This is a genomic window from Streptomyces sp. NPDC002886 (assembly GCF_042888445.1).
In the GTDB taxonomy this organism is placed as follows: Bacteria; Actinomycetota; Actinomycetes; order Streptomycetales; family Streptomycetaceae; genus Streptomyces.
Genome location: NZ_JBIAPV010000014.1, coordinates 1 through 112759, shown reverse-complemented (window position 1 = coordinate 112759; position 112759 = coordinate 1). Strand labels below are relative to the sequence as shown.

At 72.7% G+C, this 112759-nt stretch carries 101 protein-coding genes (1 of these 101 cut by a window edge); 53 read left to right on the top strand and 48 right to left on the bottom strand.

The window, feature by feature from the left end; translation table 11 throughout:
- Positions 1 to 161, top strand: the final stretch of a protein-coding gene (locus ACFYYB_RS38325) for an HAD family hydrolase (RefSeq protein WP_389442605.1). 469 nt of this gene lie to the left of the window's left edge; 161 of the gene's 630 nt are visible here — the last part of the coding sequence; the start codon falls outside the window, past its left edge; it ends in the stop codon at positions 159 to 161.
- Positions 162 to 196: 35 nt separating this feature from the next.
- Here ACFYYB_RS38325 and ACFYYB_RS38320 read toward each other — a convergent pair whose 3' ends face one another.
- Complete coding sequence (locus tag ACFYYB_RS38320; protein ID WP_389442602.1) at positions 197 to 463, bottom strand: hypothetical protein; 267 nt, start codon at positions 461 to 463, stop codon at positions 197 to 199.
- A 300-nt stretch (positions 464 to 763) separates the two neighbouring features.
- On the opposite strand from ACFYYB_RS38320, the gene ACFYYB_RS38315 reads away from it, so the two are divergent.
- On the top strand, positions 764 to 1147 hold the full coding sequence (locus ACFYYB_RS38315) for a cold-shock protein (RefSeq protein ID WP_323187858.1): 384 nt from the start codon (positions 764 to 766) through the stop codon (positions 1145 to 1147).
- Between the two features lie 64 nt (positions 1148 to 1211).
- Here ACFYYB_RS38315 and ACFYYB_RS38310 read toward each other — a convergent pair whose 3' ends face one another.
- The 4 genes from ACFYYB_RS38310 to ACFYYB_RS38295 all read right to left on the bottom strand — a co-directional run bounded on the left by ACFYYB_RS38310 (position 1212) and on the right by ACFYYB_RS38295 (position 4801).
- A complete protein-coding gene (locus ACFYYB_RS38310; protein ID WP_389442599.1) occupies positions 1212 to 2081 on the bottom strand; it encodes a 1,4-dihydroxy-6-naphthoate synthase in 870 nt (289 codons plus the stop codon).
- Complete coding sequence (locus ACFYYB_RS38305) at positions 2078 to 2842, bottom strand: futalosine hydrolase (RefSeq protein ID WP_389442597.1); 765 nt, start codon at positions 2840 to 2842, stop codon at positions 2078 to 2080. The genes ACFYYB_RS38310 and ACFYYB_RS38305 overlap by 4 nt, the downstream gene beginning before the upstream one ends.
- Before the next feature lie 13 nt (positions 2843 to 2855).
- Positions 2856 to 3341 (bottom strand): DUF2771 domain-containing protein, encoded by a 486-nt coding sequence (locus ACFYYB_RS38300; RefSeq protein ID WP_389442595.1) that lies wholly within the window; start codon positions 3339 to 3341, stop codon positions 2856 to 2858.
- An 80-nt stretch (positions 3342 to 3421) separates the two neighbouring features.
- Positions 3422 to 4801: an MFS transporter gene (locus tag ACFYYB_RS38295; protein WP_389442592.1), complete on the bottom strand. Its 1380-nt coding sequence runs from the start codon at positions 4799 to 4801 to the stop codon at positions 3422 to 3424.
- A gap of 338 nt (positions 4802 to 5139) precedes the next feature.
- Between ACFYYB_RS38295 and ACFYYB_RS38290 the strand changes: the two genes are divergently transcribed.
- The gene (locus ACFYYB_RS38290) at positions 5140 to 6048 is read left to right on the top strand and encodes a DUF3027 domain-containing protein (RefSeq protein ID WP_389442590.1); all 909 of its coding nucleotides are present in this window, start codon (positions 5140 to 5142) and stop codon (positions 6046 to 6048) included.
- A gap of 89 nt (positions 6049 to 6137) precedes the next feature.
- Here the strand turns inward: ACFYYB_RS38290 and ACFYYB_RS38285 are convergent, their stop codons facing one another.
- From ACFYYB_RS38285 to rfbA, 4 genes are all read right to left on the bottom strand, one after another.
- Positions 6138 to 7430 carry an acyltransferase family protein gene (locus tag ACFYYB_RS38285; RefSeq protein WP_389442588.1) on the bottom strand — a complete coding sequence of 431 codons (1293 nt, stop codon included), beginning with the start codon at positions 7428 to 7430 and terminating at the stop codon, positions 6138 to 6140.
- Between the two features lie 96 nt (positions 7431 to 7526).
- On the bottom strand, positions 7527 to 8480 hold the full coding sequence (locus ACFYYB_RS38280) for an NAD-dependent epimerase/dehydratase family protein (protein ID WP_389442585.1): 954 nt from the start codon (positions 8478 to 8480) through the stop codon (positions 7527 to 7529).
- A gap of 66 nt (positions 8481 to 8546) precedes the next feature.
- Positions 8547 to 9443, bottom strand: coding sequence for a glycosyltransferase family 2 protein (locus ACFYYB_RS38275; RefSeq protein WP_389442583.1), 897 nt, complete (start codon positions 9441 to 9443; stop codon positions 8547 to 8549).
- A gap of 100 nt (positions 9444 to 9543) precedes the next feature.
- Complete coding sequence (rfbA, locus tag ACFYYB_RS38270; RefSeq protein ID WP_389442581.1) at positions 9544 to 10419, bottom strand: glucose-1-phosphate thymidylyltransferase RfbA; 876 nt, start codon at positions 10417 to 10419, stop codon at positions 9544 to 9546.
- A gap of 129 nt (positions 10420 to 10548) precedes the next feature.
- Here rfbA and rfbB point away from each other — a divergent pair, with 129 nt between their 5' ends.
- From rfbB to ACFYYB_RS38240, 6 genes are all read left to right on the top strand, one after another.
- Positions 10549 to 11526, top strand: a complete 978-nt coding sequence (rfbB, locus tag ACFYYB_RS38265; RefSeq protein ID WP_389442579.1) for a dTDP-glucose 4,6-dehydratase — start codon at positions 10549 to 10551, stop codon at positions 11524 to 11526.
- Positions 11523 to 12932 carry a lipopolysaccharide biosynthesis protein gene (locus ACFYYB_RS38260; protein WP_389442575.1) on the top strand — a complete coding sequence of 470 codons (1410 nt, stop codon included), beginning with the start codon at positions 11523 to 11525 and terminating at the stop codon, positions 12930 to 12932. The genes rfbB and ACFYYB_RS38260 overlap by 4 nt, the downstream gene beginning before the upstream one ends.
- A gap of 156 nt (positions 12933 to 13088) precedes the next feature.
- Positions 13089 to 14831, top strand: coding sequence for an ABC transporter permease (locus ACFYYB_RS38255; RefSeq protein ID WP_389442572.1), 1743 nt, complete (start codon positions 13089 to 13091; stop codon positions 14829 to 14831).
- Between the two features lie 71 nt (positions 14832 to 14902).
- The gene (locus tag ACFYYB_RS38250) at positions 14903 to 16234 is read left to right on the top strand and encodes a nitrate/sulfonate/bicarbonate ABC transporter ATP-binding protein (protein WP_389442570.1); all 1332 of its coding nucleotides are present in this window, start codon (positions 14903 to 14905) and stop codon (positions 16232 to 16234) included.
- A gap of 17 nt (positions 16235 to 16251) precedes the next feature.
- The gene (locus ACFYYB_RS38245; RefSeq protein WP_266878693.1) at positions 16252 to 16470 is read left to right on the top strand and encodes a hypothetical protein; all 219 of its coding nucleotides are present in this window, start codon (positions 16252 to 16254) and stop codon (positions 16468 to 16470) included.
- A gap of 131 nt (positions 16471 to 16601) precedes the next feature.
- The gene (locus tag ACFYYB_RS38240; protein WP_389442566.1) at positions 16602 to 18113 is read left to right on the top strand and encodes an SPFH domain-containing protein; all 1512 of its coding nucleotides are present in this window, start codon (positions 16602 to 16604) and stop codon (positions 18111 to 18113) included.
- 13 nt (positions 18114 to 18126) lie between these two features.
- Here the strand turns inward: ACFYYB_RS38240 and ACFYYB_RS38235 are convergent, their stop codons facing one another.
- Entirely contained in the window at positions 18127 to 19140 is a 1014-nt protein-coding gene (locus tag ACFYYB_RS38235; protein WP_389442563.1) for a WD40 repeat domain-containing protein, read from the bottom strand.
- A 77-nt stretch (positions 19141 to 19217) separates the two neighbouring features.
- Here ACFYYB_RS38235 and ACFYYB_RS38230 point away from each other — a divergent pair, with 77 nt between their 5' ends.
- Both ACFYYB_RS38230 and ACFYYB_RS38225 read left to right on the top strand, forming a co-directional pair.
- The gene (locus ACFYYB_RS38230) at positions 19218 to 19910 is read left to right on the top strand and encodes a GDSL-type esterase/lipase family protein (protein WP_389442560.1); all 693 of its coding nucleotides are present in this window, start codon (positions 19218 to 19220) and stop codon (positions 19908 to 19910) included.
- 59 nt (positions 19911 to 19969) lie between these two features.
- Positions 19970 to 20959 carry an aldo/keto reductase gene (locus ACFYYB_RS38225; protein WP_266907522.1) on the top strand — a complete coding sequence of 330 codons (990 nt, stop codon included), beginning with the start codon at positions 19970 to 19972 and terminating at the stop codon, positions 20957 to 20959.
- 114 nt (positions 20960 to 21073) lie between these two features.
- Here the strand turns inward: ACFYYB_RS38225 and thpR are convergent, their stop codons facing one another.
- The 3 genes from thpR to ACFYYB_RS38210 all read right to left on the bottom strand — a co-directional run bounded on the left by thpR (position 21074) and on the right by ACFYYB_RS38210 (position 23557).
- Entirely contained in the window at positions 21074 to 21664 is a 591-nt protein-coding gene (gene thpR / locus ACFYYB_RS38220; RefSeq protein ID WP_389442556.1) for an RNA 2',3'-cyclic phosphodiesterase, read from the bottom strand.
- Positions 21665 to 21741: 77 nt separating this feature from the next.
- Complete coding sequence (locus ACFYYB_RS38215) at positions 21742 to 23094, bottom strand: MFS transporter (RefSeq protein WP_389442554.1); 1353 nt, start codon at positions 23092 to 23094, stop codon at positions 21742 to 21744.
- Positions 23095 to 23119: 25 nt separating this feature from the next.
- A complete protein-coding gene (locus tag ACFYYB_RS38210; RefSeq protein WP_327306090.1) occupies positions 23120 to 23557 on the bottom strand; it encodes a MarR family transcriptional regulator in 438 nt (145 codons plus the stop codon).
- 119 nt (positions 23558 to 23676) lie between these two features.
- Here ACFYYB_RS38210 and ACFYYB_RS38205 point away from each other — a divergent pair, with 119 nt between their 5' ends.
- Positions 23677 to 23859, top strand: a complete 183-nt coding sequence (locus tag ACFYYB_RS38205) for a BrnA antitoxin family protein (RefSeq protein ID WP_250747478.1) — start codon at positions 23677 to 23679, stop codon at positions 23857 to 23859.
- Positions 23860 to 23889: 30 nt separating this feature from the next.
- Here ACFYYB_RS38205 and ACFYYB_RS38200 read toward each other — a convergent pair whose 3' ends face one another.
- A complete protein-coding gene (locus tag ACFYYB_RS38200; RefSeq protein WP_389442550.1) occupies positions 23890 to 25296 on the bottom strand; it encodes an NCS2 family permease in 1407 nt (468 codons plus the stop codon).
- A 136-nt stretch (positions 25297 to 25432) separates the two neighbouring features.
- Between ACFYYB_RS38200 and ACFYYB_RS38195 the strand changes: the two genes are divergently transcribed.
- The 4 genes from ACFYYB_RS38195 to ACFYYB_RS38180 all read left to right on the top strand — a co-directional run bounded on the left by ACFYYB_RS38195 (position 25433) and on the right by ACFYYB_RS38180 (position 29212).
- Positions 25433 to 25732, top strand: coding sequence for a DUF2530 domain-containing protein (locus tag ACFYYB_RS38195; RefSeq protein ID WP_389442547.1), 300 nt, complete (start codon positions 25433 to 25435; stop codon positions 25730 to 25732).
- A 201-nt stretch (positions 25733 to 25933) separates the two neighbouring features.
- A complete protein-coding gene (locus tag ACFYYB_RS38190) occupies positions 25934 to 28411 on the top strand; it encodes an HAD-IC family P-type ATPase (protein ID WP_389442545.1) in 2478 nt (825 codons plus the stop codon).
- A gap of 67 nt (positions 28412 to 28478) precedes the next feature.
- Positions 28479 to 28772 carry a hypothetical protein gene (locus ACFYYB_RS38185; RefSeq protein WP_389442542.1) on the top strand — a complete coding sequence of 98 codons (294 nt, stop codon included), beginning with the start codon at positions 28479 to 28481 and terminating at the stop codon, positions 28770 to 28772.
- On the top strand, positions 28769 to 29212 hold the full coding sequence (locus ACFYYB_RS38180) for a hypothetical protein (RefSeq protein ID WP_389442539.1): 444 nt from the start codon (positions 28769 to 28771) through the stop codon (positions 29210 to 29212). The genes ACFYYB_RS38185 and ACFYYB_RS38180 overlap by 4 nt, the downstream gene beginning before the upstream one ends.
- 3 nt (positions 29213 to 29215) lie before the next feature.
- Here ACFYYB_RS38180 and ACFYYB_RS38175 read toward each other — a convergent pair whose 3' ends face one another.
- Positions 29216 to 30406: an MFS transporter gene (locus tag ACFYYB_RS38175; protein WP_389442536.1), complete on the bottom strand. Its 1191-nt coding sequence runs from the start codon at positions 30404 to 30406 to the stop codon at positions 29216 to 29218.
- An 87-nt stretch (positions 30407 to 30493) separates the two neighbouring features.
- On the opposite strand from ACFYYB_RS38175, the gene ACFYYB_RS38170 reads away from it, so the two are divergent.
- Positions 30494 to 31477 carry a DUF5937 family protein gene (locus ACFYYB_RS38170; RefSeq protein ID WP_389442533.1) on the top strand — a complete coding sequence of 328 codons (984 nt, stop codon included), beginning with the start codon at positions 30494 to 30496 and terminating at the stop codon, positions 31475 to 31477.
- A gap of 6 nt (positions 31478 to 31483) precedes the next feature.
- Here the strand turns inward: ACFYYB_RS38170 and ACFYYB_RS38165 are convergent, their stop codons facing one another.
- Both ACFYYB_RS38165 and ACFYYB_RS38160 read right to left on the bottom strand, forming a co-directional pair.
- The gene (locus ACFYYB_RS38165) at positions 31484 to 33112 is read right to left on the bottom strand and encodes a hypothetical protein (RefSeq protein ID WP_389442530.1); all 1629 of its coding nucleotides are present in this window, start codon (positions 33110 to 33112) and stop codon (positions 31484 to 31486) included.
- A 93-nt stretch (positions 33113 to 33205) separates the two neighbouring features.
- Positions 33206 to 36376: a sacsin N-terminal ATP-binding-like domain-containing protein gene (locus tag ACFYYB_RS38160; protein ID WP_389442528.1), complete on the bottom strand. Its 3171-nt coding sequence runs from the start codon at positions 36374 to 36376 to the stop codon at positions 33206 to 33208.
- A gap of 177 nt (positions 36377 to 36553) precedes the next feature.
- Between ACFYYB_RS38160 and ACFYYB_RS38155 the strand changes: the two genes are divergently transcribed.
- The gene (locus tag ACFYYB_RS38155; RefSeq protein WP_389442525.1) at positions 36554 to 37138 is read left to right on the top strand and encodes a TerD family protein; all 585 of its coding nucleotides are present in this window, start codon (positions 36554 to 36556) and stop codon (positions 37136 to 37138) included.
- Between the two features lie 16 nt (positions 37139 to 37154).
- Here the strand turns inward: ACFYYB_RS38155 and ACFYYB_RS38150 are convergent, their stop codons facing one another.
- From ACFYYB_RS38150 to serC, 3 genes are all read right to left on the bottom strand, one after another.
- On the bottom strand, positions 37155 to 37799 hold the full coding sequence (locus ACFYYB_RS38150) for a class F sortase (protein WP_389442522.1): 645 nt from the start codon (positions 37797 to 37799) through the stop codon (positions 37155 to 37157).
- On the bottom strand, positions 37792 to 38601 hold the full coding sequence (locus tag ACFYYB_RS38145; RefSeq protein ID WP_389442520.1) for a hypothetical protein: 810 nt from the start codon (positions 38599 to 38601) through the stop codon (positions 37792 to 37794). Before ACFYYB_RS38145 ends, ACFYYB_RS38150 begins: the two co-directional genes overlap by 8 nt.
- 344 nt (positions 38602 to 38945) lie before the next feature.
- Positions 38946 to 40064, bottom strand: coding sequence for a phosphoserine transaminase (gene serC / locus ACFYYB_RS38140; protein ID WP_389442518.1), 1119 nt, complete (start codon positions 40062 to 40064; stop codon positions 38946 to 38948).
- Between the two features lie 117 nt (positions 40065 to 40181).
- Here serC and ACFYYB_RS38135 point away from each other — a divergent pair, with 117 nt between their 5' ends.
- Together ACFYYB_RS38135 and ACFYYB_RS38130 are read left to right on the top strand one after the other, a co-directional pair.
- Positions 40182 to 42956: an FAD-binding and (Fe-S)-binding domain-containing protein gene (locus tag ACFYYB_RS38135; protein ID WP_389442516.1), complete on the top strand. Its 2775-nt coding sequence runs from the start codon at positions 40182 to 40184 to the stop codon at positions 42954 to 42956.
- Between the two features lie 47 nt (positions 42957 to 43003).
- A complete protein-coding gene (locus ACFYYB_RS38130; protein WP_389442513.1) occupies positions 43004 to 44014 on the top strand; it encodes a DMT family transporter in 1011 nt (336 codons plus the stop codon).
- Here the strand turns inward: ACFYYB_RS38130 and ACFYYB_RS38125 are convergent.
- The 4 genes from ACFYYB_RS38125 to ACFYYB_RS38110 form a co-directional block, all read right to left on the bottom strand.
- A complete protein-coding gene (locus tag ACFYYB_RS38125; RefSeq protein WP_389442511.1) occupies positions 44002 to 44781 on the bottom strand; it encodes a hypothetical protein in 780 nt (259 codons plus the stop codon). The genes ACFYYB_RS38130 and ACFYYB_RS38125 overlap by 13 nt on opposite strands.
- 100 nt (positions 44782 to 44881) lie before the next feature.
- A complete protein-coding gene (locus tag ACFYYB_RS38120) occupies positions 44882 to 45790 on the bottom strand; it encodes a hypothetical protein (RefSeq protein WP_389442508.1) in 909 nt (302 codons plus the stop codon).
- Between the two features lie 171 nt (positions 45791 to 45961).
- Positions 45962 to 46168: a hypothetical protein gene (locus tag ACFYYB_RS38115; protein WP_389442505.1), complete on the bottom strand. Its 207-nt coding sequence runs from the start codon at positions 46166 to 46168 to the stop codon at positions 45962 to 45964.
- 61 nt (positions 46169 to 46229) lie between these two features.
- Complete coding sequence (locus tag ACFYYB_RS38110; RefSeq protein WP_389442502.1) at positions 46230 to 47297, bottom strand: helix-turn-helix transcriptional regulator; 1068 nt, start codon at positions 47295 to 47297, stop codon at positions 46230 to 46232.
- An 83-nt stretch (positions 47298 to 47380) separates the two neighbouring features.
- Between ACFYYB_RS38110 and ACFYYB_RS38105 the strand changes: the two genes are divergently transcribed.
- Positions 47381 to 47863, top strand: coding sequence for a hypothetical protein (locus tag ACFYYB_RS38105; protein WP_389442499.1), 483 nt, complete (start codon positions 47381 to 47383; stop codon positions 47861 to 47863).
- A 12-nt stretch (positions 47864 to 47875) separates the two neighbouring features.
- Here ACFYYB_RS38105 and ACFYYB_RS38100 read toward each other — a convergent pair whose 3' ends face one another.
- Both ACFYYB_RS38100 and ACFYYB_RS38095 read right to left on the bottom strand, forming a co-directional pair.
- Positions 47876 to 48625 (bottom strand): HAD family hydrolase, encoded by a 750-nt coding sequence (locus tag ACFYYB_RS38100; RefSeq protein WP_389442903.1) that lies wholly within the window; start codon positions 48623 to 48625, stop codon positions 47876 to 47878.
- Positions 48626 to 48795: 170 nt separating this feature from the next.
- Positions 48796 to 49947 carry an alpha/beta hydrolase gene (locus ACFYYB_RS38095; protein ID WP_389442496.1) on the bottom strand — a complete coding sequence of 384 codons (1152 nt, stop codon included), beginning with the start codon at positions 49945 to 49947 and terminating at the stop codon, positions 48796 to 48798.
- Positions 49948 to 50178: 231 nt separating this feature from the next.
- Between ACFYYB_RS38095 and ACFYYB_RS38090 the strand changes: the two genes are divergently transcribed.
- From ACFYYB_RS38090 to ACFYYB_RS38060, 7 genes are all read left to right on the top strand, one after another.
- Positions 50179 to 51012: a TIGR03084 family metal-binding protein gene (locus tag ACFYYB_RS38090; RefSeq protein WP_389442493.1), complete on the top strand. Its 834-nt coding sequence runs from the start codon at positions 50179 to 50181 to the stop codon at positions 51010 to 51012.
- On the top strand, positions 51009 to 53090 hold the full coding sequence (locus ACFYYB_RS38085; protein WP_389442490.1) for an acyclic terpene utilization AtuA family protein: 2082 nt from the start codon (positions 51009 to 51011) through the stop codon (positions 53088 to 53090). Before ACFYYB_RS38090 ends, ACFYYB_RS38085 begins: the two co-directional genes overlap by 4 nt.
- Positions 53087 to 54685, top strand: coding sequence for an acyl-CoA carboxylase subunit beta (locus tag ACFYYB_RS38080; RefSeq protein WP_389442488.1), 1599 nt, complete (start codon positions 53087 to 53089; stop codon positions 54683 to 54685). Before ACFYYB_RS38085 ends, ACFYYB_RS38080 begins: the two co-directional genes overlap by 4 nt.
- An 8-nt stretch (positions 54686 to 54693) precedes the next feature.
- Positions 54694 to 56646, top strand: a complete 1953-nt coding sequence (locus ACFYYB_RS38075) for a biotin carboxylase N-terminal domain-containing protein (RefSeq protein WP_389442486.1) — start codon at positions 54694 to 54696, stop codon at positions 56644 to 56646.
- A complete protein-coding gene (locus tag ACFYYB_RS38070) occupies positions 56643 to 57818 on the top strand; it encodes an acyl-CoA dehydrogenase family protein (protein WP_389442484.1) in 1176 nt (391 codons plus the stop codon). Before ACFYYB_RS38075 ends, ACFYYB_RS38070 begins: the two co-directional genes overlap by 4 nt.
- Before the next feature lie 546 nt (positions 57819 to 58364).
- Positions 58365 to 59120: an enoyl-CoA hydratase family protein gene (locus tag ACFYYB_RS38065; RefSeq protein ID WP_389442482.1), complete on the top strand. Its 756-nt coding sequence runs from the start codon at positions 58365 to 58367 to the stop codon at positions 59118 to 59120.
- On the top strand, positions 59117 to 59710 hold the full coding sequence (locus tag ACFYYB_RS38060; RefSeq protein ID WP_389442479.1) for a TetR/AcrR family transcriptional regulator: 594 nt from the start codon (positions 59117 to 59119) through the stop codon (positions 59708 to 59710). Before ACFYYB_RS38065 ends, ACFYYB_RS38060 begins: the two co-directional genes overlap by 4 nt.
- A gap of 90 nt (positions 59711 to 59800) precedes the next feature.
- On the opposite strand, the gene ACFYYB_RS38055 is transcribed toward ACFYYB_RS38060, so the two are convergent.
- Positions 59801 to 60907 (bottom strand): citrate synthase 2, encoded by a 1107-nt coding sequence (locus ACFYYB_RS38055; RefSeq protein ID WP_389442476.1) that lies wholly within the window; start codon positions 60905 to 60907, stop codon positions 59801 to 59803.
- 237 nt (positions 60908 to 61144) lie between these two features.
- Here ACFYYB_RS38055 and pdxH point away from each other — a divergent pair, with 237 nt between their 5' ends.
- Together pdxH and ACFYYB_RS38045 are read left to right on the top strand one after the other, a co-directional pair.
- Positions 61145 to 61768 (top strand): pyridoxamine 5'-phosphate oxidase, encoded by a 624-nt coding sequence (gene pdxH / locus ACFYYB_RS38050; RefSeq protein WP_389442901.1) that lies wholly within the window; start codon positions 61145 to 61147, stop codon positions 61766 to 61768.
- A gap of 598 nt (positions 61769 to 62366) precedes the next feature.
- Positions 62367 to 63689, top strand: coding sequence for a PAS domain-containing protein (locus tag ACFYYB_RS38045; protein ID WP_389442899.1), 1323 nt, complete (start codon positions 62367 to 62369; stop codon positions 63687 to 63689).
- 176 nt (positions 63690 to 63865) lie between these two features.
- On the opposite strand, the gene ACFYYB_RS38040 is transcribed toward ACFYYB_RS38045, so the two are convergent.
- Positions 63866 to 64621, bottom strand: coding sequence for an SIS domain-containing protein (locus ACFYYB_RS38040; RefSeq protein ID WP_389442474.1), 756 nt, complete (start codon positions 64619 to 64621; stop codon positions 63866 to 63868).
- A gap of 269 nt (positions 64622 to 64890) precedes the next feature.
- On the opposite strand from ACFYYB_RS38040, the gene ACFYYB_RS38035 reads away from it, so the two are divergent.
- Both ACFYYB_RS38035 and ACFYYB_RS38030 read left to right on the top strand, forming a co-directional pair.
- Positions 64891 to 65583: a metal-dependent transcriptional regulator gene (locus tag ACFYYB_RS38035; RefSeq protein WP_389442471.1), complete on the top strand. Its 693-nt coding sequence runs from the start codon at positions 64891 to 64893 to the stop codon at positions 65581 to 65583.
- Positions 65584 to 66014: 431 nt separating this feature from the next.
- On the top strand, positions 66015 to 66944 hold the full coding sequence (locus ACFYYB_RS38030; protein WP_389442469.1) for an alpha/beta fold hydrolase: 930 nt from the start codon (positions 66015 to 66017) through the stop codon (positions 66942 to 66944).
- A gap of 31 nt (positions 66945 to 66975) precedes the next feature.
- Here the strand turns inward: ACFYYB_RS38030 and ACFYYB_RS38025 are convergent, their stop codons facing one another.
- The 3 genes from ACFYYB_RS38025 to ACFYYB_RS38015 all read right to left on the bottom strand — a co-directional run bounded on the left by ACFYYB_RS38025 (position 66976) and on the right by ACFYYB_RS38015 (position 71134).
- Entirely contained in the window at positions 66976 to 67341 is a 366-nt protein-coding gene (locus ACFYYB_RS38025) for a DUF1330 domain-containing protein (RefSeq protein ID WP_389442467.1), read from the bottom strand.
- 161 nt (positions 67342 to 67502) lie between these two features.
- Positions 67503 to 67808, bottom strand: a complete 306-nt coding sequence (locus ACFYYB_RS38020) for a hypothetical protein (protein WP_389442465.1) — start codon at positions 67806 to 67808, stop codon at positions 67503 to 67505.
- Positions 67809 to 67849: 41 nt separating this feature from the next.
- Positions 67850 to 71134: a BTAD domain-containing putative transcriptional regulator gene (locus ACFYYB_RS38015; RefSeq protein WP_389442463.1), complete on the bottom strand. Its 3285-nt coding sequence runs from the start codon at positions 71132 to 71134 to the stop codon at positions 67850 to 67852.
- A 152-nt stretch (positions 71135 to 71286) separates the two neighbouring features.
- Between ACFYYB_RS38015 and ACFYYB_RS38010 the strand changes: the two genes are divergently transcribed.
- Complete coding sequence (locus ACFYYB_RS38010) at positions 71287 to 72339, top strand: NADP-dependent oxidoreductase (RefSeq protein WP_389442460.1); 1053 nt, start codon at positions 71287 to 71289, stop codon at positions 72337 to 72339.
- A gap of 90 nt (positions 72340 to 72429) precedes the next feature.
- On the opposite strand, the gene ACFYYB_RS38005 is transcribed toward ACFYYB_RS38010, so the two are convergent.
- Positions 72430 to 73428: a LuxR C-terminal-related transcriptional regulator gene (locus ACFYYB_RS38005; protein WP_389442456.1), complete on the bottom strand. Its 999-nt coding sequence runs from the start codon at positions 73426 to 73428 to the stop codon at positions 72430 to 72432.
- A 162-nt stretch (positions 73429 to 73590) separates the two neighbouring features.
- Between ACFYYB_RS38005 and ACFYYB_RS38000 the strand changes: the two genes are divergently transcribed.
- The 4 genes from ACFYYB_RS38000 (at position 73591) to ACFYYB_RS37985 (ending at position 77711) form a co-directional block, all read left to right on the top strand.
- The gene (locus tag ACFYYB_RS38000; RefSeq protein ID WP_389442454.1) at positions 73591 to 74004 is read left to right on the top strand and encodes a hypothetical protein; all 414 of its coding nucleotides are present in this window, start codon (positions 73591 to 73593) and stop codon (positions 74002 to 74004) included.
- Between the two features lie 158 nt (positions 74005 to 74162).
- Positions 74163 to 74375 (top strand): hypothetical protein, encoded by a 213-nt coding sequence (locus ACFYYB_RS37995; protein ID WP_389442452.1) that lies wholly within the window; start codon positions 74163 to 74165, stop codon positions 74373 to 74375.
- A gap of 300 nt (positions 74376 to 74675) precedes the next feature.
- Complete coding sequence (locus ACFYYB_RS37990) at positions 74676 to 76304, top strand: CHAP domain-containing protein (protein WP_389442450.1); 1629 nt, start codon at positions 74676 to 74678, stop codon at positions 76302 to 76304.
- 138 nt (positions 76305 to 76442) lie between these two features.
- Entirely contained in the window at positions 76443 to 77711 is a 1269-nt protein-coding gene (locus ACFYYB_RS37985; RefSeq protein ID WP_389442447.1) for a transglycosylase family protein, read from the top strand.
- 117 nt (positions 77712 to 77828) lie between these two features.
- On the opposite strand, the gene ACFYYB_RS37980 is transcribed toward ACFYYB_RS37985, so the two are convergent.
- The 3 genes from ACFYYB_RS37980 to ACFYYB_RS37970 form a co-directional block, all read right to left on the bottom strand.
- Positions 77829 to 79487, bottom strand: coding sequence for a transporter (locus ACFYYB_RS37980; protein WP_389442445.1), 1659 nt, complete (start codon positions 79485 to 79487; stop codon positions 77829 to 77831).
- Positions 79484 to 80356: an ABC transporter ATP-binding protein gene (locus ACFYYB_RS37975; protein ID WP_389442442.1), complete on the bottom strand. Its 873-nt coding sequence runs from the start codon at positions 80354 to 80356 to the stop codon at positions 79484 to 79486. Before ACFYYB_RS37975 ends, ACFYYB_RS37980 begins: the two co-directional genes overlap by 4 nt.
- Before the next feature lie 111 nt (positions 80357 to 80467).
- Positions 80468 to 81157 carry a bifunctional DNA primase/polymerase gene (locus ACFYYB_RS37970; RefSeq protein ID WP_327309385.1) on the bottom strand — a complete coding sequence of 230 codons (690 nt, stop codon included), beginning with the start codon at positions 81155 to 81157 and terminating at the stop codon, positions 80468 to 80470.
- Positions 81158 to 81367: 210 nt separating this feature from the next.
- On the opposite strand from ACFYYB_RS37970, the gene ACFYYB_RS37965 reads away from it, so the two are divergent.
- On the top strand, positions 81368 to 82747 hold the full coding sequence (locus ACFYYB_RS37965; RefSeq protein ID WP_389442439.1) for a transcriptional regulator: 1380 nt from the start codon (positions 81368 to 81370) through the stop codon (positions 82745 to 82747).
- A gap of 64 nt (positions 82748 to 82811) precedes the next feature.
- Here ACFYYB_RS37965 and ACFYYB_RS37960 read toward each other — a convergent pair whose 3' ends face one another.
- Positions 82812 to 84500, bottom strand: a complete 1689-nt coding sequence (locus ACFYYB_RS37960; RefSeq protein ID WP_389442436.1) for a hypothetical protein — start codon at positions 84498 to 84500, stop codon at positions 82812 to 82814.
- Positions 84501 to 84714: 214 nt separating this feature from the next.
- On the opposite strand from ACFYYB_RS37960, the gene ACFYYB_RS37955 reads away from it, so the two are divergent.
- Complete coding sequence (locus tag ACFYYB_RS37955; protein ID WP_389442433.1) at positions 84715 to 86103, top strand: hypothetical protein; 1389 nt, start codon at positions 84715 to 84717, stop codon at positions 86101 to 86103.
- 28 nt (positions 86104 to 86131) lie between these two features.
- Here the strand turns inward: ACFYYB_RS37955 and ACFYYB_RS37950 are convergent, their stop codons facing one another.
- Positions 86132 to 87472, bottom strand: a complete 1341-nt coding sequence (locus ACFYYB_RS37950) for an ABC transporter substrate-binding protein (RefSeq protein WP_389442430.1) — start codon at positions 87470 to 87472, stop codon at positions 86132 to 86134.
- Positions 87473 to 87704: 232 nt separating this feature from the next.
- Here ACFYYB_RS37950 and ACFYYB_RS37945 point away from each other — a divergent pair, with 232 nt between their 5' ends.
- Positions 87705 to 88151, top strand: coding sequence for a hypothetical protein (locus ACFYYB_RS37945; protein ID WP_389442897.1), 447 nt, complete (start codon positions 87705 to 87707; stop codon positions 88149 to 88151).
- A gap of 19 nt (positions 88152 to 88170) precedes the next feature.
- Positions 88171 to 89046 carry a formyltetrahydrofolate deformylase gene (purU, locus tag ACFYYB_RS37940; RefSeq protein ID WP_327306134.1) on the top strand — a complete coding sequence of 292 codons (876 nt, stop codon included), beginning with the start codon at positions 88171 to 88173 and terminating at the stop codon, positions 89044 to 89046.
- Between the two features lie 93 nt (positions 89047 to 89139).
- Here purU and ACFYYB_RS37935 read toward each other — a convergent pair whose 3' ends face one another.
- Both ACFYYB_RS37935 and ACFYYB_RS37930 read right to left on the bottom strand, forming a co-directional pair.
- The gene (locus ACFYYB_RS37935; protein ID WP_389442426.1) at positions 89140 to 90567 is read right to left on the bottom strand and encodes a maleylpyruvate isomerase N-terminal domain-containing protein; all 1428 of its coding nucleotides are present in this window, start codon (positions 90565 to 90567) and stop codon (positions 89140 to 89142) included.
- Entirely contained in the window at positions 90564 to 91142 is a 579-nt protein-coding gene (locus ACFYYB_RS37930) for a sigma-70 family RNA polymerase sigma factor (protein ID WP_327306136.1), read from the bottom strand. Before ACFYYB_RS37930 ends, ACFYYB_RS37935 begins: the two co-directional genes overlap by 4 nt.
- A 319-nt stretch (positions 91143 to 91461) precedes the next feature.
- Here ACFYYB_RS37930 and ACFYYB_RS37925 point away from each other — a divergent pair, with 319 nt between their 5' ends.
- Positions 91462 to 91980 carry an EF-hand domain-containing protein gene (locus tag ACFYYB_RS37925; RefSeq protein ID WP_389442424.1) on the top strand — a complete coding sequence of 173 codons (519 nt, stop codon included), beginning with the start codon at positions 91462 to 91464 and terminating at the stop codon, positions 91978 to 91980.
- A 61-nt stretch (positions 91981 to 92041) separates the two neighbouring features.
- On the opposite strand, the gene ACFYYB_RS37920 is transcribed toward ACFYYB_RS37925, so the two are convergent.
- On the bottom strand, positions 92042 to 93595 hold the full coding sequence (locus tag ACFYYB_RS37920; RefSeq protein WP_389442422.1) for a class I adenylate-forming enzyme family protein: 1554 nt from the start codon (positions 93593 to 93595) through the stop codon (positions 92042 to 92044).
- A 204-nt stretch (positions 93596 to 93799) separates the two neighbouring features.
- On the opposite strand from ACFYYB_RS37920, the gene ACFYYB_RS37915 reads away from it, so the two are divergent.
- From ACFYYB_RS37915 to ACFYYB_RS37885, 7 genes are all read left to right on the top strand, one after another.
- Positions 93800 to 95011 (top strand): amidohydrolase family protein, encoded by a 1212-nt coding sequence (locus ACFYYB_RS37915; RefSeq protein WP_389442895.1) that lies wholly within the window; start codon positions 93800 to 93802, stop codon positions 95009 to 95011.
- Positions 95012 to 95016: 5 nt separating this feature from the next.
- Positions 95017 to 96180: an acyl-CoA dehydrogenase family protein gene (locus ACFYYB_RS37910; RefSeq protein ID WP_389442419.1), complete on the top strand. Its 1164-nt coding sequence runs from the start codon at positions 95017 to 95019 to the stop codon at positions 96178 to 96180.
- A 7-nt stretch (positions 96181 to 96187) separates the two neighbouring features.
- Positions 96188 to 97117, top strand: a complete 930-nt coding sequence (locus ACFYYB_RS37905) for an acyl-CoA dehydrogenase family protein (RefSeq protein ID WP_389442416.1) — start codon at positions 96188 to 96190, stop codon at positions 97115 to 97117.
- Positions 97118 to 97476: 359 nt separating this feature from the next.
- Positions 97477 to 97971, top strand: a complete 495-nt coding sequence (locus tag ACFYYB_RS37900; RefSeq protein ID WP_389442414.1) for an ATP-binding protein — start codon at positions 97477 to 97479, stop codon at positions 97969 to 97971.
- Between the two features lie 236 nt (positions 97972 to 98207).
- Positions 98208 to 98777 (top strand): SigE family RNA polymerase sigma factor, encoded by a 570-nt coding sequence (locus tag ACFYYB_RS37895; RefSeq protein WP_389442411.1) that lies wholly within the window; start codon positions 98208 to 98210, stop codon positions 98775 to 98777.
- On the top strand, positions 98774 to 99319 hold the full coding sequence (locus ACFYYB_RS37890) for a hypothetical protein (protein WP_389442408.1): 546 nt from the start codon (positions 98774 to 98776) through the stop codon (positions 99317 to 99319). The genes ACFYYB_RS37895 and ACFYYB_RS37890 overlap by 4 nt, the downstream gene beginning before the upstream one ends.
- 102 nt (positions 99320 to 99421) lie before the next feature.
- On the top strand, positions 99422 to 100123 hold the full coding sequence (locus tag ACFYYB_RS37885) for a hypothetical protein (RefSeq protein ID WP_389442405.1): 702 nt from the start codon (positions 99422 to 99424) through the stop codon (positions 100121 to 100123).
- 58 nt (positions 100124 to 100181) lie between these two features.
- Here ACFYYB_RS37885 and ACFYYB_RS37880 read toward each other — a convergent pair whose 3' ends face one another.
- Both ACFYYB_RS37880 and ACFYYB_RS37875 read right to left on the bottom strand, forming a co-directional pair.
- Entirely contained in the window at positions 100182 to 100895 is a 714-nt protein-coding gene (locus ACFYYB_RS37880) for a hypothetical protein (protein WP_389442403.1), read from the bottom strand.
- Positions 100896 to 101076: 181 nt separating this feature from the next.
- On the bottom strand, positions 101077 to 102003 hold the full coding sequence (locus ACFYYB_RS37875) for a cyclase family protein (RefSeq protein WP_389442893.1): 927 nt from the start codon (positions 102001 to 102003) through the stop codon (positions 101077 to 101079).
- 120 nt (positions 102004 to 102123) lie between these two features.
- On the opposite strand from ACFYYB_RS37875, the gene ACFYYB_RS37870 reads away from it, so the two are divergent.
- The 3 genes from ACFYYB_RS37870 to ACFYYB_RS37860 all read left to right on the top strand — a co-directional run bounded on the left by ACFYYB_RS37870 (position 102124) and on the right by ACFYYB_RS37860 (position 105426).
- Positions 102124 to 103044, top strand: coding sequence for an SDR family NAD(P)-dependent oxidoreductase (locus tag ACFYYB_RS37870; RefSeq protein WP_243339341.1), 921 nt, complete (start codon positions 102124 to 102126; stop codon positions 103042 to 103044).
- Between the two features lie 112 nt (positions 103045 to 103156).
- Positions 103157 to 104362 (top strand): acyl-CoA dehydrogenase family protein, encoded by a 1206-nt coding sequence (locus ACFYYB_RS37865; protein ID WP_389442400.1) that lies wholly within the window; start codon positions 103157 to 103159, stop codon positions 104360 to 104362.
- Positions 104359 to 105426 (top strand): Zn-dependent alcohol dehydrogenase, encoded by a 1068-nt coding sequence (locus ACFYYB_RS37860; protein WP_389442397.1) that lies wholly within the window; start codon positions 104359 to 104361, stop codon positions 105424 to 105426. Before ACFYYB_RS37865 ends, ACFYYB_RS37860 begins: the two co-directional genes overlap by 4 nt.
- Before the next feature lie 65 nt (positions 105427 to 105491).
- Here ACFYYB_RS37860 and ACFYYB_RS37855 read toward each other — a convergent pair whose 3' ends face one another.
- From ACFYYB_RS37855 to ACFYYB_RS37835, 5 genes are all read right to left on the bottom strand, one after another.
- A complete protein-coding gene (locus ACFYYB_RS37855) occupies positions 105492 to 106397 on the bottom strand; it encodes a hypothetical protein (protein ID WP_389442394.1) in 906 nt (301 codons plus the stop codon).
- Positions 106398 to 106446: 49 nt separating this feature from the next.
- The gene (locus tag ACFYYB_RS37850) at positions 106447 to 107352 is read right to left on the bottom strand and encodes a hypothetical protein (RefSeq protein WP_389442392.1); all 906 of its coding nucleotides are present in this window, start codon (positions 107350 to 107352) and stop codon (positions 106447 to 106449) included.
- Positions 107353 to 107415: 63 nt separating this feature from the next.
- Entirely contained in the window at positions 107416 to 108033 is a 618-nt protein-coding gene (locus tag ACFYYB_RS37845) for a flavin reductase family protein (protein WP_389442891.1), read from the bottom strand.
- An 899-nt stretch (positions 108034 to 108932) separates the two neighbouring features.
- Positions 108933 to 110033 carry a GlxA family transcriptional regulator gene (locus tag ACFYYB_RS37840; RefSeq protein ID WP_389442390.1) on the bottom strand — a complete coding sequence of 367 codons (1101 nt, stop codon included), beginning with the start codon at positions 110031 to 110033 and terminating at the stop codon, positions 108933 to 108935.
- Complete coding sequence (locus ACFYYB_RS37835; protein WP_389442388.1) at positions 110021 to 110674, bottom strand: HD domain-containing protein; 654 nt, start codon at positions 110672 to 110674, stop codon at positions 110021 to 110023. Before ACFYYB_RS37835 ends, ACFYYB_RS37840 begins: the two co-directional genes overlap by 13 nt.
- 289 nt (positions 110675 to 110963) lie before the next feature.
- Here ACFYYB_RS37835 and ACFYYB_RS37830 point away from each other — a divergent pair, with 289 nt between their 5' ends.
- Positions 110964 to 111746 (top strand): VOC family protein, encoded by a 783-nt coding sequence (locus tag ACFYYB_RS37830; protein WP_389442385.1) that lies wholly within the window; start codon positions 110964 to 110966, stop codon positions 111744 to 111746.
- Between the two features lie 38 nt (positions 111747 to 111784).
- On the opposite strand, the gene ACFYYB_RS37825 is transcribed toward ACFYYB_RS37830, so the two are convergent.
- Positions 111785 to 112603, bottom strand: coding sequence for an enoyl-CoA hydratase/isomerase family protein (locus ACFYYB_RS37825; protein WP_389442383.1), 819 nt, complete (start codon positions 112601 to 112603; stop codon positions 111785 to 111787).
- Between the last annotated feature and the right edge of the window lie 156 nt (positions 112604 to 112759).

Genomic DNA, 112759 nt, shown 5'->3' with positions numbered 1-112759 from the left:
ACGTCCGCGGCGCCCGTACGGCCGGAGCGGTGTCGGTGACGGTCCCGACGGGCCCGTGCCCGGAGCCGGAACTGCGGGAGGCGGGCGCGGACGTGGTCCTGGCGGACCTCACGGAGCTGCCGGCCTGGCTCGCGGAGTACGAGCGCACGCGGACCGTGTAGCAGGCGGAGCAGGCGGAGTACCCGGAGCAGGGGCCCTACGCCTGCGAGGCGCGGGCCGCCGTGCGCTGCGCGGCGGCCGACCGCAGCACGCCCGCCGCCGAGATCATGAAGCCGACGCCCATGAGCATGCACACGGCCCACGCGTACGAGGGGAACGGGTCCGTGTCGAGGAAGAGCGGGGCCATCGTGGCGAGCGTGGCGACGGCGCCGACGATGAAGACGATGCCGCCGGCCTTGACGAGCGCGTCACCGGGGCGGGCCGCGTCGGGGTCCACGGGCTCGGGCTGAGGAGTAGGGGTCACGGGGCCAGGGTAGTTCCCCGGCCCTCGGCCGGCCCCGTCCGGTGGGCCGTGCCCGCGGATCCCGCGCGACCGCCGGATCAGTCGAAGATCGGGCCGCCCGCCGTCCTCGTACAGCCGTCGTCGCCCGGGAGGACGGGCGCGAACGATACCGGCCAGTGCTCCTGGCCGGTATGGGTGGAGCAGCTTGACGAGGGGTAGATAGACGGCGAGGCTTCGGGCAATGGCAGGCAAGAGCAAGCGCTGGATAGCCTGACCTGCGGGAACAGTGGTTTGGCTGACTGGTGGAATGGGGTGCTCGCTTTGCCTACCGGCAAGGTCAAATGGTTCAACAGCGAGAAGGGCTTCGGCTTCCTCTCCCGCGACGACGGCGGCGACGTCTTCGTTCACTCGTCCGTGCTTCCCGACGGGCTGGACGCCCTCAAGCCCGGCCAGCGCGTCGAGTTCGGTGTCGTCGCGGGGCAACGCGGTGACCAGGCGCTTTCGGTGATCGTCCTGGATCCGGCACCCTCCGTCGCGGCCGCGCAGCGGCGCAAGCCCGACGAGCTCGCGTCCATCGTGCAGGACCTCACGACCCTGTTGGAGAACGTCACGCAGCAACTGGAGCGGGGCCGTTACCCCGACAAGGCGCACGGCGGGAAGATCGCCGGCATGCTGCGCGCCGTGGCCGACCAGCTCGACGTCTGACCCTCGCGCACGACCGTGCCCCGCCGCCCGTCAGGGCCGCGGGGCACGGTCATGTCCTACGGGCCTACGGGAAGGCCAGCGCGTCCGCCGCGATGGCCGGAACCAGGCCCTCCGCGGCCGCCCGGGTCAGCAGGCCGCGCACCGCGGCGTAGCCGGCTTCGCCGAGGTCGGCGGTGAACTCGTTGACGTACAGCCCGATGTGCTGGTCGGCGACGGCCGGGTCCAGCTCCTGCGCGTGCTCCCGTACGTAGGGCCGGGACGCCTCCGGGTCCTCCCAGGCCATCCGGACCGACGTACGGGCCGACTCGGCGAGCGCGCGCAGCGCGTCCGCGCCCAGCGAGCGCTTGGCGATGATCGCGCCGAGCGGGATCGGCAGGCCGGTCGTGGACTCCCAGTGCTCGCCCATGTCGGCCAGGCAGTGCAGTCCGTAGTCCCGGTAGGTGAAGCGGGCCTCGTGGATGACCAGTCCGGCGTCGACCCGGCCGTCGCGCACGGCGGGCATGATCTCGTGGAAGGGCAGGACGACCACCTTGCCGACGCCTTCGGGCAGCACGTCGGCGGCCCACAGCCGGAACAGCAGGTAGGCGGTGGAGCGTTCGCTCGGCACCGCGACCGTCTTGCCGGTCAGGTCCACGCCCGGCTCGCGCGTCAGGACCAGGGGTCCGCAGCCGCGGCCCAGCGCGCCGCCGCAGGGGAGCAGCGCGTACTCCTCCAGCACCCACGGCAGGACGGCGTAGGACACCTTCAGGACGTCGAACTCGCCGTCCTCCCCGCGCTCGGCCAGGCCGTTGGTGATGTCGATGTCCGCGAAGGTGACGTCGAGGGCGGGTGCGCCGGGGATCCGGCCGTGGGCCCAGGCGTCGAAGACGAAGGTGTCGTTCGGGCAGGGCGAGTACGCGATCCGTACCGTCCCGGCGGCGTCTGCTGCGGTCATGAGGGTCCTCCCCAGGAAGCGAGTACGGGGCCCAGGGCCCGGAAGCCGTCGGCCAGTGCCGTCAGCGCCTCGCCGATCCGCCAGGCGTCGCGGTCCCGCGGGCCCACGGAGTTGGAGACGGCTCGGACCTCAAGGACGGGCAGCCCGTGGGCGGCGGCGGCCTCGGCGACCCCGAAGCCCTCCATGGCCTCGGCCCCGGCGAGCGGGTGCCGGGCGGCGAGGGCCGTCGTACGGGCGGCCGTGCCGGTGACGGTGGAGACGGTCAGTACGGGCGCGAGCAGCGCCCCGGTGGCCTCGGCGGCGCGCGCGGCGAGCTCTGCGGGAGGCAGGTGCACGCTGCGGCCGAAGCCGAGTTCCACGACGGTGAGGAAGCCCTGCGGGGTCTCGGCGCCCAGGTCGGCGGCGACGATCGCGTCGGCGACCACGAGGGAGCCGATCGGGGCGGCGGGCGCGAACCCGCCGCCGATGCCGGCGGAGACGACGAGGCCGTAGCCGTCCGGGGCGGCGGCCGCGAGCGCCAGGGCGGTCGCGGTACCGGCTGCCGCGGCGGCCGGTCCGACCCCGGCGACCAGCACGTCGAAGGCTCCCCGGCGGTGGATGAGGTAACCGCCGGGGAGGGTGCGCGGCGGTTCGCTGCCGGGGGCGTGGTCCGGGCCGTGCTCGTCGACGGGGACGTGGTCCGGATGAGGGACCGGACCGGACAGGCCCCGGACGACGGAGTCGGCCTCCGCCGTCACCGCGGTCACGATGAGCGCGCGCATGGTGGGCGTGTGACTACTTGAGCTTGACGTTGAAGGCCCAGACGGCGAGGGGCTTGCCGTCTTCGGAGACCTGGACGATGTTCAGCTTCTTGGAGGCCGGGGCTTCGCCCTGGCCGCCGGTGGCGAACAGGTCCGCGCCGGGGAAGCTGCGGTAGGTGTTGGAGGAGGGCTCGGTGATCGGCTGCCCGTCGAGGACCGCCTGCCACTTCTTGCCGTCCTCGACGACGTCCGGCTCGACACCGAGGCGCAGCGTGTCGCCGCGGCCGTAGCTGATGTTCTTTGAGTGCTTGAGGTCGTTGAAGCACTCCTGGACCTTCTCGCCCGTGAGTTCCTTGGCGTCGCTGCAGGCGGCTTCGGTGGACACCGACGAGGTGCCGACCGTCACGGTCGCCAGCGGCGTCGGCTTGTCACAGGCGGAGAGGAGGAGGAGGCCGGCGGAAACGGCTCCGAGGGCCGCGACGCTGCGGCGGGCCCTACCCGAGAAAAGCGGTGCGGTCATGAGCCGAAGGCTATCGGGCGGGTGGCGCGCGATGCTGCACGGGGTCCCGTGGTGCGGCGCCGTGGCGCGAGCACACCCGGCTACGCCACCCGCGGTCGTGAGGACGTCGGGTGCTGCCGCGGGGACGTGAGGAAGCCGCGCAGGGCCATCGCCGTGCCCAGGGCCACCACCACCGCGGCCACCGACATGCCCAGGACGCCGTTCAGGGGGAGTGCGATGCCGATCGAGCCGCCCAGGACCCAGGCCACCTGGAGCAGCGTCTCCGATCGGGCGAAGGCCGACGTGCGGACGGCCTCGGGCACGTCGCGCTGGATCATCGCGTCGAGCGAGAGCTTCGCGAGGGCCTGGCAGAAGCCGGCCACCGCCGCCAGGATGGCCGTGAAGACCCCGCTGAAGAAGACCGCCGCGAGGACGGCCACCGCGAGGGTCAGGGACAGCACGGCGGCGATGATCGCCTCGGGCGCGCGGGCCCGGAGCCAGGCTCCGACGGCCGTGCCGCAGGCGTTGCCGACGCCCGCCGAGACGCCGACGATGCCCAGGGACACCGCCGCGCTCTGCCCGGCGAGCGGGTGCTCGCGCAGCAGGAACGCCAGGAAGAAGATGAGGAACCCGGACAGCCCGCGCATCGACGCGTTCGCCAGCAGCCCGCACAGCACCGGCCGGCTGACCGTGCGCAGCCCCGGGCGCTTGGAGTGCGCCTCGTGGGTGGAGAGCCGGGCCCGGCGTTCGCCCTTGGCCTCGTCCACCTTGTGGGGCAGCGTGAACGCCGCGAAGGCGCCCCAGAGGAAGATCGCGCACGCCCCGTAGAGCGGCCACGGTGGTCCGATCGTGTGCAGGGCGGCGCCCACGGGCGCGGCGGCGCCGGTGGCGAGCAGGCCGGCCAGGGTGACCCGGGAGTTCGCCTTGACCAGGGAGAACCCCGGTGGGAGGAGTCGGGGGACCACCGCGCTGCGGACCACTCCGTAGGCCTTGGAGGCGACGAGGACCCCGAGGGCGGCCGGGTACAGCTCCAGGCCGCCGGTGGCCACCGCGCCCGACATCATCACGGCCAGCAGGGCCCGGGTGAGCATCGCGCCGGCCATCGCGGCCCGCCGCCCGTGCGGCAGTCGGTCCAGCAGGGGGCCGATCACCGGGGCCAGCAGGGTGAAGGGGGCCATCGTGATGGCGAGGTACAGGGCCACTCGGCCGCGCGCCTCGTCGGTGGGGACGGAGAAGAAGACGGTGGAGGCGAGGGCGACTGTGATCATCACATCACCGGCGCCGTTGATGGCGTGCAGCTCGATCAGTTTGCCGAGGCCCGATTCGCCCGCCCCGTGGGCGTGCGTGGCCCGCCGGATTCCCCGTGCCGTGCCGGTGAACGGCAGGTGGAGGGCACGCCCGAGGGCCCGGCCGGCCCGCCTGGCCGGTCCCGAGCCGTCATCGGACGACCGTACGGGTGCCACGTGGCCATAGTGCCCCACTTGGTCCTCCGGAACCTGCTTCCGGCGCGTCGCGGGGACCCGGACGCCCCCCGGGTTGGCCGTGGGTGTCCGCGAATCGGACCTTGCATGTGGGCCGAAGGCGCCGGAGGAGGTAGCGTGCGTAGCGCGCCACCGGCGGCTGCTCCTGGCCGCGCGCCTCTTCGCGATCCCGCAGAATGGATCGCAGGTAGGTGCGCCCTGGAACCCGATCGGGCGCGGACGTCGACGCGGCCCCCTGGTCCGCTCCGCCCGCGCTACGTAGGGACAGCCGACGGGTCGTTGTGGACGACAAGTACGGACGGCGCACTCGTGAGACGGCGTAGGAGAGAACGAGACCTGTGAGTGCTGCGACGACGCGAAGCCGTACCCCCGACCGCCTGTGCGTCGAGGCGGTGGACCTCGCCCGAGCGGCGGCCGAAGAGGCCGCCTACCCCGGAGTGGTGGGCGAGCACACGGCCGCCCTTGCGGAAGGTGACCGGGTCGTCACGCACTTCTTCGAGTGCAAGGACCCCGGCTACCGGGGCTGGCGCTGGGCCGTAACCGTGACGCGCGCCTCCCGCGCGAAGAACGTCACCCTCGACGAAACGGTGCTCCTGCCGGGCGACGACGCCCTGCTGGCCCCCGAGTGGGTGCCGTGGAGCGAGCGGCTGCGGCCGGGCGACATGGGCCCCGGGGACCTGCTCCCCACCGATGCCGAGGACCTGCGGCTGGAGGCCGGCTGGTCGGGTGAGGACGCCCCGCCGCCGAACTCGGTGGTCTCCACCGAGATGGCCGAACTGGTCGAGGCGGAGGACGCCGACGTCACCGACCGCGCGGTCGTGCCCGTACGCGGCTCCATCACCTCGGTGGCGGAAGAGCTGGGCATGCGCCGGGCACGGGTGCTCTCCCGCTACGGGCTGCACAGCGCGGCCGACCGCTGGGACGAGTCCTTCGGTGCGAAGACCCCGATGGCGCAGGCGGCCCCGGCCTCGTGCGTCTCCTGCGGCTTCCTCGTCGCGATCGGCGGCTCGCTGGGCCAGGCGTTCGGCATCTGCGCGAACGAGTTCGGACCGGCGGACGGCCGGCTGGTCTCCCTGTCCTACGGCTGCGGCGGGCACTCGGAAGCCGCGGTCATGCCGAAGCCGCCGCGACCGGCGCCGCCCGTCCTGGACTCGATGGCCTCGGACGAGTTCCACCTCCGGCCGTCCCCCGACTCCGGCTCGGTCCCGACCACGGACCCCCTGGCCCCGGATCTGGGCCACTCCTGACCGACTGCTGATCGGCTCCCGAGCAGCGAAAACGGCGGCGGCCGGGCCCCTTCGGACCCGGCCGCCGCCGTTCGCGTACTCCCGCCGCGTCAGCCGGCGGTGGTCGCCGGGGACGGCTCGGACTCGGCCACGGCGGGCTGTGCCTGAGGCTGCGTCGGGGACTGCGGCCGAGTCCGCGTCTGCGGCTGCGCCGCATCGGCCCCGCGCTGCTGGAGCCTGCGGACGAACCACGGCGTCCAGTTCTTCAGCTTCATGGCCGGCGACTCGATCAGGTGCCAGGACAGCGCCGCCAGCACCAGCGTGCCGGCCATGGCCAGCAGCAGGAAGACCGGCTTGCCGTACTTGGCGTAGCCCAGCAGGGCCAGGGCCTGCTCCACGGTGAAGCCGTAGATGTAGATCCCGTACGAGTAGTCCCGCTTGCGCCCGATCTTCTGGAACGGCCGCGGCAGCCGGATCGCGAGCCACAGCAGCAGGTAGGCGAAGGCGGGGTAGCCGAAGACGAAGACCCCGCCGAAGGCCAGCGAGCCGCCGAGCACCACGGCGGACAGCAGCGCCAGGCCGTCGTGGACCGGCACCCGGTCGCGGTACAGCTGGAACGTGGCGCCGATCAGGAACACGAAGCACAGGTGAATGATGAAGTGCACCGACATGGCGCCCAGGAACGGCACCTCCACGGCGGCGCTCATGTTGCCGGGGATGCCGCGCAGGGAGGGGGCGGCGATCCAGTCCCGCAGGATCAGGATGCCGAGCAGGGCGGCCGACAGCGGGACGAGCTTGCGGGCCCGCGTGAGCACGCCTGAGGCGGCCATGACGCCGACCATCACGTAGCAGAGGATCTCGTACTTCAGGGACCACAGGGCGCCGTTGACGCCGGGGTCGAAGTTGGTTCCGCGGGCCTTTCCTTCGGCCAGCACACCGGCTATGTCCCAGTGGGTGCTGATGGAGGTGTTCCACGTGCCCTGGAGATAACTGACCGGGCCCTGGGGGTGGTTCCAGTACCCGCCCACCGAGCCGTGGAGGTAGGAGTACAGGAAGGGGACGATGATCAGCGACGACACCAGGAGCGAGCCCCACAGGCCGGGCAGGATGCGCAGGGCGCGGTGCCAGGCGTAGCGGCCGGAGGTGCTGCGGGCGCCACTGCCCGTGATCATGAATCCGGACAGCACGAAGAAGCCGATGACGGCCATCTTGCCGACGTCGGTCTGCTGCCCGCTGTACTTCCACAGCGGGTCCAGGGGGCCCCAGCCGAGCGGCCACACGTGGGAGAGCACGACCGAGGAGGCGAGGAGCAGGCGCAGGACGCCGAAGCTGTTGGCCCGGGGTGAGTACAGCTCACCGAGGGTTCCGCGCCGGCCGGGCAGGACTGGTGCGCTGCGAGACATAGGGGAGTCAGACTTCCTTGAAGGGGGTCCGCCGGGGCGCGGCGGTGGGCTCGGCGGTCGGCTCGGCGGTGCGCCTGCGGGGACCGGAGGTCCTGCTCAGACGCCGACCGGGCACACGGCGGTCCACAGCTCGGCGACGGCGTCGCGCAGGCTGCGGACCGGCTTCCAGCCCAGCGCCCGCTCGGTGGTGGAGATGTCGAGCTGCTGCCACTCGGTCTCCGGGCCGGTGCCGGCCGGGGCGGGGACCTCCACGATCCGCGTCGGTACGCGGCTCTCCTCGATCAGGAGCTCGACCACCTCGCGGGCGGACGTCGCCCGGCCGAGCCCGAGGTTGAGGACCGGCGGGCAGGCGCGCTCCGGGGCGAGGGCGAGGACGACGGCGTCGACCCCGTCCTGGAGGTGGAGGAACTCGCGCTGGGCGGTGAGCGGCATCAGCGACAGCTCCGCGCCGTCGGCGGCCAGGCCCTCGGCCAGCTTGCCCGCCATGACGCCGAGGAGGCTGTGGGCGGGCTGGCCCGCGCCGATGACGTTGCCCAGGCGCAGCACGATGGCGTCCAGGCCGTCCTCGCGGACGGCCTCGGTGATCAGCTCGGTGGCCCGGAGCTTGAGCTGTCCGTAGAGCGTCGAGGGGCGTGCGGGGGAGTCCTCGCCGTAGCTCGTGCCGACCGGGAAGAGGCCGTACTCGTGCACGGATCCGATCTGCACCAGCCGCGGCGGCTTCGCCATGCCCCGCAGGGTCTCCAGCAGGCGTTCGGCCATGCCGAGGTTGGCGGGGACCATCTGCTCGTCCGTCAGGCCCCAGCTGCCGCCTGCCGCGTTGACGATGACGTCGATCCGGTGCGCGGTCAGGAGTTCGGCCAACTCGGCCGGCGGGTCGAGGGTGAGGTCGAAGGCGGCGAACTCTCCCGGCAGCGTGACGGCCGGCGTCTTGCGGGCGACGGCGAGCAGGCCGTGGCCGCGCTCGTCGAGCGTGGCGCACAGTGCCCGGCCTATGAAGCCGGTGGCTCCGAGGACGGCCACACGGGGGAGGGGCTGGCTGGTGTGCGACATGGGCGTTGGCTCCGGACGGTGGGGAGAGAGGTGGTGGCTGGGGGCAGTCGGGGTGGGGGTGCGCCGTCAGCGGTGGTCAGAGCCGGCGACGTGCCGCAGCAGGGTGCGGGCGCCGTCGCTCTGCTTGTTCTTCAGCGCGCCGGGGAGCATCGTCAGCGCGTGGATCCGGGAGGACAGGTGGAGCCGGGAGGCCTTGGCGGCCTTCGTCCAGCCCGCCTTGTCCAGGCGGTCCGCGACGTCCAGGAAGAAGCGGTTGGCCTCTTCGAAGCGCTTCCCGGTGAAGGCCTGCTGGGAGGAGATGCTGACGGCGTGGCGGCGGTACTGGAAGCACAGGGTGTCCGACAGGGACATCTGCTCGCCGGCCTGGAGCAGGTCGATGACCAGGGCGAGGTCCTGGGTGACCTCCAGGTTGTCCCGGAAGCCGGCCGTGCGGACGGCCTCGGTGCGCCAGCAGATGGAGGGGAAGAACAGCCAGTTCCCGCGCAGCAGGCTGGTGGCGAGCTGCTCGCCGCCCATCAGCACCTCACCGGTGAACCGGGGCTTGTACAGGCGGCGCTTGGACTGGTCGGCGAGCCCCTCGGTGGGCTTGCCCGCGCCGTCGATGACCTCGACGCCCGGCTGGATCATGCCGATGCCGGGGTGCTTCGCGATCGCGGCCCGGACGGTGGCCACGTACGCGGGCAGCATGATGTCGTCGGTGCCCATCATCACGAAGTGCTCTTCGCGGACCAGGCCCAGGCACTTGCGGTAGTTCCCGGTGACGCCGAGGTTCCGCTCGTTGCGCTGGTAGGAGACGCGCGGGTCGTCGAGCTCCGCGAACCAGCCGGGAACGGACGGCTCCTTGCCGTCGTCGACCACCGTGAGCCGCCAGTTCGGGTCCGTCTGGGCCTGCACGCTGCGCACGGCGGCCTGCATCAGGGCCACGTTGCCGTAGTAGGGCAGCATGATGTCGAGAGTGGTCATGAGGAGTGCACCGGGGCCTTCGGGAGGGACGGAACGGGAGGGGTTCGCCAGTCGATCGCCCGGTCCGGGCCGAGCGGCTGTGTGGAGGGCTCGCGGAACGTCACGCGGGGCTCTTCTCGTCGAGCAGGGCCAGCAGGTACGCGCCGTAGCCGCTCTTCAGCAGGGGCAGGGCCAGCTCGCGCAGCCCGTCGTCGGAGAGGAATCCGGCCCGCCAGGCCGCCTCCTCGATGCAGCCGATCTTGAAGCCCTGACGCTCCTCGATGACGCGTACGAACTCCGAGGCCTGGACCATGGAGACGAAGGTCCCGGTGTCCAGCCACGCCGTACCGCGGTCCAGGACGGTGACCTCCAGGTCGCCCTTCCTGAGGTAGGCCTCGTTGACGGCGGTTATCTCCAGCTCGCCGCGGGCGCTCGGCTCGATCGTGCGCGCGATCTCGACGACCCGGTTGTCGTAGAAGTACAGGCCGGGCACCGCGTACCGGGACTTCGGCTTCTCGGGCTTCTCCTCGATGGATATCGCCCGGCCGTCCTCGTCGAACTCCACCACTCCGTACGCCGTGGGGTCGGCGACCGGGTAGGCGAAGACGACGCCGCCCTTGGGGTCGGTGCGCTGGGCCAGGCGCGTGCCGAGGCCGCTGCCGTGGAAGATGTTGTCGCCGAGGATCAGGGCGACCGGCTCCTCGCCGATGAACTCGGCGCCGAGCGCGAACGCCTGGGCGATGCCGTCGGGGCGTTCCTGGACCGCGTAGTCCAGATCGAGGCCGAACTGTGATCCGTCACCGAGGAGGCGCCGGAACTGCTCCTGGTCCTCGGGAGTCGTGATGATCAGGATCTCGCGGATACCCGCCATGACCAGCGTGGAGAGCGGGTAGTAGACCATCGGCTTGTCGAAGACGGGAAGCAGTTGCTTCGACACGGCTCGGGTCAGGGGCCAGAGCCGGGAGCCGGTGCCGCCTGCAAGGAGGATTCCACGCATGCGTGCCACCATACGTTGCACGCCTTCCGGGGTGATAGACGACGAGGTCCGGCCGCCCGCGGAGGATGTGGCGGGGGATGCGGCGGAGAATGCCGTCCCCCGGGTGTGGGCCAGTAGAGTGAAAGCACTATGCGCATTCTCGTGACCGGTGGCGCCGGTTTCATCGGCTCGCAGTTCGTCCGCTCCATACTCTCGGCAGACCCTGCCGCCAGGATCACGGTCTTCGACAAGCTGACCTACTCGGGCGTCGAGGAGAACCTCGCGCCCGTCGCGGGCCACCCCGGCTACGCGTTCGTCCGCGGTGACATCTGCGACGTCGAGGCCGTCGACCAGGTCATGGCCGGTCACGACGCGGTGGTGCACTTCGCCGCGGAGTCCCACGTGGACCGCTCCATCGCCGGTGCCGGCCCGTTCGTGATGACCAACGTCGTGGGCACGCAGGTGCTGCTGGACGCCGCCCGCAAGCACGGCGTCGGCCGCTTCGTCCACGTCTCCACCGACGAGGTGTACGGCTCGATCAGCGAGGGCTCCTGGACCGAGGAGTGGCCGCTCGCGCCGAACTCCCCGTACTCCGCCTCCAAGGCCGGTTCCGACCTGCTGGCGCTGGCCTACCACCGCACCCACGGCATGGACGTCGTGGTGACGCGCTGCTCCAACAACTACGGGCCGTACCAGTTCCCCGAGAAGGTCATCCCGCTCTTCACCACCAACCTGATCGACGGCAAGAAGGTCCCGCTGTACGGCACGGGCGGCAACATCCGTGACTGGCTGCACGTCGCGGACCACTGCCGGGGCATCGAGCTGGCCCTGCACAAGGGCCGCGCCGGCCACGTCTACAACATCGGCGGCGGCGTCGAGCTCACCAACAAGGAGCTCACCGGCCTGCTGCTGGACGCCGCCGGCGCCGACTGGGACATGGTCGAGCCGGTCGAGGACCGCAAGGGCCACGACCTGCGCTACTCCCTCGACATCAGCAAGATCAGCGAGGAGCTCGGCTACGCCCCGCAGGTCGGCTTCGAAGAGGGCCTGGCGTCGACGATCACCTGGTACCGCGAGAACCGCGCCTGGTGGGAGCCGCTCAAGGTGAAGGCCGCCCAGCAGTCGTGAACGCCCCGGACGCGGCGGACGGCCACGGCCCGGCCGCCCCGGGCGCCGCGGACGCCCCTGGCGCGGCGGTGACCGCCAAGCGGTCGCCGCTGGCCAGGATCGCGAGCGCCCTGCCGCCCGGCACCCTGCTGGTGATCACCGGCACGGTCGTGCTGGGCGCGGCCTCGTACATCCACCTGATGGCGGCGGGCCACAGCCTCGACACCGACGGCATGGCCGCGCTCTCGGTGCTCTGGACGATCCTGATGTCCGTGGGCATCGGCCTCTTCTTCCCCGTCGAGCAGGAGCTCACCCGGATCGTCGCCGCGCACCGCGTCGCCGGTACGGGCGTCTCGGGCATCCTGCGCCAGATCGCCGGGCTCACCCTCGGCATGATCGTCCTGCTGGGGGCCGGGCTCGCCTGGGCGGCCCCGCTGCTCGCCGACACCTTCTTCTACGGGCACACCGAGATGGTCGGCGCGCTCGGCCTGGCCTTCGCCGCGATGGGCATCAGCAACATCTGCCGCGGGGTGCTGGCCGGCCTCGGCCGGTTCGGCCCCTTCGGCTGGCAGCTCGGCATCGACGGAGTCCTGCGCATCGGGCTCGCCGTGGGCTTCGCCCTCGCCGGGGTCCGCTCCCCGCTGGCCTTCGCGCTGATCCTCACCGTCGCCCCGCTCGTCGCCGCCCTGGTCACCTCGGTCCCCGTCTTCCGGGGGCTCGCCGCGGGCCCGTTCGACCGGTGGTCGGGGCTGCTCGGCGGCCTCGGTCCGCTCGTCGTCTCCACCCTGCTGTCCCAGGTCGTCGTCAACGCCGCCGTGGTCAGCACCAAGCTCCTCGCGCCCGAGGACGGCGCGCTCGTCGCGGGCCTGCTCAACGCGATCGTGCTGGCCCGGGTGCCGCTCTTCGTCTTCGGCTCGCTCCAGGCCTCGCTCCTGTCCGGGCTGTCCACCGCGGCGGCCGCCGGAGACCGCGCCGGCTTCTCCCGGCTGCTCGGGCGGACCTCGGTGGTCGTGATCGTGCTCGGCCTGGCCGGGGGCGTCCCGGCCACCCTGCTCGGCCCGTGGCTCATCGAGGTGCTCTTCAAGTCCGAGGCGGGACTCGGCCACGCCGTGTTCTTCTGGATCTCCGCCGGCACCCTCTGCTACATGCTGGCCATGGTGCTCGGCCAGGCGCTCCTGGTCCTGCACAAGCACCGCCTGCAACTCCTCGGCTGGGCCGTGGCCACCCTGGTCCTGATCGGCGCGACCCTGCTTCCCGGCGAGGTCTCCACCCGGGTCTGCGTCGCCTACACCCTGGCCTCCTTCGCGGCGGTCCTCGGCATGGCGGCGGCCCTGTGGGCGACCTTCCTGCGCCGGCCCCGGGCCGCGGCGCCGGTGGCGGCCGCGAGTGGCGACGCCGTGGAACCGGCCCTGGCCGACCGGTCCTGACCCGGGGCTCGGGCCCCGGGTTCCGACCGGGGTCCGTGCCCGGGGTTCCGACCGGGACCCCAGCCCGGGGTTCTGACCGGGGTTCTGACCGGGGCCCGCGCCCCGGTTGGGTGACCTGGAGTGTGGGCGCCCGCACGGCGTGATCCGCTGGGCGGGATGAAGACCTCCGTGCGCCCCGAGACCCACACCGGCCAGGCGGCCCCCACCCGCACCCGCCTGTCCTGGGTGGACTTCGCCGTGGCGGCCGCCTTCCTCGTGCTGGGGTACGCGATCCTCCAGGTCGGCAAGGGCACCACGGTCAACTTCGACCCCGCCGACGTCCCCGACGTGGACACGGACCCCGCGAAGCTCCCGTACTACGCCGCCCGCAGCGTCCTGCGCATGTTCATCGCGCTGATCGCCTCCGTGGTCTTCACCTTCGGCTACGCCTACGCCGCCGCCCGCAGCCGCCGCCTGGAACGGGTGCTGATTCCGGCCCTGGACATCCTCCAGTCCGTCCCCGTCCTCGGCTTCCTCTCCGTCCTCGTCACCTTCTTCGTCGCGCTCTTCCCCGGCTCGCTCCTCGGCCTCGAATGCGCCGTCATCTTCGCGATCTTCACCTCGCAGGCCTGGAACATGACCTTCGGGTTCTACGCCACCCTGACCTCGCTGCCCCGCGAGCTCGACGAGGTCTCCCGTTCCTTCGGCTTCACCCGCTGGATGCGCTTCTGGCGCGTGGAGGTCCCCGCCGGGGTCATCGACCTGGTGTGGAACGGCATGATGAGCTTCGCCGGCGGCTGGTTCATGCTCGTGGCCTCCGAGGCGGTCTCCGTCTCCGGACAGGAGTACGCCGTCCCCGGCCTCGGCTCGTACGCGGGCACGGCCATCGGCGAGGGCGACCTCGGGAAGGTCGGCTGGGTCATCCTCGCGATGACCGTCACCATCGTCACCGTCAACTTCTTCTTCTGGCGGCCCCTGACCGCCTGGGCGGAGAAGTACAAGAACGAGCAGTCGGAGTCCACCGACGTCCAGCGCAGCTACGTACTGGACTTCCTGCGCCGCTCCCACTGGCCCCGCCTGCTCGGCCGCGCCACCGCCCCCGCCCGCGACGCCACCGGCCGGGCCGCGCGCGTACTGGGCCGCGACGACATGGCGCTGTCCGTGGACCCGGCCCGCCGCCGGACCGGCGACGTGGTCTTCACGATCGTCGCTGGAGCCGTCATCCTGTGGGGCCTGTACGACCTGGTGCGCTACCTCCAGCGCGAGACCGGCCTCGGGGTCTTCGGGGAGCCGCTGCTGCTCGGGCTGATCACCTTCGTCCGGGTGATCGTGCTCGTCGCCGCCGCCACCGTCGTCTGGGTGCCCGTGGGCGTGTGGATCGGCTCCTCGCCCCGGCTCACGAAGATCGCCCAGCCCGTGGTGCAGGTCCTGGCGAGCTTCCCCGCGAACCTGCTCTTCCCGGTGGCCGTCTGGTTCTTCCTCCGGACCGGGCTGAACATCAACATCGGCTGCGTCCTGCTGATGGCGCTGGGCGCCCAGTGGTACATCCTCTTCAACGCCATCGCGGGAGCCATGGCCATCCCCTCCGACCTCAAGGAGGCCATGGACGACCTCGGCGTCCGCGGGCTCCAGCGCTGGAAGCGCCTGATCATCCCGGCCGTGTTCCCCTCGTACGTCACCGGCGGCATCACCGCCTCGGGCGGCGCCTGGAACGCCTCCATCGTCGGCGAGGTCGTCACCTTCGCCGGGACGACCCTCTCCGCGACCGGCCTGGGCGCGTACATCTTCCACGCCACCGAGGCCGGGGACTTCCCGAAGCTGATCGCCGGGATCGCCGTCATGAGCATGTACGTCGTCGGGCTCAACCGGCTCTTCTGGCGCCCCCTGTACCGGCTCGCGGAACGCCGCTACTCCCTCTGACCCCTCGACCCCTCCGACCCTTCCGAGATCCGTACTCGACCCGATGCCCGAGCCGTCCGAGGAGCCCGCCGATGACCGCGAGCACGACCGCGCCGACCGCGCCGACCACGATCCTCCAGGCCGCGGCCCTCACCAAGTCCTACGCCGGCGCCGACGGGGAGCTGCCCGTGCTCGGCGGCATCGACCTGGAGATCCACGAGGGCGAGATCGTCGCCCTCCTCGGGAAGTCCGGCAGCGGCAAGTCCACCCTGCTGCGCTGCCTCGCCGGACTGATCCCCGCCAGCTCCGGCTCGGTCACCTACCGGGGCGAGGAGCTGCGCGGGGCCAACCCGGGCACGGCGATGGTGTTCCAGACCTTCGCGCTGCTGCCCTGGCTGACGGTGCAGCAGAACGTGGAACTGGGCCTGGAAGCCAAGGGCATGGACCGGGAGGCGCGGGCCCGGCAGGCGGTGGAGGCGATCGACCTGATCGGCCTGGACGGCTTCGAGTCGGCCTACCCGAAGGAGCTCAGCGGCGGGATGCGCCAGCGCGTCGGCTTCGCCCGGGCCCTGGTCGTGGAACCGGACGTGCTGATGATGGACGAGCCGTTCTCCGCCCTGGACGTGCTCACCGCCGAGAACCTGCGCGGTGAGCTGATGGAGCTGTGGGCCTCCGACCGCTTCCCCGCCAAGGCGGTGGTGCTGGTCACCCACAACATCGAGGAGGCCGTGCTGATGGCGGACCGGGTGGTGGTGCTGGGCTCGCGGCCCTACGGGACCATCAAGGAGACCTTCGCGGTGGACCTGGCCCGCCCCCGGGACCGCGGCGGCGCCGAGTTCGAGCGGATCGTGGACGCCGTGTACGCGGTGATGACCGGCCGCACCGCCAAGACCACGCCCGCGGCCCCGCCCGCCAAGCGCACCCCGGCCAATACCCCGCTCCCGGCGGCCAGCGTCGACGGGATGGCGGGCCTCGCCGAGATCGTGCTCCAGCGGGGCACCGGCGACGGCAGCGTGGACCTCGCCGACCTGGCCGAGGAACTGGGGCTGGAGGTGGACGACGTACTGCCCCAGGTGGACGGGCTGGAACTGCTGGGGCTGGCCGAGGTACGGGGCCTGCACCTGGTGCTGACCGCGCGCGGCACCGCCTTCGCGGGGGCCGACGTACAGGAGTCGAAGGAACTGTTCGCCGAGGGGGCCATGGAGGTCCCGCTGGTCCACCTGATCCACACCACCCTGCAGCGCTCGCGGGGCGGTACGCAGCGGGCCGGCTTCTTCCGCGACCTGCTCTCGCACCACTACACCAGCGAGCAGCTGGAACAGCAGCTGGAGACGGCGACGGACTGGGGCCGCTACGGGGAGCTGTACGGCTACCACGCCGACGACGAGGAATACCGGTTCGACGAGGAGCCCGTACGGGGATAGCGCCGTACGCTCGGTGCATGGGGGAATCGGACATGGTGGGGCTGGACGGCCGGGTCACCGGAACGGTCGGGCCGGGGCTGGTCGGCGAGGTCATCGTGCGGATCCGGGGCGGGGCCGAGCACTTCCTCGCGCATCCGGCGCCGGGGACGGGGCGGCTGGCGGTCGGGACGGTGGTCACGGTGGTCGAGTACCTGCCGCCGCGGACGGTCTACGTGATGGCCGCGTACGGGGACTGAAGCGGCCGCTGCCGTCCCCTGCGTATCAAGATGGCGACAAGATTCGGCCGCCGTCTTCACGCCGCTTTGACGCGGGCGCACACTCGCCTTCTTCGGTGGCGAACGCCATCGCGTACGAGGGGGAGTTGCCGATGTCTGTCGGCGTACTGGCAGGGATTGTCGTGGGTGCGATCGCGGCCGCGATCGGCCTGTTCAAGCTCATGTGGCGGGTGGCCGAGCCCAACGAGGCGCTGGTCATCTCCGGCTCCGCGCACAAGACCGAGGGCATCGCGGAAGGCATGGGCTTCCGGATCGTCACCGGGCGGGGAACGATGGTGATGCCCGGCGTGCAGGCCGTGCGCAAGCTCTCGCTGGACCTCAACGAGACCCAGCTGAACGTGGACTGCGTGACCCACCAGGGCATTCCGCTGCGGGTCAAGGGCGTGGTCATCTTCAAGATCGGCGACGACTTCGTGTCCATCGCCAACGCGGCCCGCCGCTTCCTGGACCAGCAGAAGATGATGCCCGAGCGGGTGCACATCGTCTTCGCCGGCCATCTGCGGTCCATCGTGGGCGGGTTGACGGTCGAGGACATGATCCGTGACCGGGAGAAGCTGACCGGGCAGACCCGGGCGGCGTGCGGTACGGAGATGGAGAAGCTCGGCCTGATCGTCGACTCCCTCCAGATCCACGAGATCGAGGACCCGACGGGCTACATCAAGAACCTGGCGATGCCGCACGCGGCGGCCGTCCAGCGGGACGCGCGGATCGCCCAGGCGGACGCCAACCTGCGGGCCACCGAGGCCGAACAGGCCGCCTTCGCGCGGATGTCGGAGGCCACCCGGGACAGCGAGATCCTTCAGGCCGGCTACCAGGCCGAGCGGGACAAGGCGGCCGCGACGGCCCGGCAGGCGGGGCCGTTGTCGGAGGCGGCGGCGCGGCAGGAGGTCGTGGTCCAGGAGACCCGGGTGGCCGAGCTGGAGGCGCACCGGCGCGAGCAGCAGCTCCAGGCGGACGTGCGCAAGCCCGCGGACGCGGCGGCGTACGAGACCCGGACCCGGGCCGAGGCGGACCGCGACGCGCGCATCTCGGCGGCGCAAGCCAAGGCGAAGGAGACGGAGCTGGCGGCCGCGGCCGAGGCGACCCGCGTGACGACGGCCGCGGCGGCCGACGCGAAGGCCACGGAGGCGCGGGGGCTGGCGGCGGCGACCGCCACCCGTGCGACCGGTGAGGCGGAGGCGGCGGCGACCCAGGCCAAGGGCCTCGCGGAGGCGACGTCGGCGAAGGCGAACGGACTGGCGCAGGCGGAGGCCGCCAAGGCGAAGGGCCTCGCGGAGGCGGCGTCGATCCAGGCGCGGGCCGCCGCGCTGGCGGAGAACCAGGAGGCGGTGGTCGCGCAGCAGCTCGCCGAGAACTGGCCGGCGATCGTGGAGGCGGGGGCGGGTGCCTTCGGCAACGTGGAGCACATGATCTTGCTCAACGGGGCGGAGGGCATGTCGGAGATGTTCGCGAAGGCCCTCACGATGGGCGGCACGGGCCTGGGCCTGGCACGCCAACTCCTGTCGACGATGTCCCAGCCGACCCCGCCGGCCCAGCCGGGGGCGGCCCCGGTGAACGGCTCCTCCCCGTCGGATTCCCACCAGATCCCGATCCAGGGAGCCTGAGCGACCCGGAGGGTCAGGCCTTGGGGCGGCGCCGCAGGAGGCGCTTCGCGGCCAGGGTGATGGTGAGGGCCAGGAGCAGGACGAGGGCGCCCTTCGTGAAGCTGCCGGATTCGGGGGCCGCGGGGGCGCCCGGGGCCGGGGCGGGAGCCCCGGAGGCGGGGGCGGACCCCGAAGGGGACGGCTTCGCGGCCGGGGCCACCGGGACGGCGACGACCCGGCTGCCCACCCCCTCCGCGCCGAACATCAGCGTCGACCCGTCCGCCGTGTACGTCACGGACTCCGCCTGCCCCTGCCACGGCGCGGCCACCGCCTCCCCGTCCCCCGAGGGCCGCCCGTCCTTCCACGGGTACGTCCTCGCCCACAAGTACCCGCGCAGCACGAGCTGCCCCCCGTCCGGGGAGAACGCCCCGTCCGTGACCCAGGGGACGTCCCCGATCCGCCGGAAGGTGTTCGTACCGGAGGCGGACAGGGTGGCCGGGCCCTCGTAGAGCCCGCCGGCCTTCTCGTCCTTGCTCGCGATGTACACCCGCCCCGTCACCGGGTGCACCATCAGCGCCTCCGCGTTCCGCGGACCGTCGGCGTACTTCACGGTGAACTGCTCGGCCTTGAGCGTGGCGTCCCCGAGGGTCTTGGGCTCGGCGAAGCGGTAGATCCACACGTGGTTCCAGGAGCCGCCCAGGTTGTCGCCGATGTCGCCGACGTACAGCCGCCCGTCCGGGCCCAGCGAGATCCCCTCGACATCCCGGGGCTTGCCGATGCCCGTCAGGGTGATCCGGGCGACCGTCTTGCCGGTCGCGGAGTCCACGGCGTACACGTACGGGCCGTCGTCGCTGTCGTTGTGCGTCCAGTAGACGCCGGGGTGGATCCGGCTGGCCGCGAGCCCGCTCGACTCCTTGATCCGCGGGTCGGTGATCGTGAACCCGGACGCGGCGGACCCGGACGCGGCGGACCCGGACGCGGCGGCGGCCGAGGGCAGCAGGGCGAGAACGGCAGCGGCGGCGGTCAGGGGCAGCAGGTGCGGGCGCATGCCCCTACCCTGCCAGCCCGCCCCGCGTGTCCGGCATCACAGGCGCCGCGGCCCCCTTGATCCGCGAAGATGACCGGATGCGTTTCATGTTCGTCGGGGATTCCATGACCGTCGGATGCGCCGGCGACTACACCTGGCGCTACCGGATGTGGCAGCACCTCGACACCACCTTCGGCGGCCCGTACGAGATCGTCGGGCCCCGCGACGGGCTCTACGACGCCCGCGCGGACGCGCCGCCCAGCGATGCCTACGCCGACCCCGGCTTCCCCGCCGGGGCCCGCCGCCACCTCGCCGGCTGGGGCGAGGGCTGGCAGCACATGGCCCCGCTCATCGGGCCCGCCGCCGGCGCCGCCCGGGCCGACGTGCTGCTGGTCTCCCTCGGGCTGATCGACCTGGGCTTCTACACCGCGGCCGAGGGCACCGCCGACAACGTCCGCGCCTTCATCGCGGAGGCCCGCGCCGCCCGGCCCGGGATCCGGATGGTCCTGCTGCCCGTCATACCCAACATCAGGGCCCGGGACGACGCGCCCTTCGCGCGGCAGGTCGAGCTGTTCAACGAGCTCCTCGCCAAGGCCGTCGCAGACCTGTCGACCCCCGCCTCGCCGATCCTGCTGGCCGCGCGCCCGGAGGGGTACGACATCGACCGCGACACCTACGACGGCACGCACCCCAACGCCTCCGGCGAGCACCGCCTGGCCGGGGAGTTCGCGGCGGTCCTCCACCAGGCCTGGGGCCTGGGCGGCCCGTACCGCCCCCGCCGGGACACGTAACACGCGCTTCACGGGCGGGTCTTGCTTCGAGCGCACTCCAGGCAGTTGGCTAGTGGCCCATGGAGTACACGCAGCTCGGACGCACCGGTCTCAAGGTCAGCCGACTTGTCCTCGGCACCATGAACTTCGGCCCCCAGACGGGAGAGCCGGAGAGCCACGCCCTCATGGACACGGCTCTCGACGCCGGCATCAACTATTTCGACACGGCCAACGTGTACGGATGGGGCGAGAACAAGGGCCGTACCGAGGAGATCATCGGTACCTGGTTCGGCCAGGGCGGTGGCCGCCGGGAGAAGACGGTCCTCGCCACCAAGGTCTACGGGAGCATGGCCGCCGAGGGCGACCCGTGGCCCAACTACGACCGCCTGTCGGCCCTGAACATCCGGCGGGCCGTCGACGCCAGCCTCAAGCGCCTGAACACCGACTACATCGACATCTACCAGTTCCACCACGTGGACCGGCTGACGCCCTTCGAGGAGATCTGGCAGGCCGTCGAGGTCCTGATCCAGCAGGGCAAGGTGCTGTACGCGGGCTCCTCGAACTTCCCCGGCTGGAAGATCGCCCAGGCCAACGAGGCCGCGGCACGCTCGGGGCGGCTCGGCCTGGTCAGCGAGCAGTGCCTCTACAACCTCGCCGAGCGGCGGGCGGAGCTGGAGATCATCCCGGCGGCCGAGGCGTACGGGCTCGGCGTCATCCCGTGGTCCCCGCTGCACGGCGGGCTGCTGGGCGGAGCCATCCGCAAGGCGTCGGAATCGGGCCGGACGGCGACCGGCCGCTCGGCGGACGCGCTCGCGAACAGTTCCGTACGGGCGCAGGTTCAGGCGTACGAGGACCTGCTGGACAAGCACGGACTGGAGCCCGGCGAGGTCGCCCTGGCCTGGCTGCTGACGCGTCCCGGGGTCACGGGCCCGATCGTCGGGCCGCGTACGCCGGAGCAGCTCGCGTCCGCGCTGCGGGCGGTGGAGCTGGAGCTGTCGCCGGAGGTGCTGGCCGGGCTGGACGAGGTCTTCCCGGGTCCGGGTCCGGCTCCGGAGGCGTTCGCCTGGTAGGGACCGCCTCCCGGCCTACTGGCCCACGGCTGCGGCCACCGCCACCACGACGAACATCAGTACGAGCACACCGGCCATGACGCGGTTTCTGGTCTTGGGATCCACCCGTCGAGCCTAACGCGACCGGGCCCGCCCTTCGGACGGAGGGGCGGGCTCGCCCAGTTCCCAGGACCCGACGACCTCGTAGCGGGGCCGTTCGCCCGGGACCCCGGAGTCGGGCAGATTGCTGCGGACCAGGCTGAGCTCGCCGACCTGCCAGCCGGTGCCCTCGAAGGAGGCCAGGGCCGCGGAGTAGGGGCGGACGTCGTGCCGCTCGTCGCGGAGCCGGCCGAGGGTGAGGTGCGGGGTGTAGCGGTGGTGCTGCTCCATGGGCACCCCGGAGCGCCGGGCGGCGGCGTCGGCGCGCTCGGCGAGCATGCGCAGGGAGTCGAGGTCCCCGGCGGCGCCCGCCCACAGGGAGCGGTGGCCGAAGTGGCCGGAGCCGTGGATCCGCAGCGGGAAGGGCGCGCTGCGGGCCGCGGCGCGGGCGAGGCGCGTGTGGAGCTCGGGGAGCACCTCGTCGTGGACCTCGCCCATGAAGGCGAGCGTGAAGTGCCAGCCCGCCTCCGCGGTCCAGCGGAGGTGATCGTCGCGCAGGCCGCGCACGGCCTCGGACAGTTCCGAGAGGGCCGCCTCGGGCGGAATGACGGCTGCGAACAGTCTCATGGCCCGAGCCTAGTGGCGGGTGTCCGCTGCGGCGCCGTTGCCGGTGGGGCCGGATGAGCCCGGCCCCACCGGGGCGCCTACGCGGCGGTCGCCAGCTGGCGGCGGCGGTCCGAGGGGACGAAGGCGACGCCGTGGCGGTTCACGCTGAGGCGGAGGTTGCCGATGCGGGACAGGACGAGGCCGATGGTGACGGCGGCGGCCAGGGAGACCGCTCCGCCCGCGGCCATGCCGATCCGCGCCCCGTAGGTGTCCGTGACCCATCCGACCAGCGGGGCCCCGATGGGGGTGCCGCCGGTGAAGACCATCATGAACAGGGCCATCACCCGGCCCCGCATCTCGGGGTCGGTGGCCATCTGGACGCTGGAGTTGGCGGTGACGTTCACCGTCAGGCCGAAGACCCCGATGGGGACCAGCAGCGCCGCGAACAGCCAGAAGCTCGGCGCGAAGGCCGTCACCAGCAGGAGGACGGAGAAGAGCACGGCCGCCGCGACCAGCAGCCGCAGGCGGGACAGGCCCCGCCGGGCCGCCAGCAGCGCACCCGCCAGGGAGCCCGCCGCGATCAGCGTGTTGAACAGGCCGTACGTGCCCGCGTCGCCGTGGAAGACCTTGCTGACGAAGGCGGAGAGCCAGATCGGGAAGTTGAAGCCGAAGGTGCCGATGAATCCGACGAGCACGATCGGCCAGATCAGCTCGGGCCGCCCGGCGACGTAGCGCAGACCCTCACGGAGCTGGCCCTTCGCGCGGGGCTGGACCTCGACCTGGTGCAGTTCACGGGTCCGCATCAGCATCAGGGCCGCGATCGGCGCCGCGAAGGACAGGCCGTTGAGCAGGAACGCCCAGCCGGAGCCCACGGCGGTGATCAGGACGCCGGCGATGGCGGGGCCGACGAGTCGCGCGGACTGGAAGTTGGCCGAGTTCAGGCTGACCGCGTTGGCCACCTGGTCCTTGCCGACCATCTCGGAGACGAAGGTCTGGCGGGCCGGGTTGTCCACGACGGTGACCAGGCCGAGGAGGAAGGCGGCGAGGTAGACGTGCCAGACGTTGACGTGACCGGCGAGGGTGAGGACACCGAGGGCGAGGCCGGTGAGGCCCATCGCCGCCTGGGTGAACAGCAGCAGCGGGCGCTTGGGCAGCCGGTCGGCGAGTACGCCTCCGTAGAGGCCGAACAGCATCATCGGCAGGAACTGCAGCGCGATGGTGATGCCGACCGCGGACGCGGAGCCGGTCAGGGAGAGGACCAGCCAGTCCTGGGCGATGCGCTGCATCCAGGTCCCGGTGTTCGAGACGACCTGGCCGGTGGCGAAGAGCCGGTAGTTCCGGATCTTCAGCGAGCTGAACATGGAGTTCTTGCCCGGCGCGGGCCCGGCGGCGGCGCGCGTAGTGGTGGATGTGTGGCCGGGGGCGGAGTCTGCTCCGGGTCCCGTACTCAAAAGGGGTCGCCTCCTGGCGTCGTTCCTATAGGTGCGCGAGCTTGTCCAGGACGGGCGCGGCTTCGCGCAGCTTCGCCCATTCGTCCTCGGTCAGCCCGTCCGCGAGCCCGGCGAGGAAGGCGTTGCGCTTGCGACGGCTCTCTTCGAGCATCGCTTCGGCCTCCTCCGTCTGGCGGACCACCTTCTGGCGGCGGTCGTCGGGGTGCGGTTCCAGCGTGACCAGTCCCTTGGCTTCCAGCAACGCGACGATGCGCGTCATGGACGGCGGCTGCACGTGCTCGCGCCGGGCCAGCTCACCGGGGGTGGCCTGGCCGCAGCGGGCGAGGGTGCCGAGGACCGACATCTCGGTCGGGCTCAGCGATTCGTCGACGCGCTGGTGCTTGAGGCGCCGGCCCAGCCGCATGACGGCGGAGCGGAGGTCGTTCACGGCGGCTGCGTCGTCACCATGGGAAAGGTCATGCATGTATTTAGAGTAACTCATTACTCTACCTAAGGAACACCAGGTATCCGGCGTCACTCGTACGGGTGAGTCGGCTCCGGAAAGTGACACGCGTCCATGCCCTGTGCCCCGACTCTTTCGGCATGGGGACACATGTGCTGAGCATGCGCATAGACGGGGAGCTCCTCGACAGGCTCCGGACTCATGCCGCCAAACGAGGAATGAGCGTCCAGGACTATGTGGTCCGGACGCTCATTCGCGACGATTTCGACGAACGCTTCAAGGCGGCCGTCGACGAGACGGAGAAGTTCTACGGGGCTGCGTGAGCCGCGCCCCCGCGGGTACGGCCGAACGGGCTACGTGAGGCCCAGCGCCGGCATCGCGTAGTAGAAGACGAAGACCGCGGACACGACGTACATGGCCACCGGGACCTCGCGGCCCCGGCCGGTCGCCAGCCGCAGTACGGAGAAGGCCACGAAGCCGATGCCGATGCCGTTGGTGATCGAGTACGTGAACGGCATCATCACCATGGCCAGGAAGGCCGGGACGGCGATGGTGAAGTCGTTCCAGTCGATGTCCCTGACCGAGCCGGCCATGATCAGGAAGCCGACCGCGACGAGGGCGGGCGTGGCCGCCTGCGAGGGGACCATCGTGGCGAGCGGCGTGAGGAACAGCGACACGGTGAACAGGCCGCCGGTCACGATGTTCGCGAGGCCGGTCCTGGCCCCCTCGCCGACGCCCGCGGTGGACTCCACGAAGCAGGTGGTGGCCGAGGAGGAGGAGGCGCCGCCCGCGGCGACGGCCATGCCGTCGACGAACAGCACCCGGTTGATGCCGGGGAAGGAGCCGTCCGGCTTCGTCAGCTTCGCCTCGTCGCCGACGCCGAGGATGGTGCCCATGGCGTCGAAGAAGCAGGACAGCAGCACGGTGAAGACGAACAGGATGCCCGTCAGCATCCCGACCTTCCCGAAGCCGCCGAACAGGCTGACCTGACCGATCAGGCCGAAGTCGGGCGCGGCCACCGGGTTGCCCGGCCACTCCGGGACCGTCAGGCCCCAGGCGGCGTCCGGGAGCTTGGTGATCAGCTGGATCGCCAGGGCGGCGACGGTCATGGCCACGATGGAGATCAGGATCGCGCCGGGGGTCTTGCGGATGATCAGGGTCAGCGTCAGCAGGACGCCGACCACGAAGATCAGGACGGGCCAGCCGTGGAGGTGGCCGTTGCTGCCGAGCTGGATCGGGACCGTGGTGTGCGCGACGTCGGGGATGCGGGTGACGAAGCCCGAGTCGACCAGGCCGATCAGCAGGATGAACAGGCCGATGCCGATCGCGATGCCCTTGCGCAGGCCGAGCGGGACGGCGTTCATGACCCGCTCGCGCAGGCCGGTGGCGACCAGCAGCATCACCACGAAGCCGGCCAGGACCACCATGCCCATGGCGTCGGGCCAGCTCATGCGCGGGGCGAGCTGGAGGGCGACGACGGTGTTGACGCCGAGGCCGGCCGCCAGTGCGATCGGGACGTTGCCGATCACGCCCATCAGCAGGGTGGTGAAGGCCGCGGTCAGCACGGTGGCGGTGACCAGCTGGCCGCCGTCGAGCTGGTTGCCGTACATGTCCTTCGCGCTGCCCAGGATGATCGGGTTCAGCACGATGATGTAGGCCATCGCGAAGAAGGTGGCGAACCCGCCGCGGACCTCGCGGCCGATGGTCGAGCCGCGCTCGGAGATCTTGAAGTAGCGGTCCACGGGGGCCGTCGTGCTCATGGGGGTCCTGGTCCTCAGTGGTGGTTTCATACGACGAAAACGGGCCAAGCCCAAACCGTTTCAGTATGAACACATGAACGAAGGGGCGTCTATCTCCGCGCGTAGACCCTGAGCCGACCGGCCTAGACTTGTCCCCATGGCGAAATGGACTGCGACGCACGAGGCCCCCGAGCCCCTGGAGGGCCCGATCGTCGGCACCGTGACCGGTGGCACGATCATCTGGTTCGCCCTCTTCCTCTTTCAGCTCCCCTTCTACGGGTGGTTCGCGGACCGGGGCATGCTGTGGTGGGTCTGGACCTGCGCCGTCGGCGGGGTCCTCGGCCTGATCGGCCTCTGGTACGTCCGCGGCCGCGATGCCGCCCTGAAGCGGCACGCCCTTGAGCTGGCCGCTCGCGGCGAAGCCCCCGGGGCGGGTCCGGCGCCCCACGCGGGCTAGCGCCCGGCATCCCCCGCGCTGCCTGGGCCGGTGCCCGCGGCCGTGCGGGTCCGCTGTGGCTGGGCGCGCAGTTCCCCGCGCCCGGGCGGCCCGCCTCGCGGGCCATGAGGGGGTACCCGAGGAGGATTCGACTCATCCGGAAGTCGGATCTTCGTATCTTTCGGCGGGTGAGTGGGGGAATCGCCCCTTAACGTCGGAACCATGACGGAGCGGGCGCAGATCGAATCAGAGGGACCGGAGCCGGGCGCCGGCGCCGGCCCCGCACCAGCCGGGACCGCCATCGACGCGGGGGCCGAGCTCGATCCCGTCCACCCGGTCAAGCCACCCGCACCCCGGTTCAAGCCGGCAGGCCTCAGCACCGCCGAAGTCGCCGAGCGCGTCGCCCGCGGAGCCGTCAACGACGTGCCCGTTCGCAGCAGCCGCTCCACGTCCGAGATCGTCCGCGCCAACGTCTTCACCCGCTTCAACGCCATCATCGGCGTGCTCTGGGTGGTCATGTTCTTCGTCGCGCCGATCCAGGACAGCCTCTTCGGCTTCGTGATCATCGCGAACACCGGCATCGGCATCATCCAGGAGATGCGCGCCAAGAAGACCCTGGACAGCCTCGCCGTCATCGGCGAGGCCAAGCCCAGCGTCCGCCGGGACGGCCGCACCGCCGAGATCTCCACCTCCGAGATCGTCCTCGACGACGTCATCGAGCTCGGCCCCGGCGACAAGGTCGTCGTCGACGGGCTCGTCGGCGAGGCCGACGGCCTGGAGATCGACGAATCCCTCCTCACCGGCGAGGCCGACCCGGTCCTGAAGAAGCCCGGCGACCCGGTCATGTCCGGGTCGTTCGTCGTCGCCGGCGGCGGCGCCTTCACCGCCACCAAGGTCGGCCGCGAGGCCTACGCCGCCCAGCTCGCCGAAGAGGCCTCCCGGTTCACGCTCGTCCACTCCGAGCTGCGCTCCGGCATTTCCACCATCCTCAAGTACGTCACCTGGATGATGATCCCGACCTCCATCGGCCTGATCATCAGCCAGCTGATCGTCAAGGACAAGAACCTCAAGGACGCCATCGCCCGCACCGTCGGCGGCATCGTCCCGATGATCCCCGAAGGCCTCGTCCTCCTCACCTCCGTCGCCTTCGCCATCGGCGTCATCCGGCTCGGCCGCAAGCAGTGCCTGGTGCAGGAGCTGCCCGCCATCGAGGGGCTCGCCCGCGTCGACGTGGTCTGCCTCGACAAGACCGGCACCCTCACCGAGGGCGGCATGGACGTCACCGAGTGCCGCCCGCTCGGCGGCGCGGACGCCGCGTACGTCAAGAAGGTCCTCGGCGCGCTCGGCGAGAGCGACCCGCGACCCAACGCGAGCCTCCAGGCGATCATCGACGCCTACCCCGACAGCGCCGAGTGGCGCTGCACCGAATCGCTGCCCTTCTCCTCCGCCCGCAAGTACAGCGGCGCCAGCTTCAGCGAGGGCGACGGCGAGAACAACACCTGGCTGCTCGGCGCCCCCGACGTGCTGCTCCCGGCCGGGGACCCGGCCCTGGAGGAGATCAACGAGCTCAACGAACAGGGCCTACGGGTCCTCCTGCTGGGCCGGGCCGCCCGTGAACTCGACGACCCGGCCGTGGCCACCGGGGTCAAGCCGACCGCCCTGGTCGTCCTGGAGCAGCGGCTGCGCCCCGACGCCGCCGACACCCTGCGCTACTTCGAGGACCAGGGCGTCAAGGCCAAGGTCATCTCCGGGGACAACGCCGTCTCGGTCGGCGCGGTCGCCGGCAAGCTGGGCCTGCCCGGTGCCGAGAACACCGTCGACGCCCGCAAGCTGCCCACCGAACAGGGCGCCATGGCCGAGGTGCTCGACCAGAACGCCGTCTTCGGGCGGGTCACCCCGCAGCAGAAGCGCGACATGGTCGCCGCCCTCCAGTCCCGGGGCCACACGGTCGCGATGACCGGCGACGGGGTCAACGACGTGCTCGCGCTCAAGGACGCCGACATCGGCGTCTCGATGGGCTCCGGCTCGGAGGCCACCCGGGCCGTCGCGCAGATCGTGCTCCTCAACAACAGCTTCTCCACCCTGCCCTCGGTGGTCGCCGAGGGCCGCCGGGTCATCGGCAACATCACCCGCGTCGCCACCCTCTTCCTCACGAAGACGGTCTACTCGGTGCTGCTGGCCGTCCTGGTGGTCTGCTCCCAGGTCGAGTACCCGTTCCTGCCGCGCCACCTGACGCTGCTGTCCACGCTGACCATCGGCATCCCGGCCTTCTTCCTCGCTCTGGCGCCGAACAAGGAGCGGGCCAAGCCGCACTTCGTGAAACGCGTGATGCGGTACGCGATCCCGGGAGGCGTCATCGCCGCCGTCTCCTGCTTCGTGACCTACGTGATCGCCCGCCACCACTACTCCGGCCCCGACGCCCTCAAGGCCGAGACCAGTGCCGCGACGCTCGCGCTGTTCCTGACCTCGATGTGGGTGCTGGCGATCATCGCCCGCCCGTACACCTGGTGGCGGGTCGGCCTGGTCGGCGCGATGGGCCTGGCGTTCCTGATCGTGCTCGTCGTGCCCTGGCTCCAGGACTTCTTCCAGCTCAAGCTGGAGGGCGCCGTGATGCCGTGGACCGCCGTCGGCATCGCCGCCGTGGCGGCCGTCCTGATCGAGTTCACCTTCCGGTGGGTGGACCGGAGGTTCCCGGCGTAGGTTCACCCCCGTGGCTCACTCCCACGAGGGATCGACAGGTGGGCCGCACCAGTTTCATAGTTGGACTATGGCAATGAAGAAGGTCACCGTCACCCTGCCGGCAGAGGTGTTCGAGAGCATCAAGGAGCGCGTGTCCGCCCGAGGGGTGTCCGCGTACGTGGCCGCCGCCGTCGAGCGCAGAATCGCGCAGGACAAGCTGCATGAACTGTCGGACCATTTGGAGCAGGAGTACGGGCCGGTAAGCGACGAGGCGTACGACTCGGTACTCGACCGGATCGAGGCCATCGACGCCTGGTATGAAGAGCGCCGGACCGGGGTGCCGGCCCAGCAGCCCGAACCAGGACGGCAGGCTGCCGCGTGACCCCCCGGGTCAACCGGCGGGTCGTGCCCGCGCCGCGTACGTTCGTCTTCGACTGCGAGGCGCTCTCCCGAGCGGTGCGCGGCGACGAGGTCTTGTCGGCCTATGTGAAGGCTGCGGCGCACAGTGATGTCCGGGTGGTGACCTCTGGACTCACGACCCTGGAGGCCTGGGATCCGAAGGCGGGTGTGCTGCCCAAGACCTGGGACTGGACCTTGTCCAGGATGGAGGTCGTCCACACGAATGACGCCATGATCGCCACCGCGCGTTCCCTCCTGAAGGAGGCGAGGCTGCATGGTCACAAGTACGCGATCGATGCCGTTCTCGGCTCCGTCGCGCTCGAGGCCGCAGGCCGGGGAGACCGCGTCATTGTGCTGACTTCGGATGCCGACGACTTGCGGCGGCTGCTCGGTGATCACCCGGTGTGGGTCGAGCCCATTTGATCCTCATGCCGCCAAGTCGAGGTCCCGCTCCGCGCGCATCGCGATCCGGCCGCGCAGGCCCAGGATCGCCGCCGCGGCGAGGAGGCCCGCGATGAGGGAGCCCCACCACAGGACCGCCGGGCCGACCCCGGTGTACAGGGCGACGCCCGCCGTCAGGGCGGAGAAGCGGGCCGTGCCCCAGGTCCAGCTGAAGGCGCCCTGGTAGCGGCCGCGGGCGTCCGCCGGGGCCAGGTCGGCCACCAGCGAAGCCGCGATGCCGGCCACGGCCACCTCGCCGAGCGACCAGACGACCACCGAGACCACGTACCCGGTGACGGAGTCCGCGACCCCGGTCAGCGCCACCCCGGCGGCGACCAGGACGCTGCCCGCGGCCAGCACCGGCAGCTGCGGCAGCCCCGACAGGCGGGTGGTCACGAACGGCTGCAGGGCCACCACCAGGACGGCGTTGACCGCGGCCAGGGCCCCGTACACGGCCGGCGAGAGGCCGCTGTCGCGGACGGCCAGCGGCAGCGCCACCTCGGTCAGCGAGTACACGAACAGCTGGATGCCGAGCAGCGGGAGCAGCAGCATCATCAGCCGGTCGCGCAGGACGACCCCGTAGCCCAGGCCCGAGGCCTTGGTCGGGGCGGTGCGGGCCGGCTCGCGCAGCCGGGTCGCGACCACGGTCGCGTAGACGAGGGCGGAACCGGCGTCGACGGCGAAGAGCAGCCAGTACCCGTGCGCGGCGAGGAAACCGCCGAGGACACCGGCGACGGCCGTGCCGATGTTCACGCCCCAGTTGAACAGGGCGTACGCGCGCTGCCGCCACCCGGTGTCCACCGAGTCGGCGAGCAGCGCGAACGCGGCGGGCCCCACGGTGGCTCCGGCGGTGCTGAGGAGCAGCGCGGAGACGGCCATCGTCCAGAGCCCGGGGGCCAGGAACAGGGCTCCCTGGGCGACGGCGGAGCCGATGAGCCCGATCAGCATGGTCGGGCGGCGGCCGATCCGGTCGGCGAGCAGTCCGCCGAGGGCCGGGCCGAGCAGGTGGCCGGCGCCCAGCGCGCCGAGGACGAAGGAGATGTCGGAGCCGGTGATGCCCCGGTCGGCGAGGAGGAAGACCAGGAACGGGGTGACGAGGTAGCCGAGCCGGTTGACGACCGTACCGGCGAAGAGGGTCCAGACGAGGGGCGGGAGTCCGCGGAAGGAGGAGGGCATGAGAGGAGCCTGCGGGGGGACGGCCGCGGGTCCTATTGATTAAGGTGGGGCCGAATCCAACGGGCGGCGGCGGGGGTACGCGGAACCATGGAATACGAACTGAACTTCTCGGCCGCCGATTTGGCGCAGACCCGCTTCTCGGTGTCCCCGATGTGGGAGGTCGTCACCAGCTTCCGGCTGCTGCACGCGGAGACCGACCCGCCGCTGCACCGCCGCTGGGCCGCCCAGGTGCGGCCCCGGCTGCTGAGCGCGGGCCTGGACCGGGGCTGGCTCGCCGCCCTGATCCCGGGCGGCGGCTACCTCGCGGACTTCCTCAACCCGACCCCGGCCGGCCCCTTCCCCGAACTGGACGAAGAGCTCGCGGCCATCCGCGCCTGCGGCCCGGACAACGTGCGCGCCGACCTGGCGACGATCGCGACGAAGAACCGGCCGGTCGCGCGCCTGAGGCTGCTCCACGAGGACCCCGAAGCCGTACTGGAGAAGGTCACCGACGAGATCCGGACCTACTGGGAACTCGCGCTCGCCCCCTACTGGCCCCGGATCCGCCAGCTGCTCGAAGCCGACGTGTTCCACCGGGCCCGGCAGGTCGCCGAGCACGGCTCCGCCCACGTCCTCAACGAGCTCCACTCCACCGTGACCTGGGACTCGGGCACCCTGCGCATGGTCCGCCGGGCCTGCGCGCTGACCCGCGCCCAGACCGGGCCCGGACTGCTGCTGGTGCCCTCCGCCTTCGCCTGGCCGCGGGTCCTGACCCGCTCGGTGGCCCCCGATCCGCTCCAACTGGCCTACCCGGCACGGGGGATCGGCGGTCTCTGGGAGCCCCGCGCGACCAAGGCCACCGACGCGGTGGCCGCCGTACTGGGCCGCTCCCGGACCCTGCTGCTCGCCGAGCTCGACACCCCGGCCTCCACCACCCAACTGGCCCGCCACAGCGGCCTGTCCGCCGCGGCGGTCTCCCAGCACCTCACGGCGCTGCGCGACGCGGGCCTGGTCACCGGCCACCGCGCCGGCCGTTCGGTGCTGTACGCCCGAACGGCCATCGCGGACGCGCTGCTCACGCCGGTGGGGTGAGCAGCGTTATGGAGTGACGGCGACCTCGTCCACGCGGCTCACCGAGTAGAGGTGGGTGGCGTCGGCCCGGAAGTAGCGGGCCTTCCAGGAACCGGTCCGGGAGGCGGTGAAGCTCTTGGTGAAGGTGCCGTCGGCGGCGGTCTTGGAGTTGCCCATCATCTTCCAGGTGGTGGTTCCGGCCGGGCGGAAGTAGTAGTGGACGGTCTGGCCGGCGAGGGGCTTCCACGTCGGGTCGGCGTGCTTCAGCTTGCCGGTGACCGTGATGGGCTTGCCCTTCTTGACCGGTTCGGGCGCGGCGTTGAACTCCGGGATCGACGTCAGCGTCCGCTGCGGGATCTCGACGGCCTTCGACTCGGATCCGCGGATGGCCGTGGTGCCGGCGTAGCGCAGCCGGACGAAGCCCGGGCCCGTGCCGGGCACCCGCGCCTCGATGAGATCGGCGGACGGGGCGGGGACGTCCACGGTCGCGCGGGTGGTCCAGCCGGTCTTGCCGTCAGGCGACTGCTGGACCTCGACCTTCAGGGTCTTGACCGAGTCCGGGATGGCGGCCCGCTTGAACGAGGCCCTCGCGGTGACCCTCTTGTACTGGTCCATGTCGACGGAGAATTCCGAGAAGGAGGTACCGGCCGTGGTGTCCAGCCACACCTGCTGGGACGGAGACTTCAGCCACGGTCCGGCCGCGGTGACGCTCAGGCTCCGGTCTCCGTCGAACAAGACCGTGTGGCTGAACCGGCCGGCGGCGTCCGTGCGCTCGGCGGATCCGCTGCCCCCGGTGTCGGCCCCGGCGGGCACCGGCTTCCACGTGCCGTCGGGAGCCTCCCAGGTGACGGCGCCGCTGATCTTGCCGTAGGTGGCGTAGGGGCCGGACACGGTCGGGGAGTCCATGGTGATGCGCGCGTTGATGGTGTCCACCTCGACCCACAGGGAGTCCTTGACCTTGACTCCGTCCACCTGGGTCGCGAGGTCGATGGGGGTCTGGTGCCAGGTCTCGTCGAACCACGAGCCGTGCTCGAAACCGGTGACCGTGACGTCGGAGGCGAAGTGACCCTGCGCGTCCGTCACCAGGGCGGTGGTGACCCCGCCGGTCTCGGCCGTGAACGCGGCGCCCGCGTAGGGCTTGCGGGTGTCGGTGCTGGGGTCGTAGACCTTGATGTCACCCGAGAGCACCGTCTCCCGGTCTGCCTGGGAGATGTGGTCGGAGGCCTTCACGTTCTCGAAGTACGGTCGGATCCGGTAGTTCAGGGTGGCCCGGTCCTTGTGCAGGATGGTCTCGCCCTTGGTGCCGGTGTACTGCAGGTCCACGGTGTACTCGCCGAGCGCGGGGAGCTTGGGCACGTCCGCTTCCACGTCGTAGAGGCTGTCGCACTCGAACCCGCACTGGTCGGGTACGTCCTTGAACTCCGTGAGGGTGGCGACCCGGGTGCTCTGGCCCTTCTTGCGCAGGTGGACCTTGAGGTTCTTGGGCCCGCTCTCGGGCGGCGTGTTGTCGCTCCACAGCCTGATCTTCTCGTCCTTGGCGCTCGTGTAGAGCGACCCGGGCTGGAAGGGGTCCTCGGCGTGGGCGGCCGTGGGCAGGGCCAGTACGGCCGCCATGGCGGTCATGGTGCAGAGCGCGGCACCGAAACGCAGCTTCATTCGTCCCCCCGGAGATTCGTTCAACGATCACCCAAGGGGACTGCCCAGCCCGCCCGATGGTTGTACGGGCGGGCCGGCGCGCGAGCGGGCCGGTCAGTCGAACCAGCGGTCCCGGGCCAGTTCCGCCGTCCGCGACGGGTCCTCCAGCAGGGCCGCCACCTCGAAGCGGCGCGGCCACTGGCCCGCCGCCCAGGCGAGGGCCGCCGCGACGCCCTCCAGGGTGGAGGCGTGCAGGGTGCCGTCCGGGGTGCGGCGCCAGTCGAGCTCGACGCCGCCCGCCTGGAGTTCCTCGTGCTCCACGTAGCTCTTGGGGGTGGCCGGGCCCAGGAGCTGGTGCACCGATTCGGGGACCTCGTGCTCCTCGCCCTCGGTGGTGACCTCCGCCGGGACGGTCTCCGAGAGGCGCCGGACCTGGAACAGCTCCGCCAGGTCGGCGGCCCGGGACGGGGCGACGGGGAGGAGCGGGAGGCCCGCCGTCAGGGGGAGCAGGTCCGGGGCGTCCGCGATCAGCGCGTCCGCCGCGTCGACCACGACCACCTCGCCGTCCACGACCGCGCGCAGCTCGTCGGGCAGGGTGACCTGTTCGGGGTCCAGGTCGGCCAATGCCCCGTACAGGCCGTGCAGTTGACGTCCGCCGACCTCCCGGTCCGGGTCGGCGAGGCGGCCGAGCAGCTCGGCGGCGCCGCCCGGCTCCTCCAGCAGGGCGGGCACGGTGGTGCGTACGCCCAGGGCCCGCAGGACCTGCTCGTCCTCGAAGCCGGTGGCGTCCGCCGGGGTGTAGAGGCCCGCCAGCAGCGGGTCGCCGCCCGCCGAGCGCAGGCCGGCCGGGCGGCGGCCGTCCAGGACCGGGTGGTCGCGCAGCCACCAGGCGGTGTACGAGCGCACGGACCGGGTGGTGCCGTCCGGGAGCAGGACCCGCACGGGCTGGGTCAGGGCGTCCCGGAAGGGAGGCTGCGCCAGCATGGCCAGGGCCTGGGGCCAGCGGTCGTCGTCGACCAGGTCGAGGTCCCGCACGGCGACCAGCTCGGTGGCGACCGGCGGCACGGGGGTGTCGGGGAGCTGGTCCAGGAGGTCCTCGCACCACACGTCGACGGCGTCGAGCAGACCGGCGTCGTCGGGCTCGGCGAAGTCCCCGTCGCGGGGCTCCAGTTCGTCGGGGTCCAGGACCACGTCGGTGGCGCGGACCAGCTGGAAGGCGGCGAGTACGCCCACGGCGGTGAGGGTCCGCTCGTCCCAGCGCTCCACCAACTCGGCGTCCACGTACGGGATCTCGTCCTCGCGGACCACGGAGGCCAGCGGGGAGCCGGGCAGCAGCAGTTCGCCGGCCGGGGTCGGCTCGCCGTCCTCGTCGGGCAGGGCGAGCGCGCCCAGCCACGGCTCGTCGCCGGGGGAGAGCTCGGCGTCGCGGACCAGGCCCAGCACGATGTCGGCCAGCTCCTCGGGGTCGAGGGCGTCCTCGTCCCAGATCTCCCCGGAGTCCAGGGAGGCCGCGACGGCCGCCCGCACCTGCGGGGTGGTCAGGACGGCGCGCGGGCTCGCCGGGAGCGCGCCGAGCTTCTCCAGCAGCGGGTGCACCGCGTCGGGGTGGGCCACCTTCAGACCGAGCCGGGCCAGGCTCTCGGGACTGCCCGACCGCGAACCGGCCGACCGGGAAGAGTCCGCGCCGGGCAGCAGCAGGTGCCGGGGCCCGATCGCGGTGCGGCCGTCGGCCAGCGGCACGGGGAGCCCGGAGAGCCGGTCGGGGTCGACCCCGGCGAGGCTGTCGTAGAGCCGGTACCACCACTCCGGGGTCCGCTCGATGCCGGCGATCCGCTCGATGGCCTCGCCCAGCGGCAGCCGGCCCACGCCCAGGGTGCGCAGTTCGGGGCGGCGTTCCAGCCCGGCCGGGAGCAGGGTCGGCAACACCTCCGCGAGGACCCGTACGGTGTCGGCGCCCGCGCCCTCCACCACCTCCGCCTCGAAGGGGCGCAGGGCGGACCGCTCTTCGGGCTCCCCCTCGGCCGGCGCCTCGGCGGGGGCGGCGGGCGCGAGGAAGGCGGTGCGGGGCAGCCGCGCGATGACGGCCGCGCGCAGGGCCCCGTCGAGCTCGCCCTTGCCGAGCGGGCCCGGTACGAGGTCCACGAGCGCGGTGCTCACCGGGTCCCAGGAGCCCAGCAGTTCGGCGTATGCGTCGGCGGCGCGCTCCACGAGGAAGTCGGTCAGCGGCCCCGGCGCGGGGTGCCGGCGGGTGGTGTCCAGCGGCAGGGTCGCGATGAGCAGCGCGGGGATGCCGAGCGGTTCGTCGGTCGGGGTCGGCGCGTGCACCACGGCGGCGGTCGCCGGGCGGACCGGGGCGCCTTCGGCGTCGACGGGCACGGACCAGGACACCGCCCAGACGGGTCGCAGCCGTTCCTCGACGGGCCGGTCGGCGAGCAGCGTCTTCTCGATGGGGCCGGAGTGGCGCACGGTGCGCCAGCGCTTGATGTCCGAGGCGGAGTCGGCGATGACGGTGTACGGGCCTTCGACGCGGCGGGTCAGGGTCCGCACGCCCCCGGCCGGTGTGTCGACGACGACCTCGGCGAGCCCCGGCAGGGTCAGCAGCAGGGCGTCGTCCACGGCGGCGAGCAGCCGCCCGGCCAGCTCCTCGGCGGCGGCGTCGCGCAGCGGGAGGACCACGACGGTGTCGTACCCCTCGGGCGCGGTTCCCTCGGCGGGCAGCGGCAGCCGCAGCAGCGGGACGTGGCCGTCGCGGCGGCGCAGCTCCTCGCCGAGTCCGGAGCTGCCGACGGCGGCCCCTCGGGCCAGCTCGCGGGCCTCGGCCAGGGACCAGCGCACGCCACCGTGCCGGCCCAGGACGGCGGGCTCGTCGGAGACGGCCAGGACGGCGGCGAAGCCGACGCCGAAGCGGCCGACGCTTCCGGAGGAGTCGTCGCGCTTGGCGGAGGCGCGCAGCGTGGACAGCGACTCCACGCCGGTGGCGTCCAGCGGGGAGCCGGTGTTGGAGACGGCGAGCAGCGCGTGCCCGTCGGGCTGGTCGGTGCCCGCGTGCAGGGTGAGCCGCAGCCGGCCGGGAACTCCGGCGCGGGCGGCCGCGTCGGCGGCGTTCTGCGCGAGCTCGATGACGAGCCGGTCGCGGTAGCCGCCGAGCGCCAGGTCCTCCTCGGCGTTGGCGTCCTCACGGAACCGGGCCGGGCCCGCGCCCCAGGCGTCGAGCACCCCGCGCCGCAGCCGGGCCGTGCCGAAGGGGTCCACGCCGTCCTGGGCCGCCGTCACTCGCACGCTCACGCTGCTGCCTCCAAGCTGCACTGCGATGTACCGCGCCGTATCGCGCCGTACGGCATCCGCGGAACACCGGATGCCGAGGTCCCGAAGGTATCGCGTACGTCGAGCGGCTCCGCAAACGAAGCGGCGTCAGGCAGACTTCAGGAGTCGGTATCGCACTGCTATTTGTGAGGATTGCGCATGATCACGCTCACCAAGGAAGACGGCCCCGCGGACCTGGGCGGCGTAACCCACCTGTCCATCGGGGTCTCGTGGGACCCCACCGTGGGCAGCAGCGGCGGCCTGCTGGGCAAGCTCAAGCGGAAGGTCGGGACGGACCTGGACCTCATCGCGATCGCGATGCAGGGTGCGGACCCGGTCCGCCTCGCGGGCCTCGACTCCCTGGACCCCATGGGCAACGGCTCGCTGCTGCACAGCGGCGACAACCAGACCGGCCACGGCGAAGGCGACGACGAGACGGTGACCGTCGAGTTCGCCCGGATACCGGGCAACGTCACGTCCATCGTCTTCGTCGCCGCCGCGTACAAGAAGGGCAGTTCCTTCCAGAGCGCCCGCAACATCAGCTTCAAGGTGTACGACGCCACGGGCGGCAGCGCTCAGCAGGTCGCCGACATCTGGCCGAGCCTGCTCGGCACGGACAACGGCTGCGCCGTGGCGAAGGCGATCCGGGACGGGGCGGGCTGGAAGCTCCAGGTCATCAACCAGACCGGGAAGATCAAGCCGGGCGACGAGCAGGCCCTGATGCGTTTCGCCGTGGCGAAGTAAGCGCCCGATCAGCGGGCTACGCCTTGCCCACGAGGTGCGCGAACACCACCACGTTGGCGTCCCAGTGGCGGTCCTTGGTGAGGTTGCCGCCGCAGGTGATGACGCGGAGCTCGGCCTTGCCGTGGGTGTCCCCGTAGACCTTGTCGGTGGGGAACTGGTCCTTCTTGAAGGTGTCGACCTCGTCCACGGCGAAGACGGCGGTGGAGCCGTCGTCGCGGTGGACCTCGATCTTCTCGTCCTTCTTCAGCTTCTTGAGGTTGTAGAAGACGGCCTCGGGCGCCTGAGGGGTGTCCATGTGCCCGACGATGGCGGCCGCGCCCTTCTCCCCGGGGGTCGGGCCCTCCTTGTACCAGGCCGCGTCCTTGGGCTTGTCGAAGTCGGGCTCCTTCATGGCGCCCTGGGCGTCGAGTCCGACGGCGTCGAGCGGGGCGTCGACCTTGATGTCCGGGATCACGATGCGGTCCGGGACGGAGGCGCTCAGCACCGAGGCGTTCGTGGCGTCGGCCGGGTTGTTCTTGACCGCGTTGCCGCCGGCGTCGCCGCCGGAGCCGCAGGAAGTGATCAGGAAGGCCGTGAGGCCCGCGGCGCCCGCCAGGGCGGCCACGCGCAGTGCGCGGCCGCTCCGGCGGGGGGCGCCTTCAGAGGTGGAGCGCTCAGCCATGGTTCGCGACGTCCGAGGGGACCCAGCCGAGCGGAGCCTGGCCGGTGTTCACGGAACCCTTGGGGGTCTTGTGGTGGCTCGGGTCGACCGGGGTGGGCTTCGGCTTCGGGGTGACCGGGCCGGTGGCGTCGGTGGAGAACTTGACGGTGTCGAACTTCGTGCCGCCCGCGTAGGCCTCGACGCCGTAGTAGCCGGACTTGACGTCCTTGGCGACGACCGCGGTGCCGGTCCAGGTGCCCTTGCCGTTGCTCTTCAGGTTGACCTGGCCGCCGAAGGCGTCGGACTTGATGAAGGCGCTCTTCTCGTTGGGCGCCGTCTTGATGGTGACCTGGATCTTCTCGCCCGGCTTGCCGTGGTCCCGGGACAGGCTCAGCGTGGAGTCGGCCGGGGTGGGGGTCGGCTTCGGGGTGGGCTTGCCGTCCTTGACCGTGATGGTGGCGGTGGCCTGGAGCTTCTCGCCCTTGGGGCCGGTGCCGGTGAGGGAGATGCCGTAGTTGCCGTCGGCGACCTTGGCGATCGTGGCGGTGGCGCCGCGCCCGTCGGTCATCTTGACGTTGTTCAGGGCCTCGGAGGAGATCGACAGGTTCGTCGAGCCGTCGGGAACCTCCATCGACATCTGGACGGAGTCGCCCGGCTTGCCGGAGGAGGGCGAGAGCTTCAGGGCCACCGGGGCGGTCTTGGCGTCGGCGCTCGCGCTGGCGTGTGCGGCCGGGGTGCCGTCGGCCGCGAACGCGGCGGTGGGGACGGCCAGGGCCATAGACGAGGCGAGGGCGATCGCCGAGAAGGTAAGTGCCTTGCGCATGGGGTTCCTCCTGAACGGGCCGGGGTTCGTTCCCGGCACACCAGACATGAGGGACATCCTGGGGTGGTTGGTTGCGCCCCTCCGAGGGGCCGGGAGGGCCCCCTGCCGAAGGTCCCTGGGCATAAAGCCGCAGGCGGAGGCGGGGGTGGGGATCTTCCGTTTGCGGGCTCTTTGCCCCGATTTTTGGGACCAAGGTCCCGGGATTCCGGGCCGTGCGCGGCACGTCGTTCTTCAGGGCCCGTTCAGGACCGTCTCAGGGTCTGTTCAGCACCTTTCCGGCGGGGGCCCGGACAACGCGAAGCCCCCGGTGACGGGACGTCACCAGGGGCTGCGGAGCGTGTGGGTCAGAGGGCTTCGATCACGAAGTCCACGCAGGCCGTCAGCGCCTGCACGTCCGCCGGGTCGATCGCCGGGAACATCGCGATGCGGAGCTGGTTGCGGCCGAGCTTGCGGTAGGGCTCGGTGTCCACGATGCCGTTGGCGCGCAGCACCTTGGCGACCGCCGCCGCGTCGATGTCGTCCGAGAAGTCGATCGTGCCGATGACGGCCGAGCGCTTGGCGGAGTCCGCGACGAACGGGCTGGCGTACTTCGACGCCTCGGCCCAGCCGTACAGGTGGGCCGCGCTGGCCGACGTACGGCCGGTCGTGAACTCCAGACCGCCCTGGCTGTTCATCCACTCCAGCTGCTGGTCCAGCAGGAAGAGGGTGGAGAGCGCCGGGGTGTTGTACGTCTGGTTCTTCAGCGAGTTGTCGATCGCCGTCGGCAGCGAGAAGAACTCCGGGATGTGCCGGCCGGAGGCGTGCACGCGGGCCGCGCGCTCCAGGGCCGCCGGCGAGAACGCCGCCAGCCACAGGCCGCCGTCGGAGGCGAAGGACTTCTGCGGGGCGAAGTAGTAGACGTCGGTCTCGGTGATGTCCACCGGCAGACCGCCGGCGCCCGAGGTCGCGTCCACCAGCACGAGCGAACCCGCGTCGGCGCCCGCGACGCGCTTGATCGGCGCCGCGACACCCGTCGAGGTCTCGTTGTGGGTGTACGCGTACACGTCCACGCCCGCCTCGGCCACCGGGTCCGGGTGGGTGCCCGGGTCGGAGGAGATCACCGTCGGCGCGTCCAGCCACGGCGCGGACTTCGCGGCGCTGGCGAACTTGGAGGAGAACTCGCCGAAGGTGAGGTGCTGCGACTTCCGCTCGATGAGACCGGCGGTCGCGATGTCCCAGAAGGCGGTGGAGCCGCCGTTGCCCAGGATCACCTCGTAGCCCTCGGGGAGGGAGAAGAGGTCCCGGAGGCCCTGGCGCACCGATCCGACCAGGTTCTTGACCGGAGCCTGGCGGTGGGAGGTGCCGATCAGGGAGGTACCGGTGGCGGCGAGGGCGTCCAGCGCCTCGGTCCGCACCTTGGAGGGGCCCGCGCCGAAGCGTCCGTCGGCGGGCTTGATGTCAGCGGGAATCTGGATCTCGGCCACGAGCCGAGCGTATCGGGTCCGGGTCCACGCCTCGGAACCGCGTCCACCCGATGAGATGACGCGCGTAGAGGCGGGAGCTGCTCGGAGCGGCCGGGAGCCGGTGGCAGGCTGTCCGCCGTGACCTCACCCGGTGAACTCGAACGGACCTTGCGGAAGAACCTGCGCGGGGAGGTCGACTTCGGCGCCGCCGCCCGGGCCCTGACGACGATGGACGCCTCGAACTACCGCCGCGTCCCGGTCGGCGTGGTCGCGCCGCGCGACGCCGAGGACGTGGCCGCCGCGCTCGCGGTGTGCGCCGGGGCCGGGGTCCCGGTCGTCCCGCGCGGGGGCGGCACCTCCATCGCGGGCCAGGCGACGGGCGTCGGGGTCGTCCTGGACCTCACCCGCCACATGAACGCCCTCGTCTCCCTCGACCCGGCCGCCCGCACCGCCGTCGTCCAGCCCGGCCTGGTCCTGGACCGGCTGCGGGACGCGGCCCGCCCGCACGGGCTGACCTTCGGGCCGGACCCCTCCACGCACTCCCGGTGCACGCTCGGCGGGATGATCGGCAACAACGCCTGCGGGGCCCACTCCGTGGCCTGGGGAACCACCGCCGACAACGTCGCCGAGCTGGCGGTGACGGCGTACGGCGGCTCCCCCTACCGGCTCGGCACCGGCTGGCAGGGCGCGCCCGACGGGCTGCGGGAGCTGGTGTCGGGGAACCTGGCCGTCCTGCGCACCGGCATGGCGGGCGGCCCGGCCGACGGCTTCGCGCGGCGGATCTCCGGCTACGGGGGCTTGGACGCGCTGCTCCCCGAGCGGGGCACCGGGGTGGCCCGGGCGTTCTGCGGCAGCGAGGGCACGCTCGGCGTGGTCACCGAGGCGGTCGTACGGCTCGTCGAGCTGCCGGCCGCCCCGGCGCTGGCCGTCCTCGGGTACGCCGACGAGAGCGCGGCGGCGGAGGCTGCCGCGGGGCTGCTCGGGTACCGTCCGCTGACCGTGGAGGGGATGGCCGCCGATCTGGTGGGCGGGGCCGCCTGCGGGCTCCCGCGGGGCGGGGCCTGGCTGTTCGTGGAGATGCGCGACGAGGGCGCGGCCCGGGCCGTGCTGCGGGCCTCCGACGCGGTGGACGGCCTGCTGCTCACCGACCCGGCGGCGCAGCGGGCCCTGTGGCGGATCCGCGAGGACGCGGCGGGCACCGCGACGCGGATGCCCGACGGGACGATGGCCTGGCCCGGCTGGGAGGACTGCGCGGTACCGCCCGCCCGGCTCGGCGCCTACCTGCGGGAATTCCGGGCCCTGCTGGCGGAGCACGGGCTGCGTGGATCCCCGTACGGCCACTTCGGCGAGGGCTGTGTGCACGTGCGGATCGACTTCGACCTGGTGTCGCCGCCCGGCGTGGCCCGCTTCCGGGCCTTCTCCTCGGACCTCGCCGACCTCGTGGTCGCACACGGCGGCTCCCTCTCCGGGGAGCACGGGGACGGGCAGGCGCGGGCGGAGCTGCTGCCGAGGATGTACGGGCCCGCGGTGATCGGGCTCTTCGAGGCCTACAAGCGGGTCTGGGACCCGGCGGGCGGCATGAACCCCGGGATCCTGGTCCGCCCGGCCCGCCTCGACGAGAACCTCCGCTTCGCGGTGCTGCCGCCCTCCGGGTTCGCGGGGGAGGTGGCGCGGTGCGTGGGCGTCGCCAAGTGCCGGTCGACCGAGGTCGGGGGGCCGGGGGTGATGTGCCCGTCGTACCGGGCCACGGGCGAGGAGCGCCACTCCACGCGGGGGCGGGCGCGGCTGCTGCACGAGATGCTGGCCGGGGAGGTCATCCGGGACGGCTGGCGTTCGGCGGAGGTCGCCGAGGCGCTGGATCTCTGCCTCGGCTGCAAGGGCTGCCGCAGCGATTGCCCGGTCGGGGTCGACATGGCCTCCTACAAGGCGGAGTTCCTCCACCGCCACTGGGCGGGCCGGCTGCGCCCGCTCTCCCACTACGCCCTGGGCGGGCTGCCGGCATGGCTCCGCCTGATCGCGGCCCTCCGCCTGGCCGGCCCCCTGAACCTCCTCTCCCGCTTCCTCCGTGTCCCGGGCCTGGAGCGGGCCCGCCCCCTGCCCCGCCTGGCCCGGACCCCGTTCACCCGCGGGTGGGCGGGCCCTGCCGGGCGGGTGGGGGACGGCCGCCCGCAGGGCGCGCCCGGGACCGTTGTGACGGTGTGGCCGGACACGTTCACGGAGTACCTCGCTCCCGAGGCCGGTCATGCCGCCGTGCGGGTGCTGCGGGCCGCCGGCCTGGAGACCGGCGTCCCGGCGGGCCCCGTCTGCTGCGGGCTGACCTACATCTCCACCGGCCGCCTCGACGCCGCCCGCAGGACCCTGCGCCGGACCCTGGACGCCGTAGGCGACCCGCGGGGGCCCGTCACCGTCCTCGAACCGAGCTGCGCGGCAGCGCTCCGCACCGACCTGCCCGCCCTGCTCCCGCAGGACCCCCGCGCACCCCGTCTCGCAGCGGCCGTCCGGACCTTCGCCGAGACCCTGGAGGAGTACGCCCCCCACTGGCAGCCGCCCCGCCTCGACCGGCCGGTCGCCGGCCAGACCCACTGCCACCAGCACGCCGTCCTCGGCGACGGCCCCGACCGCCGGCTGCGCGAGCGCGCCGGGCTGACGGGCGAGCTCAGCGGCGGCTGCTGCGGGCTCGCGGGCAACTTCGGCTTCGAGCCCGGCCACCACGAGGTCTCCGTGGCCTGCGCCGAGGAGCAGCTCCTGCCGTCGCTGCGGGCGGCGGCGCCGGGGACGGAGGTGCTGGCGGACGGGTTCTCCTGCCGGACCCAGATCGCGCAGCTGGCCGGCGGCCGGGCCCGCCACCTGGCGGAAGTCCTGGCGGAGGGCCTGGAGCGGGGCCTGCCGAAAGCGGACGTACACCAGATGTAAGGCAAAACACGGACGCACGGTCCTTACTCACCCCCTAATCTGGAGAAATGTCCGCACCCTCCTGCCCCCCGAGCACCACGCCGAGCACCGAGCCCTCCCCAGCGACGACCACCGCCCCGGCCCCGGTCCTCGTCCCCGCCCCCGCGGACGGCTCCTTCCGGGTCCGCTTCGGCCCGGTCGCCCTGGTGGTCACGGCGGGCGTCTCGGTGCAGTTCGGTGCCGCCCTCGCGGTGATGCTCATGCCGCGGGCGGGCGCGGCCGGCGTGGTCACGCTGCGCCTCGCCGCGGCCGCGCTGGTGCTGCTGCTCGTGTGCCGGCCCAAGATGCGCGGGTACTCCCGCTCGGACTGGTCGACCGTGGTGTGGTTCGGCGTGACCATGGCCGGCATGAACGGGTTCATCTACCAGGCCATCGACCGGATCCCCCTCGGCCCGGCCGTCACCCTGGAGGTGCTGGGCCCCCTGGTGCTCTCCGTCGTGGTCTCCCGCCGGCTGCTGAACCTGCTGTGGGCCGGCCTGGCACTGGCCGGAGTCGTCCTGCTGTCCACCCACGGCGGAGGCGGCCTCGGCGGGCTCGACCCGCTGGGCGTGGCCTTCGCCCTCGCGGCGGGCGGCATGTGGGCGGCGTACATCGTGTTCAGCGCGCGGACCGGCCGCCGCTTCCCGCAGGCGGACGGGCTGGCGCTGGCGATGGCCGTGGCGGCCGTACTGTCCCTGCCGCTCGGCGTGATCGAGGCCGGCTCGGCCCTGCTGCGCCCGAGCACCCTGCTCCTGGGCCTCGGTGTGGCGGTGCTGTCCTCGGTGCTGCCCTACACGCTGGAGCTGCTCGCCCTGCGCAGGCTCCCGGCTCCGACCTTCGCGATCCTGATGAGCCTGGAGCCCGCGATCGCCGCGACGGCCGGGTTCCTGATCCTGAACCAGGCGCTGTCGGCGCTCGACGCGGCGGCGATCGCGCTGGTCATCGTGGCGAGCATGGGCGCGGTCCGCTCACAGACCCGCCCGCGGAAGCCCCAGCAGGATCCCCTGCGGGATCCGCAGCCGGAGCCTCAGCCGAACTGATCGTAGAAGGCGGTCTTGAGCCGCAGGGCGCGTTCCTCGGTCTCCCTGAAGCCGGCCGCTCCGGACGCCCCGTCCGGCCCTTCCGCCCGGCCGAGGAGCTCGGTCACCCGCGCGGCCAGCCGGTCGGAGTGGGTGTCGGACAGCAGGGACACCGTCGCGAGCGAATGCGTCTTCGCGTCGTGGACCAGGTGCGGGTGGTAGAACCGCGAACGGTTGCGGCCGCCGCCCTCGCCCGTGAACAGCGGCCCCATCCGCTCCCACAGCCGCGCGTACTCGACGGAGACCAGCACCTCGCCCCAGAAGCGCAGGAAGGTCAGCAGCCGCAGGTCGGAATCGGCGTGGCCGCCCGCGTCCGCGATCAGTTCGAGGGTGTCGGTGATGGCCCGCCGCGTCGCGGCCGTCGGCCTCGACGCCACGAGGGCCTCCCTGGACACTCCGAGCAGGCGCAGGTCCTCGGTCATGTCCTCCCGGTGCGAGGGCGCGTGGCCCGTGGCGCCCGGGTACTCCTCGCGCAGGATGATCCGGGCGATCCGCAGCCCCTCCTCGTCGCGCAGGAGGTCGATGGCCAGGTCGTAGGACGGGGTGAACGCGAGCGAGACGAAGCGCCGCTGGAGGAGGAGCGCGGTGAAGTCCTCCTCGGGCAGCCGGGTGACGCCCGCCAGGACCGGATGCTCCTCGAAGCGCGCGATCAGCCCGTTCTCGAACCCGTCCAGCTCGTGCAGCCCGTCCTTCGCGCCCTTCGCGTCGGGAGCGCCCAAGTCGTGCATGGCCGTACCTTTCCGTGGATCTGCGGGGGGACCTGCGTGGGCATCCGCGTGTGGCTCTGCGTGCGGCTCCGCGTGGGGATCGGGCCGGATCGCCGCCCGATCACCAGACGATGTTCCTGAGCGACTCGCGCCAGTCGGGGAGCGCCACGTCGCGGCCGATCTCCCACAGCGTGTCCAGCTCCCGCTGGACCTGCCGGCCCATCGTGGTGTCACCGCCGTCGATCTCAGTCTGGGCGGAGTCGACGGCCAGTTGGCCGTGCAGGAACGAACTGACCAGAAAGTGCTCGTCGGCCTTGTGCACGGCGATGGACGGCAGGGAGTTGTACACCCGCACCCTGAGCAGGGCCCGGCCCGCCGGCCCGACCGCCCTGTGCAGCTCCGCGAGGCCGGCGAGGCACATTTCCACCCGGGCCTTCACGTCCAGCGCGAGGGCGGGATCCCGTACGGCACGCAGCGCCTCGTCGCGCAGTCCCGCCACGGGGGAAGAGGGGTACAGGAGCATGACCCGCACCGGGATGCCGTGGTCCACCAGCGCCTTCTCCAGCGAGGGCTGGAGGTGGGCCAGGTTGGGGACGAAGGTCTGCAGGATGACCACCTCCTGGGTGGCGCCCTCCACGAACGCGCAGAACCGCGCGTCGGGGAAATCCGGGTGCACCTGGATCACGCCGAGGTAGTTCTCCTGCCTGAGCTGCTCCGCGACGGTCTCGATGTCCAGCTTGGCGAGGTGCACCCGGAAGCTGCTGTCGAGCCGGGCGACCTCCGTCCGCACGGTGTCGCCGAGCTGGGTGACCTTGTCCTCGACCACGTCGAGCTTGCGCAGGCGGTCGATCTCCAGGAGCAGGAACACGGTGACCGTGCTCAGGATGAGCAGGGTGACCTTGGGGAGCGCGCCGCCCGGAGCGAGCGCGTCGAGCCACCCGAAGAGGTCCGCGATCAGGACCACGACGCCCGATATGGACATCAGGGCCAGCGCGATCCGTTCCACCCGATAGCGAACGTCGACGCTCATGCCGCTCCAGCTCCCGTGCCCCGTACCGCATGGCCCTCGTGGTCGGCGACGACGGTATACCGACTCCCTTTGTTCCAGGGAGGTTTGAGGGGCTGCTGGGGGTGAGCGGGGGCGAGTTCAGGCCACGCCGGTGCGGTGCGGTGCGGGTCCGGCGTGGTTCCGGTCCGGTGCTCAGCTCCAGATGATGTCGCCGGCCGGCCCGACCGGCAGGGGCGCCACGTCCGCGTGCTGGACGTTCGCCTCGACCTGCGCCGTTTCGGGCGTCCCGGTCTGCGGGTCCCCGTCCGGGAAGTCCTGACCCCAGCCGCTGAACATGGCCACGCCCAGCGCGAGGGCGCTCAGGGCCGCGGTCGCGCAGTACATCCGACGAGTCGTCATGCGGGGAGCATCCCAGCCGCCCGGGCCGGAGGGAAGGCCTCGACCGTTGCTGTGCGAACCGTCACTCGCCGTCGCCCGTCCCGTGCTCCCCGCCCGCCCCCGCAGCCCCGTAGCGGGCCGCCGTCGCGGCCGCGGCCGCTCCGATGCGCCGGCGCAGGGCCGGCGGGGCGAGCACTTCCGCCTCCGCGCCGAGCTCCAGGAACTGTGCCTCCGCGTGGTCCTGCGACTCGATCGGCAGGACCGCCCGGGTCCACCCGGGCAGTTCGGGGTCCGGGGTCCCGGTGGAGGTCAGGGCCCTGGCCTGGGCGCCGGTCAGCCGGGCGGCCGCGCGCGCGGAGACCCGTACCCGCGCCTCCTCCGCGTACAGCCGCTCGTGGAACTCGGCCTGCGTGCGCCGCCAGTGGGCGGCGAGCTCGAAACCGTCGGGGAGCGCGCACTCCTCGCCGGTCTCGCGGACGGCCAGGATCTGGTCCACCCGGTAGGTGTGCGGGGGACCGGCGGGGGTCGGGGTGCCCGGCTCGGTCGGCGTACCGGGCTCGGCCGGCGTGCCCGGCTCCGCCGCCGTGCCCGCGACCAGGTACCAGCGCCCGGCCTTCAGGACCAGCCCGTAGGGGGCCAGCCGCCGGTCCACCTCGTGGGGCGCCTTCCAGCGCCGGTACCGGACCTCGACGACCCGCCCCCGCCACACCGCGTCGGCGACCCGCGCCAGGTGCGGGGTCTCCTCGTGCTCCGCGTACCAGCCGGGCGCGTCCAGGTGGAAGCGCAGCCGCATCCGGTCGGCCTGCGCACGCAGCTCCGCGGGCAGGGCGGCGCGCAGCTTCAGCTGGGCGGTGGACAGGGCCCGGCCGAGGCCCAGTTCGGCGGCCGGGCCGGGCATCGAGGTGAGGAAGAGGGCCTCCGCCTCGCCCGGGGCCAGTCCGGTGAGACGGGTGCGGTAGCCGTCGAGGAGCTGGTAGCCGCCGCTGTGTCCGGCGTCTCCGTACAGCGGGACGCCGGCGGCGGCCAGCGCCTCCGCGTCGCGGTAGACCGTACGGACCGACACCTCCAGCTCCCCGGCGAGCTCGGCGGCGGTCATCCGGCCCCGGGTCTGGAGCAGGAGCAGGATCGAGAGCAGTCGGCTGGACTTCACGCGCACTTCACTGCCACAGGATGTCAGTGAAGTGCTCCTACGGTTCCCCCATCAGCACGGAGAACAGTTTGGGGAGACCGCACATGAACGACTTCGACTTCTTCGCCGGCACCTGGGACGTCACCAACCGTTGGCTCGCGGACTTCCTGGACGCGGACAGCGGCTGGGAGGTGTTCCCGGCGGTGTCCCGGGCCACGCGGCACTTCGACGGCGCCGCGAGCTTCGACGAGATCGAGTTCCCGACGAAGGGGTTCGCGGGAATGACCCTGCGCCTCTACGACCCCGAGCGCGAGCAGTGGACCCTCAACTGGGCCAGCCGCCGGACCGGGACGCTCTTCCCGCCCGTCACGGGAGGGTTCGACGCGACGACGGGTACGGGCGTCTTCGAAGGCGAGGACACCTACGAGGGCAAGGCGGTCCGGGTGCGCTTCGTGTGGTCGCGGACGGGCGCGGGGACGGACTCCCCGCGCTGGGAGCAGCTCTTCTCGGCCGACGGGGGCGCGAGTTGGGTCCACAACTGGACGATGGACTTCAGCCGGCGGGCGGTCGAGGGCGCTGCCGGCTGAAGAGGGCGGCCGTCAGAGCTGACCGAGCAGCCCGAGCGGCCCGAGCGCCGCGCCGAGCCCGCTCGGCCGCTGCTCCACCGGCAGGTGTGCGACCAGCCGGACCGGGCACCCCAGCGCCGCGGCCCCGGCGTCCGCGACGGCGTCGTCACCGACCATGAGCACGTCCGCGGGCACCGCCCCGAGGGCCTCGCAGGCGACCCGGAACAGGCGGGGATCGGGCTTCTGGACTCCGTGCTCGAAGGACAGCGCGTACGCGTCGACGAACCGGTCGACCCCGTGGGCGCGGAAGACGGGGCGCAGGTCCCAACCGATGTTGCTGACGACGGCTACGGGGACGCCCCGCTCGTGCAGGGCGGCGAGCGTGGCGGCGGTATCGGGGTAGGGCCACCAGGCCGCGGGCGTCCAGCTCCGGTCGTAGAGGGCGTCGGCCAGCTCCGGGGAGGGCAGCGGCACCTCCCGGGTGAGGGCCGTGTAGGCGGCCCGGTGCTGCTCGGGGCTCAGGTCCCGCTCCCGCCACAGGGGCTCCAGCCGGGCCGGCAGCCGCTGCGGCGAGGCTCCGCCGGGCAGGGCGCCCGCTGCTTCGAGCAGGGCGGCCAGGGCGGTGAGTTCGGCCTCGGGCAGGTCGATGCCGGTGTCCGTCAGGACGGCACGCAGCCAGTCCTCGGTGGGCTCGACGCGGAAGAGGGTGCCGGAGAAGTCGAACATCACGCCTTTGAGGGAGCCCGCGAGCAGGCCTTCGTCCCTGTGCGGGTCCCGGTCCATGCCGCCGTCCCCGCCCCTGCCGCCGTCCCGGTCGATGTCGCCGTCCCCGCCCATGCCCATCTCCCCGTCCCTGCAATCGTGTCCGGCCTTGACGGGGATCCTCGCCGCGGTCGTACGCCCCGCGCAAGCGGATCCGGTGCTCGCGGCGGGCGTCGGCGATGTCGTCCTCGTCAGCCGCGCGTCCAGCGGAAGTCGACCTCCGGGTAGCGCGGGGAGGGGCTGTTCAGCAGGGGGGACGGCCGGCCCTTCAGGAACCGGTCGAGGGTCAGGCGGGTGTAGGTCCGGATCAGTTCGGTCGAGCGGGCCGGGTCCAGGGTTCCGAGCAGTTCGGCGTACAGGTCGGGCGGCCAGGACTCCGCCAGGCCGCCGGGACCGGCGAAGTGCGGCAGGTCGGTGTAGGTGAGGTGCCCGGTGTCGCGCACCCGCAACTGGCGTCCCCATCCGCGCTGGTGCTCGCGCCAGCGCCGCCAGGTGTCGTGGTCCTCCAGTGCGGTGAGCAGCAGGTACGGGCGGTCCAGCCCGAGGTCGGCCACCGGCGAGCCGAACAGGGCTCCGTCGAGGCCGACCCCGACGGCGAAGCGGCCGTCGACGCGCAGGAGTTCGGCGGCCGCGGCCCCGCCCATGGAATGTCCGACGACGCCGATCCGGTGCGGGTCCGCGCAGGGTGACCGTCGCCGACGGGTCAGGGTCGTGGCCACGAACCGCAAGTCGCCGACGCGGGTGGTGATTTCGAGCCGTTCCTGGCGGTCCCAGTCGTCCGACTCCTCGGGCAGCACGCTGAGGACGGTCCGGCCGTCGGGGAACTCCACGACCGCGGCGTCGTAGGTGTGGTCGATGCCCGCGACCAGGTACCCGTACGAGGCGAGCTCCTCGGCCAGGGCCGTGCAGTTGCTGCGGCCGCCCTTGCGCCCGTGCCCCAGCAGCACCAGCGGCAGCGGCCCCGGCACGGGCGGGGCGCCGGTCCGGGCGTGCGGGCGTACGGCCCCCAGGGTGCCGGGCTCGAGGGGCAGGCCCGTCTCCAGGGCGGCGGCGACCCGGCCCGTGGTGTACGGGGCCCGGCGGAAGCCGGCGGTGGTGAGCGCGGGGTACCAGAGCTGGACCATGAGTTCGCGCGGCCGGCGGTCCGGGGCGAGGGGGTCGTCACGGTCGTGGTCGACCAGGTGCAGGTCGACGGTGCCCACCGGCCGCCGGGAGGTGGGGGCGGGGAGCTCGATGACCTGCCCTCCGTACCGGTGCCCGGCGGCGAGCGCGGGCGCGGAGGGCAGGGCGGCCGCCCCCGCGCTCAGACCGGCGAGAACGAGCAGGGACCGGCGCGTGACCATCTACCACCCCGAGGGAACAGTGTGCGGAAGGACCTCGCTCACCCTAGAAGGTCTGGACCAATCTTCCTAGGGGGTGAACGCCGCCGCACCCGTCCGCGGTGCGCACCCCTCGCCGCCCAAGTCCCCTTCTTTCCGCCCTTGTTCCCTTCCTCAAAAATAAATGCAAGCACGCTTGATTGTTTTCCTGGCGGCTGCCACGCTTCCCCTCACGCCGAGAAGGGGAGCGCACCCGTGCCCGATCCGTCCGCTGTCGAGAACGTCCCCGCCGTCCCCACCGTGTTCGCCGTCTTCGCGGACCTCCGCGAGGAGGGCCGGGACCTCGACTCGCTGGTCGGGGAACTGCCCGACCCCGACTGGGCGAAGCCCACGCCCGCGCCCGGCTGGAGCCTCGCCCACCAGATCGCCCACCTGCACTGGACCGACCGGGCGGCGCTGCTCGCGCTCACCGATCCCGCCGCTTTCGCGGGGCTGGTCGAGGAGGCGCTGAAGGCACCCGACTCCTTCGTCGACGCGGGTGCCGAGACCGGCGCCGCACTGGCCCCCGCCGAGCTGCTCGCCCGCTGGCGGGAGGGCCGCGCGGCCCTCGACGGGGCCCTCGCCGCGGCCTCTCCCGACGCCAAGTTCCCCTGGTACGGGCCGCCGATGAAGGCCGCGTCGATGGCGAGCGCCCGCCTGATGGAGACCTGGGCGCACGGCCAGGACGTGGCGGACGCGCTCGGGGTGCGCCGGACACCGACGGCCCGGCTGCGGCACGTGGCACGGATCGGCGTACGGGCGCGGGACTACGCCTACGCGGTACGGGGCCTGCCGGCGCCGGCGGGGGAGTTCCGGGTGGAGCTGACGGCTCCGGGAGCCCCGGGCGAGGTGTGGACGTACGGTCCCGAGGACGCGCCGCAGCGGGTCACCGGCCCGGCGCTCGACTTCTGCCTGCTGGTGACGCAGCGCGCCCACCGCGCCGACCTGGCGCTGACGGCGTCCGGCCCCGACGCCGACGGCTGGCTCGACATCGCCCAGGCCTTCGCGGGCCCGGCGGGCCCGGGCCGCACGCCGGGGGCCTCCCGATGACCCGTCGCCCCCTCCTCATCGGCAACGCGTCGGGCTTCTACGGAGACCGCTTCGACGCCCTGCGCGAGATGCTGACGGACGGCCCCCTCGACGTGCTGACCGGGGACTACCTGGCCGAGCTGACCATGCTGATCCTTGGCCGCGACCGGCTGAAGAACCCGGAACTCGGCTATGCCAAAACCTTCCTGCGCCAGCTGGAGGAGTGCCTCGGCCTCGCCCACGAGCGGGGCGTACGGATCGTCGTGAACGCGGGCGGCCTGAACCCGGCGGGACTCGCCGGAGCGGTCCGCGCGCTGGCCGCGAAGCTGTCGGTCCCGGTCGTGGTCGCCCACGTGGAGGGCGACGACTTGATGCCGTACGCGCTGCCGTCGGGTGAGGGCGCGCTCACGGCGAACGCCTACCTCGGCGGCGCCGGGATCACGGCCTGCCTGCGGGCGGGCGCGGACGTGGTGGTGACCGGCCGGGTCACGGACGCCGCGCTGGTCAGCGGGCCCGCGGCCTGGTGGTTCGACTGGGCGCCGGACGACCACGACCGGCTGGCCGGGGCGGTGGTGGCGGGCCACGTACTGGAGTGCGGCACCCAGGCCACGGGCGGCAACTACGCCTTCTTCACCCGGCACGACGTGTCCCGCCCGGGATTTCCGCTGGCGGAGATCGCGGAAGACGGCTCGTCGGTCATCACGAAGCATCCGGGCACGGGCGGCGTCGTCTCCGTCGGTACGGTCACGGCTCAACTCCTCTACGAAACCCAGGGAACCCGCTACCTCGGCCCCGATGTGACGGCCCGCCTGGACACGGTCCGGCTGGCGGAGGCGGGCGCGGACCGGGTCCGGATCTCCGGTGTCCTGGGGGAGGTCCCGCCCGGCACCCTGAAGGTGGGCGTGACCCGCATCGGGGGCTGGCGCAACGAGGTCGTCTTCGTCCTGACGGGCCTGGACATCGACGCGAAGGCCGGGCTGGTACGGGCGCAGTTGGCCGAACTGCTCGGGCCGGTCTCCTCCGTCTCCTGGACCCTGTCCCGTACGGACCACGCGGACGCGGAGACGGAGGAGACCGCGAGCGCGCTGCTCCGCCTGGTTGTCCGGGACGAGTCCCCCGACCGTGTCGGCCGCGCTCTGACCTCGGCGGCCATCGAACTGGCCCTGGCCAGCTACCCCGGCTTCCACGTCACGGCCCCACCGTCCCCGGCCCAGCCGTACGGAGTCTTCACCGCGACCACCCTCCCCTCGGGCGAGGTCCCCCACACGGCGGTCCTCCCGGACGGCACGAGGCTGCGGGTGGGTGCGGACGGTGGCCCTGCGGGGCTGGTCCCCTCCCCACCCTTCGCCCGTTCCCCGGGCTCCGCCCAGACCCGCGCCTCAAGCGCCGGCGGGGCTGAACCATCCCCGCCGGAGTCCCCTCCGGCCCCTCCGGCGTTCGAGGAGCGGGGGTCCGGGGGCGGAGCCTCCGCAGGGGCCGGGGCGGAGCCCCCGGTTTGGGGAAGGGGCGGGGTGGGGGAAAGCCCCGCAGGGCCCACCACTCCGGAGACTCAGGCTCCGACGGCGCCCGCCGCCCCCACCCGCCGGGTGCCGCTGGGCACCCTCTTCGGGGCCCGCAGCGGAGACAAGGGCGGGGACGCCAACGTCGGGGTGTGGGCCGAGACCGGGCCCGCCTGGGAGTGGCTCCGCACCACCCTCACCGTCGAAGCCTTCAAGGCGCTGCTCCCCGAGGCGGCCGCACTGGAAGTGGCCCGCGCCGAACTCCCGAACCTGCGCTCCCTCAACTTCACCGTCACCCGGATCCTCGGCGACGGCGTGGCCTCCGGCCACCGCTTCGACCCCCAGGCCAAGGCCCTCGGCGAATGGCTCCGCTCCCGCCACGTGGACATCCCCGAAGCCCTGCTGCCACCGCCGGCGGACGCTCCCGCGGCGGTGCCGCCACGGCCGGTGGACGCTCCCGCAGCGGTGCCGCAACCGTCGGCGGACGCTCCCGCGGCGGTGCCGCCACGGCCGGTGGACGCTCCCGCAGCCCGGCCGCAACCGTCCGCGCAGCCCCCCGCCGAGCCCCCCGCAACCACCACCCCGGAGGGGACCCCGTGACCCGCATCAAGAGTGCCGTCGACCCGCTCGCCCCCGAGCACGCGCAGGCCCGTACCGCCGCCCTGGAGCGCCTCGCCGAGCTCGACGCCGCGCACGCCGCCGCCCTCGCCGGCGGCGGCGAGAAGTACACGGCCCGCCACAAGAGCCGCGGCAAGCTCCTCGCCCGCGAGCGCGTCGAGCTGCTCCTCGACCCGGACACCCCCTTCCTGGAGCTGTCCCCGCTCGCCGCCTGGGGCAGCGACTACCCGGTCGGCGCCTCCATGGTCACCGGCATCGGCACCGTCGAGGGCGTCGCATGCCTGATCACCGCCAGCGACCCCACGGTCCGCGGCGGCGCGTCCAACCCCTGGACACTCAAGAAGGCCCTGCGGGCCAACGAGATCGCCCGCCAGAACCGGCTCCCCTGCATCAGCCTCGTCGAGTCCGGCGGGGCCGATCTCCCCTCCCAGAAGGAGATCTTCATCCCGGGCGGCGCCATCTTCCGCGACCTCACCCGGCTCTCCGCCGACGGCGTCCCCACCATCGCCGTCGTCTTCGGCAACTCCACCGCCGGAGGTGCGTACATCCCCGGCATGTCCGACCACACCATCATGATCAAGGACCGCTCCAAGGTGTTCCTGGGCGGCCCGCCGCTCGTCAAGATGGCCACCGGCGAGGAGAGCGACGACGAGTCCCTCGGCGGAGCCGACATGCACGCCCGGACCTCCGGCCTCGCCGACTACTACGCCCTCGACGAGCACGACGCCATCCGTCAGGCCCGCCGCGTCGTCGCCCGCCTCAACCACCGCAAGGCCCAGGCCGATCCGGCGCGCGCCGAGGAACCCCTCCACGACCCGGAGGAACTCCTCGGGATCGTCCCGGCCGACCTGAAGACCCCCTTCGACCCCCGCGAGGTCATCGCCCGGATCGTCGACGCCTCCGATTTCGACGAGTTCAAGCCCCTCTACGGCACCAGCCTGGTCACCGGCTGGGCGAGCCTGCACGGCTACCCGGTCGGCATCCTCGCCAACGCCCAAGGGGTGCTGTTCAGCGCGGAATCGCAGAAGGCGGCCCAGTTCATCCAGCTCGCCAACCAGCGCGACATCCCGCTCCTCTTCCTCCACAACACCACCGGCTACATGGTCGGCAAGGAGTACGAGCAGGGCGGCATCATCAAACACGGCTCGATGATGATCAACGCGGTCTCGAACTCGAAGGTCCCCCACCTCTCCGTCCTCATCGGCGCCAGCTACGGCGCCGGCCACTACGGCATGTGCGGCCGGGCCTACGAGCCCCGCTTCCTCTTCGCCTGGCCCAGCGCCAAGTCCGCCGTCATGGGTCCCGCCCAGCTCGCCGGCGTGCTCTCGATCGTGTCCCGCCAGTCCGCGGCCGCGAAGGGACAGCCCTACGACGAAGAGGCCGACGCTGGCATGCGTGCCTTCGTGGAGGCGCAGATCGAGTCCGAGTCCCTGCCGATGTTCCTGTCCGGACGGCTGTACGACGACGGGGTCATCGACCCCCGCGACACCCGCACCGTCCTCGGCCTGTGCCTCTCGGCCGTCCACAACGCCCCCGTCGAGGGCGCCCGTGGCGGCTTCGGCGTCTTCCGGATGTGAGCCCGCACATGACTCTGAACACGCCCCACCCCACGAACCTGACCTCCCTCCTGGTCGCCAACCGCGGCGAGATCGCGGTCCGCGTCTTCCGCACGGCCCGCGCCCTGGGCCTGGACACCGTCGCCGTCCACTCCGACCCGGACGCCGACGCCCTGCACGTCCGCGCGGCCGACGCGGCCGTCCGGCTGCCCGGCGCGGCCCCCGCCGACACCTACCTGCGCGGCGACCTGGTCATCGCGGCCGCCCTCGCGGCGGGCGCCGACGCCGTCCACCCCGGCTACGGCTTCCTCTCCGAGAACGCCGACTTCGCCCGCGCCGTGCGCGCCGCCGGGCTCACCTGGGTCGGCCCGCCGCCCGCGGCCATGGAGGCCATGGCCTCCAAGACCCGGGCCAAGGAGCTGATGCGCGCCGCCGGGGTCCCGCTGCTCGACCCCGTAGACCCGCACGCCGCCACCGCAGCCGACCTCCCGCTGCTCCTCAAGGCCGCCGCGGGCGGCGGCGGCCGCGGGATGCGGGTGGTCCGCGACCTCGACTCCCTCAAGGAGTCCCTCGAAGCCGCCTCCGCCGAGGCCCTCTCCGCCTTCGGGGACGGAGAGGTCTTCGCCGAGCCCTACGTGGAGCGCGGCCGCCACGTCGAGGTGCAGGTCCTCGCCGACTCCCACGGCACGGTGTGGGCGCTCGGCACCCGCGACTGCTCCCTCCAGCGGCGCCACCAGAAGGTCATCGAGGAAGCCCCCGCGCCCGGCCTTCCCGAGGCCCTGCGCACCACGCTCCACGAGGCCGCCGTGGCCGCCGCCCGCGCGGTCTCGTACGAGGGCGCCGGCACGGTGGAGTTCCTCGTCACCGCCGACGGCCGCCCGTACTTCCTGGAGATGAACACCCGCCTCCAGGTGGAACACCCGGTCACCGAAGCCGTCTTCGGCCTCGACCTCGTCGCCCTTCAGCTACGGATCGCCGAGGGCGCGGCCCTGCCCCTGGACCCCCCCACCCCCGCCGGACACGCCGTCGAGGCCCGCCTCTACGCCGAGGACCCGTCCGCCGACTGGCGCCCGCAGACCGGTGTCCTGCACACCCTCGACGTCCCCTCCACGGTCCGCGTGGACACCGGTTTCACCGACGGGGACACCGTCTCCGTCCACTACGACCCCATGCTGGCCAAGGTCGTCGCCCATGCTCCGACCCGCGCCGAGGCGGTCCGCGCCCTGGCCCACGCCCTCGCCGGAGCCCGGATCCACGGGCTGATCACCAATCGCGAGCTCCTCGTACGCTCCCTGCGGCATCCGGAGTTCGCGGCGGCCCGGCTCGACACCGGGTTCTACGAGCGCCACCTGACCGCCCTCACCGAGGCCACCCCGGACGACCGGGCCCCCGTACTCAGTGCGCTCGCCGCCGCCCTCGCCGACTCCGCCCCCGAGCCGGACGCCCCGCTGGCCACCCGCCTCGGCGGCTGGCGCAACCTCCGCTCGCAGCCGCAGAGCCGCCGGTACACGGCGGCCGGGACCGAGTACGAGGTCCGCTACCACCCCTCGCGCAGCGGCCCCCCGGAACTCATCGACCACCCCGGTGTGCGGGTCCTGTCCGCCGCGCGCGACGCGGTGACCCTCGAAGTGGACGGCGTCCGGCGGCTGTTCCACGTGAAACAAAAATCGAACACGACCTACGTGGACTCCGTGCTCGGCTCCCGCGCCCTGACCCCCGTCCCCCGGTTCGAGGACCCCCAGGACCGCACCGAACCGGGCTCCCTGCTCGCCCCCATGCCCGGGACCGTGGTCCGGGTCGCCGAGGGCCTCGCCGCCGGCAGCCCCGTCACCGCCGGGCAGCCCCTGCTCTGGCTGGAGGCCATGAAGATGGAGCACCGCATCCTCGCGCCCGCCTCCGGCACGCTCACCGCGCTCCACGCCGTCACCGGCCAACAGGTCGAATTCGGCGCCCTGCTCGCCGTAGTCCAGGAGGAAGCATGAGCTCCACCCCCGGCACCACGACGCTCGAATCCGAAGAACACCAGGCCCTGCGCGCGGCGGTCGCCGCCCTCGGCCGCAAGTACGGGCGCGAGTACCTCGCCCGCATCGCCCGGGAGGGCGGCCACCCCGACGAACTGTGGTCGGACGCCGCCAAACTGGGCTACCTCGGAGTCAACCTCCCGGAGGAGTACGGCGGCGGAGGCGGCGGCATCGCCGAACTCTCCATCGTGCTCGAAGAACTCGGCGCCGCCGGCTGCCCGCTCCTCATGATGGTCGTCTCGCCGGCCATCTGCGGCACGGTCATCGCCCGCTTCGGCACCGAGGACCAGAAGCGGGCCTGGCTCCCCGGCCTCGCCGACGGCACCCGCACCATGGCCTTCGGCATCACCGAACCCGACGCCGGCTCGAACTCCCACCGCATCACCACCACCGCCCGCCGCGACGGCGACGACTGGATCCTCACCGGCCGCAAGGTCTTCATCTCCGGCGTGGACATCGCCGACGCCACCCTCATCGTGGGCCGCACGGAAGACGCGAGGACGGGCAGTCTCAAGCCCTGCCTGTTCATCGTCCCCCGCGAGGCATCCGGTTTCGGGTACACCCCCATCGACATGGAACTCCAGGCGGCGGAGAAGCAGTTCGAGCTGGTCCTGGACGACGTGCGTCTCCCCTCCTCCGCGCTGGTCGGCGACGAGGACGCGGGCCTGCTCCAGCTCTTCGCGGGCCTCAACCCCGAGCGGGTGATGACCGCCGCCTTCGCCATCGGCATGGGCCGCTACGCCCTCGCCCGGGCCGTCGACTACGCGAAGACCCGCCAGGTCTGGAAGGCCCCGATCGGCGCCCACCAGGCCATCGCGCACCCCCTGGCGGCCGCCCACATCGACCTCGAACTGGCCCGCCTGATGATGCAGAAGGCGGCCCACCTGTACGACGCCGGGGAGGACATGGCGGCGGGGGAGGCCGCGAATATGGCGAAGTACGCGGCGGGGGAGGCGTGCGTCCGGGCGGTGGACCAGTCCGTCCACACCCTGGGCGGCAACGGCCTCACCCGCGAGTACGGCCTCGCGGCCCTCATCGTCGCCTCCCGGGTGGCCCGAATAGCCCCGGTCAGCCGCGAGATGATCCTCAACTTCATCTCCCACCAAACCCTGGGCCTCCCCAAGTCCTACTAGCCCCGCCGGCACCTTCCCGACGCACCTCTCGCACCGCTGCGCCGGACTCCGTCCGGCGGTGGCTGGTCGGGGTGCTCGCCACGGCCGTCCCGGCGCGGGGCGGGTGGGCGGGTGCGGGTGGGTTGGCCCTGCGGGGCCGGGTCCCCTACCCGCCCTTCGCCCGTTCCCCGGGGCTGCGCCCCGGACCCCCGGGCCGGGCACTTTCAGCCTCGCCGGCGTTTGAGGCGCGGGGTCCGGGGCGGAGCCCCAGGGGGTCCGGGCGCAGCCCGGTACCCCTTCCCAGCCGGTCCGGCGTTTGAGGACCGGGTCAGGGCAGCGCCCTGGGAACGGTGGAAGGGCGGGTAGGGGACTTCCGCCCCGCGCAGCGGCAAAGGGTCGCAGCGGGGACTTCCGCCCCGCGCAGCGGCACACCCGCAGCCGGGGCTGAGGGGGCCTCGCCCCCCGGCCGGGCCGGCCGAGCCAGCCCACCCGAGCCCGCCGCAGGCGGCCTGCATACCCTCCCCGGAGGGGATCCCGACCGAGCCGACCACCCCCTCCGGAGGAGACATGCCCCGACTGGTCCACGCCGCGCGAACGCCCGGCCTCACCACCCTCACCCTCGACTCCCCGGCCAACCGCAACGCCCTCTCCGCCCCCCTGGTCCAGGAACTCCGCACGGCCCTCGCCACCGCGGCAGCGGACGGGTCCACCCGGGCGGTCGTCCTCACCCACACCGGCACCACCTTCTGCGCCGGCGCCGACCTCAAGTCCCCCTGCGACCCGGCGGACTTCCTGGCCCTGCTCCGGGAGATCGCGGAGCTCCCCGTGCCGGTCGTCGCCCGCGTCACCGGCCACGTCCGCGCGGGCGGCCTCGGCCTGCTCGGCGTCTGCGACATCGCCGCCGCCGGGCCGGCGTCCACGTACGCCTTCACGGAGACGCACCTCGGTGTCGTCCCGGCCGTGATCTCCGCGCCGCTGCTCCCGCGCCTGGACCCCCGCGCCGCCGCCCGCTACCTCCTGACCGCCGAGGTCTTCGACTCCGCCGAAGCCACCCGCATCGGCCTGCTCACCCTCCACGGCGCGGATGCCACGGACGCCGAGGGCCTCGACAAGGTCCTGGCGCCCGTCCTGGAAGGCCTCCGCAAGGCCGGCCCCGAGGCCCTGGCCGCGACGAAACGGCTGGTCACCGCCCCAGTACGGGCCGCCCTGGAGCGGGACGGCGCCGCCCTCGCCGAGCTGTCGGCCCGGCACTTCGCCTCCGCCGAGGCCCGCGAGGGCATCAGCGCCCGCTTCGAGCGACGGGAGCCGTCGTGGCTGCGGTGACCACAGAGAGCGGGCCCAAGCAGGCCCGCAGCCGCGTGACCCGCCGCCATCTCCTGGACGCGGCCGTCTCCTGCCTCGCCGAACAGGGCTGGGCCGGCTCCACCGTCGCCGTGGTCGCGGAGCGCGCCGGCGTCTCGCGCGGAGCGGCCCAGCACCACTTCCGCACCCGCGAGGAACTGTTCACGGCGGCCGTCGAGTACATGGCCGAGGTGCGCTCCACCGCCCTGCTGGACCTGTTCCCGCACGGCGGCGCCGCCGCGGCCCGCGCCGACGTGGTCGGAGCGCTCATCGACCTGTACACCGGTCCGATGTTCCGCGCCGCGCTCCAGCTGTGGGTCGCGGCCTCCCACGAGGAGCAGCTGCGGCCCCGCGTGGCCGAGCTGGAGGCCCGCGTGGGCCGCGAGACCCACCGCATGGCCGTGGAACTGCTGGGCGCGGACGAGTCCGTACCGGGCGTACGGGAGACCGTGCAGGGCCTGCTCGACATGGCCCGCGGCCTGGGCCTGGCCAACGTCCTCACCGACGACACCGCCCGCCGCGCGCGGGTGGTCGCCCAGTGGGCGCGGATCCTCGACTCGGAACTGGGCTGACGGGACGCGAAGGGCGCCGCACCCCGAGGGGATGCGGCGCCCTTCGTCACGGCGGCGGCCCTGTGCGGGGGCAGCCGGCGCACGGCGTGATCAGGCGGTGGAGGCGATGTCCTCGAAGCCCGCGATCTCGCGCGGGTTGCGCACGCCCGGCCCGGTGTAGCGGGCCGAGGGGCGGACCAGGCGGCCCGTGCGCTTCTGCTCCAGGATGTGCGCGGACCAGCCGGCGGTACGGGCACACGTGAACATCGAGGTGAACATGTGCGCCGGGACCTCCGCGAAGTCCAGCATGATCGCGGCCCAGAACTCCACGTTCGTCGCGAGCACCCGGTCGGGACGGCGCGCGTGCAGCTCCTCCAGGGCGGCCTTCTCCAGCGCGGCGGCCACCTCGTAGCGAGGGGCGTCCAGCTCCTTGGCCGTACGCCGCAGCACGCGGGCGCGGGGGTCCTCGGCGCGGTAGACGCGGTGGCCGAAGCCCATCAGCCGCTCGCCCTTGTCCAGGGCCTTCTTCACGTACGCCACGGCGTCGCCGGTGCGCTCGATCTCCTCGATCATGCCGAGGACGCGCGAGGGCGCCCCGCCGTGCAGCGGCCCGGACATGGCGCCCACCGCCCCGGACAGCGCGGCCGCGACATCGGCACCCGTCGAGGCGATGACGCGCGCGGTGAAGGTCGAAGCGTTCATCCCGTGCTCGGCGGCCGAGGTCCAGTAGGCGTCGACGGCCTTGACGTGGCGCGGGTCGGGCTCGCCGCGCCAGCGGATCATGAACCGCTCGACCACGGATTCGGCCTTGTCGATCTCGCTCTGCGGGACCATCGGCCGTCCCTGGCCGCGCGCGGACTGGGCGACGTACGACAGCGCCATCACGGCCGCCCGCGCCAGATCGTCGCGCGCGGTCCGCTCGTCGATGTCGAGCAGCGGTTTCAGACCCCACACGGGGGCGAGCATCGCGAGCGCGGACTGCACGTCGACCCGGATGTCACCGGAGTGCACCGGGATCGGGAAGGGCTCGGCGGCCGGCAGTCCGGGGTTGAAGGCACCGTCGACCAGCAGGCCCCATACGTTCCCGAAGGAGACGTGGCCCACGAGGTCTTCGATGTCGACGCCCCGGTAGCGCAGCGACCCACCCTCCTTGTCGGGTTCGGCGATCTCCGTTTCGAACGCGACGACTCCCTCGAGACCGGGTACGAAGTCGGACATCAGGCGGCTCCTCAAATAGTGCGAACACGCGCGGCTCCCGGCGTGATTCGCGGTCCGGCGCGGTCATCCCCGTTGATGCCCGGCACGGCCGATGGTCATCCGTTCGGGACCGTCGGACCGGCCCCAAGATTTTGTCCGTTCCGCTTGGCGCGGGGAAGCGTGACATACGGCACAGTCGCGGACGCCCCACTGCGGCAGGATGGCCGCGTGACCGATGAGCACCTTGATCCTGCCGACATGCGCAAGCAGTACCGCTCCCAGCTCGTCGCCGAGGAGAGCCTCGCCGACGAGCCGATGGGCCAGTTCGCGCGCTGGTTCCGGGACGCCGCGGAGGCGAACGTCTTCGAACCCAACGCGATGGTCGTCGCGAGCGCAACTCCCGACGGCCGGCCCAGCTCGCGCACGGTCCTGTTGAAGCAGTTCGACGACCGCGGCTTCGTCTTCTTCACGAACTACGACTCCCGCAAGGGTCGCGAACTGGCCGCCAACCCCTTCGTCTCCCTGCTGTTCCCCTGGCATCCGATCGCCCGCCAGGTCATCGTCACCGGCACGGCCTCGCGCATCGGCCGCGACGAGACGGCCGCGTACTTCCGCTCCCGCCCCCACGGCTCCCAGCTGGGCGCCTGGGCCAGCGAACAGTCCACGGTGATCGCTTCCCGCGAGGAGCTGGACCGCCGCTACGCGGAACTGGAAGCCCGCTACCCCGAGGGCGAACAAGTCCCCGTCCCCCCGCAGTGGGGCGGGATCCGCGTGGTCCCCGACGCGGTGGAATTCTGGCAGGGCCACGAGAACCGCCTCCACGACCGCCTCCGCTACGTCCTGGAGGCCGGCACCTGGCGCGTGGAGCGCCTCTGCCCGTGACCCCGTAGGGGGTCCATACACGCAGGCGACCCGCGAGCTCGGGTTTCCCCCCTGCAGTGGGGGAAGCCGGCCGGACGTACCGGCGAGCTCGCGGGTCGGGTGACTGCTTGGGATTGGCGCCGGCGACTCCGCCAGGCACCGCACTAGGTGCGTGCGACAGCGGGCGCTTTAGCCCGCAGCCACCTCACGCGTCCGGTTTCCGTACATTGCGGCAACCACCTCCCTTCTCGTGTGACACAGAGCCTAGGCACGTCGCCGCGCCCCGACAACCGTTTATTTTCCGGCGGGGAACGAGACGACGGGCGTCGAGCAGGAGGTCGAGGGACTGCGGTCCCTCCTGACGGAGCACCGCCGGGCCGACTGGGCCCCCGACCCGCAGGCCGAGCCGCGCATCGCCCGGCAGACGACGCGGTGGGAGAGCGTGCACCAGTACGCGGTGGTGGCCGGCATCGTCCTTGTGGTGGTCGCCCTGATCCTCTTCCTGACCGGCTTCGGACCGGATTTCCTGCCCCAATCCGCAGAAACCGGTGTGGGCTGCGTCACGTTCGAGTTCAATGACGTGACGTGCCGCACACGCGAACACCTGCAGGGGGCCCAGGTGACTGCATCCGGACGTAGTGAGACCGCCGACGATCTGCTCGCCGCGCTGCTGGACGGGATGGACGCGGCCTTGTGCGCGTTCGATGCCGACGGTGTGATCACCCACTGGAACCGTGAGGCCGAGCGGATCCTGGGGTGGTCGGCGATCGAGGCCGTGGGGCGCAAGGGGTTCGCGGGGTGGGCCGTACGGGCCGCCGACGCCCAGGACGTGCAGGACAGGCTCATGGCCGCGCAGGACGTGCCGGGGCGGCAGGTGCACGAGTTCGCGCTACTGACCAAGGACGGCGGGCGGGTGCTCGTGCGGACCCAGTCCGCGGGGGTGCCGGGCGCCGACGGGAAGCCGGCCGGGGTGTACTGCGCCTTCAGCGAGGTGCACGCGCAGATCGACCTGGAGCGTTCCATCGCCTTGAGCGAGGCCCTCATGGAGGACGCCTCCTGGGGGGTCGTGCTCGTCGACGTGGACCTGCGCCCGGCCGTGGTCAACGTGCACGCCGCCCGCGCCTTCGGCTCCGGCCGCACCGTGCTGCTCGGGCGGCCGCTGGGCGACCTGCTCGCGCAGGGGGCGGAGGAGCTGGAGGGGGCCCTGCAGCACGTACTGGCCGAAGGCGCGCCCCCGGCGCCGCTGGAGCTGTGGGTGTCCGTACGGGGCTCCGAGGGCGTGCGGCGGCGGTGCTGGCGGTGCGGGTTCCTGCGCCTGGCGTCGCCGCTCGCGGAGGAACCCGTACCGCTCGGGGTGGCGCTGCTGTTCCAGGATGTCACCGAGGCCCGGCAGGCGCAGCTGGACACGGCGCAGCTGCGGTTCCGGTCCCATCAGCTGTACCGGGCCGGGCGGGCCGCCGCCGAGTGCGAGGATCCGGCGGAGGCGGCGGCGGTCCGGCTGGAGTTCGCCCTGGCCGGCTTCGCCGAGCACGCGCTGGTGGACGTACTGGACGGCTCGCCGCGGGAGCGCGTACGGCTGCTGCGCTGGGCGGCGTCCCCGCCGGGCCTGCCGGGGCTCCCCGAGCCCGGGGCGATCCCCCTGCGCTACGAGGCGGGCCACCCGGCGCTGCAGGCGCTGGACCGGGCCGGGTCGGTGCGGGCCAGCGCGCCGCGCGGGCAGGCCGACGCGGCGTGGGCGGGTGCCCGGCGCTGGCCCGAGGACGCGGCGCACGCCCTGTGCACGGTCCTGCGCAGCCGGGGCCGGAACCTGGGGACGCTGACGTTCCTGCGGGGCCCGTCGAGACCCGCCTTCGAGCGCGCGGACGCGGCGTACGCGGAGGAGGTGGCGGCCCGCGTCGCCGCGGACCTGGACCTGGCCGGGCGGAATCCGCGGCAGGCCTAGGCCGTCTCTTTCGGATCTTGCCGGGCCCGCGGTGCCTGGCACCGCACCTGGCCGCACTGCCGGGGCGACCGAGTACGTCCAAGTACACGCACGCCCCGGCAGCGCGCCCATGCACGGCACCAGACACCGCGGACTCGGCCGACAAGATCCGAAAGAGACCGCCTAGTGGCGGGACCCTAGTGGCGGAAGAAGATGCGGTCGCCGTACTCCTGCATCACGCGGCCGTTCCACTCGTGGCCGCCGTCGACGTTGCCCGAGCGCAGCAGCGGCGGCTCGACCCCGCGGGCGACGAGCTCGCCGGCCGCGGCGGCCATGACCGCCTGCATGATCGCGCTGGTCACGACGGTGGAGGCGGGGGCGAAGGGGGCTTCGATGCCCTCGTGGGTGAGCTCGGCGTCGCCGACCGCGATCTTGCTGTCGAGGACGATGTCGCAGTGGTCCTTGAGGAAAGTGCCGGAGACGTGGCGGGATTTGGTGTCGGTCGCGTAGGCCACCGAGGTGACGCCGATGACCTTGAGGCCGATCGCGCGGGCGTTCATGGCCATCTCGACCGGCAGGGCGTTGCGCCCGGAGAGGGAGATGATCACGAGGACGTCGCCGTCACTGGCCGGGCTGCTGTCCAGGACCGCCCCGGCGAGGCCGTCGACGCGCTCCAGGGCGCTGCCGAGGGTGGCGGGCATGACGTCGATGCCGACGGTGCCGGGGACGGCGAGGAAGTTCATCAGGGCGAGTCCGCCGGCCCGGTAGACCACGTCCTGGGCCGGGAGAGAGGAGTGCCCGGCGCCGAAGGCGAAGAGCTTGTTCCCGGCGGCCACGGCGTCCGCGATGACGGTGCCGGCCTCGTTGATGCGGGCGGACTCCTCGTCCCGTACCCGCTCCAGCAGGCCGATCGCGGCGTCGAAGAACTGACCGGCCAGCTTGCTCTCGCTCATACGCCGATGGCCTTCCGGGGTGGGAGTGGGTGAGGTTGTCGTCCGTGTCCGCCGCTCACCGTGCGGTCTGGACCAAGGGCGTGTCAATACGAACGTCAATCCAAGGGGCGAAAGGCCCGGTGGGGGGGCGTAATGAGAGGCGGCCGGGGGGTCCGGGGAGGCGTTTGGGGGCAGTCCGGAACAGCCCTTGACGTCCAGCACGGGACGGTTGTCGGCGCGATGCGTCAGAATTGGGGGCAGGGCCAGCGCACGCAATCCGAGGGGCACGAATGTCCGGACTGATCGATACCACGGAGATGTACCTCCGCACCATCCTCGAACTGGAAGAGGAAGGTGTGGTTCCCATGCGCGCCCGCATCGCCGAGCGGCTCGACCAGAGCGGCCCGACGGTGAGTCAGACGGTGGCGCGGATGGAGCGCGACGGCTTGGTGGCGGTCGCCAGCGACCGGCACCTGGAGCTGACGGACGAGGGTCGCAAGCTCGCGACGCGGGTGATGCGCAAGCACCGTCTCGCGGAGTGCCTGCTCGTCGACGTCATCGGCCTGGAGTGGGAGCAGGTGCACGCCGAGGCCTGCCGCTGGGAGCACGTGATGAGCGAGGCGGTGGAGCGGCGGGTGCTGGAGCTGCTGCGCCACCCGACCGAGTCGCCGTACGGGAACCCGATCCCGGGGCTCGAGGAACTGGGCGAGAAGGCCGAGGCCGATCCCTTCCTGGAGGAGGGCATGGTCAGCCTGGCGGAGCTGGACCCGGGCGTCGAGGGCAAGACCGTGGTGATCCGCCGGATCGGCGAGCCGATCCAGACGGACGCGCAGCTGATGTACACGTTGCGGCGGGCGGGCGTGCAGCCCGGCTCGGTGGTCAGCGTGACCGAGTCGCCCGGCGGTGTGCTGGTCGGCAGTGGGGGCGAGGCCGCGGAGCTGGACGCGGACATCGCCTCCCACGTGTTCGTGGCGAAGCGCTGACGTACGGAGGGGTTGGGGGGTCTTCGACGGCTGTCTGGTCTTCGGCGGCCGTGTGGTCTTCGATAGCGGTGTTGTCTAGAGCGGTGTTGTCTTCGACAGGCTGACGCACGGGCGTTCGATCTGGTCGCCAGTGCGAGCGAATCCGGCTGGTGTCGGCCGGCGTGGACCGGTGCGGATCTGTATGGATGGTCCCGGCGCCTTACGGCGCCGGGACCGGTCCTCCCCTGCTTGACCTGGAGCCCCGAGCTCTCAAGGTCATCCCTTCGGACCGTCTTCCCCGAGCGGTCCGCCTCCCTGTTGAAAGGATCTCCATCGGCAGCGGCGGTCAATCCTTGAGCAAGGTCACTCGAAAGAGCGGTGTTGGCGGCGAGAACCCCGTTTTCGAATACGGGTTCGATACTGTGGCCGGGAGCGAAGGGGGTGCATCTGCGGTGGTACGACGCCTCGATGTGACGGGGGCCGACGGCGTACGCCTTGCGGCCTGGGAATTCCGCGGAGCGACCGCGGAGTGTGAGCCTGTGCCCGAGGCGGATCCGTCTCGGTCGCCCTCGCCGCCGCTCGCGCCATCGGGCGAGCCCGCGGCCCTCTTACTGCACGGCCTGATGGGCCGCGCCTTCCACTGGGCGGGCACCGCACGCTGGCTCGGCGCGAGCCGCCGCGTCGTGGCCCTCGACCAGCGCGGCCACGGCCAGAGCGAGCGCCCCCCGACCTCCGGCCCCGCCGGCTCCGTCGCCTACGGCCGGGAGGCCTTCGTCGCCGACGCCGAAGCGGCCGTCGAGCAGCTCGGCCTCGCGCCGGTGACGCTGATCGGCCATTCCATGGGCGCCCTCACCGCCTGGCAGCTGGCCGCCCGCCGCCCCGACCTCGTGGCGGCCCTGGTCATCTGCGACATGCGGGCGTCCGCGCTGGGGGAGGCCTCGCAGCAGGAATGGGAGGAATGGTTCCGCCACTGGCCGCTGCCGTTCCCCACCCAGGACGCCGCGCGGCGCTGGTTCGGCGAGGACGACCCGCGGGTCGAGCGCCCGGACCCCGGCCGGGGCGAGTTCTTCGCGGAGGTCATGCACGAGGCCGACGACGGCTGGCGGCCGCTGTTCTCGCGCCGCCAGATGCTGACCGCGCGGGAGACGTGGGTGCACGACGCGCACTGGGAGGAGCTCGCCCAGGTCAGCTGCCCGACGCTGGTCGTCCGCGGCCTGGACGGCGAACTGGGCCGGGCGGAGGCCCAGGAAATGGTCCGCGTCCTGCCGGCCGGACAGTACGCGGAGATCCCGGACGCCGGCCACTACCTCCACTACGACCACCCGGCGGCCTGGCGCGCGGCGGTGGAGCCGTTCCTGGAGGGCATCAAGGCATCGGCATGAGGCCCGCTCGGAGCCGGGCGGGCGTCCTGAACTAGCCGGTGGCCCCGCCCGGTTGGCGGGCTTCGGCCTGCAGTTTGCGGGCTCGTTCGGCGGGGCGATAGTTCGGCCCGACCCCTTCGATCAGCAAGAGGTCGCCTTCGATGTGGTCGGTGCGCAGGTGCAGGATGGCCCGGTAGGCCGGAGAGTCGTACCAGGCACGGGCTTCGGCGAGGCCGGGGAACTCGATCAGCACCATGCTGCCGGGCCAACTCCCCTCCACGACTTCGGCCGGCGGACCGTGGATGACGAAGCGGCCCGCGAAGGGGTCGAGGGTCGCCTGGATGCGCTCCAGGTACTCGATGACGTCGGAGTGACTCCGGCGGCTGCGGAGATGAGCGAAGCCATAAGCGGGCACCACCGGGCTCCTTCGTTTCGGGGTGGGCGATGGCCGAGAACGTAGCCGAGGCCGGTGGTGCGGTGCGATTACCCCGGAGGTCATGGCCGCGGGGGGCGGATGGCGGGCGGGACCGGCGGGTCCGGCTCCGGCCCGCGCCGGTCGTTCCTCTGCCTGGTCACGGGTCAGACCGCGTCCGGGTCCGCATCCTCACCTTCATCCGCATCCGCGAGGAGCCCGAAGCCCTCCGGGAAACCCTCCAGGAACGCGCGCCGTGCCGGATCGGACTCCGCACCGGCCATCGTTCCGAGCAGTTCGATCAACTCGTCCCGCTGCTCGCTCGACAGCTTGCCGACCACGTGGGCGACGCCCTCCAGGACCTTGACGGCGTCGTCCGGATCCATCTGCTCGTCATCACTGCTCTCGACGAACCGCAGGACATCGACCAGGACTTCGGCCAGGACATGGCTCAGGGACGCGTACACGGGCATCGAGGCCCCGGCCCCCGCCCCGCCCCCCGCCGCGGGGGCGGTCACGGGGCGGCCAGGAGGGTGAGCTGGTCCGGCAGGGGGAGGGCCTCGCCCGCGGCGAAGGCGCTCGCGAAGGCCTCCGGGCCCAGGGCCGCGCGGGCTCGGGCCGTCGCCCGGTCGGTGTCGGCGCGCTCCGCCGCGGGGCGCGGGGTGCCCACCGAGGCGCGCAGCGCCGCCGCCGTGCCCAGCAGCGAGGCCGCCCGGGCGGGCGGGAGTATCCCCGCCAGGCCTTCGAGGGCCAGGGCGAGCGCACGGGGGTCCCCGGTGCGGCGGGCCGCCGCGAGGCTGTCCCGGTGGAGGGACTCCGCCGCGGCCGGGTCGGCCCGCAACTCCGCGACGTACCCCAGCTCCGCCAGGACCAGCGCCGCGCCGGAATCGACCCCGAGCCGCCGGTTCCAGTCGAGCCACGGCCGCAGCAGGGCCTCGGCGCCGTCCAGGTCGCCGCCGCGCCGCGCGCCCAGGGCCAGTCCGATCGCCGCGAACTGCTCGGCCGGGCGGTGGGTCTGCTCCTGCGCCAGCCGCAGCGCCTGTCCGTGCAGGTCGGCCGCGTGCGCCAGGTCGCCGGTCAGCAGCGCGATGCGGCCCTGCCGGGCCAGCCGGAAGGAGGCGTGCGTCCACAACTCCAGTTCCCGCGCGGCCCGTACGCCGTCCTCGTGCAGCCGCGCCGCGGCCGCGTAGTCCCCGGTCACTTCGGCGAGGATGCCGAGCTGCTCCGAGGTCTGCAACTGGCCCCAGATGTCGCCCAGTTCCGTGAACACCTCGGCCGCCGCCTCCGCGTTGCGGCGCAGTTCCGCGAGGTCGCCGTCGTAGAGGGCCCGCGTCGAGAGGGTGAGCAGCGCGGCCCCCTCGCCCCAGCGGTCGCGGCGTGCGCGGAACCGGGCGGGGAGGAGACCGAGCTCGTCCTCGCGCACGCCGGAGCCGGAGCGGGCGCCCGAGCCGGAGCCCGAGCCGGAGCCCGAGCCCGAGCCGGAGCCGGAGTCGGACCCGGACCCGAATCCGCACCGGGCGTGGGCCAGCAGCCACTGGTCCCGGATTCCGGCGTCGGAGAAGTCGCCGTCCAGGTGGCTGTCGTCCCCGCCGAGCAGGGCGAAGGCGGCGTGCAGGGCCGTGGATCCCGCGGCCCGGGTGGCCTCGGTGGCTTCCTGGATCCGGCCGCGCAGGAACCAGTACCAGGACAGCGCCCCGACCAGCCGTCGCCCCGTCGCCCCGGCTCCCGCGTGCTCCAGGGCGGCCCGGGTGTTGAGGTTCTCCCGGTCGAGCCGCCGCAGCCACTCGCCCTGACCGGGCCCGTGCAGCCGCTCGGCCGCGTGCTCGGCGAGCGCCGTGCAGTACTCCGCGTGCCGCCGCCGGGTCGCGCCCGTCTCCCCGGCGGCGTCGAGCCGCTCCAGCCCGTACGCCGCCACCGACTCCAGCAGCCGCGGCCGGGCGTCCCCGTAGGCCGGGTCCCCGTAAGCGGAGACCACGAGCGAGCAGTCCACGAGCCGCGTGAGCAGATCGAGCACGTCCTCACGGGCGACCCCCGCGTCCGAGTCCGCGCACACCGCCTCGGCCGCCTCCACGGTGAATCCGCCCGCGAACACCGACAGGCGGCGCAGTACCGTCGCCTCGGCCGGGGAGAGGAGCCCCCAGCTCCAGTCGATCGTCGCGCGCAGCGTGCGCTGGCGGGCCGGGGCGTCCCGGCGCACCTGGTTGAGCAGGCGGAACCGGTCGTGCAGCCGTTCCGCCAGGGCCTCCACGCCCAGGACCCGGACCCGCGTCGCGGCGAGTTCCAGTGCGAGCGGGATGCCGTCCAGCCGACGGCAGATCAGGGCCACGGCCTCGGCGGTGCCGGGGCCGAGGGCGAAGCCGGGGGCGGCGGCCGCCGCCCGGGCCGCGAACAGTTCGATGGCCTCGGCCTCCGCGAGCGGGGCGACGGCCTCGATCACCTCGCCCGAGAGCGCGAGCGGCTCCTGGCTGGTGGCGAGGACGCGCAGGCCGGGGGCGCGGCGCAGGAGCCGGTCGGCGAGGGCCGCCGCGGCCGGGAGGAGGTGCTCGCAGTTGTCGAGCACGAGCAGGGCCGTGCGCCGGTGCAGGGCCTCGGCGAGCCGTTCCTCGACGGAGCCGCCGCCCGCGTCGTCCTCGCGCATCCCGATCGTGGCGGCGACCGCCTCGGCGACCGAGGTGCCGTGCGCGCCGGCGAGTTCTACGAACCACACGCCATCGGGGTGGGCCTCCTCCAGTCGCGCCGCCGCGGCGAGCGCGAGCCGGGTCTTGCCGACGCCGCCGGGCCCGCACAGCGTCACCAGCCGCCCGCCCCGGAGCGCCGCACAGACCCGGCCGACGGCCGCCTCGCGCCCCACGAGGGAGCTGACGGGGCTGGGCAGCCTCCCGACCGCCGGGCCCAGACGGCCCTCCTCCGAAGCCGGCGATCCGGTCCCGGCGCCCTTCGCCGCTGTGCCCGCCGCCCCCGTGCCCTTCGCCGCTGTGCCCTTCGCCCCCGTGCCCGCCGCCGCCGTGCCCGTCGCCCCCGTGCCCGCCGCCGTCGGGCCCGTCAGCTCGGGGGCCTGGCGGAGGATGGCCTCGTACAGGGCCGAGAGTTCCGCTCCCGGGTCGATGCCGAGTTCCTCGGCGAAGAGTTCGCGCAGGTGGGTGTAGACGGCCAGGGCCTCGTTCTGGCGGCCCGCGCGGTACAGGGCCCGCATCTGGCTGCCGCGCAGCCGCTGGCGCAGCGGGTGGGCTGCGGCGGGGGCGGTCAAGTCGTCTGCCAGGGCGTGGTGTTCGCCGAGTTCGAGGCGGGCTTCGGCCAGTTCCTCGTACGCGGTGATCCGCTGTTCCTCCAGCCGGGCGATGGCCGCCTGCGTGAACTCAGCGTCCCGGAAGTCGGCGTACGCCTCGCCCTGCCACAGGCCGAGCGCCCGCGTCAGCAGCTCGGCCCTGTCCCGCGGCCGCGCCGCCGCGCGCGCCGCCGCGGTGAGTTCCGCGAAGCGGTCCGCGTCCACGGCACGGGCCGGAGCGCGCAGGGCGTAGCCCGCGGGCCCGTACGCGATTAGGGAGCGTGCGCCGTCCTCGGCCCGGGCGAGGGCCCGGCGGAGCTGGGAGACCTTGGTCTGGAGGGTGTTCCCCGGGTTGCCGGGCGCGGCGTCGCCGGCCTCGCCCCACAGGTCCTCGATCAGCCGGTCCACCCGCACGGGCCGGCCGTCGCGTACGAGGAGGGCCGCGAGCAGGGCCCGTACCTTCGCCTCGGTGACGGGCACGGGAGTGCCGTCGTCCGTGCGGACGGTCAGTGGCCCCAGCACCTCGAAACGCATGCCACAACGTTACTTCTTGCCCGTCAGGGAGGTCTGGGTGGACGTGCGTCGGCCCGTGCGTGACGCGTGCGCGGCCCGTGCGCGGCCCCGGACATGGTGTTCCTGTGACCGCGACCGAGCGGTTGCGGGACCACCCCGGAAGGAACAGCCAGATGACCACCACCGCCGGCTCCACCACCGCCACCACGAGCACCCTCTCCCGCGAGATCCGCCTCGCCTCCCGCCCCGTCGGCGAACCGGGCCCGCACCACTTCGAGCTGGTCGCCACCGAGGTCCCGGAGCCCGCCGAAGGGCAGATCCTGGTCCGCAACACCTGGATGTCCGTAGACCCGTACATGCGCGGCCGGATGGACGACGCCCCCTCCTACATCCCGCCCTTCGCCCTCGGCACGGCCCTCGAAGGCAGCGCGATCGGCGAGGTCGTCGCCTCCCGCTCGGCCTCGGTACCGGTCGGGGCGACCGTCTCGCACTTCCTCGGCTGGCGGGAGTACGCGGTCCTCGACGCGACCGGCGCCACCGTCGTGGACCCGGCGGTCGCCTCGCAGGCGGCGTACCTCGGTCCCCTCGGCACCACGGGACTGACGGCCTACGCGGCGCTGACCCGGACCGCCCCGGTCGAGGAGGGCGACGTGGTCTTCGTCTCCGCCGCCGCCGGCGCGGTCGGCAGCGTCGCCGGGCAGCTGGCGCGGCGGCTGGGCGCCTCCCGGGTGATCGGCTCGGCGGGCGGCCCGCTGAAGACGCGCAAGCTGCTCGACCGCTTCGGCTACGACGCGGCCGTCGACTACCGCCAGGGCGACCTGGCGGGCCAGCTCGCCGAGGCGGCGCCCGAGGGCATCGACGTCTACCTCGACGCGGTCGGCGGCGACCACCTCCAGGCGGCCATCGGCGGGATGCGCCAGGGCGGGCGGATCGCCATGGTCGGCGCGATCAGCGGCTACAACGCCACCGCTCCCGCGCTGGGCCCGGACAACCTCTTCCGGGCCGCGGCCCGCGAGGTGACCCTGCGCGGCATGCTCGTCTCCAGCCACTTCGACCTGTTCCCGGAGTGGATCGGCCGGGCTGCGGGATGGCTGGCGGACGGCAGCCTGCTGACGGAGGAGACCGTCGTCGACGGCATCGAGCGCGCCCCGGAGGCCTTCCTCGGCATGATGCGCGGCGCGAACACCGGCAAGATGCTGGTCCGCCTCGATCCGTCGGCGCGATGAGTTCTGTGCCAACGCAAAGCCCCCGGGCGCCTCGTCACGAGGCGCCCGGGGGCTTTCTGCCGTGGCCTTCGACTCCGGTGGGCCGGGCGGCTATTCCGTGCCGGGCAGCCAGCCGCGCTGCACCGCGCGGACTCCGAACTCGAAGCGGCTCGCGGCGTCCAGCCGCTCCATCAGTCCGGTGGCCAGCCGGCGGGCCGTGCGCGGGGAGACGGCGAGCCGCTTGGCGATGGCCTCGTCCGTGAGGCCCTGCGCCAGCAGGCGGATGACCGTGGTCTCCTGCGGGCTGAGCCCGCCGTCGTCCCGCTCCTCCGACGTGCCGCCCAGCGGCCGGGCGTTCGACCAGACGTTCTCGAAGAGGGCGCACAGCGCCGTCAGGGTGCCCTGGCCGGTCAGCACCACGGCCCCCGCCGCGCTGTCCTCGCTGCTGACCGGGATGACGGCCGTGGTGCGGTCGAAGATCATCAGCCGGGTCGGCAGATCGGGAGCGGTACGGACCTCTCCGCCGAGCTCGCCGAGCCACGCCGCGTAGGCCACGGTGCTCTGGCTGTTGCGGACGCTGTCCTGGAACAGGGACCGCATCCGCACCCCGCGGCCCAGCAGGGCCAGGTCCCCGGCCTTCGACGCCTCCAGGGTCTCCGGGCGGTGACCTCCACCCGGTGCGAAGGCCATCAGGTCGGTCCGGGCCCCGTGCGCCAGGCTGGTGATCCTGGTCCGGATCTCGTCCAGGCCCACCAGCTGCTCGACGCCGGGACTGGAGGCGGCCGGGGTCAGATCGGCGAACTCCGCGATGAGCTGCGCGGCGGCCGCGCGCGAAGCCTCGATGCGCAGCTGCTGGGCCGCGAGGTCCGCCTGCTGGCGGGCCATGAGGATCTCCATGCCGACCTCGGGGGAGACGGCGCGCAGCTCGCCCTCCCGCTCGTAGGACGGGCGGATCAGAGCCAGTTCACTGAGCAGATCGAGGCTGGCCCGGACCTCGGTCTCGGTGACGCCCAGCTGCTCGGCGAGAGCGCGCACTCCGTCGCGCGGGCGCGCGAGCATGGTGCGGTAGACGGCCTCTGCGGTCGCATCGAGGCCAAGTGTTGCCAGCACAGCGGTTCCCCCCCCTGCGTACACCCGTAAATCAAGGTCAGCCGATCATCGCACGCGCGTCAGGGGGGCATCCGGGGGAGGCCTGGCCTCTTGCGGCCAAGGACCCAAGCGTCCAGCTTCAGGGTATTTGCCCGTTGTGAAGTCGCCGGGATGGTGGTGCGCATGTATCTCATCCACGCGGCCCTGCGGGCCCCCGCGCCCGGCGTCCGACTCCCCTCGCATGCGGGCGAACTCGTCCGCGCCCTCGCCGATGCCGATCCCACCGGCTGCGGTCCGGTCGAGCACGTCTCCACACATCCGGGTGCGCATCCGGGTGCCCTGCCGGGCGGGCTACCGGGTGCGCTCCCGAGCGCTCTCCCGACGCTGGGCGTGTACCTGATCGCGGACAGCCTGGGCGAGGCGGAGGGACGTACGGAGGTTCTGTGCCGCCGCGCCGTCGAGGGGGTGCCGGCGTTGTCCGGCTGGACCGTCGGCCGCGTCGGGGTCCCCCTCGTGACGCCGTACTACGAGCACCTCCTGCTGGCCGCTTTCGGTCCTCGTGGCCACAACGGTCCAGGTCCGGTTCCGTCCAGCTGAAAGCACTTCCACCCACGCTGAGCTGCGACGAAAGTAGTGATCGCCGGAAGGGAACACCACCTGGAAGGCAAGACCGGAGGAAACGTCACCGCGGGACGTGAGACCGGAAAGGGCCAGTCACCGGCCCGTCATCCCCACTCTCGAAAAGGACCACTCCCATGCTTCGCACTCGCCTCGTCAAGGCCGCCGCGGTCGCTTCCCTCGCCCTGGCCGTCGCCACCGTCACCCCGGCCCTGGCGGCCCACGGAACCGGAAACACCAGCGAGACCCGAGTCAGCGCCACCACCGCCTGGGAGACCGCCCCCGTCGGCAAGAACACCACCGCCTGGGAGACCGCTCCGGTCGGCAAGAACACCACCGCCTGGGAGTAGCCGGCCCCGCCGTCCGGGGCAGCAGCGCCGAAAGCGCCACCCGGTCACGGCCCACGAACTTCACAGCAGGACCCGTACAGCCCGCAAGACCCGTACCACCGCCTGGCTGACCGACCGCCAGTGCCGATCCTCACCTCACCGCACGACCCGGGCATCGCACCCACCGGCCCGACAGCTGCTCCTGCAGGGCAGCCGTCCCCACCGGCCCGGCGCGCCCCCACACTTCGGCCCTCACCAGGCCCGTCTGCGGTCTCCGCAGCGCCACCACACACTTCCTTTCACGCCATCAGGAGCTTCGTCATGTCCCGCAGCATCAAGACCATCGCCATCCGCATCGCCTCCACCTCCGCCCTGGCGGCGACCGCGTTCACCATGGTGGTCGCCAACCCGGCCAGCGCCTCGCCGCTGACCGACGGAATATCCGCCACGGCCCGTGCCGAGGACGGCAACGGAGCCTGCGCCCACGGTGGTTACGACGGCGGCCCCAACCAGAACAGCAGCTGTGCCAACGGCCGTACGGCCCATGCCTGGTGCGCCGACTTCGCCGGCTGGGTATGGGCCCGCAACGGAGTCACGGGGCTGTCGACCCTGACCGACGGGGCGGCCAGCTTCATGGCCTACGGAAAGAAGTACGGGACGATCTCCAACCAGCCGCACGTCGGTGACGCGGTCGTCTTCAACTACAACGGCAGCGACTGGGCCGCCCACGTGGCCCTGGTGACCGGGGTGTCCGGAAACACGGTCACCATCACCGGCGGAAACCAGGGCGGCGGCGCGGGTCACGTCAGCACCGCCTCCACCACCAACTGGCAGGTGGGCACCACCCTCTGGAACCAGAAGGTCAGCGGCTACGTCTCCCCGGCCGGCAGCTCGACCCCCTCCCTCCCGAACCCGGCCTCGCTGGCCGACGGCACGCTCGTGAAGTCGGCGAGCGGCCCGGCCGTGAAGGTGCTGGTCAAGGGTGCGGGTCTCGCGGTGGCGGGCTCCGACGTCACTCCTGACAAGTACGACCTGGGCAAGGTCGTCACCATCGATGACCAGGCCTTCCGCTCCCTCTTCAGCGCCCCGCCGTCGGGCACCGTGGTCCACGACCAGGCCGGCGGTGCGGACCGGTACGTGATCATCGGTGACGCCGCGCTCAAGATCGGTGGCGCGGACTGGGTCTCCGGCGGCTACAACACCCGGGCCGACATGGGCGTTCCGACCTCGTGGCTGAAGAACGCGGCCCAGCAGACGGTGGCGACCGGCATCGTGGTCATGGACCAGTCCGGCACCGACCCGTCCCGCTACATCATGGTCGCCGGCTCCGCGCTGCACATCTCCGGCTCCGAGTGGACGGCGGACAAGTACAACGAGCAGACGCTGATGGGTGTTCCGGCGGAGTGGCTGAAGGGCGCCGTGGCCAAGCCGCTGCAGTCCGGCACGGTCGTCATGAACCAGTCGGGTACCGACTCCTCCCGCTACGTCATGGTCGGTGGCACCCCGGTGGGCATCTCGGCCACCGAGTGGACGAGCGTCGGCTTCGACAAGCTGTCCCTCATGGGTGTCCCCGGTGAGTGGCTCGGCTCGGCGGTGACCAAGCAGGTCGCCGACGGCACGATCGTCAAGGACGCCTCGGGGAACTCGGCCACGGTCTCCGTCATGGCCGGTGGCGTCGCGGTACCGCTGACCAACGCCGACTTCACCGGCTTCGGCTACGACCAGCGCCCCCTGGACGGTGCCCCCGCCGCATGGCTGGCCTCGGCCACCGCCAAGGCGGCCCCCGCCAACGGCACGATGGTCAAGTCGCTGAACGACCCCACCGTCTGGGAGATCGTGAACGGCAAGAAGCGCGGGATGGCGGGCTCCGAGTTCGGCGCCGGCAAGCGCAGCTTCGACGACGTGGTCGGTGTCGGCAGCGCCTTCATCGCCAAGTTCCCGACCGCCTGATCCCGGTCCGGCGCCACGACTGAGCGCCAGCGTCACCACTGAGCACCGCCCCTGAGCCGCCCGGCCCGACCAGGCCGGGCGGCTCGGGCCCGGCCGCTCCGCCGCCGACACCCCGACCCGCTGCCCGAGGGAATCCCGATGCGCTCCGCCGCCCGCAAGAAGTCCGCACTCGCCACCGCCGCCACCGCCGCCACCGCTCTGCTGGCCCTCGCCGCCCCGCTCCTCGCGAGCACCCCCGCCTCCGCCGCCTCCCTCGCGACCTGGGACAAGGTCGCGCAGTGCGAGGCCAGCGGGAACTGGCAGATCATCAATCCCACCGGGCAGTACTTCGGCGGTCTCCAGATATCGATGTCGACCTGGCGCGCCTACGGCGGAACGCAGTACGCCGACCGGGCGGACCACGCCACCAAGCAGCAGCAGATCCTGATCGGCGAGAAGATCCTGGCGGGGCAGGGCCAGGGCGCCTGGCCCAACTGCGGCCCCAAGTACAACCTCGGCGCCGACCACGCGAACCCGTACCCCGACGCCCCGACCTACCCGGCTCCCTCCTCCCTGGCCAACGGCACCCTGGTGAAGTCGCCGAACGGCCCGGACGTACGGGTGATGATCGCCGGGGCCGGTGTCCCGGTGGCCGGCTCGGACGTGGCCCCTGACAAGTACGACCTGGGCAAGGTCGTGGTCATCGACCCCAACGCCTTCAACGGGCTGCCCAGCGCCCCGCCCGCCGGCACCGTGGTCCACGACCAGGCCGGCGGCGCCAACCGCTACGTGATCATCGACGGTGCCGCGCTGCCGATCTCCGCGTCGGACTGGACCGAGGACGGCTACAACCTCCGCGCCGACTACGGCCTCCCGACCGCCTGGCTGCAGGCCGCGGCGCAGCGGACCGTGTCGACCGGCCGCGTGGTGATGGACCAGACCGGCAACGACCCGTCCCGCTACGTGGTCGTCAACGGGGCGGCGCTGCACATCTCGGGTGCCGAGTGGACCGCCAACGGGTACAACCAGCAGGCCCTGATGGGCGTTCCGACCGACTGGCTGGCCTCCGCGGCGACCCGGCAGGTACCCAACGGCTCCATCGTCCAGGAGGTCTCGGGCGCCGACTCCACCGTCTACGTGATGGCCGGAGGCGTGGCGGTCCCCCTGACCAACGTCGACTTCATCGGCTTCGGCTACGACAAGCGTCCGCTGCTCGGCACCCCGGGCCAGTGGCTGGCCTCGGCCGCGGCCAAGGCGGCCCCCGCCAACGGCACGATGGTCAAGTCGCTGAACGACCCCACCGTCTGGGAGATCGTGAACGGCAAGAAGCGCGGGATGGCGGGCTCCGAGTTCGGTGCCGGCAAGCGCAGCTTCGACGACGTGGTCGGTGTCGGCAGCGCGTTCATCGCGAAGTTCCCGACCGCCTGATCGGGGCGGTCGGCCGCGCAAGCGAACGGGCCGTGGCCCTCTGCCCCCGGGGGGGAGCGGAGGGCCACGGCCCGTTCGGTCGTAAGCCGGTACGCCGGTACCCGGCCGAGCGCCCGGTCAGCCCTTGCTGACCGCCACCAGGATCTCGGGGAGCTTGCGCACCACCGCCGGGGCCGCGAGCCGCAGCCCGGCCCAGCTGGCCAGCGTGCCCCAGGCCAGCCCCAGGGGGAGCAGGATCCAGGCCAGGGACTGCTGGTCGGTGGCGCTGAAGTAGATGGCCAGGGCGATCAGCGGGGAGCTGACCAGGGCCGAGGAGAGCAGGCCGCCGAGGAGGGCCGCCCACGCCAGGGCGCCCTGGCCGGGGGCGACGCTCTTGAAGGCGCCGTCGGTCGGGATCGAGTACGGGAGGTGGGCGGACGCCAGGGCTCCCGTGCCCAGCATCGAGCCGAGCAGGGCCAGGGCCAGGCCCAGGGCGCCGGGCAGGCCCGCCCAGTTGCCGAGCAGGCCGGCCGTGACCGTCGCGACCACCACCGTGAAGGGCACGGTGACCAGCGCGAGGGCCAGGGCGCGGGCGCGCAGTTCCACGTACGCGTCCCGGGTGCTCGAAATGGTCTGCGCGACCATCCAGAACGCCGAGGTGTCCTGCCCGAACTGGTTGTACATCTGCATGCCGAGCATGCCCGAGGCGAAGCAGGCCAGGTACGGAGAGCCGGCGCCCTGGACGGCGTTGACGACCGGGATGATCAGGCCGAGCGCCAGGGCGGAGACCCACGCCGACTTGGTCTTCGGGTCGCGCACCATGTAGCGCAGCACGCGCTGGGCGGCGGCGCCCGTACGGTCGTCCGGCAGGAGCGAGCGGCTGCGGCCGGCCGCGTCGTTCGCCGGCTTCTTCTTCTCCTTGGCGGCCGCGATCGTCGAACCGTCCGGGGTGACCATCAGCTTGGTCAGGCTGCGTTCCCAGAACCAGAGCAGCAGGCCGAGGGCCGCCACCGTGATGAGGAGCTGGGCGGCGGCGATCCCGTACGAGCCCTCGCTCGCGGAGTCCACCATCCCGAGGGCGGTCGCGGGCGGCAGCCAGCGCACGATCTCCCCGGCGGGCTCGAGCCGCTCCAGGCCGCCGGTCTGGAAAAGCCGCTGGGCGGCGAAGTTGGCCGCCTGCGCGCCGATCGCGATCAGCAGGCCGCTGAGCAGCGCGAGGTCGCGCCCCTTGCGGCTGGTCAGCAGCCGGACGTTGGCGGTGGCCACGGCCCGGGCCAGGGCGACGCAGCCGACCAGCAGCAGCGGCACGGCCAGTACGGCCGCCACCACGCCCGCCGCGCCCCGGGCGACGGCGATCACCGAGCCGACGGCCAGGCACAGCGTGAACAGCGGCCCGATGCCGACGAGCGAGGCGGCCAGCATGGCCCGTACGAGCGGCCGCGGCCGCAGCGGCAGCATGACCAGCCGGGTCGGGTCGAGCGTCTCGTCGCCGGTGGCGAAGAACAGCGGGACGAACGTCCAGCAGAGGGCCGTGATCGCCGCCAGCAGGACGACGACCGAGCCGGCGTGCGCGTTGCCGCGCAGCACGACGAGGCCGAGCGTGGCGAAGAAGGCGATGACGAGCGCGAAGGCGAGGGCGCCGAAGTAGGCGGCCTTGCGCGTCGAGGAGCCCTTGAGCCCGTTGCGCAGGAGCGACAGCTTGAGCCGGACGAAGATCGGGGTGATGTCGACGGACACGGCGGACACGGCCGTCGTGGTGGCCGGGGCGGACGTGGCGGATGCGGCGGACGTGCTCATCGGACGCCCGCCCCGGTTCCCGCCCCGTTGCCCGCGGATCCGCCGCCGAGCCAGTCCAGGGACTCGCCCGTGGCCCGGCCCTGCGCCCCGACCAGCTCCAGGAACGCGGACTGCAGCGAGGGCGCGTCGCCCCGTACGTCGGCCAGCGTGCCCGCGGCCCGGATCCGGCCGGCGGCCATGACGGCGACCCAGTCGCACAGCGACTCGACGAGCTCCATGACGTGGGAGGAGAAGACGACCGTGGCTCCGGAGGAGGTGTAACGTTCCAGCACTCCGCGGATGGTCTGCGCGGACACCGGGTCCACGCCCTCGAACGGCTCGTCCAGGAAGAGCACTTCGGGGTTGTGGAGCAGCGCGGCCGCCAGCCCGATCTTCTTCCGCATGCCGGTCGAGTAGTCGACGATCAGCTTGTGCTGCGAACCGGCCAGGTCGAGGATGTCCAGCAGCTGCGTCGCCCGGCTGTCCGTCTCCCGGCCCGGCAGCCCCCGCATCCGGCCCATGTAGCCGAGCAGTTCGCGCCCGGAGAGCCGCTCGAAGAGCCGCAGCCCCTCCGGCAGCACGCCGATCCGTGACTTCACCTTCACCGGGTCCGCCCACACGTCGTGCCCGGCGACGATCACCCGGCCCATGTCCGGGCGCAGCAGACCGGTGATCATCGACAACGTCGTCGTCTTGCCCGCGCCGTTCGGCCCCACCAGGCCGACGAACTGCCCGGCGGGCAGCTCCAGATCGATCCCGGACACGGCCACCTGCTCGCCGAACCGCTTCCACAAACCCTCGACCCGCACGGCGGGTGCGGCGGACGGTGCGGGTCGCGCACCGCCACCCGTTCCGTCCGTTCCGCCCGTCGCAACGCCCTGGTCCGGCATGCGCCTGCCTCTCGTCCTGTTCCCCGTGTCCTGCTTTTCTCACCATAGGAGGAGGGGGAGAGGCGGAGCAGTTACTTATGTCATGAGTTTCCTCATGGCCATGTCCGCTGGTCAGGCCCCGCGCCGGGCCCGTTCCGCCGCCGCTTCGCGTCCGCACGCGTAGGCCAGGGCGTCGATCAGCTCCTCCACGTCCGGCAGCCACCGGTTCGCGGCCGTCGGAGGCTGGGCCCACTGCACCGAGCCGCGTCCGCCGATCCGGGTCGGCGGGGCGGGGACGTACTCGCCCTCACCGCGTGCGACCAGATCGAGCTGGGCCGGCTGCCAGCCGATCTTGCGCAGCAGGTCGGGCACCTTGGCCCCGGCGCCGGGCAGGACGAAGAACAGCATCCGCCCCGCCGGGTTGGCGATCACCGGTCCGAGGGTGCGCTGCATGCGCTGGAGCCGGGCCAGTGCCAGGAAGCCGGCGGCGTCCGGGACGTCGAGGGCGTCGAAGGTCCGGCCGGTGGGCAGCAGGATGGCGGCCTTCGGGTTCTTCCCCCAGAGCCGCCTGACCTGCACGGCGCTGCCCGAGGCCTGCGAGGCCCAGTCCTTCCCCGCCGCGTGCGCGCCGGGCGCCGGGCACTCCGGTGCCCCGCACGAGCACCGCTCGCGCCCGTCGCCGGACTCCAGCCAGGTGCCGGCGAAGACATCCCAGTGCCGTTCTTCCGTGTACCGCACGGCATGGTCCAGCAGCGGCTCACTGCGCTGGAGGGGGATGGGCGCGGTCTCCGTGACTCCGATGGTCTCTTCCACGTGCAACACAACTCTTGCGGTCACCGGGGGTTACGGGCGTAAACCGGCCGGGCTCGGGAGCATCGATCCTGCATGCGGGGCGCATCGGTGCATCGCGGGGGGCGCGTAGGAGGCCGGGGCGCCGGAGGTGGGTAACGACAGGACGCAATGGGGAAGATTCCCCGCACATCAGGCGGGAAGTGATCATTCGAACGATCACCCGCGTCTCTGGGGGTTTTCATGGCAGCCAGGCCTCTCGTCGCCCGCCAGCCGAACGAACGGCTGCAGGCGCTCATCCAGGAAGCCGGGTGCTCCAATGCCGGGCTCGCCCGGCGCGTCAACATGTGCGGGGCCGAGCACGGTCTCGACCTCCGCTACGACAAGACCTCCGTGGCCCGCTGGCTGCGCGGCCAGCAGCCGCGCGGCCGGGCTCCGGGGATCATCGCCGAGGCACTGGGCCGCAAGCTCGGCCGGACCGTCACCATCGACGAGATCGGCATGGCCAACGGCAAGAACCTCGCCTCGGGCGTCGGCCTGCAGTTCTCCCCGACCGTCATCGGCGCGATCGAGCAGGTCAGCGAGTTGTGGCGGAGCGACGTGGGCCGGCGCGACTTCCTGTCGGGGTCGAGCGTGGCCTCTTCGGCGCTGGTCGAGCCGAGCCGCGACTGGCTCATCACCGGGGCCGACGCGCAGGTCGCGCGCAGCGGCGGCTCCCGGGTGGGGATGTCGGACGTGGAAGCGGTACGGGCCACCACGCAGGCGCTGAAGGACCTCGACCACCGCTTCGGCAGCGGGCACGTGCGCCCGGTGGTCGTGCACTACCTCAACTCGGTGGTCTCGGGCCTGATCGGCGGCTCGTACCGGGAGCCGGTGGGCCGGGCCCTGTTCGCGGCGGTCGCCCGACTCACCGAGCTGGCGGGCTACATGGCGGTGGACACCGGCCAGCCGGGCCTGGCCCAGCGCTACTACATCCAGGCCCTACGGCTCGCGCAGGCGGCCGGCGACCGGGCGTACGGGGGCTACGTGCTGGCGGCGTCCATGAGCCACCTCGCGGCGGAACTGGGCAACCCGAGGGAGATCGCGCAGCTGGCCAGAGCGGCGCAGGAGGGCACCCGGGGCCAGGTCACCCCCCGGGTGGAGGCGATGTTCTACGCGGCGGAGGCGCGCGGGCACGCGCTGCTCGCCGACGCACGGTCGACGGCGGTGCTGTCCTCGCGGGCGCTGACGGCGCTGGAGCGGGCGGAGCCGGAGTCGGGGGACGACCCCGAGTGGATCCGCCACTTCGACCAGGCCTACCTCGCGGACGAACTGGCGCACTGTCACCGGGACCTGGGCCAGGCCGACGCGGCGGCCAAGCGCGCCGAGGAGTCCCTGCGGGACCTCCCGGCGGGCAAGGCGCGGCGCCGGGCGATCGGCTTGCTCCTGCTGGCGGCGGCGCGGGTGCAGCAGCGCGAGGTGGAAGCCGCCTGCCAGACGGCCACGCAGGCGGCGGAGCTCCTGTCGGGCCTGCGCTCGCACCGCGGGACGGCGTACCTGGAGGACTTCCGCACGCGCCTGGACCCGTACCGGGAGGAACCGGCGGCCCGGGAGTTCACCGCACGCCTGGAGCCGGTGGGCTGACCCGCCGCCCGGGGTTCCGGGCAGCGGACGGCGGGCCCGCCGGTGCGGTCGCGGGGTGCCGGGGTCAGCCGGTGACTTCGAGGCGGAACTGAGTGCCGGTCGTGGCCAGGTGGCCGGAATCGGTGTCGACGAAGCGCATGCGCCAGTAGCCGCTGGTCTGCGCGGTGAACTTCTTGCCGACGGCTCCGGTCTCCCGGGTGACGGCGGTGCCCATCTCCTGCCACACGGTGGAGTTGTCGGGCCGGAAGTAGAAGCGGACCTTCTGGCCGGGGTAGGCCGCGTACCCGCCGGCGGGGGTCTTCGTGCTCAGGGTTCCGGCGACGAACAACTGCTGCCCCTTGGCCACGGGGCGCGGTCCCACCCGCACGTGGTCGAACCGGGTCAGGGCGCGCGTCGGACGGAGCACCGTGGTGCCGGTGCTGGGGCCGATGGTGACCGTGCCCGGGGTGTGCACCCGCCATTCGGTGGTCGTCTGGTTGCTCGGCGGGCTGACCTGCACGGTGAAGGTCTTGCCGAAGGGCACCACGAAGGACTGACGGGTGGCCCAGTGGCCCATGTAGTGCTTGTACTGGATCTCGATCGGCGCCTGCTGGGTGGTGTACCCGTCGACCTGGACCGTGCCGCTGATCGTCAGCTTGCCGTACCTGTCGGTGGCCACCACCTTCTCCCCGACCACCTTGGTGGTGTGGGTGATCTTCGCGACGGTCGCGGTGCGCGTGCCGTCCCCCAGCAGCCAGGCGTCGTCGACGGCCACGCTCAGAGAACCGGTCGTCAGGACCCGGGGCGAGACGGTGTAGCCGCCGTCGGCTCCGGTGGAGGCCCGTGCCTGCCCGATCCCCGAGGCGGCCATGGTCCGGCCGGCGGCGGGCTTGACCGTGCCGTCGTCCGCCCGGCGGGTCAGCTTGCCGCGCAGGGGTGCGCCGGTCCCGTACCGCACGGTGAGGGGCGCCGTCGTGGACAGGGTCAGCGAAGACTTCTGGGCCCGGATCTTCGCCGGGGCCGTCACCGGCACCTCGGTGTCCCCGTCGGCCAGCGCCGCGGAGAAGGCCAGCTCCCTCTCGGTGCCGAGGGCGGCGGCGGAGGTGGCGAACCGGCCTTGGGCGTCGGACACGGCATCGGTCCAGCCCTGCCCGACACGGGCCCTGACCCTGGCGCCGGCCAGCGGCAGCCGCTGCCCGGTGCGCGGGTGCAGCGCCGTGACCGTGCCGGTGACCTGGGTGTCGAGGTCGTCCAGCGAGAACTCCGCCTGGCTGGACTTCGCCTCGATCTTGGCGTCGAACGCGTAGGTGGACCGGCCGGCGTTGCGACGGGAGAGTTCCTTGCCCTCGGAGTCCCGTGCGAACACGTCCAGTTCGTAGTCCGTCATCTCCTCGAGGACGAGCGGCTGCGCCTCGCCCACGTACCAGTGGCCTTCGTCCGGCCCGTTCGGGTCGGGATTGACTTCGTACCGCGCGAACGTGTCGACCACGGCGACGACCCGGGCCGTGCCCGCCTTGCGCACGTCGACCCGGTAGGGGGTCGCGTTGGTTCCGTTCTCGAGGTGGACGACCAGCTCGCCCGGGCCGCGCTGACGGATGCCGGCGGTGGGCACCGTGCTCCCGGCCTTGGTCTCGGGCGCCGCCGCCGACGCGGCCCGCGGCGCGTTCGCGGCGGTTCCGGGGGCCGCACTCGCGGCGGGAGCCACCAGTGCTCCCACGGCCGTGAGCACGACCGCCGTGCCGACGGCCGTCATGGTCCTCTTGAAGCTGTTCACCGGTTGTCCCCCGTACGTCCATGTGATCTTCCGCGGGGTTGGACGGCCGACCCGTCCCGGGGGTTGTACGGACCCCCGCTTTTCCCCGCCGATACCGGACACCGGGCGCCCGGCCCGGCTCCCGGAGGTGAGGCCGACACTGGCAATCTCGGCGGGGAACGGTAGCGTGAGCCGACGGTTCCGTAGACGCGGACAGGTCGGAGAGGGAGTTCCGGTGACGGAGAGCGGACAGGGCGGCAGCCCCCAGGGCGGCGAGCCGTGGGGCCCGTACGTACCCGCACAGCCGCCGACGCAGCCGCCCGCGCAGCCCGGCGGGGAGCCGGATCACCTGCAAGGCCTGCCGCCGTACGGTCAGCCCTCCTACGGCTACCCCGCACCCGACGGCCCCGATTACGGCTACGGCTACCCGCAGGGTCACGTGGTCGGCCCCGGCTACGAGGGCCCCGGCGACCCGCACGGCTACGGCTACCCGCCGCTGCCGGAGGCGGCCACCCAGTACATTCCGCCGGTGCCCGCCGCCCCCGCGCACGAGGAGGCGGCGACGCAGTACATCGCGCCGGTCCCCGCGGGGCCCGCGCACGGCGAGGCCGCCACCCAGTACATACCGCCGGTCCCGGCGGGCCCCGCGCACGGCGAGGCCGCCACCCAGTACATCGCGCCGGTCCCCGCGGCCGCCTCCTACGACGAGGCCGCGACCCAGTACATTCCGCCGGTCCCGGCCGGTCCGGCCGATCCCGCCGCCGGGTTCGACGGGCTGTTCCGGGGCGAGGAGTTGCAGCACACGGCGCAACTGCCGCCCGTCCAGGAGCCGGTGCTCCGCCGGCAGCCGCCGCAGCGCCCCCACCCGCAGCAGCAACAGCCGCAACAGCAGTACGCGCCGCAGCCGCAACAGCAGTACGCGCAGCAGCAGTACGCCCCGCCGCAGCAGCAGTTCCCGCAGCAGCCGCCCTTCGCGGAGCCGCCCGCTCCCCGCAAGGTCTCGCCCGCGATCATCGCCGCCGTCGTCATCGGCCTGGCCGTCGTCGGGCTCGGGGTCGGTGCGCTGCTCAGCGACGGCAAGGCGCAGAACAACGACCCGGCCGCCGTGGCACCCACCCCCGCCCCCGGCAGCTCCGCCGCGGACGCCGCAGAGGTCCCGCTGGACCCCGCGCAGCCGCAGGCGGTCCAGCTCGACAAGCTCCTCGCGGACAGCAACGACAGCCGGGCCGCGGTGATCAAGGCCGTCGAGGACATCAAGACCTGCAGCAACCTGGACCAGGCGGCCACCGATCTGCGCGACGCGGCCCGGCAGCGCGACGAGCTGGTGTCCCGGCTCCAGGAGCTCAAGGTGGACGAGCTCCCGAACGACAAGAAGCTGACCGCGGCCCTCACCAAGGCGTGGAAGTCCTCCGCCGAGGCCGACAACAGCTACGCGAACTGGGCGGACGACATCAAGTCCGACGGCGACAAGTGCAAGGACGGCAAGGCCAGGACCACCGGCAACGCCTCGGACGGGAACAAGTCGAGCGGCGACGCCACCCGGGCCAAGGAGACCGCGTCCGGGCTGTGGAACACCATCGCCGGCAAGTACGGCCTCACCAAGCGGGACAAGAGCCAGCTCTAGGGCGGGTCCCCCCCGTAGGGCGCGCGCCCTACGAACGGGGGGCCTGCTCCATGGTCTTGATCATGTCCATGGACTGCTCCGTGCCCTGCTGGGCCACCAGCCGGCCCTGCTGGACCACCTGGAAGGTGACCCGGCCGTTGACCATGCGGGGAAAACCGGAGACGGCGCGCATGTCGTCGTAGCGCCAGCTGAGGTCGGGGGTCAGGCCGCCGGTCTTGACGGGCTCGGCCTGGTTGAGCTTGCGCGTGAGGTTGCGCCCGGTGATGGTCTCGTCCTCCTTGAACCGCTTCACCATCTCGCTGAACACCGTGTACGCGATCCAGGTGTTCTGGGCGCCGCTGTCGTCGGGGTCCACGGCGTTGTCACCGAAGGCGTGCTCGGAGACGACCTTGTGCATCTGCGTCCAGAGCGGATCGGTGGAGACCGGGTACCAGCTGGTGACGTACGCGCCCTCGAAGGGGCTCTCCTTGCCGCCGGTGCGGTCGACCAGGGCCTGGCTGACCGAGCCGAGGACCGAGGAGATCTGCGGCTTGCGGTTCTGGGCGTCGGCGCGGCGGAAGGCGTCGAAGAAGGTCTCGGTGCGGGCGCCCAGCACGGCGGCCACGCAGCCCTTCTCCTTCCCGTCCTTCCCGTTCTTCCCGGAGGTGGCGTCGCCCTTCGAGGCGCCGCCGGGGGCGGTGGCGGCCAGTGCCTCGTCGGCCTGGACGCGGAGGTCGGCGGAGTCTTCGGCGGCCCGGATGTCGCTGGCCGCGGCCATCTGGTTGGCCTTGAGGCCGGCGTTGAGCTGGCCCGGCAGGGAGTCGCCGGCGAGGGTGTCGGGGCGGACCAGGGCGACCTTGGAGCAGGTGCGCCCCAGCAGGTGGCCGGCGCCGGCCACCAGGACGGGCTGGCCGCCGTTGACCGGATAGGAGAGCGGGGACTGGAACTCCTCGGGGGAGACCCCGTACCCGCCGATGAACGGGATGCCCGCGACTTCCAGCGGTGCCATGAAGGCGCGTCCGTGCTGGCTGTAGGAGCCGACGACGGCGACGGCCTTCTCGGCGACCGCCTTGCGGGCGCAGTCGGCGGCGCCGGTGGGCGTGTTGTGCTCGTTGCAGGTCAGGACGCGGAGCTTGTGGCCGTTGATGCCGCCCTTGGAGTTGACCCAGCGTTCGTAGGCCTTGGCCATGCCGGGCACGCCCGGCATGTTGGTCGCCGCGGAGTCCTCCGGGGCGAAGGTCATGACGGTGAGGGTCTCGGCGCCCCCGGAGCCCCCCGAGCCTCCGGGGAGCGCCCCGCAGCCGGCGATGAGACACGCGCCCATCGCCATGGCCGTGGTCCGGGCCAGAAAGGTTCGGGAGAGTGCCGCTGCGCTTCGCCGGGTGGTCATGTGCATGCACCATTCCGCGCTCCGGGTAACTGAGGTGTGAGGTGCGTGCAACATCGAGTGACGGTGAGGTGAATTACGGGTGTCGCCCACACGGTGAGTGAGCGCCCGTCGGGCCCGTGCGGGCCGGACACGGGTGCCTCAAGATCACGCCGGACGGGAACGTACGATCGAAAGCGTGACATTCGCCCAAGGTTCGAAGAACTCTTCCCGCCGCGGCGGCCGCTCCTCCACCATGGGCGGCATGCCCCTCAACGACATGCCGTGGTGGCGCTGGCGCAGCAACGTGCGCTCGGCGCTGCACATGCTTTCCGACCCCGCGTTCCAAGAGGACACCTGGCTGGCCGGCGCCGAGGGGTACGGGGACGTCACCGACGCCGTGTACCGGCTCGTCGAGGACACCTGGCTCGACAGCTGGTCCGCGGAGAAGTACGTCGGCACGATCTTCCGCGATGCGCAGGAGGCGGCCCTGGTGGACCTCGCCGTGCTGCGGGTGCTGCGGATCATGCACCAGATAGGCCCCGACGCCCCGGTCTCCGGATACCTGGAGCACCACGCCTGGCCGGAGGCGGTACGGGCCGCGCGCGAGGCCCACGTACGACTGGCGACGGCGGACGGGGAGGACCCGGACGTGCGTCCGCGTTCACTGGACGTCCTGCAGATCCTCACGCGCGCGGTGTGATGTGGAAGGCTGTGGGGTCATGAGCGACGACCCGCAGCCCCAGGCCCCGCAGCAGTACGTACTGACCCTCTCATGCCCGGACAAGCAGGGCATCGTGCACGCCGTGTCCAGCTACCTGTTCATGACCGGGTGCAACATCGAGGACAGTCAGCAGTTCGGCGACCGCGACACCGGTCTCTTCTTCATGCGGGTCCACTTCGCGGCCGACGCTCCGGTGACCGTGGAGAAGCTGCGCGCCAGCTTCGCCGCGATCGGCGACTCCTTCCGGATGGACTGGCAGATCCACCGCTCCGACGAGCGCATGCGGATCGTGCTGATGGTGTCGAAGTTCGGGCACTGCCTCAACGACCTGCTGTTCCGGCACCGGATCGGCGCGCTGCCGGTGGAGATCGCGGCCGTGGTCTCGAACCACACCGACTTCGAGGAACTGGTCGGCTCCTACGGGGTCCCGTTCGTGCACATCCCGGTGACGAAGGACACGAAGGCGGCGGCGGAGGCGCGGCTGCTGGAGCTGGTGCGGGCCGAGGAGGTCGACCTCGTGGTCCTCGCGCGCTACATGCAGGTGCTGTCGGACACCCTGTGCAAGGAGTTGAGCGGGCGGATCATCAACATCCACCACTCGTTCCTGCCGAGCTTCAAGGGCGCGAAGCCGTACCACCAGGCGCACGCCCGCGGCGTGAAGCTGATCGGCGCGACCGCGCACTACGTGACGGCGGACCTGGACGAGGGCCCGATCATCGAGCAGGAGGTCGAGCGGGTGGGGCACGAGGTCACCCCGGACCAGCTCGTGGCGATCGGCCGGGACGTGGAGTGCCAGGCGCTGGCGCGGGCCGTGAAGTGGCACAGCGAGCACCGGGTCCTGCTGAACGGGACCCGGACGGTCGTCTTCACGTAGGGGTTGTCCGGCCCTCGCGACGTAGGGTCCGGCCCTCGCGATGTAGGGTCCGGCCCCGCGACGTAGGGTCCGGCCCCGCGCGGGCGGTGGGCCCTACATCCGGCTCAGGGAGGCCGCCGCGAAGAGGACGTCGCGGATGGCCTCGCGGTCGCCGTTCTGGCCGACCGCGGCATCCTCCGGGGAGATGTGGCCCGCGGCGAGCTGACAGAATTCGACGCCGTCCAGGGCGATCCGGGCCACCGTGTGGTCCGGTGAGGGCTTCGCCGCGGGGGAGTCCAGTGCGATGTCCCAGCCGCCGCCACCCGCGCCCTCGATCTCCAGGTGCAGGGTCCGGCCCGGCGCCCCCGCCGCGACCAGCCCGCGCGCCGGCGCCGCCAGTCCCGCCCGCCGGCGCCCGGCCAGGGCCGCCGGCAGGAGCCGGGCCGCCAGGTCGATCATCCGGTTCAGGTGCGGCGCGGACGGCGGCCCGTACGGATAGTCCACCGCCTCCGCGATGTCCACGGCGTGCACCCAGCACTCGAAGGCCCGCTCCAGGAAGGCGTCCCCGAGGGGCAGGGCGAAGCCGCCGTAGTCCACGTCCAGTTCGGCCACGCCGAGGCCCGCGAAGGAGACCGTACGGACCAGGGTGTGGCCCTGATCCCGCCACGGCTCGCGGACCCGGCGGGTGGTCGGGTACGGGGAGCCCTCCCAGAACCGTTCCGTGCGCTCGGCCGGGGTGTCCGCCGACGCCTCCGGCCCCAGGGGGTCGTCCAGGCCCAGCGCGGCCGCCACGAGGCCGTCCACCGCCAGCAGGTGCCCTATGACCCCGGCCACCGTGGTCCGGCGGGTCTGGCGCCGCTCCTCCTCGAACCACTTCAGCCGGACCGGGGTGTGCCACTCAGAGTCCCCGAAGTCCCGCAGCAGCGCGTCGAGCCGCGCCGTCTCGGTGTCGTACGGGCTCGCCCACACCGGCACCGGGATGCGGGCGGGGCGCTTGCCGAGGCAGTCCTCCAGCACGCGCGAGCGCAGCAGCGGCTTCAGGTCGAGGCTCTCCTCCGGGCGCAGCAGCCCCACGGCGTCGCGCAGCCGCAGCGCCTCCTCGGCGCAGCGCGCGCATTCGGTGAGGTGGTCCTCGACGGCCTGGGTCTCCTCCGCGGAGCAGGCCGCCAGGGCCCAGGCGCCGAGCAGGGACTTCAGTACGGCGTGGGTGGGCGGCGGCGCGGCCGGGACGGGCTCCGGTTCGGGCTCGGCGGATGCCGGCGCCGCCCGGAAGACGGTGACCTCCGGGTACCGCGTGAACTGCGCGTACTCGGCGTCGTCCAGAGCGTCCAGGGCGTCCAGGGAGTCGAGGTCCTCCGGCCCGTCGGGGTCCAGGGGGCCCTCCGCGGACGGCGCGTACCCCGGCCGCGCGAGGTCGAGGTCGTCGGCCGCCCCGCGCGGTCCCGGTATGCGCGCCGTGCCGTTGCCCGGGTTCCGGGGCTGCTCGTGCCGCTCGTACTCCTCGCCGTCGTCTTCGCCGAAGGGGCTCGGTGGCGTCGTCATCGGGTGGATCCATATCCGGAGGGGCCGTACCCGGGCGGCACGGTGTCGTCGCGCGGGACGGCGTTGGCCGTGGAGAGGAGTTGCAGGCCCAGGCGCAGCCGGCGCCGGGCCTCGTCCTCGCTGATCTGCAGGTCGGCGGCGGCCTGGCGGTAGTCGCGGCGCTTGAAGTAGGCGAGTTCGAGGGCGGCCCGCAGGGGTGCGGGCATGGAGGTGACGATGAAGTCGGCGCGGGCCGCCGCGTTGGCGCTGCGCACCTTCTGCTCCAGTTCCTCGCGGGAGCCGTTGCCCAGTTCGGCCTGGCGCAGGCGGGCGACGGCCTGCCCCTGGGTGATGCGGGCGACCCAGGAGCGCATGGAGCCCTGTTTGGGGTCGTAGGCGTCCGGGTTCTCCCAGATGTAGCCGAAGACCTCGCGGGTGATCCGGTCGGCGGCCTTCTCGTCGTTCAGGACCCGGTGGGCGAGGCTGTGCACGAGCGAGGCGAAGCGGTCGTACAGCTCTCCGAGCGCGGCGGCCTCGCCGCGGGCCAGGCGTTGTTGCATGCGGCGGTCCCAGCGCGGTGGTGCGTCCTTCGGCATCGTGCCCCCAGCCGGATTCCCGGTTCAAGCCGTGTGTCGACCACTCGAATGTAGTGGGCATGCAGCGGTGTGCGCCCGTTTTGCCAGAAGCTCGTCCAGGAACGGCGCCCTCCGTGATACGGGCGTCGCGCGGGGTGAACGCGAATGTCGGGCCCGCCCCATGGGTACAGGCGTACGCGCCCCACCGCGCTCCTCGTGCGCTGGTTCGATGCGGCCACCTCCTTGACCGCTTCGCTTAACGCGCAGGCCACGTAGGCCTTACGCTCCTGTCCTGTCTTGAACTGCACCCCACCGCATACGTGAAGGCGGAACGCCGAAAATGGACAGCGCAGAATACGAGCGCAAGATCGCCGCCCGCTTCGCCACCTTCGACCAGGACGGGTCGGGGTACATCGACCGGGAGGACTTCAGTACGGCGGCCAGGGCGGTCCTGGCCGAATTCGCCGTCGCGGCCCGCTCCGACCGGGGCCAGGCCGTCTTCGCCGGGGCGGAGGCCTTCTGGCAGGGCATGGCCGGCATCGCGGACGTGGACGGCGACCAGCGGGTGTCCCGCGAGGAGTTCGTCACGGGCGCGGCGAAGCGGCTGCGGGACAACCCGCACCGGTTCGCGGAGATCGCGCGGCCGTTCCTGCGCGCGGTGATCGCGGCGGCGGACCCGGACGGGCCCGGCGCGACCCCGGCGGCGACGGCCCGCGTGCTGCGCGTGCTGGGCACGCCGGAGGAACTGGCGGGCCCGGTCGCGGCGGCCCTGGACGCGGACGGCGACGGCCACATCACGGAGGACGAGATCCTGGCGGCCTTCGCGGGCTACTGCGGGGTGGCCGCGCCGGACGCGTAGGCGCGGGCGCGGGCCCGGGCGTTGGTGCGGGCGGGGCCGGGGGCCCCGCCCGGGCGGCGGCCTAGGCGAAGCGTTCGCGGAGTTTGTACTTGAGCACCTTGCGCAGGGCGTCGTTGCGGGGCAGGGCCTCGACCAGTTCCAGTTGTTCCGGGAGCTTGTGCGGGGAGAGGCCCTCCGTGCGGAGGTGGGAGGTCACCTCGGCCAGGGTCAGCGGGGCCGCGCCCGGGGGCTGTTCGACGACGGCGCAGACGCGTTCGCCGCGTTCCGGGTCCGGCAGGCCTATGACGGCGACGTCGGCCACCGCCGGGAGCTGGTGGAGCAGGTCCTCGATCTCCTTCGCCGAGATGTTCTCGCCCTTGCGGATGATGACGTCCTTGCTGCGGCCGGTCAGGACCAGGTAGCCGTCCTTGGTGAGGTGGCCGAGGTCGCCGGTGACCAGATAGCCGTCGGCGTCGAAGACCCCGGCGTTCTCTTCCCGCCCCAGGTATCCCTGGCAGACCGCCTCCCCGCGCAGGCGGACCTCCCCGTCGGTGTCCGGGGGGAGGAGCGCTCCTTCCGGGGTGGTGATGCGGATCGACATGCCCTCCGGCGGCCGGCCCTCGGTGGTGGCGAGGTTCTCCGCGGTGTCGTCCGGGGCACCCATCGTGATCATGGGGACCTCGGTCATGCCGTAGCCGTGGGTGAGCTGGCAGCCCAGCTCCCGGACCACCGCGTGGTAGATCTCCGGGGGCTTCGGCGCCCCGCCGCCCGCGAGGAGCCGGAGGGTGGGGATGAGCTTGGCGGACGGGTCCTTGCGCTGCTCGGTGAGGAACATCGAGTAGAAGGCCGTGGAGCCGCCGGCGACGGTGACGCCGTGGCGTCGGTAGCCGTCCAGGGCGTCGGGCATCGCGAACTTCTCGAAGAGGACCGCCGGGAAGCCGTAGAGCAGCAGCATCACCGTGTAGTCGGGTCCGGCGATGTGGGCGAACGGGAAGGCCATCGAGCCGACGTCGTCCGGTGACAGGTGCAGGGCGTGGGCCAGGCAGGAGCCGCCCGCGATGAGGGAGCGGTCCGTGTGCAGGACGCCCTTGGGGTCCGAGGTGGTGCCCGAGGTCCAGTAGATCCACCGGACCGAGACGCCGTCCCCGGGGGGCGGGGGGAGCACCGCCGGGTCGCCCGTCGGGAGGGACGCGTAGGCCTCGAAGACGCCGCGGGCGCCGAGGCGGTGTGCCATCGCCGTGTGGTCGAAGCCGCGCCAGACGCCGGGGACGGCGAAGAACTCCGCCTTGGACTCGCGCAGGGCGAAGCCGACCTCGCGGTCCCGGTAGAAGGGGATGACGGGGGTCTGGACGGCGCCGATGCGGGCGAGGGCGACCGAGAGCAGCACGGTCTCGATGCAGGTGGGGAGCTGCCAGGCGACCACCGTGCCGGGACGCACCCCCATGTCGTGGAGGCCGGCCGCGACCTCCTCGGAGCGGTCGCGCAGCTCGGCGAAGGTCAGCCGCCGGTCATCGGCGGGATCCTCGGCGGCCTCGAAGAGGACGGGGGCGTCGGGGGTCATGGCGGCCCGGCGGGTGATGAGGTCCCAGAGCGTGCGGGACCGGCTGAGTTCGACTGCGGTGCTGTTGTCCGTCATCCCGGACCCGCCTCCCCTTGGCCGCACCTTTACCTGACGGATAGTCAGATCAAGCGCAGAGCGTAGAGCGCGGACGCTTGTCGGTCCAGGGGTGGGGGGCTAGCTTGGTTCCAGATTTCTGACGCCCCATCAGATCCGGGGTCTCGGAACAGGTCCGACGGATCCACACGGATCCGGCCGGATTCACGGATTCAGCGAGGGGACATCATGGAACTGCCTCGAATCATCAGCGTCGACGACCACGTCATCGAACCGGCCCACCTCTTCGACGTGTGGCTGCCGGCCAAGTACCGCGACCGCGGCCCCAAGGCGCTCACCGCCGGCATCGGCGAGCTCGCCTACACCGGCGGCAAGTACGTGATCACCATGGACCCCGACGGCCCGCCCACCGACTGGTGGATCTACGAGGACCTGAAGTTCCCGTACAAGCGCAACATCGCCGCCGTCGGCTTCGACCGGGACGACATGACCCTGGAGGGCATCACCCGCGAGGAGATGCGGCGCGGCTGCTGGGACCCCAAGGCGCGCCTCCTGGACATGGACCTCAACCACGTCGAGGCCTCCCTGTGCTTCCCGACCTTCCCGCGCTTCTGCGGGCAGACCTTCGCCGAGGCGAAGGACAAGGAAGTGGCCCTGGCCTGCGTGCGCGCGTACAACGACTGGATGGTCGAGGAGTGGTGCGGGGACAGCGGGGGCCGGCTCATCCCGCTCTGCATCATCCCGCTCTGGGACATCGACCTGGCCGTCGCCGAGATCCGGCGCAACGCCGCGCGCGGGGTGCGGGCGGTGACCTTCTCCGAGATCCCCACCCACCTCGGCCTGCCGTCGATCCACTCCGGCTACTGGGACCCCTTCTTCGCCGTCTGCCAGGAGACCGGCACCGTCGTCAACATGCACATCGGGTCCAGCTCCCAGATGCCCGCCGCCTCCCCCGACGCCCCGCCCGCCGTACAGGCCGCGCTCAGCTTCAACAACGCCATGGCCTCGATGATGGACTTCCTGTTCAGCGGGGTGCTCGTCAAGTTCCCGACGCTGAAACTGGCGTACAGCGAGGGCCAGATGGGCTGGATCCCCTACGCCCTGGAGCGCGCCGACGACGTGTGGCAGGAGCACCGGGCCTGGGGCGGGGTCAAGGACCTGATCCCCGAGCCGCCGTCCACGTACTACTACCGGCAGATGTTCTGCTGCTTCTTCCGCGACAAGCACGGGATCGCCTCGCTGGACGTCGTCGGCCGCGACAACGCCACCTTCGAGACCGACTACCCGCACGTGGACTCGACCTTCCCGCACACCAAGGAGGTCGCCCTCGACCACGTCAAGGGTCTCGATGAGGAAACCGTGTACAAGCTGATGCGCGGAAACGCCATCCGCATGCTCGGACTCGACTTCGACAAGGACCGGCGGACGGGGCGGTAGGCGCAGTGGACCTCACCTACACCGAGGAGGAACGGGAGTTCCGGGCCCGGCTGCGGGCCTGGCTCGCGCAGGTGCTCCCCGGACTGCCGCCCAGGCCCTCGCCCGACGACTGGCCGGGCCGCCGCGCCTACGACGCGGGCTGGCAGCGCCGGCTGTACGACGCCGGGTACGCCGGACTGCACTGGCCGGTGGACGCGGGCGGCCGCGGGGCCACCCCCACGCAGCACCTGATCTACCTGGAGGAGACCGAGCGCGCGGGCGCCCCGTACGTCGGCGCGAACTTCGTCGGGCTGCTGCACGCCGGCCCGACCGTCGCCGCCGAGGGCACCGCGGAGCAGCGGGCGCGCTGGCTGCCGCCCGTCCTGCGCGGCGACGAGATGTGGTGCCAGGGCTTCAGCGAGCCGGACGCGGGCTCCGACCTGGCCTCGCTGCGCACCCGCGCGGTCCGCGACGGCGACGAGTACGTGATCACCGGCTCGAAGATATGGACCTCGCACGCGGAGGTCTCCGACTGGTGCGAACTGCTGGTCCGCACGGAGCCCATCAGCGCGCGGACCCCCAAGCACCGGGGGATCACCTGGCTGGCCATGCCGATGGACGCACCCGGGGTGACGATCCGGCCGTTGCGCACCCTGGCCGGGTCCACCGAGTTCGCGGAGATGTTCCTCGACGAGGTACGGGTCCCGGTCGCCAACCGGGTCGGCGCGGAGAACGACGGCTGGCGGGTCACGATGGTGACCCTGTCCTTCGAGCGCGGCACCGCCTTCGTCGGGGAGGTCGTCGCCTGCCGGCGCACCCTGGGCGAGCTGGCCCGCGCCGCGAAGGCCAACGGCCGCTGGGACGACCCGGTGCTGCGGCGCCGGCTGGGCCGGCTGTACGGGGAGTTCGGCGCCCTGTGGCGGCTCACCCAGTGGAACGTCAGCGAGTCGGAACGCTCCGGCGGGGTCCCCGGCATCGGCGGCAGCGTCTTCAAGCTGGCGTACTCCCACGCGCGCCAGGAGCTGTACGACACCGCCGCCGAGGTGCTGGGGGCCCAGTCCCTCTCGCTGGAGGAGGAGTGGACCCTGGACCGGCTCTCCTCGCTCTCGTACACGATCGCGGCGGGCACCTCGCAGATCCAGCAGAACATCGTGGCCGAGCGCATCCTCGGCCTTCCGAAGGGCAGGTGAGCGTTCCGTGGACTTCCAGCCGACGCAGGACCAGCGGGACCTGCGGACGGGCGTACGGGACCTCCTGGCGGGCCGCTACGACCGCGAGGCGCTGCGCGCCTCGGTCGACCGGGCGGCCGGCACGGGCCGGTCCGTGGACCGGTCCCTGTGGCGGGAGCTCGGCGCGGCCGGGTTCTTCGCGCTGCGGCTCCCGGAGGACCGGGGCGGGGTCGGGCTCGGGCTGCCGGAGGCCGTCCTCGTCTTCGAGGAGGCCGGGCGGGCCCTGCTGCCCGGCCCGCTGGTCGCCACCCACCTGGCCGCCGGGCTGGTCGCGGGGGCCGCGGAGGGGGAGGCGGTGGTGACGGCCTTCGACCTGGAAGGCCCGCTCGTGGCCCACCTCGGCGAGGCCGACGCGGTCCTCGGAGCGGACGGGGAACCGGTCGAGGTCCATGCCGGGGAGCCGGTGCGCTCCGCGGACCCGCTGACCCCGCTGGCCCGCGTGTCCGTACCGGTGCGGCCGGTGGCGGCCGGAACGTACCGGGACGAGGGGGCGCTGCTGACGGCGGCCCTGCAGCTCGGCAGCGCGCTGCGCACGGTGGAACTGGCGGTGCGGTACGCGAAGGAGCGCGAGCAGTTCGGGCAGCCGATCGGGGCGTTCCAGGCGGTCAAGCACCTGTGCGCGCAGATGCTGGTGCGCGCGGAGGTGGCCCGTACGGCGGTCTACGCGGCGGCCGTGACGGCGGATCCGGCGGAGGTGGCCGGAGCGAAGCTGCTGGCCGACGAGGCGGCCGTGCGCAATGCCCGCGACTGCCTCCAGGTGCACGGCGGGATGGGCTTCACCTGGGAGGCGGACGTGCACCTGCACCTGAAGCGGGCCTGGGTGCGCGCGGAGCAGTGGCGGACGGCGGCGCAGGCGGAGGAGGCGCTGGCGGCGGAGCTGCTGGCGGCGGCGGAGTAGACGGGGCCCGCAGGGCCGTTCGGCCCGCCGACTGCTCGCTCGCTGTGACGAAGGGGTGCGGGAGGGACGGCGCGGGACGCATGTCCGATTACAGAGAGTTGATATCGGTTTGTGTCCTTCGCCCGCCTCATTGCGGCCCGGAGGCGGGGGGCGGCTCCGGTACGCTCCCGGGAATGCGAGCGGTTGAGCGGCGCGAGCGCCGCACAGTATGCACCACGCTTACTCCTTCACGCTGGAATATGCCCGAAGCGCTTGTTGTGGTGACTGTATGTCAACCATGCTGCTCCGCAACGGGGTCACACTCGGTGACTCCGTCCTGTCGCGAGGCGAAGTGTCCGCCGGTTCGGATGGTGTGAGCGGTGCAGGTGCTTCAGGTTCAGCTGGAGGTAGGACCGGACCCCGCCGAGGTCGGCCGGGCCCGCCGATGGGCCCGCTCCCGGCTCGCGGGCTGCGGCATAGGGGATGACGAGCCGCTCGCGGAGACGCTGATCCTGCTGATCTCCGAGCTGGTCACCAACGCCGTCGTGCACACCGGCTGTCCGGCCGTGCTGCGCATGCTCTTCGGGGAGCCGGGGGTGCGGGTGGAGGTCGCGGACGCGAGCGACCGGGCCCCGTCCCCGCGGCAGGCCGCGGGGGACGACACGGGCGGGCGCGGGCTGGAGCTCGTGGACGGGCTGGCGGACCGCTGGGGCTGGCAGCGCGAGGGGGCCGGGAAGCGGATCTGGTGCGAGATCGACCGCGAGGAGAAGGCCGCGGAGGGGATCTCGGACGAGGTCGCCGGGGAGCCCGGCGGGAAGGCCCTGGACGGGCCGGAAATCCGTGGCGCGATCCGGGAACCGCGCGTGTACCTCTAACGAGGTGTTGACGGTTCGTCAACTGGTGATCACTCTTGTGTTGAACGATTCGTCGCGAGGGGACGCCAAGGGCCGGTCCTGCCTTGACGAGTGCGGGTCGTGGGGTGGCGGCCGCCGTGCCGCGCTCGGGGCGTGCATGCGCGCCGCCGCCACCCGCAAGATCCTCCTCGGGACATACGCCTCGTGCAATGCGATGCCCCCGCCAAGTCGTCTTGGGGGTGAGGGGGTGTTGCCGGGTGGAGCCATCCGAAGAAACGTTTGCGGAGTTCGTCGCGGCGCAGGGACTCCCGTTGCTCCGCACCGCGCGGCTGCTGACGGGCGACTGGCATCTGGGACAGGACCTGGTGCAGGTGACCCTGGCCAAGGTCTACGACCGCTGGGCCCGCGCGGGCCGGTACGACGCGCCGGTCGGCTACGCGCACAAGGTCATGGTCACCACGTACTGCACCTGGCGCCGCAGGCGCTGGCACCACGAGCTTCCCCACGCGGCCCTGCCCGATGCCGCGGGCGGCTCCATCGAGCCCGCGGCCGAAGCGGTCGCGGCCGCCGACCTGCTCGAACGCGCGCTGCTGGGCCTCCCGCGACGCCAGCGGGCCGTCCTGGTGCTGCGCTACTACCAGGACCTGACCGTCGAGCAGACGGCGGAGATCCTGGGCTGCCCGAACGGCACGGTGACCAGCCTGACCGCGCGGGCGCTGACCCGCTTGCGGGACCACCCCGACCTCCGGCCGGGCGACGGTGCGCGTACGAGTACGAGTACGAGTACGAGTGCGAGTACGAGCGTGAGTGAGGCGGAGGCGCGATGAACGGGTATCCCGAAGAGGAACTGCGCAGCGCCCTGCGGGCGCTGGCTGACCGGCCGGCGGTGCCGGTCGCGGTGCCGTCACCGGACGGCGCGGTCCGGGCGGCCGCCCGCATCCGCCGGCGCCGCCGGGCGGCCGGGGCCGGGCTGGTGGTGGCCGTCGCGGGGCTGGCCCTCCTCGTCCCGCAGTGGTCGCCGGGCGAGGGGTCCCCGATGCCGGCCCCGCCGGCCGCGACCGCGGGGCCGCCGAGCGGGCAGCCCGCGGCGACGGAGCCGGCCGTTCAGGCCACCCCGGCGCTCGGGGTCCCGTACGCGCACGACCTGTACGTGCACTGCGGGATCCGGTTCACGAAGTTCGCCGGCCGCTGGTGGCACGCGGATCCGGAGCTGCCGGACGGGACCCTGGACCCGGCCGTCTGGGACAACCCGTACACGGCGGGCACGATGACGCTCGTCTCGGCGGTCGAGGCCCGCTTCGTCCGCCACGACGCGGGCCCGACGGTCACCTTCCGTGCCACGGAGGAGGAACCGCCGCTCTGCGCCTGAGGGACGGGGGCGGGGAAGTGGAACCATGAGGTGTCCATGACGTGTCTCAGTGCGGGGCGCGCCGTCCCACCCCGTAGTCCCCCCTCACCGCAGGAGAAGCGCATGGCAAACCCGTACGAGGCGACGCCTCCACCCGCCCCGAGGCCCAGCGGGAGCAAGCTCCCGGTCTTCCTCGTCCTCGTCCTGGTCGCCGCGGCCATCTACGGAGCCTCCCAGTGGCTCGGGAAGAACGGCGGCAAGGACGACGCCAAGCCCTCGACTTCGACTTCGACCTCGTCCTCCGCCGCGGCGTCCAAGGACCCCGGGAATCCGGAGTCCTCCTCCGACACGTCGAGCACGTGGGCGGTGGGCGACTGCGGCGGCCCCGACCCGGACAACCCGCCGGACGGCTACCGGCCGCGGAAGTGTTCGGCGTCCGGAGCCACCTTCAAGGCGATCGACATCAAGGACGCCAGCATCCTGCCGGGCGCGATCCAGTGCCCGCCCGGCACCGACCTGATGATCCAGGTGAGCATGACCTACGGCTCCGCGAAGTCGGGCGGCATCCCCACCAACACCGTCTGCGGCCGCAACCTGACCGGTGACCACCCCGGCGACGCGGGCGCCGGCGGCGGCCAGCTGGTGCAGGGCGACTGCGTGACGAACCAGGCGCAGGAAGTGCCTTGCGCCTCGGGCGGCTCGGGCGCGTACAAGGTGCTCGGACTGGTCAAGACGAAGGCCGAGTGCCCCTCCGGCACCACCGAGCCGATGCAGCTGACCATGGCGGTGGGCCGCCCGTACGACGTGATCTGCGCGAAGGGCTGACCGTAGGGCGGAGGCGGTGGTCCCGGACCACCGCCTCCGCGCGTCCCCGGTCGACGGCCTAGGGGCGGGGCAGGCACTCTCCCGAGCCGATGATCACGGGTACGCCGCTGTTGCCGGTGGAGAAGCCGGCGGACCACCGGGTGTAGCCCCAGGCGCGGTTCGCGGTGTACTCGGCCAGCAGCTTCTTGCAGATCGTCTTCTCCACGACGTACTGGAAGTTCCCCTGCTGGGCACGGCTCGACAACGCGCCGTACCCGTCCCAGGCCCACACGTACGCGGCGTTCTCGACGGGGTCGAACCCGAGGGTGATGGCGTCGCCCCGGTCGAAGGCCGTCAGCCCGTGACCTTCGGCGACCCTGGAGTCCCAGGCGGCCTTGATCGCCTTGACCGCGTCGTCGGCGACCCGGATCTCGGCCCCGTCGCTGCTGGACATCTGGGCGGCCGTCATGCCCTTCTCGTCGCCGTGCCACTTCCCCGCCGTCCCGCCGACGCACCCCGTGGTGGCGTCCCCGTAGTCGAGAAGGGTCGTCGTGTCGGCGCCGTCGGCGTACTGCCAGTGCACGGTGTACCGGCCGTAGGGCCACGTGGCGGGGTGATCCTTGAGCCGCCGGGCGAGGACGGTGCAGGCGGCCATCTCCCCGGCACGCGCGAACAGTTCCGTGTGGTCCTCCGGAACCTGCCGGACCGGCCCTCCCGTCACCATGACGGTCTGGGCGCTCCTGCTGAACGTGATGGTGGGCTCCATGTGGCCCAAGCCCTTCGTCGCGAGCACCGACTTCACCTGGTCGCGGATCGCTTCCTCGGCCTGCTCCTCCTCCGGAGTGCCGGCCCGGGAGCCGGCGGCCCATTCGTCGTCGTAGGGCTGCGTCTCGTCGCCGGCACGCGTATAGGCGGGGTTCGGGACCCCGGCGAGCGGGCCCCCCGCCCCGCCCCTGTCGCCGTTCGGTCGCCGCTCAGAGGATGGCTATCGGGGCCACCGGGGTGCCCACCGCGCCGACGAAGGGCTCCGGCATGGCCGAGAGGAGGAAGGAGTAGCGGGATTCTTCCGCACAGGCTGTGGACAACTTTTCGAGGTTCCAGTTCTGGCCCTGGTGCATGCCCATCTCGACCAGGTCCAGGGCGTGCACCGGCAGCCACAGGTTGTCTATCTCCGGCGGGAAGATCTCGAAGGTCAGGGTGTCGTTCGCGACGGCCGCCACGTCACGGGCGTGGAACCACTCGGGGGTACGGACGGACAGGCCGGGCGACGGGTAGCCGTAGCCGTGCTTGTCGCCCGCCAGGTAGACCTGCACCTGGCCGGTGCGGACCAGGACGATGTCGCCCGCGCGGACGGTGACCCCGGCGAACTCCTCCGCCTCGTCCAGGTCTTCGGGGGTGACCGCGTGGCCGCCGGGGAGGCGGTCCAGGCCCTTGGCGCGGGCCACGTCCAGCAGGACCCCGCGCGAGACGATGTGCCCGGCCTTGTCGATGCCGCTGAACTCGGCGCGGCCGTGCGCCGTGATGGTGCCGGCCGGGCGGCCGTTGTAGATCTTCCCCGAGTGCGAGACGTGCGTGAGCGCGTCCCAGTGGGTGCCGGCCTGGAGCCCGAAGGTCACCGCGTCGTCGCTGCACGCCACCGTGCCCGGGCCGAAGAGTTCCTGGTTGATCTGCACCATCGTGTGCAGCGGGTTGATCCGGCCGGGGATCATGCCGGACTGCACCCCGTCCTCCTTGAGGGGGAGGGCGAGCGGGATGCGGCGCCCGGTGCGGATCTCCGCCGCCGCCGCGCGGACGACCTCGTCGCTGATGAGGTTGAGGGTGCCGATCTCGTCGTCGGCGCCCCACCGGCCCCAGTTGTTGACGCGCTTGGCGATGTCGTGGAACTCGGCGGGCATGGCCATGGATCTCATCAGCTCCTTGAGGAGGAAATGGACGGTGGTGGCGAACTGGGGCTTGTGCTGGCGCATCGCGGTGCCCATAGAATCTAACGGACCGTCAGAAAACGCGGGAAGGGGCCGGACGTGGGGAACTTCTTGGCAGGCAAAGTCGTCGCCGTCACAGGCGCCGGCCGGGGCATCGGACGGGCCGTGGCACTCGCCGCGGCCGCCGAGGGTGCCAGGGTCGTCGTCAACGACTACGGCGTGGGCATGGAGGGCAACGAGCCCACCAGCGAGATCGCCGAAGCGGTGGTGAAGGAGATCGTCGCCGCTGGTGGGGAGGCCGTCGCCGTCGCCGACGACATCTCGACGATGGCGGGCGGCCAGCGCATAGTCGACACCGCGCTCGCCCAGTACGGGCGCATCGACGGAGTCGTGTGCGTCGCCGGCATCCTGCGCGAGCGGATGCTGTTCAACATGTCCGAGGAGGAGTGGGACCCGGTGGTCGCCACCCACCTCAAGGGCACCTTCACCGTCTTCCGCGCGGCCTCCGCCGTCATGCGCCGACAGGGCACCGGCACGCTGATCGGCTTCACCAGCGGCAACCACCAGGGCTCGGTGGCCCAGGCCAACTACAGCGCCGCCAAGGGCGGGATCATCTCGCTCGTTCGCTCCGCCGCGCTGGGGCTGGCCAAGTACGGAGTGACCTCCAACGCCGTGGCGCCCGTCGCGCGCACCCGGATGTCGGCCAACGTGCCGATGGAGCTCAAGGAGATCGGCGAGCCCGAGGACGTGGCCGCGCTCGTGACCTACCTGCTCTCCGACAAGGCCGTGGCCGTCGGCGGCGAGAAGATCACCGGGCAGGTCTACACGATCGCCGGACCGAAGATCGCCGTCTGGGCCCAGCCCCGCGAACTGCGCGCCGGCTACGCCGAAGGCTCCTGGACCCCCGAGAAGATCGCCGACTTCCTGCCCGGGACCGTCGGCACCGACCCGATGCCGATGCTCGCCCAGCTCGAGGCCATGGCGAAGGCGGCTGCGGCCAAGGACCGCCCCAACGCGTAGCCCCTGGCCGGGCGGTGGCGGTGGCCGGGTTGCCCCGTGGCCCCGTGCGTACGCGTACCAAGGTGCGACAGAGACGGCCCAGCGGCCGGACAGGAACCGAGGGGGTACGACCATGGACTTCCGCTTCGACGAGGAGGCCGAGGAGCTGCGCGGCCGCGCCCGGGCATGGCTGGCGGAGCACCTCGTGGGCCCGTACGAGGAGGCCGTCGGCCTCGGCGGGCCGGGCAGCGAGCACGAAGGAGTCGAGATCCGGCGTGCCTGGGAGCGCGAGCTGGGACGGGCCGGCTGGATCGGGCAGGGCTGGGAGACGGGGGAGGGCGACGGGTACGGCAACCGGCGGCTGTCCCTCACCGGGCAGGTGGTGTGGGCCGAGGAGTACGCGGCCGCGCGCGCCCCGGCCCGGGTCGGCCACATCGGCGAGAACCTCCTCGCGCCGACGCTGATCGCCTACGGCTCCCCGGAGCAGCGGGCCCGTCACCTCCCCGGCATCGCCCGCGGCGAGGAGCTGTGGTGCCAGGGGTACTCCGAACCGGGCGCCGGCTCCGACCTCGCCGGAATCCGTACGACGGCCGTACGGGACGTGGGCGACGGCCTGTTCCGCGTCACCGGGCAGAAGATCTGGACCTCGCTCGCCCAGGACGCCGACTGGTGCTTCGTCCTGGCGCGCACCGAGGCCGGGTCCGTGCGGCACCGCGGGCTGTCCTTCCTCCTGGTCCGCATGGACCAGCCGGGCCGGGTCGACGTGCGGCCGATCCGGCAGATGTCGGGGACCTCCGAGTTCAACGAGGTGTTCTTCGACGGGGCCGTCGCCGCCGAGGTCGTGGGCGGGGAGGGCAACGGCTGGTCCGTGGCCATGGGGCTGCTCGCGCTGGAGCGAGGGGTCTCCACGCTCGTCCAGCAGATCGGCTTCGCGGCCGAACTGGAGCGGGTGGTCCGGGCGTACGTGGACGCGGGCGCGGGCGACCCGGTCCTGCGCGAACGCCTCGTACGGCAGTGGGCCGAGCTGCGCACGATGCGGTGGAACGCGCTGCGGACGCTGGGCGCCGGGGGCGGGGACCCCGGCGCGCCCAGCGTGGCCAAACTGCTGTGGGGAGGCTGGCACCGGCGGCTCGGGGAGCTGGCGGTGGAGGTCCGGGGCGCGGTGGCCACCGCCGGGCCGGGGCACTGGTCGCAGGGGACCCCGTACGAACTCGGACTCGACGAGGAGCAGCGGCTGTTCCTGTTCACCCGCGCCGACACCATCTACGGCGGCTCGGACGAGATCCAGCGCAACATCATCGCCGAGCGCGTGCTCGGCCTGCCTAAGGAGTCCAGGTGAGAGGCGTCGTATTCGACGGCAAGCAGGCCCAGGTGGTCGACGATCTGGAGATCCGGGACCCGGGGCCGGGGGAGGTGCTGGTCGCGATAGCGGCGGCCGGGCTGTGCCACAGCGACCTTTCGGTGATCGACGGGACGATCCCGTTCCCGCCGCCGGTGGTGCTCGGGCACGAGGGCGCGGGCGTGGTGGAGGCGGTCGGCTCCGGGGTCACGCACGTGGTGCCCGGCGACCACGTCTCGCTGTCCACGCTCGCCAACTGCGGGGCGTGCGCCGACTGCGACCGGGGCCGGCCGACGATGTGCCGCAAGGCGATCGGGATGCCGGGGCAGCCGTTCTCGCGGGGCGGCACGCCGCTCTTCCAGTTCGCGTCCAACTCGGCCTTCGCGGAGCGGACCATCGTCAAGGCCGTGCAGGCGGTGAAGATCCCCAAGGACATCCCGCTGACCTCGGCCGCGCTGATCGGCTGCGGGGTCCTGACGGGCGTGGGCGCCGTACTGAACCGGGCCAAGGTGGACCGCGGCGAGACGGTGGTCGTCATCGGCACCGGAGGCATCGGGCTCAACGTGCTCCAGGGCGCGCGGATCGCGGGCGCCACGACCATCGTGGCGATCGACGCGAACCCGGCGAAGGAGGCGGTGGCCCTGCAGTTCGGCGCCACGCATTTCATCGACGCCTCGGCGGTGGCGGACTCCTCGGCGGCCGTGAAGGAGATCCTGCCCACGGGCGCGGACCACGCCTTCGAGTGCGTGGGCAGCGTCAAGCTGATCCGGCAGGCCATCGACCTCCTGGACCGGCACGGACAGGCGGTCCTGCTGGGCGTGCCCGGCTTCAAGGAGGAGGCGGCCTTCCAGGTCTCGTCCATGTACCTGGACAAGACGATCATGGGCTGCCGGTACGGGTCCTCGCGCCCGCAGCGGGACATCGCGCTCTACGCGGAGCTCTACCGGCAGGGGAAGCTGCTGCTGGACGAACTGGTCACGGAGGTCTACCCGGTGGAGGACTTCGCCAAGGCCGTGGACGACGCGCATCACGGCCGGGTGGCCCGCGGGGTCCTCACCTTCTGAGCCTTCCACCGGTACGTGGCCGGCCCCGCTCCCCGGACCAGGGCCGGCCACTGTCGCGGCGCGTTTCAGTACCTCCGCTTGACCACCCAGGTCAGGGCCAGCACCGGCGTCAGGCTCGCGAGGAGGGCGGACAGCCGGTGGTAGCCGGCCACCGGGAACTCGAGGGAGACCGGGAGCAGCAGGACGAGGCCGAGCAGCAGGATCGCGAGGGCCGGAAGGTGCGTACGGGGCCGGAATCGGCGCAGGTTCTCCATGTCCGACGGGTCCATGAAGGTCTTGGTCATGGCGGCCGCGCCGCCGAAGATCAGCAGGCCGAAGAAGGCGGCGATGGGGTCCCCGAGCCAGGCGCGGGTCATGAAGGGGTGTGCGGCCACGCCCTCCTCGGGGTGGGCGGGCGCGAAATAGGCGGTGACCCGCATGCCCGGTTCGGGGGACCGGGAGGTGCGGAACCTCTTGAGGAGGGCCTCCCGGGGGCCGCTGTCGAAGGCGGCGCGGACGACGAGGTCGGTGTCGTACCAGCCGTAGACGTCCTCCTTGGGCGGCGTGAACGCCGGCTCGCCTGCCAGCCGGACGATCTCGGCCTTCTGCTCGGCGTACCCGACGCGATCGAGCCGCTCGATCTCCTTGCCGTTCGCGCTGGAGCCCGTGCACAGCACCACAAGGGCGGCGGCCACGGCGAACGGCACGCCGATGGCGAAGAGGTAGGCCAGCCGCTCGTCCCCGGTGCGGTGGCCGCTCGGCGCCGACGGCTTGTCCAGCGGCCCGGTCCGGGCCCGGTACGAGGCCACGACCCAGCAGCAGGCGAAGACGGCGGAGGCGGCGGCGAAGACCAGCTCGGCGGCCAGCGGCGGGTATGGGGACACCGGGGGCAGCGCGCAGCCGATCGCGGCGCTCGCGCTCCCCACCATCAGCCAGCCCGTGATGCCGGTCCACTGGCTGCGACCCGGCTCGTACTCGTACGCGTTTCTCATGGCCCCCGCCCGTTCGAGATCCGCAGGATAGCGGTGGGGAGTGCGCGCCTCAGCTGCGCTTGACGACCCAGGTCAGGGCCAGTGCCGGGGTCAGGCTCGCGAGGAAGGCGGGCAGTCTGTCGTACCCGTACACCTCGAATTCGAGGGCGACTGGCAGCAACAGGACGAGCCCGCCCAGCAGGATCGCCAGGGCCGGCAGGTGGACGCCGGGGCGGAAGCGGCGCAGGTGGCGCAGGTCGTGGTGGTCCATGTGCTCCTTGGCGATCCCGCAGGCGAAGGCGAAGAGCGGTACGGCGAAGCACAGGACGAAGAGGGTGATGACGAACCGGGCTCCGCCCATGGAGGTGTACTCGGCCACGCCCTCCTCGGGGTGCGCCGGAGCGAAATAGGCCTCCACGCGCATCCCGGGTTCGGGGGAGCGGATGGTGTCGTACCGCTTCAGGAGGACCTCCCGGTCCCCGCTGTCGAAGGGGACGCGGACGACGAGGTCGGTGTCGTACCAGCCGTCGCTGTCCTCGGAGGGCGGTGTGCGCACCGGGTCGCCGGCCAGCCGGACGATCTCCACCGTGCGGCTGTCGTACCCGGCCCGCTCGAGGCGTTCGATCCTCTTGCCGTTCTCGCTGGAGCCGGTGCACAGCACCATGAGCGCGCCGGCCACCGAGAGCGGCATGCCGATGGCGAAGACCCAGGGCAGGACGTGGTCCCCGGGGCGGTAGCCGCTCGGCGCCGGGGGCTTGTCCAGCGGCCCGGTCCGGGCCCGGTACGAGGCCACGACCCAGCAGCAGGCGAAGACGGCGGAGGCGGCGGCGAAGACCAGCTCGGCGGTGAGGGGCGGGTAGGAGGAGCCGAGCGGGGTCAGTGCGCAGACGATCGCGCAGATCGCACTGGCCACCATCAGCCAACCGGTGATGCCGGTCCATCTGCTGTGACCCGGCTCGTAGTGCGTGTTTCCCATGGCCCCCGCCCGTTCGAGATCCGCAGGATAGCGGCGGGGCGGGCGGGCTCGGCCCGTGGGTCGTCAGTCGGTGAAGCGGCCGAAGCGGCCCTTGTGGAAGAGCAGGGGATCGCCCTCGCCGGCCGCGCCCATGGCCTCGACCTTGCCCACCACGATGAGGTGGTCGCCGCCGGTGTGCACGGCGTGGATCCGGCAGTCGATCCAGGCCGGCACCGCGTCGAGCTGGGGGGAGCCCGTGGCGGGGGCCGGGCTGTGGGCGACCCCGGCGAACTTGTCGGCGCCGCTGACGGCGAAGGCCCGGCACAGGTCGCCCTGTTCGGCGCCGAGGATGTTCACGCAGAACACCCCGGTGCGGGCGATGCGGGGCCAGGTGGTCGACGTGCGGGCCACCATGAAGGTGACCAGCGGGGGTTCGAGGGAGAGCGAGGCGAAGGACTGGCAGGCGAAGCCGGCCGGGCCGTCCTCCCCCTCGCCGGGCGGCGAGGTGATGATCGTGACCCCGCTGGCGAAGTTCCCGAGGACGGCACGGAATTCGGCGGGGCTGACGGGCGCGCGCTCGTGTTCGCCGACGGCCCGCAGATCCGGGCGGGGCAGTGCTTCGACGGGCTCGGTCCCGGGCTCCGCGGCGGCGGAGGGGAGGGAGCCGACTGACCTGAGGTATCGGACGACGGTGGCCGCCATCCCTGCGTGTCCCATCACACTCCCGATTGAAGCTGACGGTGCGTCAGATGGGAAGGGGAGTGTAGGGTCCACCCTGTATTGAACGTGTTCAATCCAGGATCCGGGGAGATCGCCGTGGGGACTGGCACGACTGGCACGACTGGCACGTGGAACGGCGTGGTCGTGGCGCAGCCGGAGGCCCGGGACCGGAGCGCCGTCGCACCGGGCGCGGAGACGGTCGCCGGGGGACAGCTCGCGGCCGCCGGAGTGTTCTGGCAGATGGCCACCCTCACGGCGCTGACGGACGACCCCTACGGCCGGGGCTACGGGGGCGGGATCGGTGCGATCTTCACGCTGTTCTTCCTCTGCGTGCTCCTGCCCCTGCTCGCGTTCGCGCTGGGCTGGGTGCACAGCACGCTCGTCACCGTTCCCGTGATGCGGCTCTCGAACGCGGCCGGTGTGCGCACCCGGATCCCCGCGCCTTGGTGGGCCCTGCCGGTCCTCGCCGTGCTCAGCGCCGCGTACGCGGCCCCGGTGGCCCTGCTGACGAGCGCTCCGTACGCCGCCACGTGCGGCTGGCTCGCGGCCGCCGGGGTGCTCCCGGTGGCGGTGGCCGTGGCCGCGCGGATGCGGCAGTGGACGAAGTCCTCGGTGCGGCGCTGGGTGCTCCGGGTGGCCGCGGTGGCCGTCGTGGGTGCCTTCGTCGGCGGCTCGGCCTGGCCGTCGAGGTCCGGGCCGTACCGGCCGCCGGTCCTGTCGCAGGCCGACTACGTCGGCGTGTGGACCGGCGACGGCGTCCGCCTGGAACTGGCTATCCAGGGCACGGTGGTGGCGGAGAAGCTCCTGGTGGACGACGGGTTCGAGGTGGTCGACCGCTGCTCGGGGCACGGCACGTGGAAGCCCCGGGAAGCGGACCGCCTCTACGACCGGGCGGCCGTGGTCCTCGCGGTGCCGGAGTGCGGGCAGGCGTCGCTGGTGTGGGAGGTGGCGGGCACGGCGGCGGAGCCGGAGCTGTTCGTGCTGATCGGCGACCCGGACGGCGGGGACGTGCGCGTGCTGCGGAAGCGGGCGCGGTAGGCGGTCGGGGCGAGGCCCAGGGAGTGCTGGAAGACGCGCCGCATCGTCTCGGCCGAGCCGAACCCCGACCGCTCGGCCACCGCGTCCACCGGGTCGTCGCCGGCCTCCAGGAGCGCCTGGGCGGCCTCGAGGCGTACGGATTCCAGGTACTGCCCCGGTGTCATCCCGGTCTCGGAGCGGAAGAGCCGGGCCAGGTGCCGGCCGCTGACCCCGGCGTCCCGGGCGACCTCGTCGAGCGCGAGCCGCGGATCGGCCCCGATGGCGTCCATGACCGTGCGCAGCACGGGATGCCGGGCCTCGCGCGGGGTCAGGCGGGCGCTGTACTGGGACTGGCCGCCGGGCCTGGCCATGAAGACGACCAGCTCCCGCGCGACCTCCCGTGCGACGGCGGGCCCGTGGTCCTCCTCGACCAGGGACAGCGCGAGGTCGATGCCGGAGGTCACCCCGGCGGAGGTGACGACGTGCCCGTCCTGGACGAACACCGGATCCGCCTCCACGCGCACCCGCGGGTACGCGGCCGCGAGCTGCGCCGCGAGCCTCCAGTGCGTGACCGCCCGCCGCCCGTCGAGCACCCCGGTCTCCGCCAGCACGAAGGCCCCGGCGCACACCGAGGTGACCCGGCGCGAGCGGGCCACGAGCCCGGCCACCAGGCCCGTCAGGGCCGGATCGGCGACGGCCCGCCGCCAGTCGCTCCGGCCGGGGACGACGAGCGTCCCGGGCCGGGCCGGCAGGCCGTCCGGGCCGCCGTCCACGCCGATGCGCACGCCCGAGGAGGTACGGACGTCGGACCCGTCCGGGGAGACGATCCGGACCTCGTAGGGGCCGCGGGCGCGGGCGCCGTGCAGGTTGGCGGCGGCGAACACCTCGGCGGGACCCGTGACGTCGAGCAGCTGCACGCCGTCGAAGGCGACGATGACGACGGGGTGGACCGCTACTCGGCCCACGGGGAGTCCAGGATCAGGCGTACGAAGTCCTCGCGCTCGAAACCGGGCACGTGGTGCGCGAGCACGTCCGCCTTGACGTTGCCGAAGGCGGTGCCGGGCTTGGGGGCCACGCCGTCGGCGAAGGCGCGCAGGATGCGCTCCTTGAACCGCGGGCGCGGGTGCAGGGCGACGACCGCCGCGCGGTCCGCCTCGGCGAGGTCGTGGTAGCCGATGCCGAGCACGTCGTACTCCACGCCGGCCGTCACCAGGGCCACCTCGGGCTCCATGTGCTCGGGGATGCCCGGAGTGGTGTGCAGGGCGATCGCCGTCCACACCCGGCGCACCCCGTCCTCGGGAACCCCGTGGGTCCGCAGGAAGCGGCGGGCCTCGTCGGCGCCGTCCACCTCGAAGCGGCGGCCGCTGGCGTGGAAGGGCTCCGTGAGCCCGAGGTCGTGGAACATCGCGGCCACGTAGAGCAGTTCGGGATCCGCCTCGATGCCGAGGCGGTGGCCCAGGAGGCTGCCGAAGAAGTACACGCGGCGGGAGTGGTCGTAGAGCAGCTCGCCCACGCTGTCGCGGACCAGCTCGGTGGCCTCCTTCGCCAGTCGTGAGTCGGGTACGTGGAGGGGGTGGGTGGGTGCGCTGCTCTTCGGTGTCGGCATGGTCTTGTCGTTCCTTCCGGTCTTCCTGCGGGTTCCCCACCAGTCTTCGGGGGCCGTGCGGCCTCCCGCCATGGCCGTCGCGCCATACATCCCACAGATACGGACACGGGTGCGGGAGGGGCGCGGCCGTACGGGTGATTCCACCGTCGTGCGGAGCTCCCCGGGGCGCGGGGCCCGTACGGGCTCGGCATCGTGGCGGGGGGACCGGGGACCGGGGACCGGGGCAGGACCCCGGCCCGGCCCGGCAGCAGCGGCACGCAGGCAGGCACGCACGCACTGGAGGAACCTCATGCTCGGCACCGATTTCCGCAAGGGCTCGCCCAACTGGCTGGACCTCGGGAGCCCCGACACCGACGGGGCCGTCTCGTTCTACACCGGAGTCTTCGGCTGGGAGTTCCTCTCCCTCGGCCCCGAGGCGGGCGGCTACGGCTTCTTCCAGATCGGCGGCAAGACCGTCGCCGCCCTCGGGCCGCTCACCGAGGAGGGCGCCACCCCGGCGTGGATGCTGCACTTCGGCACCCCCGACATCCAGGAGACGGCGGCGGCCGTCACGGCGGGCGGCGGAGTGCTCCGCGTGGAGCCCGGGGACGTCATGGGGGAGGGCTGGCTGGCGCAGTTCACCGACCCGCAGGGCGCGGAGTTCGCGTGCTGGCAGCCGGGGAAGACCGCCGGTCTGGGGCTGACCTCCGAGGTCAACACCCTGGTCTGGGCGGAGCTGCACGTCCCCGACCCGGTGGCGGCCGTCGAGTTCTACGCCGGCCTCTTCGGGTGGCGCTCGGCCGAGATGGACGCACCCGGGATGACCTACCGGGTGCTGAGCATCGCCGACGGGGACCAGGAGGACGGCTCCTTCGGCGGCGTGGCGCCGCAGGGTGGGGGAGCGGGTGAGGTCGCGCGCTGGATTCCCTACTTCAACGTCGCCGACGTGGACGCGACGGTGGCCGCGGTGCGGGGCGGCGGGGGCTCGGTGCTGATGCCCGCCGCCGATCTCCCCGAGGTCGGGCGGATGGCGTGGACGGCGGACCCGACGGGAGCGGTGTTCGCTCTGCTCACGCCGGACCCGCGGACGTAGCGCCTGCCGTCCTGACGGCCCTACCGGCCCTTCCGGCCCTACCGGCCGCGGTACTTCGGGGTGCGGCGCTCCACGAAGGCGGCGACCCCCTCGTTCGCGTCCGCCGTGGACATGTTGAGCTCCTGGGCGGTGGCCTCGGCGGCGAGTGCGGTCGCCCGGTCGCTGTCCAGGGAGGCGTTGACCAGCTGCTTGGTCAGGGCGAGGGCGCGGGTGGGGCCCTGGGCGAGGCGCTCGGCCCACTCCCGGGCGGTCTCCTCCAGTGCCTCGGCGGGAACCACCTTGTTCACGAGGCCGAGCCGCTCGGCCTCGGCCGCCGGGACGGCGTCCCCGAAGAACATCAGCTCCTTCGCCTTCTGCGGGCCGATGAGGCGGGGGAGGAGGTACGCGCCGCCGGCGTCCGGGACGAGGCCGCGGCGGACGAACACCTCGATGAAACGGGCGGGTTCGGCGGCGATGACGAGGTCGCAGGCGAGCGCGAGGTGGGCGCCGAGGCCGGCCGTGGTGCCGTTCACGGCGGCGATGACCGGCTTCTCGCAGTCGAGGACGGCCGTGATCAGTCGCTGCGCGCCGAGCCGGATCATGCGGGCCACGTCGCCGACGACCCGCTCGGCGGGGGTGGCGGGCGCGGGTGCGCCGGGTGCTGGGCGGAGGTCGGCGCCGGAGCAGAAGCCCTTGCCGGTGCCGGTGATGACGACGACCCGCACGTCGGGGTCGGCGGAGGCTTCGGCGAGCAGGCCGATGACGCGCTCGCGCAGGTCCTGGTTGACGGCGTTCATGGCCTCCGGGCGGTTGAGGGTGATCCAGCTGACGCCGCTCTCGAAGCGGTGGAGGACTGTGTCCTCCGGGGTGCCGGTCATGGTGGCTCCTGTTCGTGGGTTCGGGTGCGGTGGCTCAAGCGCCGGCGGGGCTGGGGTGTGGCGGTGGCTGCGGGTGGGGGTCGGTGCCGGGGGCGGGGTGGGGTGTTGGCCTGGACTGCATGATTTAGGCGCCCTGCCTCCGACTCCGACAGGGTG

Bases quoted from the DNA above. Each gene is read 5' to 3' on its own strand.
- ACFYYB_RS37995 (WP_389442452.1), top strand. From the start codon at position 74,163: ATGCTTCGCACTCGCCTCGTCAAGGCCGCCGCGGTCGCTTCCCTCGCC.
- ACFYYB_RS38230 (WP_389442560.1), top strand. From the start codon at position 19,218: ATGCGTTTCATGTTCGTCGGGGATTCCATGACCGTCGGATGCGCCGGC.
- ACFYYB_RS37845 (WP_389442891.1), bottom strand. From the start codon at position 108,033: ATGGCGGCCACCGTCGTCCGATACCTCAGGTCAGTCGGCTCCCTCCCC.
- ACFYYB_RS37975 (WP_389442442.1), bottom strand. From the start codon at position 80,356: ATGCCGGACCAGGGCGTTGCGACGGGCGGAACGGACGGAACGGGTGGC.
- ACFYYB_RS37945 (WP_389442897.1), top strand. From the start codon at position 87,705: ATGGGCGGCATGCCCCTCAACGACATGCCGTGGTGGCGCTGGCGCAGC.
- ACFYYB_RS37985 (WP_389442447.1), top strand. From the start codon at position 76,443: ATGCGCTCCGCCGCCCGCAAGAAGTCCGCACTCGCCACCGCCGCCACC.
- ACFYYB_RS38275 (WP_389442583.1), bottom strand. From the start codon at position 9,443: ATGACCACTCTCGACATCATGCTGCCCTACTACGGCAACGTGGCCCTG.
- ACFYYB_RS37935 (WP_389442426.1), bottom strand. From the start codon at position 90,567: ATGACGACGCCACCGAGCCCCTTCGGCGAAGACGACGGCGAGGAGTAC.
- ACFYYB_RS38125 (WP_389442511.1), bottom strand. From the start codon at position 44,781: ATGCACGACTTGGGCGCTCCCGACGCGAAGGGCGCGAAGGACGGGCTG.
- ACFYYB_RS38190 (WP_389442545.1), top strand. From the start codon at position 25,934: ATGACGGAGCGGGCGCAGATCGAATCAGAGGGACCGGAGCCGGGCGCC.
- ACFYYB_RS37920 (WP_389442422.1), bottom strand. From the start codon at position 93,595: ATGACGGACAACAGCACCGCAGTCGAACTCAGCCGGTCCCGCACGCTC.
- ACFYYB_RS38235 (WP_389442563.1), bottom strand. From the start codon at position 19,140: ATGCGCCCGCACCTGCTGCCCCTGACCGCCGCCGCTGCCGTTCTCGCC.
- ACFYYB_RS38040 (WP_389442474.1), bottom strand. From the start codon at position 64,621: ATGAGCGAGAGCAAGCTGGCCGGTCAGTTCTTCGACGCCGCGATCGGC.
- ACFYYB_RS38165 (WP_389442530.1), bottom strand. From the start codon at position 33,112: ATGAAGCTGCGTTTCGGTGCCGCGCTCTGCACCATGACCGCCATGGCG.
- ACFYYB_RS38095 (WP_389442496.1), bottom strand. From the start codon at position 49,947: ATGGTCACGCGCCGGTCCCTGCTCGTTCTCGCCGGTCTGAGCGCGGGG.
- ACFYYB_RS38175 (WP_389442536.1), bottom strand. From the start codon at position 30,406: ATGCCCTCCTCCTTCCGCGGACTCCCGCCCCTCGTCTGGACCCTCTTC.
- ACFYYB_RS38250 (WP_389442570.1), top strand. From the start codon at position 14,903: ATGACCGCGAGCACGACCGCGCCGACCGCGCCGACCACGATCCTCCAG.
- ACFYYB_RS38310 (WP_389442599.1), bottom strand. From the start codon at position 2,081: ATGACCGCAGCAGACGCCGCCGGGACGGTACGGATCGCGTACTCGCCC.
- ACFYYB_RS38085 (WP_389442490.1), top strand. From the start codon at position 51,009: ATGACCCGTCGCCCCCTCCTCATCGGCAACGCGTCGGGCTTCTACGGA.
- ACFYYB_RS37830 (WP_389442385.1), top strand. From the start codon at position 110,964: ATGCTCGGCACCGATTTCCGCAAGGGCTCGCCCAACTGGCTGGACCTC.
- ACFYYB_RS38245 (WP_266878693.1), top strand. From the start codon at position 16,252: ATGGGGGAATCGGACATGGTGGGGCTGGACGGCCGGGTCACCGGAACG.
- ACFYYB_RS38305 (WP_389442597.1), bottom strand. From the start codon at position 2,842: ATGCGCGCGCTCATCGTGACCGCGGTGACGGCGGAGGCCGACTCCGTC.
- ACFYYB_RS38225 (WP_266907522.1), top strand. From the start codon at position 19,970: ATGGAGTACACGCAGCTCGGACGCACCGGTCTCAAGGTCAGCCGACTT.
- rfbA (WP_389442581.1), bottom strand. From the start codon at position 10,419: ATGCGTGGAATCCTCCTTGCAGGCGGCACCGGCTCCCGGCTCTGGCCC.
- ACFYYB_RS37850 (WP_389442392.1), bottom strand. From the start codon at position 107,352: ATGGGAAACACGCACTACGAGCCGGGTCACAGCAGATGGACCGGCATC.
- rfbB (WP_389442579.1), top strand. From the start codon at position 10,549: ATGCGCATTCTCGTGACCGGTGGCGCCGGTTTCATCGGCTCGCAGTTC.
- ACFYYB_RS38100 (WP_389442903.1), bottom strand. From the start codon at position 48,625: ATGGACCGGGACCCGCACAGGGACGAAGGCCTGCTCGCGGGCTCCCTC.
- ACFYYB_RS38070 (WP_389442484.1), top strand. From the start codon at position 56,643: ATGAGCTCCACCCCCGGCACCACGACGCTCGAATCCGAAGAACACCAG.
- ACFYYB_RS38195 (WP_389442547.1), top strand. From the start codon at position 25,433: ATGGCGAAATGGACTGCGACGCACGAGGCCCCCGAGCCCCTGGAGGGC.
- ACFYYB_RS38185 (WP_389442542.1), top strand. From the start codon at position 28,479: ATGGCAATGAAGAAGGTCACCGTCACCCTGCCGGCAGAGGTGTTCGAG.
- ACFYYB_RS38150 (WP_389442522.1), bottom strand. From the start codon at position 37,799: ATGGCTGAGCGCTCCACCTCTGAAGGCGCCCCCCGCCGGAGCGGCCGC.
- ACFYYB_RS38130 (WP_389442513.1), top strand. From the start codon at position 43,004: ATGTCCGCACCCTCCTGCCCCCCGAGCACCACGCCGAGCACCGAGCCC.
- ACFYYB_RS38010 (WP_389442460.1), top strand. From the start codon at position 71,287: ATGACCACCACCGCCGGCTCCACCACCGCCACCACGAGCACCCTCTCC.
- ACFYYB_RS38205 (WP_250747478.1), top strand. From the start codon at position 23,677: ATGGGGACACATGTGCTGAGCATGCGCATAGACGGGGAGCTCCTCGAC.
- ACFYYB_RS38255 (WP_389442572.1), top strand. From the start codon at position 13,089: ATGAAGACCTCCGTGCGCCCCGAGACCCACACCGGCCAGGCGGCCCCC.
- ACFYYB_RS38240 (WP_389442566.1), top strand. From the start codon at position 16,602: ATGTCTGTCGGCGTACTGGCAGGGATTGTCGTGGGTGCGATCGCGGCC.
- thpR (WP_389442556.1), bottom strand. From the start codon at position 21,664: ATGAGACTGTTCGCAGCCGTCATTCCGCCCGAGGCGGCCCTCTCGGAA.
- ACFYYB_RS37890 (WP_389442408.1), top strand. From the start codon at position 98,774: ATGAACGGGTATCCCGAAGAGGAACTGCGCAGCGCCCTGCGGGCGCTG.
- ACFYYB_RS37930 (WP_327306136.1), bottom strand. From the start codon at position 91,142: ATGCCGAAGGACGCACCACCGCGCTGGGACCGCCGCATGCAACAACGC.
- ACFYYB_RS37980 (WP_389442445.1), bottom strand. From the start codon at position 79,487: ATGAGCACGTCCGCCGCATCCGCCACGTCCGCCCCGGCCACCACGACG.
- ACFYYB_RS37835 (WP_389442388.1), bottom strand. From the start codon at position 110,674: ATGCCGACACCGAAGAGCAGCGCACCCACCCACCCCCTCCACGTACCC.
- ACFYYB_RS38015 (WP_389442463.1), bottom strand. From the start codon at position 71,134: ATGCGTTTCGAGGTGCTGGGGCCACTGACCGTCCGCACGGACGACGGC.
- ACFYYB_RS37875 (WP_389442893.1), bottom strand. From the start codon at position 102,003: ATGGCCATGCCCGCCGAGTTCCACGACATCGCCAAGCGCGTCAACAAC.
- ACFYYB_RS38200 (WP_389442550.1), bottom strand. From the start codon at position 25,296: ATGAGCACGACGGCCCCCGTGGACCGCTACTTCAAGATCTCCGAGCGC.
- ACFYYB_RS38120 (WP_389442508.1), bottom strand. From the start codon at position 45,790: ATGAGCGTCGACGTTCGCTATCGGGTGGAACGGATCGCGCTGGCCCTG.
- ACFYYB_RS38055 (WP_389442476.1), bottom strand. From the start codon at position 60,907: ATGTCCGACTTCGTACCCGGTCTCGAGGGAGTCGTCGCGTTCGAAACG.
- purU (WP_327306134.1), top strand. From the start codon at position 88,171: ATGAGCGACGACCCGCAGCCCCAGGCCCCGCAGCAGTACGTACTGACC.
- ACFYYB_RS37925 (WP_389442424.1), top strand. From the start codon at position 91,462: ATGGACAGCGCAGAATACGAGCGCAAGATCGCCGCCCGCTTCGCCACC.
- ACFYYB_RS38145 (WP_389442520.1), bottom strand. From the start codon at position 38,601: ATGCGCAAGGCACTTACCTTCTCGGCGATCGCCCTCGCCTCGTCTATG.
- ACFYYB_RS37865 (WP_389442400.1), top strand. From the start codon at position 103,157: ATGGACTTCCGCTTCGACGAGGAGGCCGAGGAGCTGCGCGGCCGCGCC.
- ACFYYB_RS37855 (WP_389442394.1), bottom strand. From the start codon at position 106,397: ATGAGAAACGCGTACGAGTACGAGCCGGGTCGCAGCCAGTGGACCGGC.
- ACFYYB_RS38075 (WP_389442486.1), top strand. From the start codon at position 54,694: ATGACTCTGAACACGCCCCACCCCACGAACCTGACCTCCCTCCTGGTC.
- ACFYYB_RS38105 (WP_389442499.1), top strand. From the start codon at position 47,381: ATGAACGACTTCGACTTCTTCGCCGGCACCTGGGACGTCACCAACCGT.
- ACFYYB_RS37825 (WP_389442383.1), bottom strand. From the start codon at position 112,603: ATGACCGGCACCCCGGAGGACACAGTCCTCCACCGCTTCGAGAGCGGC.
- ACFYYB_RS38035 (WP_389442471.1), top strand. From the start codon at position 64,891: ATGTCCGGACTGATCGATACCACGGAGATGTACCTCCGCACCATCCTC.
- ACFYYB_RS37950 (WP_389442430.1), bottom strand. From the start codon at position 87,472: ATGACCACCCGGCGAAGCGCAGCGGCACTCTCCCGAACCTTTCTGGCC.
- ACFYYB_RS38170 (WP_389442533.1), top strand. From the start codon at position 30,494: ATGGAATACGAACTGAACTTCTCGGCCGCCGATTTGGCGCAGACCCGC.
- ACFYYB_RS38155 (WP_389442525.1), top strand. From the start codon at position 36,554: ATGATCACGCTCACCAAGGAAGACGGCCCCGCGGACCTGGGCGGCGTA.
- ACFYYB_RS38020 (WP_389442465.1), bottom strand. From the start codon at position 67,808: ATGCCCGTGTACGCGTCCCTGAGCCATGTCCTGGCCGAAGTCCTGGTC.
- ACFYYB_RS38285 (WP_389442588.1), bottom strand. From the start codon at position 7,430: ATGTCTCGCAGCGCACCAGTCCTGCCCGGCCGGCGCGGAACCCTCGGT.
- ACFYYB_RS38065 (WP_389442482.1), top strand. From the start codon at position 58,365: ATGCCCCGACTGGTCCACGCCGCGCGAACGCCCGGCCTCACCACCCTC.
- ACFYYB_RS38280 (WP_389442585.1), bottom strand. From the start codon at position 8,480: ATGTCGCACACCAGCCAGCCCCTCCCCCGTGTGGCCGTCCTCGGAGCC.
- ACFYYB_RS38210 (WP_327306090.1), bottom strand. From the start codon at position 23,557: ATGCATGACCTTTCCCATGGTGACGACGCAGCCGCCGTGAACGACCTC.
- ACFYYB_RS38300 (WP_389442595.1), bottom strand. From the start codon at position 3,341: ATGACCGCACCGCTTTTCTCGGGTAGGGCCCGCCGCAGCGTCGCGGCC.
- ACFYYB_RS37885 (WP_389442405.1), top strand. From the start codon at position 99,422: ATGGCAAACCCGTACGAGGCGACGCCTCCACCCGCCCCGAGGCCCAGC.
- ACFYYB_RS38115 (WP_389442505.1), bottom strand. From the start codon at position 46,168: ATGACGACTCGTCGGATGTACTGCGCGACCGCGGCCCTGAGCGCCCTC.
- ACFYYB_RS37965 (WP_389442439.1), top strand. From the start codon at position 81,368: ATGGCAGCCAGGCCTCTCGTCGCCCGCCAGCCGAACGAACGGCTGCAG.
- ACFYYB_RS38000 (WP_389442454.1), top strand. From the start codon at position 73,591: ATGTATCTCATCCACGCGGCCCTGCGGGCCCCCGCGCCCGGCGTCCGA.
- pdxH (WP_389442901.1), top strand. From the start codon at position 61,145: ATGCGCAAGCAGTACCGCTCCCAGCTCGTCGCCGAGGAGAGCCTCGCC.
- ACFYYB_RS37990 (WP_389442450.1), top strand. From the start codon at position 74,676: ATGTCCCGCAGCATCAAGACCATCGCCATCCGCATCGCCTCCACCTCC.